The sequence below is a fragment of the Hydrogenophilus thiooxidans genome (assembly GCF_019049855.1).
GTDB lineage: Bacteria > Pseudomonadota > Gammaproteobacteria > Burkholderiales > Rhodocyclaceae > Hydrogenophilus > Hydrogenophilus thiooxidans.
The window spans coordinates 1-112,700 of record NZ_JAHLSY010000004.1; the positions used below are offsets into that span (position 1 = coordinate 1).

A 112,700-nucleotide genomic window follows, 5' to 3' on the forward strand; every position below is an offset into this window, starting at 1 on the left:
ACGAAGTCGTGCGCTATGCCGAAAAGCAAGGGCTTTATGTGCTCGTGCAAGCGGACGACGACGTGGTGGTGTGTAACCAGCCGGGATTTACGCCAAGGACGTGGTGAGCACCCTACCTTCAAGGCCGAAATGTCGGCCGAAAGTTTCCCGCTTCAGGCGGACGCCACCGGTTCTGAAGTGGCTGGCGAGTGCGCCAACAAGTACGCGGCAACCAAGCCGTTTGCCAAACCAAAGAGCGTTGCAGTAGAGAGAAACACCGGCAGCAACCACCAGATCCCATCGTGGGGAACGAGCCAAAGGCGCGCTAGGATCAGTTGCCCCCAGATGTGCGCCCACGCCATGAGGAGCGACGCGGTAACCGGGCCAAAGAGGTGCCGCGGAAGCCCCAGCGCAACGGCAAGCGCCGCAAGGCTTGCGATCGCACCGGCTAGCGCAAGGAAAAACCCCGGCGCGAAGAGTTGCCCCAAGGCGATACTCGCGGCGAAGACGCGCAAGAGGCTCACCCAAGCTGCCGCTTGCCAGCCGTGTCGCCAGCCTACCCAGAGTACAACGATGTTCGCCACTCCCGGTTTGACGCCGGGGATGGGAAGCGGAATCGCGGCTTCGGCGATGGAAAGGGCGATTGCTGCACCGCTCCAGCGCGCGATGCGGCGGTCTTCTGCGGTCGGGGTGAGGTGTGGGCCGGTGGTCACGCGCTTTGGTTTGCTATAGAATGGTTTCAGTTGAAAAAGCGGTAACTGTCAATTGTGATGATAGCAACGTTTCCGCGTCTTTCTGATCATTATCGGGCAACGATCCGTGCAACCGTCCGTGAGGTGTTTGGCCCGGAGGTGCGGGTGTGGCTTTTTGGTTCTCGGGTTGATGCCACTGCGCGGGGAGGCGATATCGATTTGCTGGTGGAGTCGCCTACGCCTATTGCCGATCGCGAACGCAAGACGTTGCGTTGTTTGGCTCGGTTGCAGATGCGGTTAGGAGAGCAACCGATCGATCTTTTGGTTCTCGATCCTCTGGTTGCTCGCCTCCCGATTCATGCCGAGGCTTTGCGGACAGGGCTGATGTTGTGACTGCGGCGTTTTTGCCCATTGACCGCTTGATCGCTACGCTTACGATCGTCTGGCGAGAAGGAGTGCATCTCGACTTTAGCTGGAGGCGGCTCTTTCGTGAACCGATCACGGTCGATTGGGTCTTGGGGTTGACGGATGATTGGGAACGAGCGGAACGGTTGGAAGCGTTCGTCTCGCGTTTTGGCCGGATGCAAGATACCATAGCCACGAAATTACTTCCCCGCTGGCTTTTGGCGATAGCCGAGACGCCGGGGAGTCAGATCGAGGTGCTCAATCGTGCCGAGCGGTTGGGGGTTTTGCCAAGCACCGAGCAGTGGCTCGAGGTTCGTTTGCTGCGCAACCGGTTGATTCATGAGTATCTGGTTGATCCCGCGGTGTTTGCCGAAGATTTGCTGCTAGCCCGAGAAGGTACGTTTCTACTCTTTGCGGTCTTCAACGCGGTTCGGCAGTTTGCCGAAACGCGCATCGGAATTGAGCAAACACTTTTGCCCCCGCCGCTAGAGCTACCCCACGAACAACGGGGCACGGATTCAGAAAATACCCCATTTCCGTAAGCGGTAGCGCAGTTGGCTCAGCGTGATGCCCAACTGCTGCGCTGCGCGCGATTGGTTGCCGCCACACGCTGCCAACGCGGCACGCAGCCGTTCGGGGGTGAGCGGTGGCTCGTTGGCCTGAGGGGGCTGTTCCACAGGTTGGGGCTGTGCCGCAGGGTGCGCGCGGGTGCATTGGGTGAGGCACTGTGGCGTGATCGCGCCGTCACTGAGCGCGAGCGCACGGGCGAGTACGTTTTCCAGTTCGCGGACGTTGCCGGGCCAGGGTTGCTGCTGCAGCCACGCCAGCGCTTCCGGGGTGATGGGCGCCGGGGGGAGCTGGTCCCGTTCCGCGATGCGCTGGATCAGGTGTTCGGCCAAGAGCGGAATGTCCTCACGGCGCGCGGTCAGTGGCGGAAGATCGACCACCAGGACCGCCAGGCGGTAGTAGAGGTCTTCACGAAAGCGCCCTTCGGCCACTGCGGCAGCCAGATCGACGTGCGTTGCGGCAACGAATCGGACGTCCACGGGGCGCTCTTCGGTGCCGCCAAGCGGGCGGATGGTGCGCTCTTGGAGCACCCTCAGGAGTTTGGGTTGGAGCGGCAGCGGCAATTCGGCCACTTCGTCCAGGAAAAGGGTGCCGCCCGCTGCGCTGGCGATGAGCCCGGTGCGGTCGCTGTGGGCGCCGGTATAGGCCCCTTTTTTGACGCCGAAGAGTTCCGCTTCGATGAGTTCTGCAGGGATCGCGCCACAGTTGACGGCAACGAATGGGCCATGGCGGCGCGGGGAGAGGGCGTGGAGGAGCCGCGCGGTGCGCTCTTTGCCGGAGCCCGAGGGCCCTTGGATGAGGACCGGCGCGAGGCTCTTTGCGAAACGGGCGATCTGCGCGCGCACGGTGGTCATCACGGCGCTGGACCCGATCAGTTGCGTCTGGGGGTCGCTTTCGAGGGATGGTGGCGTATTCGCTGCGGGCGCGGGCACCGCATCGAGCAGTTTGGCCAACCGTTCGCGCGCGACCGGTTTGGTGAGGAAGTCGATTGCGCCGAGTTTGGTCGCGCGCACCGCGGTGTCGATGTCGCCGTACGCGGTGATCACAGCGACGGGAAGCTCCGGTTTTTCCTGGGTCAGTGCTTCGATGATCGCGATCCCGTTACCGTCCGGAAGGCGCAGGTCGGTGAGCACCAGGTCGAAGGGTTCGCGGCGGGCGCGGGCGAGCCCTTCGGCACAGGTGGCGGCGGTGACGGCTTCCCACCCCAAGCGGGCGAGCAGCCCCTTCAGGGTGAGGCGCAGATCCGGTTCGTCGTCGATGATGAGCGCGCGCATGGCGCTATTGTGCCCGATTTTTGTGTCAAGGGCTCTATGCGATAATGGCTGCCTCGTTCGGAGTCAGCTAGCGGAGCAAGCACGATGGCAAACCAAAAAGTGGGTTTCATCGGTCTGGGGCTGATGGGCCGGCCCATGGCGTTGAACTTGTTGAAGGCTGGGTTCGAAGTGCATGTCTGGGCGCGGCGCGCAGAGTCGATGCAGCCGTTGCTCGATGCGGGTGCGCACGGGGCGGCGTCGCCCGCGGCGCTTGCCGAAGCGGTGCCGGTGACGATTTCGATGGTGGCCGATGCGCCGGACGTTGCCGAGGTGACGTTGGGGCCGAACGGTGTCGTGCAAGGAGCGCGAGCGGGCCATATCCACGTCGATATGAGCACGATCGCGCCGGGGGCGGCGAAGGAGATCGCCGCGCAGCTTGCGGAACGGGGAGTGCGGATGCTCGATGCGCCGGTCTCTGGCGGCGAGATCGGCGCGATCGAAGCCACGCTCACGATCATGGTGGGTGGCGACGAGGCTGCGTTTCAGGAGGCGTTGCCCTTTTTCGAAGCGATGGGCAAGACGGTGACCTACGTGGGGGCAAGTGGCGCGGGGCAGGTGGCGAAAGCGTGCAATCAGGTGCTTACTGGGGTCACGGTGGTCGCGGTAGCGGAAGCGCTCAACTTGGCGCGCGCGGCAGGGGTCGATCCCGCTCGGGTTCGCGAAGCGCTTTTGGGGGGTTCGGCCTACTCCAAGGTACTCGAAAACCACGGGGCACGGATGTTGGCGCGCAACTTCCGGCCTGGATTCAAGGCGTGGATGCACCAGAAGGATATGAGAATCGTGCTCGACGAGGCGCACCGTTTGAACGTGCCGGCGCTTACGTCCGCGGTTGCGGCGCAGCTCTTCAACGCGGTGGTGGGATCGGGCAAAGGGGAAGAGGATTCGATCGCGGTGCTGCAAATCTTGGAGGTGATGAGTGGTGCCAACCCCGAAGCCTGAACGGGGCGGTGCGCGGCTTACCGCAACGGTGGCACCGCGCAGTAAGCTCCCCGAGGTGGGTACGACCATCTTCACCGTGATGAGCGCACTCGCGCAGGCGCATGGGGCGATCAACCTGTCGCAGGGGTTTCCCGATTTCGACCCCGACCCGGCGCTGTTGGAGCGGGTGGCGTATTGGCTGGGTGCGGGTAAGAATCAATATCCGCCAATGGCTGGGGTGCCGGCATTGCGTGAGGCGATCGCGGCGAAGCTCGCCCGCTGTTATGGGTTGAGCGTGGACCCTGAGAGTGAAATCACGGTGACCGCCGGGGCGACGCAGGCGCTCTTTTCGGCGATCCACGCCTTGGTTCATCCGGGCGACGAGGTGATCCTTTTTGAGCCGGCGTACGACTCCTACGCGCCTGCGGTGCGTCTCGCGGGTGGTGTGGTGCGCTACGTGCCGCTGCTTCCCCCTACCTATACACCCGATTGGGGGACGTTCGATCGCTGCTTCTCCGCGCGGACACGCCTCGTGGTGGTGAATACGCCGCACAACCCCACGGGTGCGATCTGGCGCGAAGCCGATTGGGCGGCGCTTGCCGAGCGGCTCGACGGCAGTGACGCGATGGTGCTTGCCGACGAAGTCTATGAACACATCGTTTTCGATGGAGCGCGACACGAGAGCGTATTGCGGCAACCGGGGCTTGCGGGGCGGGCGCTGGCGGTATTCAGTTTTGGCAAGACGTTTCACGTCACCGGTTGGAAGATCGGGTACGTGGTGGGCGCGGCGCCACTGATGGCGGAATTTCGCCGCGTGCATCAGTTCGACGTCTTTACGGTGAGCCACGCGGAGCAGTGGGCGTTGGCCGACTATCTGGCCGAACCGGCGCACTATGAGGGGTTGGCGGCGTTTTACCAGCAAAAACGGGACCGTTTGCGGGGTTGGCTGACGCAAGCGGGGTTCAACCTGCTGCCCGCACAGGGAACCTACTTTCAGTTGGCGCACCATCCCGATTTCCGGCACGAACCCGATACGGCGTTTGTCCGCTGGCTGACCGAGACGGTAGGGGTTGCGGCGATCCCGGTTTCGGCGTTTTACCACGACCACCGCGACGACGGCGTCATCCGATTTTGTTTCGCGAAGCGCGATGAAACGCTTGATGCCGCGGGGCAGCGGTTGGTTGCCGGTTGTGGCCGGAAAGGCAAGGAAGCGTGATGAAATACTTGGTTTTGCTCGTGGTGGTGGCGGGCGTACTCTGGTGGATCCAACGCCGTTGGCAGGCGCCGCAAGCGCCGAGGCAGGAGCGCCCATGGGGCTGGCGGTGGGGTCGGACGCAAGAACCCCCTGCTGCAGCGGACGCGCCGGAAAATGCGGTGCGGGAAGATGCGTTGGTGGCATGCGCCCGTTGTGGTGTGCTGATCCCCAAGAGCGAAGCCAAAATGCGGAACGGGCGTTACTTCTGTTGTGATGAACACCGCCAACTTGGCTCCCAGTGACGGCGGCTCTCTGTCGCGCTTCTGGACGCTGAAACGCGCCAGCGACGCGCTGCGGTTGGTCATTGCCGGGTTGCTCTTGGTCGGTGGCCCGACGATGGGGTTGGGGCGGGAGGCGCCTTCGCTCTTTTTCTTCACCGCGGCGTGTTATCTGGCTGTTGCGGTGGCACTGACGGTCTGGCCCAGTGCGACACTCGTTGCCGCGCACAAGGCGGTGGCGGCCGCGGTGGTCGATGCCCTTGCGTTTGCCGCGTTGCTGGCGACAAGCGGCGGGTTCGCCTCTGGGTTGCCGACGCTGTTGTTCGTGCTGGTTGTGGTGGCGGCGCTCGAAGCGGTGCCGAAAATCGCGCTCTTTCATGCCGCGGTCGCGGCGCTCGCTTTGCTCGGGGAGAACCTGTGGCGGCTCTGGCAAGGGTGGGCGGCAACCGATCCGTTTTTGGTCGGTGCGGCGGGTGGAGCGCTTTTCGTTGCGGCGTGGTTGGCGCAGCGGTTGGGGACGCGGCTGCGGCAAACCGAGGCGGCGCACCAGGCGCAACAGGCGTTGCTCGCGTGGCAGCGTACGGTAAACGATCGCATCGTTCAGGAGCTCGCGGACGGAGTGTTGTGGATCGATGCGCAGGGGGTGGTCCGCTACGCCTCCCCCCGCGTCGTGGCGTGGTTGGGGGAAGACCCGAGTGACAAGCCGCTTACCGAAGTCCTGCCTGAGCCGATTCATCCTGGTGAGGAGCGGTGGTGGCGCCAGAACGGGCGTTTGTGGCGGCTGAAAGGCGGGATGCCGGATCGCAACGGGGTGTGGTTGCTCTTTCTCTCCGATTTTGCCGGAGTGCAGCGCGCGTTCCGGCAGGAGCGGCTGGCGTCACTGGGTTTGCTGCTTGCCGGGGTGGCGCATGAGGTGCGCAATCCCCTGGCCGGGGTGATGCAGGCGCTCGACCTCTTGCGCGATGCCGCAACGAGCAGCGAGCGCGGGGAGCTGGTTGCGTTGGCCGAGCGCAACGCGGCGCGCATCGCCCATCTGATCGACGAGGTGCTGCTGCTGGGAAGACAGCAGCCCCCAAACCCTGAGGCGGTTCCGTTGGTAGCGTGGCTACGCCGTTGGTGTTCGGAGTTGCCCCAGCCGGAGCAAACGCGCGTTTCGGTGCAGGGCAGCGACGCGATCGCGGCGTGGGTGGATGTGCGCCACCTCCAGACGATCGTCGACAATTTGGTCCGCAACGCGTTGGCCTTTGCCTCGGCGCAACCGGGCGCGGTGCAGGTGACCGTCTCGGCAGCGAACGAGCAGGTGTGCCTCACGGTGGCCGACGACGGACCCGGTGTAGCCGACGAGCTCGCCGAGCGGCTGTTCGAGCCGTTCGTCTCCGGCCGCGCCAACGGCACGGGGTTGGGTCTCTATCTGGTGCATGAGCTGGTGCGCGTAAACGGCGGTGAAGTTCGCTATCGACGTGGCCCCAAAGGGGGGGCCGTCTTTACCGTGCTGTTGCCGCAAGCGGCGCGTTGCGGGTAACCGGCGGATTGGCGCCCCGAGGCCAAAGCAGCCACCAGGTGGCGTCTGCTTTGGTGCGTCCCGCGCGTGCGCCCGCCGCGTGCCCACTCCCCCAGTAGAAGTCGCCGCGCAGAGGCCCTTGGATCGCGCCGCCGGTGTCGAGCGCGACGACCAATTGCGCGAGCGGTTGGGGCGCGTTCGGGGCGTAGAGCCACAGCGGTGCGCCAAGCGGCAGAAACCGCGGGTCGACCGCGACGCTGCGTTGCGCAACGAGCGGCACGCCGAGCGCGCCTACGGGACCGTCGGCGGGGTCGCTACTTGGGGGCGGAAGTTCGCGGAAAAAGACGTAGCTGGGGTTTTCCGCTAGGAGCGCATCGCGCGCGTGCGGGTGGGTTTCGAGCCACGCGCGGATTCCAGTCAATGACGCGCGTTCGAGGGGCAGTTCGCCGCGCGCGACCAAGAGCTGTCCGATCGAACGGTAGGGGTGGCCGTTGTGGTCGGCATAGCCGATGCGCGCTTCGCCTCCTTCCGCCAAGCGCAAGCGCCCCGAGCCTTGGATGTGGAGGAAGAAGAGGTCGAGCGGGTCTTTCGCCCAAAAGAGGACGGGAGCAGGAAACCGTGTGCCCATCGCGATGATTTCGCCGCGACTGTAGTACGGCACGACGCGGTTGCCGACCAGCCGTCCTTTGAGACGAAGGTGGCGGGTTGCGGGTACGACGCTTTCGAGCGCGACGGTGACCAGGTCCGGCGGCGGAGCGTGGATCGGAAAGGGGTAGTCCGGGCGTGGCGTGCGGCTTGCGGCGATCACCGGTTCGAAATAGCCGGTCAGGAGTCCCGTCGTGCGCTGGCCATCGGCGGTGTGGGCTGTGAGTTGCCACGGTTGCAGGTGGGTCTGGAGCCACGCCCGCTGCTCGGGTAACGGGGCGTTCGTGGGCAAACCCGCGCACAGAGGCTGCCATTCGCGGTACCGGTTGCTGAGGGTGGGGCAGGCGCGGGCCAACGCGGTGAGTGCGCCTTCTAGGGTGTCGTGCGCGGTGCCGGGAAGTTCCGCCCAGTCGCTGGGCTGTGCGGTGAGCGTGCCCGGAACCGGTTTGGGTGCCGCAGGCTGCTCGATGGGTGCGTGCGCCGTTTCGGGGAGGCAAAGCGGTGGCTGTTGAGCCGTTTGACAGCCGGTGAGCGCCGTCGCGACAAAGAGGAGGGGCGCAAGGAAGCGGCGTGCACGCGGAAAGCGCTGGGGCGGGAAACGGCGAATGCGTAGGCGAAAAGGCCCCTTTTGCGGTTCGATTGCGCGGCGTCGTATCACGGTTCGGGTTCCCAAACGGTTGGGTTTGTGGCGTATGATCGGGGCAGTATAAACGAACGCGGGGAGGATTGTGCGATGTGGGTGGCTGGGATCGAGTTGCTCGTGGTCGCGGTGCTGGTTGGGATCGTGTGGTGGGCGACGCGGCGGCGGCCGTAGCGCGTCACATGCGCCGGGATCGGTACAATGCGGCGTGTTCGTGTGGAGGAACGCAATGGTTTTCGATCGCAACATGATGGCATGGGAAGCGATGGTTCCCATTTTGGAGCGGATCGCGGTGGCGCTCGAAGCGACGAACCCTGGGGCCCCGCTCGTAGCGCCCGACTGGGCCGCTGCCGACGCTTTTTGGTTGCGGAGGGTTGGGGTTCGGGTGAGCTTGGAGCCCGTGCGCCATCCACACCGACTCCGTTTGGCCGATCTGCGTGAGATCGACGCGCAAAAAGCGCGTGTGGTGGCGAACACCGAGCAGTTTTTGCGCGGGTTGCCTGCGAACAACGTGTTGCTGACCGGAGCGCGCGGGTGCGGCAAGTCGTCGCTTGTCAAAGCGCTCTTGACCGAATATGCCGCGCAGGGGTTGCGCTTGATCGAGATCGAAAAAGGGGATCTCGTCGAACTGCCCCGTTTGTTGGAGCGGGTTGCAGACGCCCCGTGGCGCTTCGTGCTCTTCATCGACGATCTGTCGTTCGAGCCGGGAGAGGCAGCGTACAAGACGTTGAAGAGCGTGCTCGACGGTTCGGTTTGGGCGCAGCCCGAGAATGTGCTGATTTACGCGACGTCGAACCGCCGCCACCTGATGCCGGAGTATTTCAGCGAAAACGAAGCGACCCGACACGTAGGCGGCGAGGTGCATCCCGCCGAGGCAACGGAAGAGAAGATTTCGCTTTCGGAGCGCTTCGGGCTCTGGGTGTCGTTCTATCCCTTTTCCCAAGCGGCATACTTGGAGATCGTGGCGACGTGGCTGCGCCATTTTGGTGCGAGCGACGCCCAGATCGCGGCGGCACGGCAAGAGGCGCTGGTCTGGGCGATCGAGCGCGGGTCGCGTTCTGGCCGGGTGGCGTGGCAATTCGCGCGCGATTGGGCGGGACGGCATGGACTGGGTGCAGACCGAACGGAAGGGCACGCGCGATGAAGCGCGTGGCGGTTGCCGCGGCCGTGCTGTGGAACGAGTCGGGTTCGGTGCTCCTCGGGCAACGTGCGCCGGACACCTTCTATCCCGGTTATTGGGAGTTTCCTGGCGGGAAAATCGAAGCGGGGGAAACGCCGCGTGAGGCGCTCATTCGCGAACTGCGCGAAGAGTTGGGGCTTGAGCTAACCGCAGCGCGCATCGCCCCCTGGTTGTGTCGCCGCCACCGCTACGCGCACGCCGATGTGACCTTGCACTTTTTCCAGGTCTGGGGGTGGCGTGGTACGCCGCAACCGCACGTCCATGCGGCGCTAACGTGGCAGACGCCCGGCGCGTGGTCGGTGGCGCCGATGCTTCCGGCGAACACGCCGGTAGCCGAGGCGCTTGTGCTGCCGCGGTTGATGGTGGTCTCTCAGGTTACCGCCGCATCGAGAGGAGCGCCGGTGGGGTCGCCTGCGTGGCACGACGCTGCGGCGCGATGGGCCGCGTCGATTCGGGCGGCGCGTGCCCACGGTGCGGTGATCGCGCAAATTCGGGAAAAGCGGCCCGACCCGGGGGCGGAGGCGGGGGATAATGCGGCCGCGGAGTGGTCACGGTTGGGAATCGCGCAGTTGGTGGCGATCGCACGCGAGGCGGGTGCGGAACGGGTCGTCGTCAATGGGCCGCCCGAATGGGCGGATGCGGTTGGCGCCGACGGCTGCCACCTCTCGGCGCAAGCAGCGCGCACGCTGTTGGCACGCGGTGCAAAGCGGCCCGTACTGCGGTACGGGTTGCTGTTGGGCGTGTCAGTCCATGATGCTTCGGAACGGGCGGTTGCGGAGGCGCTAAACGCCGACTACTGGGTGGTGGGGCCGGTTGCAGCGACCCAAAGCCATCCGGAGCGCGCGCCGCTTGGTTGGTCGCGCTTTTCCGCGTTGATCGCGGCGCCTCCCGTGCCGGTCTTTGCGATCGGGGGGCTTACGGCAGCCGAATTGCCGCATGCGCTCAGCGCCGGGGCGCACGGGATCGCGGCGATCCGCGGTTGGTTGCATGGTCAATAGCAGAGCGTAAGCGCGAAGGGAACCGTTTGGGTGCTCACCGCTTCCGTGCCGATGCCGCCTTCGTCGGTCACGGGGATGAAGTGGAGGTTGAACTGGTATTTGTTCGCGGAAACCTTGGGAACGACGCGATGCGCGGAGTCGATCCACACTTGGATGAGGCGCGGCAGTCTTCCGTCGAGTGGTTGCTGGTAGCAGCCGTTGGCTGCGGTATGGGTCTGCGGCGTGCTTTGTGCCCGCAGGTGCGCCAAGACGCAGGCAATCGCGTCCAGGAGGGGGTGCAACGGTTGCGCCCAGGCGTCGAGATCGGCGCGGCGCTTTTCGGCGCTCAGTTTGAGCCAGAAGTGGTAGGTCGGGAGGTCGAACGCGCAGACGCCGCCTGAGACGTGCGCGCGAGTGCGCAGCGCGTTCAAAAGCGGCTGCGTGCGCATCACGTGGTCGATCCGTCCGGGTTGCTGGCGCAACGCGTCGATCAGTGCCAACGCCTGGGCAACCGGTTCGTGCAGCGCGATGCGGCGCGGCCGTTGGCTCGTCGTTTCCTGAGCGGTCGGTGCGGCACAGAGGGCCTCCAACGCGGCGATGAGGTGCCGCTTGAGGTCGCTGCGTCCGGCGATATCGACGCATTCGAAGAGCGCCATCAGGGCGGCGTGGTGGTCGTCCGGGGTGTTCGCTTGAGCGAAGTGGCGCCAACGGCTCCACGTGGCCTCCAGTCGCAACCAGGTGCGTACCTGTTCGGTGAGCGGGAATTCGAAACGGATCATCGTACGGCTCCCCGCGTAGCGCCTTCTGCTGCTACGCCGCCTGGCGCTGCGCCTTCTGCCACAGTACCTCCCGCTGCAGCGAGGTATTGCCGGTGCAGCGCTTCGATCTGCGCTTCGAGGTAGGCGCGGTCGCCGCTATTGTCGATCACATCGTGCGCCGCGGCCAGCCGCTCGGCGCGCGAGGCTTGTGCCGCCAAAATTGCGGCGATCTGTTCCTCAGGTAACCCCGAACGCGCTTTGACCCGGCTGATCTGCTGTTCCTGCGGGCAATCGACCACCAGAAGGCGGTCGATGAGCGTTTGGTACGCCCCGGTTTCGACAAGAAGCGGCACAACCAAGATGAGGTACGGGTGGTGGGGCGCCAATGCGTCGATCCGATGGGTGACAGTATCACGGATCATCGGGTGCAGGATCGCTTCCAGCCGTTTGCGCGCAGCCGGATCGGAAAAAGCAAGCGCACGCATCGCTGCTCGGTGCAACGCGCCCTCTGGGGTGAGCACCTGGGAGCCGAACGCCCGGCGAATCGCAGGGATCGCCGCGCCATTTGCGGCGGTGAGTTCGTGGGCGATCGCGTCGGTGTCGATCACACCCGCGCCCAAGTGCGCAAAGTATTCGGCTGCCGTGCTTTTGCCCGAACCGATGCCGCCAGTGAGACCGACAAGGTAAGGGCGGGTCGTCATCGGCACGCCTCCCAGGTTTGGTGGGGCAAGCGGGCTTTGGCACGACTGAGGAAGCGTTCGAGAGCTGCCTCAGGCCCTTTGGCAAGGAGGGTGAAGCGCTCAGAAGAGGGGCGGGGCAGAATCTCGATGTGGGTCACTCCTTTTTGCCGCAATTGTGCGGCCAGTGTTTCTGCGCGGTCGCGGGTGCGGAAAATCCCCAAGGAGATGCGCCACTGATGGGGTCCAGCGTCCCGCACGATGAAAAGATCGCTCACCCCTTTTTGTCGCAGGGTTTCGGCAAGTTGTTGCGCCCGTTTTTCGTTTTCTGCTCTTGGGGTTGCGACCCACCACGCTTCAACCCCCCGTTCGGCCGTTGCGGTAAGTTGCACGCCAGGAACCGTTTGGGCTAGTTCGGTCAAAATGCGACGTTCCTCCGCAGAAGCGGAGGTTTGGCGGCAAAGCAGCACGGGGGTTTTGGCTGCTGGTGGTTGTGTCGTTTGCAAAGCCATGGTGCTGGAAGCGGAGTGCGTTTCGCGCGCGAAGCGCCCGGGCAAAGGGGGGTCGGGCTGAGTTGGCGTAGGGGGGGGTTCCGGTGCTGAAGTAGCGGTCGGTTCTTGTGCCGGCGTGTGTGTGGGTTGCGGCGCCAGAGTCGGCGTCTCTTGTTGGGCCCGCGCTACCGCTTCGAGCGGGGGTTGCGGCTTTTTCGGCGCCATCGGATCGGGCGCAATCGCCGAAGGAGAGTGGGCAGCGGTAGGAGCGGCCGGTGCGGCTGCTTCGGTTTCCGGCGCTGCGCCAGCCAGTACCGCAGTGACCGGATCGGCGGGGCGCGCAGCCGCTTGCGTTTGCACGGTGGCAGGGGACGTTTGGGTGGCCGTTGGGGGCGATTGGGCTGCCGCTACGGCGTCGTTATGGGCACGCGCGCCCTCCGGCGTATATTCGACTATCGTTGCGGCGACGAGTTGGAGCGCGTCGCTGCGCAGGGGCTGCGGCAGCGGTTGTGGCCGCGGCGGTTCCGGAAGCGAGACGAGTCCGCTTTGCGCAGCGAAAAGCAGCGCGTTGATCACCAAAAGAAGCGCGATCGCAAACCGCATCGTTTCCGCCCGCCGCAACTGCGGTTACGCGGTCGGCGCAGCGACCTTGGGGAGATGCGCCAGCGACGCTTCGATTGCCTCGGCGGGGTATTCGAAGTCTTCGAGTTCGCCGCGTAGGTATTTGTCGTACGCAGAGAGGTCGAAGTGGCCGTGTCCGGTGAGGTTGAAGAGGATCACTTTCGGCGCTCCGCTCTCTTTGCACGCCAGCGCTTCGTCGATCGCAGCGCGAATCGCGTGGCACGACTCCGGCGCGGGGAGGATCCCTTCGGTGCGGGCAAAGAGGACCCCTGCTTCGAACGTCGCAACTTGCGGCACCGCACGCGCTTCGAGCAACCCTTCGTGGTAGAGCTGGGAGACAAGGGGCGAATCGCCGTGGTAGCGAAGACCGCCCGCGTGGATGCCCGGGGGCATGAAGTCGTGCCCGAGCGTATACATCCGCATGAGCGGCGTGAATCCGGAAGCGTCGCCGTAATCGTACGCATAAACCCCTTTCGTGAGGGTGGGGCAGGAGGTAGGCTCGACCGCGACGCAGCGCAGGTGCTCCGCCCGTTTGTCTCCTGCGATCTTGTCGGCCAAGAACGGGAAGGCAATGCCGCCGAAGCTCGAACCACCGCCGCACGGACCCAAGATCACGTCGGGATAAAGCCCCAGCAGTTCGAACTGTTTTTTGGCTTCCAGTCCGATCACGGTTTGGTGCAGGAGCACGTGGTTGAGGACCGACCCCAAGGTGTAGTTGGTGTCAGCGCGGCTTGCGGCCTCTTCCACCGCTTCGGAGATCGCGATGCCGAGCGAGCCGGGGTTGTCGGGTTCGCGTTCGAGGATTGCTCGCCCCGTCTGCGTGTGGGGCGAGGGGCTGGGAAAGACCTCGGCGCCCCACGTCTGCATGAGGATGCGGCGGTAGGGTTTCTGCTCGTAACTCACTTTCACCATATAGACCCGCACTTCGAGGCCAAATTTCTGGCCGGCGAACGCGATCGAGCTCCCCCATTGACCGGCACCGGTTTCGGTCGTGAGCCGCTTGATGCCGACCAGTTGGTTGTAGTAGGCCTGAGGAACCGCAGAGTTGGGTTTGTGCGAGCCGGACGGCGAGACGCCTTCATACTTGAAGAAGAGTTTGGCTGGGGTGCCCAGCGCTTGTTCGAGCCGTACCGCGCGCACAAGCGGTGAAGGGCGCCAGATCCGGTAGGTTTCGCGTACCGCCTCTGGGATTGGAATCCAGCGCTCGCTGCTCATCTCCTGCGCAAGGAGCGGTTCGGGAAAGATTGCACCCATCTGTTCGGGCGTCACCGGCTTGCCATCTGGCCCAAGCGGTGGTGCGGGGGGGTTGGGCATGTCGGCGACGATGTTGTACCAGTGAGTCGGGATCTCGTTTTCGGGGAGCAGGATGCGGGTGGGTTCGGTCATGATGTCTCCTCGTTGTGTGTTGACGGTGCAGAGGGGCCGGTCGGTGGTTCGGGCGGTGTCTGAGGGGGGTGCGACTCCGGCTGCGCGCACGCAAGCGCGGCAAGGCCCAGGAAAAGTAAATTATCGCGCACCTCATGCGGGATGTCTACGTGGGGGGAGAGGAGCGGTGCGGCGCCGCCGTGCAGGATCACGCGCGGCAGGATCGAAGTCTGTTTGGCTACCTGCGCCGTGAATGCCGCGATCGCCCCCTTTTGCGCCAGCCAGACACCGGTGGCGATCGCGGTTTCGGTATCGGTGGGGGGAAACGGAGCCGTCGCGATCTGGTCGACGGCGCGGCGCGGGTCGAGCTGTGGGAGTCGCGCGGTGCGGGCTGCGAGCGCAGCGAACATCGCGTCGATGCCAGGCAGAATCGCGCCACCGCGAAACGCGCCGGTTTCGTCGAGCCAGTCGAGCGTGGTCGCGGTGCCACAACCGACGATCACCGCTGGCGCCAACCCAGCGTGCCATGCTCCAACTGCGGTGACCCAGCGATCGGCGCCCAGCTGTTGGGGATTGCGGTACTGGTTAAGGACGCCCGCACCGTGCTGGCTCGGCGCGATCCAATGGCATGGGATGCGATGCGCGGCAAAGCGGGCAGTGATCGCCTGGGTACGGGACGGTGTGGTGACGCTGACACCGACGACGCACGGAATCGTGGACAGCAACGGGGTGAGCTGCTGCCACCATGCTTCGAGTGCCGTGTCGTCGTACGCAAACGCCCCTTGCGCGTCGTCCCGCCAATACCATTTGCCGCGACTGTTTCCCAGATCGAGGAGGAGCGGCACAGGGCGTATGCGCGCGGCGGCGGAGGTCAGCGTCTGGTGTGCCCCTGCCGCAGTGGTGACCTGGAGTTCCCCCCGGGCGTTGACGCCGCTCAAGCGGACGAGATGCGGTTCTGTCGTTTCGTGCGCGGGCAGCAGTTGCAACCAACGGTCGCGCCACGCGGCACGGGCCCACCACGCCGCTTGCCAAGGGGTGAAGCCTGCGCCGCAGCGGAAGTCTTCGAGTACGGCAACCACTGCGCCGACCAGCGTCTGCAGCAGGGTTTCAGCAGGGGGAACGAGCGTGAGGTGCTCGGCAAGCGCGGTGGGGGGCAATGTCCAGGGATCTCGGTCGTCGAGTCGTGGTGCCGCACGATGGTTCAGACCGACGCCGACGACGACGATCGGCGGCGCTTGCCCCCGCCATTGCGCTTCGACGAGGATCCCGCCGAGTTTGCGCTCCGCAACGAGCAGATCGTTCGGCCATTTGAGGCGAACGGGGAGGTCGAGCAGTTCCAATCGTTCGGCAAGCGCCGCGCCCACCGCAAGCGAAAGGCCTTCGAGGTTCGTCTGGGGCGGGAGGCGGGTTGCCACCGAGAATGCGATTCCGGCACCCTCCGGCATCGTCCAGCGTCGGCCGCTTTGACCGCGGCCCGCGGTCTGCCGTTGGGCGGTGACGGCCAGGTAATGGCCGGGAGCGAGGGATTCGGCCTGCTGTCCGGCAACGTCGTTGGTCGACGCGCACGCGTCGAGCGCGAGCCAGTGCAGCGTAGGTGCGGTTGGCATGGGGTTTGCTATTTGTTCGAACGGATGGGAACAGGAGATAGCGATGAAACAGATTGCGATTGTACGCTTTTCCCCGATCGAAGGGCCGGGAACCTTTGCCGATTTCGTCGCAGCGCAAGGAGGGGAAACGCACCTCATCGCGATCGATCAAGGGGCACCGCTTCCGAGGGATCCGGAACAGTATGACGGTTGGTGCTTGATGGGTGGGCCGATGAGCGTCAATGATCCGTTGCCGTGGATCGAACCCCTCCTTGGGTTGCTCCGCCAGGCGGTGGCCAGTGGGGTGCCCGTTATCGGTCACTGTCTCGGTGGCCAGCTGTTGGCAAAGGCTTTAGGGGCAACCGTCACGCGCAACCCAACGAAGGAGATTGGATGGGGCGAGGTGTGGGTGACCAACCGATCGGAGGGACGACGTTGGCTCGGCGATTGCGAACGCTTTGTGGCGTTTCATTGGCATGGCGAGACTTTTTCACTCCCTGAAGGCGCAATCGGGTGGCTGGCTAGCGCCCATTGTTCCCAGCAAGCCTTTGCGCTGGGACCGCATTTGGCATTGCAGTGCCACGTGGAGATGACCGAAGCGATGATTGAGCGCTGGTGCGCCGATTGGGCGAAAGAGGGAGTTGGAGCGAGCGCGTCGGTGCAGACGCCCGAGGCGATCGTCGCGGCGATCCCCGACCATTTACCGCAGCTCACGGCGACGGCGATGCGGCTTTACCGGGAATGGTGGCGGGGGGTGTCCGATGTCCGTGCATGAGCTGACACTGACCAGTTTCGCGCAACCGATTTGGAGCGTGCCCCACGGTCGTGTGGTGGGATGGGAGGCGCTGTTGCGTGTGCAGGACGGAGCGTGTGTTGGTGCAGTGTGTGCATTTTTTGGGCGCACGGATTCTCGTCATGCACCGTTTTGGTGCAATGGTGCATCGCAATAAAAGCGGTGCGCTTCATCTGCGCGCACGCTGTGGCGAAATTCGTTGATTTCTCATCATTTTTTCTTTGGCACGCCACTTGCTCACCTGAAGTTGCGATTCATGCAACTGAGGAGAAAACCATGAAAGCGAAGGCTTTGGTTCTGGGATGCGGTGCCGTCGCGGTGGCCGCAGCGCTGTTTTCCCATGGTGCGGCGGCGCAAAGCGCGGTCACCGGCAATGTGGCGTTGGTGAGCGATTACGTCTACCGTGGCTTTTCGCAGACCAACGAGAAAGTGGCGTTGCAAGCCAGTGTCGATTGGGTAGGTGCCGACGGTTGGTACGTTGGTCTTTGGGGAACGAACGTTTCCTGGCTCTCCGACGCTGCGCCGGGCAGTTCCAACAGTGTCGAGCTCGATCTCTACGGCGGCAAGCGCTGGTCGATGGGGGACCTTGCTTTCGACGTCGGCCTGCTCCAGTACTACTACCCGGGAAGTTACTCGGTGGCGTGGAAAGCAGCCTCTGGGCTCAAGACGCCTCATACCACCGAGGTCTATGGGGCAGTGGGATACGGGCCGGCGACTTTCAAAATCTCTTATGCGCTCACCGATCTCTTCGGCGCGCCCCATTCCGATGGCAGTCAATATTACGACCTCACCGTGGCGCCTGAGGTAATGCCTGGCGTGAAATTGCTGGCCCACGTCGGACGGCAGGTGGTTCGCGGCACAGGCAACGCCGACTATACCGACTGGAAGGTAGGGGTGAGTGCCAGCTACGGCGGATTCGATTGGGGGCTTTATTACGTCGACACCAACGTCAGCGGTTCGAAACTTGCCGATTCGCGTGTGGTGTTCAGTGTTGGCAAAACTTTTTGAGAGGAGCGGATCATGAAAATGGTCAGCGCGATCATCAAGCCGTTCAAGCTCGACGAAGTGCGTGAAGCGTTGAACGAGGCGGGCATTACCGGACTGACGGTCACCGAAGTGAAGGGGTTTGGTCGGCAAAAAGGGCATACCGAGCTCTACCGCGGCGCCGAGTACGTGGTCGATTTCTTGCCCAAGGTCCGGGTGGATGTCGCAGTTATGGACGAGCAGCTCGATCAGGTGGTCGATGCGATCGTCCAGGCGGCGCGAACGGGAAAGGTGGGCGACGGCAAGATTTTCGTCATGCCGCTCGAGCAGGTCGTTCGGATTCGTACGGGCGAGACCGACGCCTCAGCATTGTGAGGAATGGATAGGAGCGAAACGATGGAAATGGTGAACAAAGGGGATGTGGCGTGGATGCTCACGTCGACGCTTCTGGTGTTGATGATGGTGATGCCTGGGCTCGCACTCTTTTATGGCGGGATGGTGCGGGCGAAAAATGTCCTTTCGGTGCTGATGCAGGTGATGACCACCTTTGCCCTTGCAGTGGTGCTGTGGGCCATTTATGGCTATTCGCTCGCTTTCACCGAAGGTAACCCGTATTTTGGGTCGTTCGCGAAACTCTTTTTGAGCGGCGTTACGCTCGAAAGCCTAGCGGATACCTTCAGCGAGGGGGTGAAGCTGCCGGAGATGGCCTTCATCGCGTTTCAAGGAACGTTCGCGGGCATTACCGCGGCGCTGATCGTCGGCGGGTTTGCGGAACGGATGCGTTTTTCCGCGGTGCTCGTCTTCACGGCGATCTGGCTTACGTTTGCCTATCTGCCGATCGCCCACATGGTGTGGGGACCAGGTGGTTGGTTGCTGGGCGACGGTGCGCTCGATTTCGCGGGGGGTACGGTCGTGCATATCAACGCGGGGATCGCCGGTTTGGTCGGCGCGTATCTCGTGGGTAAGCGCATTGGGTACGGCCGTGAGGCGCTGACGCCCCACTCTTTGCCCCTGACGATGGTCGGCGCTTCGCTGCTTTGGGTGGGCTGGTTCGGGTTCAACGCTGGTTCGGCGCTGGAGGCGAACAGCACCGCAGCGCTCGCGTTCCTGAACACCCTGTTTGCAACCGCAGCGGCAATTCTCCTCTGGTTGGCGGGTGAGGCGCTCCTCAAGGGGAAACCCTCGATGTTGGGCGGCGCTTCGGGCGCGGTGGCTGGGTTGGTGGCGATCACACCCGCGGCGGGCACCGTTGGCCCGATGGGCGCACTCGTCATCGGTGCGGCAGCCGGCGTGGTGGGGCTCTGGGGCGTCAACCAGCTGAAGCGGTGGTTGGGTGTTGACGACGCGCTGGACGTCTTCGGTGTGCATGGGGTTTGTGGGATCGTCGGTGCATTACTCACAGGGGTGTTTACCGCACCGTCGCTGGGTGGTACCGGTAGCGCCGATTTTTCGATTGCGTCGCAACTCGTAATCCAGGCCAAAGGGGTAATCGTCACATTGGTTTGGTCCGGCGTGGTCTCGTTCGTTGCTTACAAAATCGCGGCGGCGCTTACGGGTGGTTTGCGCGTCGCGGAAGAGGAGGAGCGCGAAGGGCTCGATATCGTGGCGCACGGGGAAAGCGGCTACCGCTTCTGATTCCTCCTCTGCAGCGAGCAGAGTTCATTCTCGTTGCGTTTGCCCCTTGCGGGATTCCCCGCAAGGGGCTTTTTCGTGGAGCGCACGGTGGCGGACCAGTACCCGTGCCGATGGGATGAACCGGGCGGCCAAGCGTTCGACGAGGTAAACCGAGCGGTGTTGTCCCCCGGTGCACCCGATCGCGACGGTGAGATAGCTGCGCTGTTCTGCGGTGTAATGGGGAAGCCAGCGGGTGATGAAATCCGCAATATCCGCTTCCATCCGGGTGACCAAAGGCTGCGCGGCAAGAAACGCCTGAACCGGTGCATCGCACCCCGTGAGCGGGCGCAGTGTCGGATCGTAATAGGGGTTGGGGAGACAGCGGGCGTCGAAGAGCAGATCGGCGTCGAGCGGCACGCCTTGTTTGAACGCGAACGATTCGAAGGTAAGGGTGAGCGGCGCGCGCGGGGCGCCGTCGGGGGGGAGCCATTCCCGCAGATATCGGCGCAACTGTTGCGCGGAGAGGTGACTGGTGTCGAGGCGTTGGGCGGCTTGCGCGATGGGTTCCAGACGATGCCGTTCGCGTGCGATCGCTTCTTCGACGGTCATCGTGCCCGTGGCGAGCGGATGCGCACGGCGGGTTTCCGAAAAGCGGGCAAGCAACACGTCGTCGCGTGCGTCGAGAAAGAGCGCGTCTGGGGCGATACCGGTGCGCTGCGTCAGTTCGGCGAGCGCTTCGGGGAGCGCGTCGAGGTTGCCGCTGCGGATGTCGACCGCGACTGCGATCCCTTCCCGCCGCTCCGCCGAAGGGGTAGCGAGCGCGTGGTGGAGGATGTGGGTCACCACCGGAACGAGGAACGGAACCGGCAAGTTGTCGAGCGCGATGAAACCGCTGTCTTCGAGCGCGCGCAGCGCGACCGTCTTGCCGGCACCGGAGACGCCGCTCACGACGACGATACGCGGTGGCCGCGGCGCCGTGGTCGCGGCTAAGCCGTTTGCTGAAACATTCACTGCGGTTCGCGCCATTTGATCGAGCAGCCGATCGATGGGGTCTGGTCACGCGGCCCTTGACCGGTCTGGGCGATCTGGACCATCGCTTCGAAGAGTTCGCGGCGCGCATCGGGTGGTGCGGGTTGCCGCCCCGAGGCGTCGAGTCGTCCGCGGTATTGCAGTTCGAGGTCTTTGTTGAAGCCGAAGAAGTCCGGGGTGCAGACCGCGCCGTAGGCTTTTGCGACCTCTTGCGTTTCGTCCCAGAGATAGGGAAATGGAAACGCCTTTTCCTGGGCGATGCGCTGCATGTTTTCGAACGAGTCCTCCGGGTAGTCGGCCGGGTCGTTGCTCATGATTGCTACCGAGCCAATGCCGTAGGCCTTGAGCTCGCGGGCATCCCGGATGATCCGGTCGAGCACCGCTTTGACGTAGGGGCAGTGGTTGCAGATGAACATTACCAATAGGCCGTTTTCGCCGCGCACGTCGGCAAGCGTGTAGCGTTTGCCATCGACACCGATGAGGTCGAAGTCGACCGCTTTCCAGCCAAAATCACAGACGGGGGTGTTGAGGGCGACCATCGCGAACTCCTTGTGGTGGTGGATCGCTTTATTGTAGCGAACCGCACGGAAAAGTGACGCGTACCCGGGTGCCGCGCCCGAAGGGTGGCTCGGTGATCGTGATCGTGGCTTGGTGCTGTTCGGCGATTTCGCGTGCGATCGCAAGGCCCAAGCCAGAACCCTCGCCCAATCGCTCCGAATCCAGAAGCCGGAAGAAAGGTTCGAAGACGCGCGCGCGCGCCTCCGGTGGGATGCCCGGGCCGGTGTCGTCGACGGCGACATGGATCGTTGCGCCCTCCTGCCAGACGCGGATCGTCACGTCGCCGCCGGGTGGCGTATAGGTGATCGCGTTGTCGATCACGTTCTTGAAGAGCTCCCCGAGCATGAGCGCATTGGCGTCGATGGTGCACGGGGTCTGTCCTTCTTCCAGCGCCAATGCGATCCGTTTGCGGTGCGCTTTCGGGTAGAGATCGGCAACGACCTCACGCAGCAGCGCGACCAGATCGGTGGGCTGGAAGCGGTGGACCTGTTCCGAGCTCGATTCGGTGCGGGCAAGCGTCAGCAGCTGATTGATGAGGCGGGCGGTGCGCTCCGCAGCGGCGATGATCTTTTCGAGGTCGGCACGCAGCTCTTCCGGGGTTTCGGCTTCCCGGGCGAGTTCTGCTTGCATTTTGAGCCCCGTGATCGGGGTCCGCATTTGGTGCGCCGCATCGGCAATGAAGCGGCGTTGCGCCGCCAAGTTTTCCTCGAGGCGCGCCATCAGGCGGTTGAACGCTTCGATGAGCGGGCGAATCTCTTCGGGTACCCGCTCCAGGTCGATCGGCGAAAGGTCCGTTGGGCGACGCCGGGTCAGGTGTGCCTGCAGGCGCCTGAGCGGTGCGAGTCCTTTGGTGAGGCCGAACCACACCAGCACGACGGCGATCGGGATCACGATGAATTGCGGCATCATCACGCCGGTGATCACCTCGGTGACGAGCGCCTGGCGCTGTTTTACCGTTTCCGCGACCTGTACCGCGACGAGTGTCTGCCCGCCGTCGCGGTGTTTGCGTTCTACCAAGGTGGCCAGCCGCAACGGTTCGCCGTGGTAGTCGATGTCTTGGAAGCGCACGTCGATGTCGGCCAGCCACGAGGGGGTAGGCAGTTGCGCGTTGCCCGCAAGGCGGGCTTCCGGGGTACGGACTTCGTAGTAGAGCGTGGCGTTGGTGCCCGCATGCAAGATCCATTGCGCCGGTGCTGGCAAGGTGAAACTGGGTTTTCCGTCGGCAAAGAGGACGAAACGCATCAAGAAACGGGCGCGTTCGGCAAGGGCCTGATCGTACGGCCGGTGGGCGATCTCCGTGGCGATCTGATAGGTGATGAAGATGGTGATCGGCCACAAGAGGAGCAGCGGCGCGAGCATCCAGTCGAGAATCTCACCGAAGAGCGAGTTGGGTTCGGTGCGTCGTTTAGGAATCAGAAACGGCATGGTCGCTGTCGAGACAATAGCCAACGCCGCGTACGGTCCGGATCACCGCACCGCTGCCGTCGATCTTTTTGCGCAACCGATGGAGGTAGACTTCGATCGCGTTGGTCGAGACCTCTTCGTGCCAGCCGCAGAGGTGCTCCAGGAGCTGCTCTTTGCTAACCAACCGCCCGGGACGCAACAGGAGGTATTCCAGAATCGCCAGCTCTCGTGCCGAGAGTTCGAGCGGTTCGTCGTCGAGATAGGCGCGGCGGGCGCCGGTGTCGAACGTGAGCCGCCCCACTTTGACTCGGGTGGGTGCCGCGGCGCCGCGGCGCGTGAGCGCACGCACGCGCGCTTCGAGTTCGCGCAGGTCGAACGGTTTCGTGAGGTAGTCGTCGGCGCCCGCGTCGAGCCCGCGTACGCGGTCTTCGATGCCGTCTTGGGCGGTCAGGATGAGGACCGGGGTGGTGTTTTGCCGCGCGCGCAACCGTTTGAGGACCTCGATTCCGGGTAATTTCGGCAATCCGAGGTCGAGGATCACGCAATCGAATTCGGTCGCGGCCAGGGCAGCATCGGCAGCGGAGCCGTCGGCGACGAGGTCGATGGCGTATCCCGCGCGTTTGAGTGCCCGCGCCAACCCTTCGGCGATCACCGGGTCGTCTTCGACGATCAAAATGCGCATGAACCGATTGTAATGGGGTTGTCGGGTTCGAACAACGGGAGCCGCTTGGCGATTCGCTATAATGCGCCCCATGCCCTTTTTCGCGATTGGCCTCAACCACCACTCTGCGCCGGTGCCGGTGCGTGAACAACTTGCGGTTGCTCCGTCCGAGCTACCCGAGCTGTTGCGCGCGCTCGTCGCTGCGGGGATCGGCGTTCACGAAGCGGCGCTCTTATCGACGTGCAACCGAACCGAATGTTACGTCGCGGCGAGCGACCCGCACGCGGTCTTCGCGTGGCTCTGTGCCCACCGCCACGCCGATCTGGCGCAGGTCACACCCCACCTCTTCATTCATCGGGATAGCGAAGGGGTGCGACACCTCTTTCGTGTCGCTTCGGGCCTCGATTCGATGGTCCTGGGCGAGACCCAGATCGTCGGGCAATTCAAAGAGGCGCTGCGTCTTGCGAAAGCGGCGGGGACGCTCGGCAAGCACGTCCAGACCGTGATGCAGATGGCGCTTTCGGTCGCGAAAGAGGTGCGCAGCCAAACCGCGATCGGTGCCAACGTCGTCTCGATGGCCGCCGCCGCTGTTCGCCTTTCCCAACGGGTTTTCGGGCCGGTGGCGGAGCAGCGGGTGCTCTTCGTCGGTGCAGGGGAGATGATCGAAACGTGCGTCGCCCATTTCGCCGCAGGGCAGCCGCAGCGGATCGCGATCGTGAACCGGACGGTGGCGCGGGCCGAGCAACTGGCTGCTCGTTTTGCCGCCGAGGCGCATCCGCTCGATCGGTTGCCCGAACTGTTGCCGGAGTTCGATACGGTCGTCGCCAGTACCGCCAGCCCGTTGCCGTTGATCGGGTTGGGGATGGTCGAGCGGGCGCTCAAGCAGCGGCGCCACCGTCCATTCGTGATGGTCGACCTCGCGGTGCCGCGCGACATCGAGCCGGAAGTGGGCGCGCTGCAGGACGTCTTCCTCTACGCGGTCGACGATCTGGCGCAAATCGTGCAGGAGGGACGGGAAAGCCGCGCGCAGGCGGTTCGGGACGCCGAAGCGATCATCGACGCCCGCCTGGCCGAGTTTGCCCAGTGGGTGAGCGCGCAAGAGATGGTGCCGCTCATTCGCCAGTTGCGCACCCACGCAGAGACGATCGCCACCGCAGAACGCGAGCGGGCATTGGCGAAATTGCGGGCGGGCGGGGATCCGGAAGCGGTGATCGCGGCGCTCACCCACGCGCTGACGAACAAATGGTTGCATGCGCCAACCACCTTTTTTCGGCAAGCTCCACCAGAAGCACGCCAGGCGTTGAGCCGCTGGGCGCCACAACTCTTTGGTTGGGAGAAGACGCAACGATGAAGGCGTCGTGGATCGAACGCTTCCAACGCATGGCTGATGCGCTCGACGAGCTCGACCGGGCGTTGAGCGACCCGGAAACCGCGGCCAACCCCGAGCGACTTCGTGCGCTCATGCAGCAGCGGGCGCAGTTGGAAGAACCGGTGGCACTGTGGCAACGCTACCAGGCCCTTACCGACGAGATCGCCACGACGGAAAAGTTGGCCGCAAGCGGCGACGACCCGGAGCTTGCCGCGCTGGCGCGAGAAGAGTTGGCCGCGCTCAACTCGGAGCGCGAACGGCTCGAAGCGCAACTAGCCGAAGCGTTGGTGCCCGTGGATCCCCTCGATGCGCGCGACGTCTACCTCGAGATTCGCGCGGGAACAGGGGGTGAGGAGGCCGCACTCTTTGCTGCCGATCTTTTCCGAATGTACGCCCGCTACGCGGAAGCGCAAGGCTGGCAGGTCGAGATCGTCTCGGCGAGCGAATCCGATTTGGGGGGATATAAAGAGCTCATCGCCCACGTTCGCGGCGAAGGGGTCTATGGGCGGTTGAAGTTCGAATCGGGCGGGCATCGCGTGCAGCGCGTGCCGGTGACCGAAAGCCAGGGGCGGATTCACACGTCGGCGTGCACGGTCGCGGTGTTGCCGGAGGAGGATCCCGAAGCGGTTGCCGAAATCGACCCGAAAGAGCTGCGCATCGACGTCTTTCGCGCTTCTGGCGCTGGCGGCCAGCACGTGAACCGGACCGAGTCGGCGGTGCGCATCACCCACCTCCCCACTGGCATCGTGGTCGAATGCCAAGACGATCGCTCGCAACACCGCAACAAAGCGAAAGCGCTCGCGGTGCTTGCGGCGCGGTTGGCGGAGCGGCGCCGTGCCGAACAACAAGCGGCCACCGCAGCGATGCGGCGGCAGCTCGTCGGCAGCGGGGATCGCTCCGACCGGATCCGCACCTACAACTTTCCGCAGGGACGGGTGACCGACCACCGGATCGATTTGACCCTCTACCAATTGCCGCAGATTCTCGACGGTGCGCTCGATCTGGTGATCGAGCCGCTGCGCCGTGAGGCGCGTGCCGAAGCGCTCGCGGCCTGGGAAGCGAACGAAAATGGCTGACGCGGCGCACGATATTGCGTTGCCCACGTTGGGCGAGGCGTTGGCGTGGGCGCGGCAACGGATCGATCCGCTGGACGCACGCATACTCCTTGCGCATGCGGCGCGGGTGCGTACCGCGACGCTTTTGGCCTATCCCGAACGGCGGCTGCCCGAAACGGTGTGGCGGCTTTTTCGCACTCTCGTGACCCGCCGTGCTGCTGGGGAGCCAGTGGCCTATTTGACGGGCGAGCGGGAGTTCTACGGCCGCACCTTCTGCGTTTCGCCCGCGGTGCTGATCCCGCGCCCCGACACCGAAACCCTGGTCGATGTCGCGCTTTCTGTCGCCGATCAGCGCCCTGGGGCTGCGTTGCGGATCCTTGATCTGGGCACCGGCAGCGGCTGTATCGCGATCACCCTGGCGTTGGAACTGCCCCACGCGGAGGTGGTTGCGGTCGATCGCTCGCGCGCGGCGCTTGCCGTTGCGCTCAACAACGCGCAGCGGCTGGGTGCCAGCGTCTCATTCGTCGAAAGCGACTGGTTTTCTCGGCTGGGGTTGGAGCTTTTCGACCTCATCGTCGCCAACCCCCCCTACCTAGCCGAGGATGATCCCCACCTCAACGCTGGCGACCTGCGTTTCGAGCCGCGGCAGGCGCTGGTGGAGCAGCACGAAGGCCTTGCGGCGATCGCCCGGATCGTTGCCGAAGCGCCGCGCTATCTTGCACCCGGCGGGTGGCTGTTGTGCGAACACGGCTATAGCCAAGGACACGCGGTTCGTGGTCGGCTTCTCGATGCCGGATTCCTGCACGTTCAGACGTGGCGCGATCTGGCCGGCCACGAGCGGGTGAGCGGCGGGCGTAAACGGCGCCCGAACGAGTAGAATAAGAAACACGGCTCCCGTGCCGAAACGGTGGGCCCTTTTTGCGGCAATTCCCAATGGAGAGTACGATGAGTGACGTCCAAGAGACCATCCGCCAACAGATCGCTTCGCACCCTGTGGTGCTCTACATGAAAGGAACTCCACAATTTCCGATGTGCGGTTTTTCCGCAACGGTCGTCCATATCCTCGACCTCTGCGGCGTCAAGGACTATTTAGCGGTGAACGTCCTCGAGGATGAGTCGATCCGGCAAGGGATCAAAGAGTACTCCAATTGGCCGACGATCCCGCAGCTCTATATCAACGGCGAATTCATCGGCGGGTGTGACATCACGCGCGAGCTCTACCAAAGCGGCGAATTGCAAAAACTGTTGCAAGAGGCGGGGGTGGTCGCCAACTGAACCGCAACGCGCTGATCCCGGACGGCGCCAGCGCGCCGTTCATCAGCCACCGGTGAGCCGCGCGATCAACCGCTCCGCCTCGCGCGCGTACCCGCCGCCGAAGAGGTTGAAGTGGTTGAGGATGTGGTAGAGCGCATAAAGGGGCTTTCGCCGTTCGTAGTCGCGGTGAAGCCCCGAAAGCTTGCGATAGGCGGCGTAAAAAGCGGGCGGGAACCCGCCGAAGAGCTCCATCATCGCCAATTCGCTTTCGTGGTCGCCTTGATGGACCGCCGGGTCGATCAGCACCACCTCACCTGTGGCGCTCTCGGCGATGTTGCCGTACCACAGGTCGCCGTGCAGGAGCGCCGCTCGAGGGGCATATTCGAGAAAGAGTGCCGGCAGCCCCTCCAGCGCTTCTTCGAGGCGCGCCGCTGCGTCCCGGGAAAAGCCGTTGCGTTTGGCCCAGGAAAGCTGCGGTTTGATGCGCCGCGTTACGAAAAAGTGGGCCCAATTGGGTTCCCAACCGTTTTGCTGCGGCGTTGCCCCTAAATAATTGTCCCGATGCCAGCCGAAGCGGTCGGGAAAAGGGGCTGCTTCGTGCAACGCCACCAACGCCCGTGCCGCCGCTTCGGCGCGCGCTGCGGAAAGCGGCCGAAGGTCGAGCCACGTCAGGATCAAGTACGCCGTATCGCTGTCGGCATCGACTCCGTGCGCAATCACCTCCGGCACCCGCACCGCACCGGTTTGCGCGAGTGCCGAGAGACCATCGGCTTCGGCGGCAAAGCGGTCGGCCGCCGCCGCAGGGGCCGTTTTGGCGAACCACCGCGTTCCGTCCTGAAGGGTCAGGCGCCAATGGCGGTCGAACTGCCCGCCAAGCGCAGTGGCTTCGGCGACTTGGGTAGCGTGGCCGAACAGGGCGGGAAGGTATGTGGACCAGTCGATCATGACGGCTTGCCGTTTCTTCTCCCAAGCCCAATCGCGGGCTACCCGCGCTGCGCGATTCGTGCCCGCGCGTGCGCGATCGCCGCTTGCACCGCCTCGGGTGCGGTGCCACCGATATGGGCGCGTGCTGCAAGCGACCCTTCGATGGTGAGCACCTCGTACACGTCCTCTTCGATCTGGGGACAAAACTGCTGCAGTGTGGTGAGCGGGAGCTCGGCAAGGTCGACTCCCTGCCGTTCCGCGGCGCGCACGGCGCGCGCGACGATTTCGTGGGCATCGCGAAACGGCACCCCTTTTTTCACCAGGTAGTCCGCAAGATCGGTTGCGGTGGCGAACCCTTCTTGGAGCGCGGCGCGCATCGCTTCGGGCTTCACCCGGATACCCGCGACCATCTCGGCGTAGATCGCGAGCGTATCGTTCAGCGTATCCACGGCGTCGAAGAGCGGCTCCTTGTCCTCTTGGTTGTCTTTGTTGTACGCGAGCGGCTGCCCCTTCATCAGCGTGAGCATCGCGACGAGGTGGCCATAGACGCGTCCGGTTTTGCCCCGCACCAGTTCGGGAACGTCTGGGTTCTTCTTCTGCGGCATGATCGAGCTGCCGGTGCAGAAGCGGTCCGCCAAGTCGATGAAACCGAAGCGGGGCGTCATCCACAGGATCAATTCTTCGGAAAAGCGCGAGAGATGCATCATCACCAGACTGGCCGCACTCAAGAATTCGATCGCGAAATCGCGGTCGCTCACCGCATCGAGCGAATTGCGACACAACTCTTCGAACCCAAGCGTTTCGGCAACGGCCCACCGATCGATCGGGTAGGTGGTGCCGGCAAGTGCGGCAGCGCCCAGAGGCAAGCGGTTGGTGCGGCGGCGGCAATCGGTGAGCCGCTCCCAGTCGCGCTCCAGCATCTCCACGTAGGCCATGAGGTGGTGGCCGAAGGTGACCGGTTGTGCCACCTGCAGATGGGTGAATCCGGGCATCGGCGTCGCCGCATGCTGTTCGGCAAGGTCCAAGAGTGCCGTTTGCAGCGTGCGAATGCGGCTGCGGATCTCGTCGATCGCGTCGCGCAACCAGAGACGGATGTCGGTCGCCACCTGGTCGTTGCGGCTACGCCCGGTATGAAGCCGCTTCCCTGCATCTCCTACCAGCGCAGTCAATCGCCGTTCGATGTTGAGGTGGATGTCTTCGTCGTCGAGCGACCATTCGAACGCACCGCTTTCGATCTCTTGCGCGATTTGCGCCATACCGCGTTCGATCGCGGCAAGATCCTCGGTGCTGATGATCCCTTGCTTGGCGAGCATCCTCGCGTGTGCGAGCGACCCTTGGATGTCGTGGCGCCACAAACGCCAGTCAAACGGGATGCTCGCCGTGTACCGTTTGACCCGTTCCGAGACCGGTTCGTCGAAACGGCCCGACCAGGTCTTTTGCGATGCGTCATTCTCCATCTGCGTTTCCTAGGGCGTAGGTCTAGAGACATAAGTCTACCGCAGCGGAAACACTTTGCACTGCGCGGCGCAAACTGCCGCGCGCTTCACTTCTTGCGGCGGGTGCGACTTTTACCTTCTCCTATTCAATGCATACACGTTCGCCGTAGGTGAGTTCAAACACCGTATCCGCAAGCCAGCGCCGGAACGACTCGTTGTCGCTGAACTGCTTAAACAGCTCGGTGTCATCCTGGAGCAGCGCGAGTATCACCCGCTGAAGCGCCTTGTCGTGCTCGATGCGGGCGTTCTGCTTGTCGGAGTACTTACGGGCATTTTGGTAAGCGGCGTCAGCCGCGACGCGGGCAGGAATCTCCTCGGTAATTAGCTTGCGCACCCGGTCCGCGTCAGTCCACGGAATGTTGCCGAACTGATCGTTAAAAGCCTTGATGATGTTCGAGAGACGGTCAAGCTCCGGTTCGGGCTTGTGGCCACCGCCCGCAGTAGGCAGCGGCTTAATCTCGGCATCCGCATCGGTAAGTGTGATCCTCATGGTCGCCTGCTTTTCCACCCGGTAGCTGTCCATGTCAATCGCTGCGAGGATGCCCTTGGAGAGGTCCTCCTCCTTTGGCGCTGGCAGCTTGGGAACCAGGAACTCGAGGAATATGGATAATTTTTCCCACTCGGCATTGTTGTAAGGCAGGATCGAAGCCAGAAAGTTATAGGTTCGTAAGAATGCCCTGGCTTTCCCCTTGAAATCAACCTGCCCGTCCTCGTCGAGATGCTCCAGGTAGGTGGCGACGCAGGCGTCGAGGATGGGATCGAGCTGGTCGCGGTCTGCGCCGCTGAGGTAGAGCCGTACCAGGTCATCAACTTGCTTAAGTGAGTACACCTGGTACCTGTCCAGGTCGGCCTTGAGGTTGTGCAGCTTGTTCGGGTCGGTCTCGTCAGCGAGGATGGTCGTCCGGTAGTAGGGCTCGAAGGCTATTCGGATCGTCTCCGGGTCGTTGACGAAATCGAGGACAAAGGTGTCATGCTTCTGGGGGTGGGCGCGATTGAGGCGCGAAAGGGTTTGCACGGCCTTGACCCCAGAGAGCACCTTGTCCACGTACATCGTGTGCAAGAGCGGCTCGTCATAGCCGGTCTGGAACTTGTCGGCGCAGATCAAAAACCGATACGGGTCCTCCCGAATCTTGTCGGGGATCTGGTTTGAGGGAAAGCCGTTCAGGCTGGCCTCGGTGACCTTTTGCCCGCCATACTCGTGCTCACCCGAGAAGGCCACAATCGCCCGATAGGGGCTTTTGCGCTCGGCAAGGTACGACTGAAACGCATGGAAGTAGTGAATGGCTCGCTCGACACTGCCGGTCACCACCATGGACCGCGCCTGACCGCCGATCTTCCCTTTAGCGATCACCTGCTCGTGAAAGTGGTCCACCATGATCTCTGCCTTGAGCCGGATGGCGTGTTCGTGCCCCTCGACGAAGCGGCGCAGCTTTTTCTGCGCCTTCTTGACGTCAAATTCCGGGTCGTCCTCGATCTTCTTGATGAGCTTGTAGTAGCTTTTGACCGGCGTGTAGTTGGCCAGCACATCCAGGATGAAGCCTTCCTGAATGGCCTGTTTCATGGTGTAGGCGTGAAATGGCCGATGTTTCACCGTGCCATCGAGCTGTGGATCGGCTGTGCCGAAAATTTCCAGCGTCTTGTTCTTGGGCGTGGCGGTGAAGGCGAAATAGCTCGCATTCGGCAGCAGCTTCCGGGCCTCCATGAGCCGGTTAATCTGGTCTTCGAAGGTCTCGTCTTCTTCCTCGGCGCCAGCCTCCGACAAGGCCATGCTCATCTTGGCCGCGGTGCGGCCGCCCTGACTCGAATGCGCCTCATCAATGATGATCGCGAAACGGCGCCCGCGGTGTTCGTTGCCGATTTCGTCGAGGATGAAAGGAAACTTCTGCAGCGTCGTGATGATGATCTTCTTGCCGCCCTCGATGAAGCGCCGCAGGTCGCCGGAATGCTCGGCATGCCCCACGGTCGCGCTCACCTGGGCGAACTGCTTGACCGTGTCCCGGATCTGCTGATCCAGGATGCGGCGATCGGTCACCACGATAATGGAATCGAAAACGGGCTTGCCGTCTTTCGCCAGGCCGATCAACTGATGGGCCAGCCAGGCAATGGAGTTGGATTTGCCGCTGCCGGCGGAATGCTGGATCAAATAGCGCCGCCCCACGCCGTGCGCCGCCGCGTCTGCCAAAAGTTTTCGCACCACGTCGAGCTGGTGATAGCGGGGGAAGATCTGACGTCGCCGTTTCTTGCCGGTCCTGAGGTCTTTCTCCTCAACGAGTTGCGCGTAGTTTTCCAGGATGTCGGTCAGGCTCTCGCGGGTGAGGATTTCCCGCCACAGGTAGTCGGTCTTGAGACCTTGCGGGTTGGGAGGATTGCCCGCGCCGTCATTGTAGCCTTTGTTGAAAGGCAGAAACCACGACGCCTTGCCCTGAAGGTGCGTGCAGAACCAGGCTTCGCTATCGTCCAAGGCGAAGTGCGCCACGCAGCGGCCCAACTCGAAGAGCTTTTCGCGCGGGTTGCGGTCGCGCCTGTACTGCTCGATGGCGTCATGCACCGTCTGTTTGGTGAGGCGGTTCTTGAGCTCGAAAGTGAAAACCGGCAGGCCGTTGATGAAGAGCACCAAATCCAGCGCCCGTTGCGTCTCGTCATTGCTGTACCGGAGCTGGCGCGTGACGGTAAAGCGGTTCTGCTCATAGAGCGCCTGCGCTTGCTCGTTTCCCGCCGATGGCGTGCCGTAGAAAAGCTCGATGCGGTGCGGCCCGTGCTGAATCCCATTGCGCAATACATCCACCACCCCGCGCTTGCTCACCTCACCCTGAAGGCGCGCCAAAAACTTGCGCCGGGTGGGGCTGTCGTGATCCTGTAGGGGCAAATCATGATTTGCCCCTACGGCCTCGGCAACCTCGGGCTGCGTCGCCCGCAGAAACGCCGCAAGCTGAACGATGTCCACGCAGTATTCGCGATCGTAATCGGCCGGGTCACCGGGGAGCCAACCCACGCCACCATAGGGTGCCGGCGTCTCGGCCACGAACGCCGGGGGACCCGCAGGCCGGGGCGCGCAGTCGCTGCCCGCCAGCGCCCGGCAGATCAGCGTTTCAAGCCCGGCTTCGCTGGTGTCGGTGGGCTTCATGTTTTTTCCTTCGACAGACGATTGAGCAAAGCCACCACCAGGCGCGTGAGCGCCTCCTTGTCGCCGGCGCGGCTTTCCGCAAGCAACAGCGTCAGTGCCACAAGAGCTTCATCCGAGATTCGCCGCATACCATTGGCAGTGTAGAGCAAATGATTCTTGTCCAGAAAACGGAGAAACAGCGCTGCGCCGATGCGCTTGTTGCCGTCAACGAAGGGATGATCCTTGACCACAAAATAGAGCAGGTGGGCGGCTTTCTCTTCCAGTGTGGGGTAGGCATCCCGACCGAAAACCGTCTGGAACAAGGCCGCAAGGATGCCTTCGAGCCGGCCCGGTTCCCGCTCACGTCCGAACAGCTCGCCGGCGCCAAACTGGTTTCTCAGCGTGGCAATGAGTTGCCGCGCTTCATCCACCGCAAGCGGCTGTGCCCCGCTCGTGCGTCCCACCACTGCTGCCAGCCGCCCGTGGTCGTAGTCATCGAGCAGCACGAGCGAATCGGCATAATCGCCCACCAGCCGTAGCAGAGCTGCCGCCTCATCCCCGCTCAGCAGGCGCTGTTCGGTCATGCTGGCCACCACCTGGATGGTCTGGCACAGCTCCTGCAGGCGACGGGCGTTGGCGGTGTAGCCTTTGACCAGATGCTCGCGCAGCACCTGTGTAGCCCAGATGCGAAATTGCGTACCCCGTCTGGAATTTACCCGATAGCCTACGGAAATGATGGCATCGAGGTTGTAGTACTCTACCTGCCGCACGACCTCCCGATAGCCTTCCAGTTGAACTGTTGCAAATTTTGCAACAGTTGCCTGCCGGTCAAGTTCCCCTTCCCGGTAAATGTTGCGCAGATGGCGGGAAATGACCGACTTGTCGCGCCCGAACAATGCTGCCATCTGGTTAAGGTTGAGCCACACCGTCTCTTGCTCCAGGCGCACATCGAGCGCGATGCTGCCATCGGGGGCACGGTAGAGGACGATCTCGCCGCGTGCCGCAGGTTCCTTCGGCGCGGTGTCGGCACGGAGAAAAGGTTTGTCAGTCCTCGGTTTCTTCATCGGCGCTCATAGTTTCAGTGGTTTCTTCGCTTTCGTCGGTTACAGAGTTGATCTCCTCCTCGGGCAGATCCGGCTCCTCGGATTCCTCTGGCAGCCGCGCCGCCACCTCGCGCACATCCAGTTTGCCGGTGACCACATCGGCAATCAAGCGCTCGCGGTATTCGCGCAAGAGTTCGATCTCGCGGCGGGCAGCGGCAATGGCAGCGTCGAGCTTGGCGGTTTGGGCGTCGAGGTATTCGACGATGGCGGTTTGTTCGGGGAGGGGGGGAAGAGGGACCGACACCGACTTAATAGCGTCGTGCGAAAGTCCGTAACGCGTTACCCCCTTTGCTTCAACATGAAATTGGTATGCGACCTGAGGATTCTGAAGCGCACGAAGTAAGAACGCACCTTCGACCACTTGCTTTGGGCGCAAAAGGGCGAGATGGTAGCCGCTGATTAGGTCCGGCGCCGAGGACTCGACCAGCGCGGGTACCCCAATGTCATCCCAGGCTTCTGAATCCTTCGTGATCAGCACGTCACCTTGTTCTAGGCGGAACCGCTCGATTTCTTCTGCGGATGCCGTCGCTTTCATGAATTCCATGTTGGCACGGATTCGCTCGTGCTTGTACACATCCACGTAGTTACAGAGGCGAACGGGTTCCTCGCCCTCCTTTGAGTGCTTGTCAACATTGCTGACTCGCATCTTCACGATGTTGCGTAGTCGCCGCACCTCCCAGTGCTCCGGCACCTCGCCCAGCCACGGCACGCCGGAGTCTTTGTAGGCGGGGTAGGGCTGGCCGGTGCGGACATCTATCTTGCCAGTGACGGCCTGGTGGATGAGGGCCTGCTTGTACTCTTCCAGCAGCTTGATGAGCTTCTGCTTGGCTCGGATGTAGCGCCGAATCCGCCGGTCCACCCAGTCCAGGAAGCGGACGATGGCGGTTTGTTCGGGGAGGGGGGGAAGTGAGAAGTAGATACACTTGAATTCCTCTGCCCGCAGACTCCACTGATCCGAAGTAATGCCATACGACCATCGCTCGGCCTCCGAAGCGAAAAGGGGTGTACGAAGAAGAAAGTGCATGTAGCGAGGCAAGTTCTCAGCGCTTCTTAGCCGCTGAACGATGTAAGCCGGGCTCACGATCCCCCGGTAAGCCGAGACGCCCACCGCCCCCTGCCAGGCTCGCATCTTGTTGTATACCAGGTCACCCGGTTGAACGAGTTTGTAGTTGGACTTGTCCTCGTTCGATGAGTCCTTCCTAGAACTGTCCGCGAGCAAGTCTGCCTGACGCAGTACGCCGCGTGTGATGGTTACCGACAGCATCAGTTCGTCAGGGTGACCACGGTCTTTGCATTCACGAAACACCGCACGGCCGGGTAACACCTCCCAGTGCTCTGGCACCTGGCCGAGCCACGGCACGCCGGAGTGTTTGTAGGCGGGGTAGGGTTGGAGGTTGCTGATCATAACTCGTTCCCACTTCTTTCAGTTAAACCTTGCTGCCAGACCTCTGCAACCGTTTTCCAGTCTATCTCGCGCGTTACAGTTTCGCCTTTCTCATTCTTGCCAGTCCACACATCCCAGAAGTCCGGGTCGTCGGAGCGCGGCCGCTGGGATTCAGGCAGGTCGTGCATCTTGACTAGAACCGGCAGTTCTGACGCCCATCCCAATAGAATTGCGTGTTGGGACGGCAGCGACGGAAGTTCGCGCAACAATCCCCGGAGGTTGTCCGGTACAAGACGATGGACCAGTTCCTGGTCACGATCGTTGCTGATGCGATGAAGCAAAAAGGTATTGCATTGCGATAGGACCGTGGGAGAGAGTTCAGACGGGCGCTGAGAGGATAGAACGAGGCCTAGGCCAAACTTCCGACCTTCGCGGGCGATCCGCTCGAAGACCTGGCAGCAAATAGCTGCGGCATCCTGGAAGTCGAGATCTTCCTTGTATCGTTTGATGAATGTGTGCGCCTCCTCCATCACAAGCACCGTGGGAAGCGGTCTGCCGTTCAACTTGACGTAGCGTTGCAGAGCTTCAAAAACCATACGTGCAACAACAGCCGTGACAACGTGCACGATATCGGTAGGCACCAGGGAAAGATCGATGACAGACACACAGCTGCTTTCACCATAGTTTCCACCGATATAGTCGTTGAGCCACTGTTCGAGCGTGACGCCCTCGCTATCAGCAATAACCGCTTTCATTCTCGGGTCTGCGAGAAATGTGCGGATACGGGCAACTAAAAAATCAATAAATTGGCTTTGGTTGTCTTGTTGACCGAGAAACCACAGATGATCTGCAAGATCGGTCCCATTGAATGGTAAGGGCACATCCTCGTCCGGGCCTTCTTGGTAAATGATTCCCCCTAAGAGATTCAAGGACGCATTGAGCGCTTCTGCTATCGCATTAACTTGGTCCTCGGTAAACGCACGGTAGTATTCAATCTTCTTACCGTCCTTCTCGAAACTATTGTATGTTTCGTCCAGCGCGTTTTTGATAGCCTCCTTAACTTCCTGAAGTCGATATCCCGGAAACTCGCTGAGCTTTTTTTCCAGATCGCTCATAATAGCTTTCAGTCGAAAACCAAACTTGTTTTCATCCGTTTTAATGTTGTTCGATCGTATGTCGCGCTGAATGGACCTCAGTTGGGACGATAGGTATCTACGTAGCTCAAGTTTTTTCTCCTCCTCGGTTGGCACGGGAGTGCCGGTACGTCCAGCCTTGACTTCGCGTAGTGCCCGTCTAAGCAACGGCCGTTGTGTCTTCGCGCTCGCCTGGGTGAACGCGCACCATTCAGTGCTGTTCCAGAACCACAATGGCACCTTCAGCGGTGCTTCGCCCTCTCCAGGGTTTATTTTGAAAATTCGCGCAGTAATGGTAGGGTCACCCTTCGGAAACGCCCGTGAATACTCACCATTAGGGTCGAGAATGATAAAACGGGCGTTCGGACGACCTGAGCGCTCCCGCTGGGCCGCCTCAATGCTCCAGCGGACCAGCCCGGCGACGGTACAAGACTTGCCGCTGCCGGTGTTCCCGAGGACGGCGAGGTGGCGGCCGAATAGCCGATCCGGATCGACATATACTTTTGCATCGTTCGCCACAGGGCTTGTACCGATGCAGACACGCTTCTTTTCGCCAGACTCAACGATTGCTCGGAGCTGTTCATCGGTAGGGAGCAGAGCCGGAGCGCCCACCGATGGCAGAATATCGCTACCTCGGCTGAACACAAAGCCCTTGTCATCGCGATGCGCACGCAGTATGCCGAGTGGATTTAAACTGACGCGCCGGAGTGGATAGGGTAAATCCACCAAACCAAAATCTTGCATCCCGCGCCTCTTCGGAAACGGCGAGCGTTCAACCGTGATCCACTCTACCTGACCTACAAGAAACCCTTGATCGACGGGAATTAAAAGGTATCCGTTTACCCTGGGGAACGGTCTTGGCCCTCCTGTGTTGAGTGCCACCGACTCTGGCGCCTCGATATCAATAGCAATTTTAATTTCGTCAGGGGAGACGAACTCTACCGTCCCAATCTGAAGAGTGCTGGCTTGTTCGAATAGGGTCTGTCTCATGACAACGCTCCACCTTCATTCTCCGGGGTAGGGGCTTGGCTTACCTGAACCTGAGCGCCCAACCGCGCTTTGATCAAATCTGCCATTCGGATTGTCGTTCGGTCGATTGCAGGTTTCGGTAGATAGTGATCGACAAGCGTTTTAAGATCGCCGAGATGGTCGCCGAGCAAAAGCGTGACTTGAGCGCCTCGGCCCAACCTCTCGTACGTTCGCATGATCCGACCGAGGGGATCGCTGTACGAGATGATCACCAAGTGCGCTGACGGTATCGTCAGCATGTCTTCGATGATTCGATTGATGTGTTCATCACCGAAGCTGTAGCCGTAGCAGAACAGCGTGCTATTCGGTCGACAGATCGCCGCAGCGAAGTCTCGGAATAGTTCACTGTAAGGGTAGAAGAGCGTCTCCACATCCTTCGCCGGGTTGGGGTAAATCATCAGTTGCAATGCTGTTGCGCTCTTCAGGCCTGGGGCTTTAAGGTAGGGGTCTATATCGTCTGCACCGAATGGCAGGCCTATGCGGCGAATTTCGCCGTTGCAATGAACCCAATCCACTGAACCGTGTAGTTTGGTAAAGCGGGCTACGCCCTCCAAATAGCGTGGTTCGCCCCGAATGCCTGGCGGGTTGTAGTGCAAGTCAACATCAAGGCGCGATGCCCGGAATATTGGCGCAAGGGTGCCGACGAATCGATCGACCAATCGAAGACCTGCTACATCCGCACCGATTTCGATATAGCGATCATAATTTGTGGTGAAGAGATGAAGACGGTCGCGGGTTCCCGATCGGCTTGCGAAAGTCATAAGGAAGCTAACGAGGTAGGTGAAAGCATGTTCGCGTTTGTCATCCGGTGCAGAAGCCAGGTTGTTCTCACCTTGCAGGATGGAGGCGGCGAAGGATTGAAGAGCCTCGCTCAACTCTCGCCGCAAGTCCTCGACGTGCTTTCGCTCTTGGGCATCCTTTGCTTTTGTTGCTGCAAGTATTTGCAAACCACGGAGCAACTCGTTGACCACGCGGATTTGGTCTTCAATGTTTCCTTCACCGCGTTCCAGCTCTTTCGCTGTGCGCTTCACCTCTGCTTTGATTACATCTCCCAGAGTTTTGAAGTCTACGGTATTCATTCCTGGAAGGGATGCGCCCGTTGCCAGCCTGTGAACGGCGTGAGTGAGCCCCGACCCTACAAGCAGGGATAAATGCTCGGACTGACAAAGTGCCGTCAGCCACGGTTCTATCCGTTCGCGTAGTTTCTCAGGACCAAATTCCTCGTCGGCTTTTGCCCAAGAGCAACTCACGCCCTCTGCCAGTTTAAATCGATCATTAGCCGGCGGAATCGGGGCGAGAGTCAGCCGCTCAGGGTCGTCTCGCGTCTTGATGATCTGTTGTCCATTTTGAAGGCTCATCGCGTCTGACCTCCAAAAATATCGTCCAGCAGCCCCTCCGCCTCCTTCTCCACCGCCATAAGATCAGCGCGGATCTCTTCGAGGCTGCGCAGGGCCTTGGGCTTGTAGAAGTAGCGGTTGAAGTTGATCTCGTAGCCCACCTTGACGCTACTCGGGTCGTACCAGGCGTCCGGCGCGTAGGGCAGCACTTCGCGGCGCAGGAAAGTTTCGATGGCTGTGCGCGCATCAATCGGGCTCGGCAGGTAGCCGGGCTGCTGGCATGCGGGGCACTCGAGGAACGGGATCTGCTCGCTGTCGCGCAGTTCGGTGTCGGGTTCATACTCCACCACGCGCAGCTTGCCGTGAATGTGAACCTCAAACAGCCCCCGCAGCGGATCGGGCGCGGTGCCGGGTTTGTGGATCTTTTTGATCACCGGCGGGGCATCGTCGGCGCGCTCGGTCGTTTCCCGAAGCCCTTTGATCTCCTTGGCACTGTACTCGCGCTCGGGGTCGATGCCTTTCAGGCGCAGGGGGCGCTCCACCGTCACCTTCCAGTAGCCGAAGGCCGCGTTGGGGAAGATTTTGGACTGCTCAGTCTCCTCGAATTTGAGGAAGGTATCCACAATGCGGCGGATATCCTCTTCGGACAGTTCACAATTCTTCTTGCCCAGGTTCTTGCGCAGGGGCCTGTACCACTCGGTGGCGTTAATGAGCTGCACGCGGCCTTTGCGGTGATCGGGCTTGCGGTTCGTGAGCACCCACACGTAGGTGGCGATGTCGGTGTTGTAGAACATGTTGAGCGGCAGGGCCACGATCGCCTCGAGCCAGTCGTTCTCGATGATCCAGCGGCGGATGTTGCTCTCGCCTTGGCCGGCGTCCCCCGTGAACAGCGACGAGCCGTTGTGCACTTCGGCGATCCGGCTGCCGAGCAGGGTGTCATGCTTCATCTTGGAGAGCATGTTGACCAGAAACAGCATCTGGCCGTCGCTCGAGCGGGTGATGAGCGACAGCTCCTCGCCGCGGTGCTGCACAACAAAGCGCGGGTCCCTAATTCCAGCCTTGCCGCCCATGCGCTCCAGGTCGCTCTTCCAACTCTTCCCGTAGGGCGGATTGGAGAGCATGAAGTCGAACTCGCGGCCCGGGAAGGCGTCGTTCGATAGGGTCGAATGCTCCGGCCCGCCGACGATGTTGTCAGCGGCTTCGCCCTCGCCCTTGAGCAACAGGTCAGCCTTGCAAATGGCGTAGGTCTCGGCGTTGATCTCCTGGCCGAAAAGGTGTACGGAAACCTGTTTGCCACGCTCTTTCGCCAATTGCAATAGGGTCTCCTCGGCCACGGTGAGCATCCCACCGGTGCCGCAGGCGCCGTCGTAGAGCAGGTAGGTGCCATCCGTGATCCGGTCGGCAATTGGCTCGAAGATCAGCCGGGCCATCAGCCGCACAGCGTCGCGCGGCGTCCAGTGTTCGCCCGCTTCTTCGTTGTTTTCCTCGTTGAAGCGGCGCACCAGCTCCTCGAAGAGGGTGCCCATGGCATGGTTGTCGAGACTGGGCAGGCGGACGGTGCCGTCGCTGTTAAGCACAGGGTAAGGGCTCAGGTTGATGGTGGGGTCGAGGAACTTCTCGATGAGCGTGCCCAGGGCGTCGGCTTTGGCCAGGCGCGGGATTTGGTTACGAAACTCGAAGTTGTCGATGATCTCCTGTACGTTGGGCGAGAACCCATCGAGGTAGGCGCGAAAATCGGCTTCCAGTTGCTGGCGGCTGGCACGCGCCCTGAGGTCGCGCAGGGTGAAGGGCGAAGTGTTATAGAACGACTGTCCAGCTGCCTTGCGCAGGGCGGCGTCCTGATGTACGATGCCTGGCTTGTCGAGCGAGGCCTTCATGTCGAGCACGGCCTGCTTGGTGGGCTCCAGCACTGCGTCCAGACGGCGGATCACCGTCATCGGAAGAATGACGTCGCGATACTTGCCACGGACGTACAGGTCGCGCAGAACATCGTCGGCAATGCCCCAGATAAAGTTGGTGATCCAGGTCAGTTGGCCGTTTTCCATCTCAAATTCCTCCCCAGATCGGCTTTTCATTCTTCGAGAAAGTAGCCGTTGATTTTGTTGCAAGGTTCCATACACTTGTTCTAGCAACTCCTCTGGCGACGCCGTATTGTTCGAAGGCGGGTTTGTGTTCTTCGCCGTGGCGGTGTTGTCGTTCTGCGCTTTGAAACTCGGTTGTCAAAAACCAGCTGCTCGCCGCTTGGTAAGCGCTCCCTTCGCTCAGCATCGGTAAGCGAGAATTCCTGGGCTAATTGGTCGATCAGGTTGCGGTTGCTGTGCTCTTTACCATCCTCATCTATCTGCGCCCGTTATTGTAGCGGCCGTTGTAGCGTCCACCCACATCATCATCACCGCAATTTAGTCTGTCGTGGCGCGTAACGTTGATCTCATGGCGCAGTGCGTGGTGAGCGTGGGCTGCATCCGTCGCGGTGACGCGCCGAGCGTGCGTGGTGTGGTTAAGTTACAAGGCGCCCTTTGTCTGGCCCATCGGCGCCGTCCAGGCTGTGTGCAAGCAACGCCGCGTAGGCATCCTTCAGAGGATTCGTTGCAATGCGTATCGCCATGAGGGGCCACTCCTTTCTCGAAATCAGGGCGCTAGCCTTACCGTCGCGCCGCCTGCTGGGTGGGAACCTTCGGTGCTGCGCACCTGCGGTCGTCGCCCGACGGAAAACGGGCAAAACAGAATTGACAAAAAAGCGATGTGCAACTGGGAGCGGAGCACAGTTGCATTGACTAGCGATCGCCTAAAGAGTGCTGCGATCTTACGGCTGCAAAGCAGGTTAGGCGGGAGGTTCGAGAGGATAGCCGTCGCTAGCTTTAGGGCATGCTAGAATTTTTAAAGTAACTACCGCCGATCGGGAGAACGCGATGGCGCGCAATTTCGCAGCCACTTTGGGGTACGACATCGCCGATTTGCAACCCGGAATGGTTGCCGAAATCGGCCGTACCGTTTCGGAAGCCGATATCTTGGCTTTCGCAGGGGTCTCTGGGGATACCAACCCGGTGCATCTCGACGCGGAGTTCGCAGCGCAAACCCAATTCAAAGAGCGGATCGCGCACGGGATGCTCTCGGCGGCCTTCATTTCTGCGGTATTGGGCACCAAGCTTCCAGGGCCCGGGGCGATCTACCTCAGTCAATCGCTCCGTTTCCGCGCGCCGGTCCATGTGGGCGATACCGTCGTCGCCCGGGTCACCGTGAAAGAGGTGGTGCCTGAAAAGCGCCGCGTCGTCCTCGAGACCCTCTGTCTGGTTGGCGAGACGGTCGTGGTCGAAGGAGAGGCGACGATCTATATCCCGCCACGGCAGGGGTGAGTCACTCATGAGCGAGATGAAGCGGGTCTTTCTCGAATTCGAACGCCCAGTGGTTGAACTGGAAGAGCGCATCGGGGAGCTGCGCCGTACCCAGGAGGAGAGCGCGGTCGACCTCAGCGAAGAGATCGAGAAGCTGGAAAAGAAGGCGCGCAAACTCCTCGAAGAGCTCTACCGGAAGCTCGACGCGTGGCAGACGACCCAGGTGGCGCGCCATCCGCTTCGCCCCTATACGCTCGATTATGTAGCGGCGCTCTTTACCGATTTCGTCGAGCTCAAAGGGGACCGCCACGTCGCCGACGATCCGGCGATCGTGGGGGGATTGGCGCGCTTTCGCGGCCAGCCGTGTGTCGTGATCGGCCACCAGAAAGGGCGAGACACCAAAGAGAAGATCCGTCGCAACTTTGGGATGCCGCGCCCGGAAGGGTACCGCAAGGCAGTCCGCCTGATGAAATTGGCGGAGAAGTTCCGTTTGCCGCTTTTTACCTTCGTCGATACGCCTGGCGCCTTTCCGGGAATCGACGCCGAGGAGCGCAACCAATCGGAAGCGATTGGGCGCGCGATCTACGAGATGGCGCAGCTCAAAACCCCAACGATCGTCACCATAATCGGGGAAGGCGGCTCGGGCGGGGCGCTCGCGATCGCGGTGGGCGACCACGTCGCGATGCTCTCTCACAGCATCTATTCGGTGATCTCGCCCGAAGGGTGTGCGTCGATTCTCTGGAAGAGTGCCGAAAAGGCGCCTGAGGCTGCGGAGATTCTAGGAATCACCGCGCCACGACTCAAAGAGCTGGGGGTGATCGACGCGGTGGTGCCCGAACCGGTAGGTGGGGCACACCGCTACCCCGAAGAGATGTACGCGACGCTGGGCGCGCATCTGGCGCAGACGTTGTCCGAACTCCAAGCCCTTTCGCTCGAAGCCTTGTTGGCGCGCCGTCAAGAGCGGCTAGCCGCGTATGGGCGCTTCCAGGTCGCCGCGTAGGCGCCCCTCCCCGTTGCCACCGTGGGCGGCGCTTGAGGCCGCGCAGCAAGAAAGCGACGCGTTCTTGGTCGCGTTTTCCGGCGGTGCCGACAGTACCGCACTGTTGCACCGCCTTATGGAAGCGCGCCGCGCAGGGAAACCACCTTTTCATCGCCGAACGTTGCCGCTTGCCGCTGCGCACGTCCATCACGGTCTGCAAGCGCAAGCAGACGCGTGGCTGGCCCATTGCGCCGAGCAGTGCGCCGCATGGGGTGTCCCTTTCTTTGCCGCGCGCGTCACGGTCGATGCGCGCCTGTGCGCCCGTCTGGGATTAGAGGCAGCGGCGCGTCGTGCGCGCTATCGGGCGCTTGCAACGATCGCGCACGAATGGGCGGCGAAGTTGGTGCGTTCCAAAAATGGGCCAACGCCGTTGCGCGTGACCGTCGTCACCGCGCACCACCGAGACGATCAAGTGGAAACCTTTTGGTTCCGTCTGTTGCGTGGCAGCGGCGTCTTGGGGTTGGGCGCAATGCGCCCATGGGGCCCCTATCCCCAGGGGGGCTCAGAACCGGAGTCCAGTACGGTGTGCGACCCGTGCCTTGCGGCGCATGACGGTCGCACGGTTCGTCTCAATCTGTGGCGGCCGCTCCTGACCACCCCCAAAAGCGCACTCGTTGCCTATCTGCGCGCCCAGGGCATCGCGTGGCACGAAGACCCCAGCAACCAGACGTTCGACACAGAGGCCCACGGCGGGATGCGGCGCAACGCGCTGCGCCATGCGTTGTTGCCCGCGCTGCGCCGTACCTGGCCAGGGGTCGATGCAGTGACTGTGCGCACCGCTACCGTGATGCAGGAGGCGCACGCGTGCCTCATGGACCTGGCCGAAATCGATGCCGCTGCGCTTGCAGACGGTGCGGGGCGGTGGCGACTCGATCCGTTTGGTGCCCTTCCAGCGCATCGCCAGCGCAATCTGCTGCGCTGGGCGCTACAGGCAAACGGTTGGCAGCCACCGCCTGAGGCGCGCCTTGACGAAGCGCTGCGGCAGCTCGCTGCGCACCGCAGTGCGCGAAAGCACGCTCCTTGGACGTTCAGGCTGACGGCGCAGGCGTTGCTGTGTGCGGATCGGCAGGGGGTGTGGTTGACGCCACCTCGTCCAACGCCGTGACTGCTTTAGGCGCTAGCAGGACAGCTACCATCCAGGCAGCGCCAGGCGCTGCCGATTGCGCTGAGCAAACGCAACGGTTGCGCGACGGGAAAACCCCCGCCCGGAGGGCGAGGGTTTCGGTCTGTGGCAAATCGCGATGGGGCGATCAGTTTTTGCTCCGGTCGACCAAGCGGTGCTGCGTAAGCCACGGCATCATCGCGCGCAGCTTCGCACCCACCTGTTCGATCGGGTGTTCGGCGTTGAGCCGCCGCCGCGCGGTCATCGACGGATAGTTGAGCTGACCCTCCTGGATGAACATCTTCGCATAATCGCCGGTCTGGATCCGTTTCAACGCGTTGCGCATCGCTTCGCGCGACTGCGCGTTGATCACTTCGGGGCCGGTGACGTACTCGCCGAACTCGGCGTTGTTCGAGATCGAATAGTTGAGGTTTGCGATCCCGCCTTCGTACATCAGATCGACGATGAGTTTCAGTTCGTGCAGACACTCGAAATAGGCCATTTCGGGGGCGTACCCCGCTTCGACCAGGGTTTCGAACCCCGCTTTGACGAGCTCGACGAGTCCACCGCAGAGCACCGCTTGTTCGCCGAAGAGGTCGGTTTCGGTCTCTTCGCGGAACGTGGTCTCGATGACCCCGGCGCGCGCCCCGCCGATCGCCGCGGCATAGGAGAGGGCAAGATCGCGCGCTTTGCCGCTACGGTCTTGATGCACCGCGATGAGGCACGGCACGCCACCGCCACGGAGGTATTCGGCGCGAACGGTGTGTCCCGGGCCTTTCGGCGCGATCATGATCACGTCGAGGTCATCGCGCGGCACGATCTGGTTGTAGTGGATGTTGAAGCCGTGCGCAAACGCCAACGCCGCGCTTTGCTTCAAGTTCGCTTCGATGTCGCGACGGTAGACCGCAGGCTGCGCTTCGTCGGGCAGCAGGATCATCACCAAGTCGGCCTGTTTGACCGCGTCGGCGACCTCCATCACCGTGAGCCCCGCTGCTTCGGCTTTGCCCCAAGAGGCGCCGCCGCGGCGCAACCCGACGATCACTTTCACCCCCGACCCGTGGAGGTTCAGCGCATGGGCGTGGCCCTGGCTGCCGTAGCCGATGATCGCAACGGTCTTGCCTTTGATGAGCGAGAGATCGGCGTCTTTTTCGTAATAGACTTTCATGGTTACCCCTTCTGATTGTGAACAGCGAAAAAACGGTCAGGCTTTCAACATACGCTCGCCACGGGCAATGCCGCAGACGCCGCTACGCACCGTCTCCAGGATGAGACCGGGCGAGATCGCCGCCAGAAACGCGTTGAGCTTCTGCTGGTTGCCGGTGAGTTCGATCACGTAGGTGGTGTCGGTGACGTCGATGATCCGGGCGCGGAAGATGTCGGCCAGGCGTTTGAGCTCTTCGCGGTCTGGCCCCACGGCCCGGACCTTCACCATCATCAGTTCCCGTTCGATGTGGGGCGACTCGGAGATATCGACCACCTTGACCGTATCGATCAGTTTGTTGAGCTGCTTGGTGATCTGTTCGATCACGTCATCCGAACCGGTAGTGACGATCGTCATCCGCGACAGGCTCTCGTCTTCGGTCGGCGCGACGGTGAGCGATTCGATGTTGTAGCCACGCGCCGAAAAGAGCCCGGCGATGCGCGACAACGCGCCCGATTCGTTTTCCACCAGCAGTGCAATCACGTGTCTCATGGTCTGATCCTCACAATTCTTCCGAACCGAGAATCATCTCGGTGAGCCCTTTCCCGCCCTGAATCATCGGGTAGACGTTTTCCCGCGGGTCGACTTGGATGTCGAGGAAGACGAGTTCGTCTTTGTGGGTGGTAAACGCCGCTTCGAGGGCGGGAACGACCTCCTCGGGACGGTCGACACGAATCCCGACATGGCCGTAACTGCGGGCGAGCGCCGCAAAATCGGGGAGCGAATCCATGTACGATTCACTGTAGCGGCCGCTATAAAAGAGCTCTTGCCACTGCCGAACCATCCCCAAATAGCGGTTGTTGAGGTTGACGATCTTGATCGGCAGCCGGAATTGCTTGCAGGTGGAGAGTTCTTGGATGCACATCTGGATCGACGCTTCGCCGGTGACGCAGACCACAGGCATCTGCGGGAATGCCAATTTCGCGCCCATCGCGTACGGCAACCCGACGCCCATCGTCCCCAGCCCCCCGGAGTTGAGCCAGCGACGCGGTTCGTCGAAACGGTAGTACTGCGCGGCCCACATCTGGTGTTGGCCCACGTCGGAGGTGACGATCGCTTCGCCTTTCGTGACTTCCCAGAGCTTTTCGATCACGAATTGCGGTTTGATCACGGTGTCGCTTGGCGTGTACGCGAGACAGTTGCGCGCGCGCCACGCTTCGATCTGTTGCCACCATGCGGTAAGCGCTGCCTCGTCCGGGCGACGATCGAGCGCTTCGAGCGCCGCGAGGAGATCACTCAGCACCGCTTTGACGTCGCCGACGATCGGGATGTCGACCGGAACCCGTTTACTGATCGAGCTGGGGTCGACGTCGATGTGGATGATGGTGCGCGGTTCTTGCAGGAAATGGGGGACGTTACCGACCACGCGGTCGTCGAAGCGTGCGCCAACCGCCAAGAGGACGTCGCAGTGGTGCAGCGCCATGTTCGCCTCATAAGTGCCGTGCATCCCGGGCATCCCCAGGAACTGCTTGTCGCTTCCGGGGAACGCGCCCAACCCCATCAGCGTCTGGGTGATCGGGTAGCCGAGCTTCTTCACCAACGCGCGCAGCTCGGGTGCCGCGTTGCCCAGCACGACACCGCCGCCGGTGTAGATCATCGGCCGTTTCGCGGCAAGGAGCGCCTGCGCCGCTTTGCGAATCTGCCCCGGATGGCCTTTCACCACCGGGTTGTACGAACGCATCGCGACCGTCTTCGGATAGTGGAATTCCGCCAATTGCGCGGTGACGTCTTTCGGAATGTCGACGAGCACCGGGCCGGGACGCCCCGTGCGGGCGATGTGAAACGCCTTCTTGATCGTTTCGGCCAGTTGGTTGACGTCCTTGACCAGAAAGTTGTGTTTCACACACGGACGGGTGATCCCGACGGTATCGACCTCTTGGAACGCGTCTTCCCCGATCACCGGGGTGGGCACCTGACCCGAAAGGATCACGACCGGGATCGAGTCCATGTACGCGGTGGCAATCCCCGTCACCGCGTTGGTTGCGCCAGGCCCCGACGTGACGAGCGCAACCCCCACTTCGCCCGTCGCCCGTGCGTAGCCGTCTGCGGCATGGACCGCGGCTTGCTCGTGGCGCACGAGCACGTGGCGGATTTCTCGCTCCGGTTCGGCTTGGTTGATCTGAAAGAGCGCGTCATAGATATGCAGCACCGCGCCGCCGGGGTAACCAAAGACGAAGCGCACCCCTTCTTCTTGCAGGCTGCGGATCACGATCTCTGCGCCGGTGAGTTGCATGGAACGATCCCTTGCTGATATGGATACGGGTAAACCCGTAACCATAACGGTTCCGCGTCGTTTGGTCAATCCCTGAAGGTTGCGGCATAATCGATCGGTTGCGTTCGCAAGAAGTGATCGTGCCTGAGCCTATCCCAACCCAAGAAGCGGTGCTGGCGTCGCGCAGCCGACGCATCGCCGCGATGCTCTATGAGCTGCTGCTTTTGATCGGCGTGGTCGGTGGCGGCGTGTTGTTGCCGTGGATCGTCGTGGGTGTGGTGCGCCATGTTACGCCGCCTGGCTGGCTCCTCTGGGTGCACCTCTTTGCGGTGCTTGCCCTCTATTTCATTTGGCATTGGCGGCGGCGCGGCGCAACGCTCGCGATGAAGACCTGGAAATTGCGCATCCTCTCGGCCGACGGACACCCGCCGTCCTGGGGGCAGTGCTGGCTCCGTTTTCTCTTGGCTTGGTTTAGCGTCGGCACCGGTGTGGGGATTCTCTGGTCGTGGTTCGATCCGGACGGGCTCTTTCTCCACGACCGCTTGGCAAAGACGCGGATCGTCCAGTGGGACTGGAAGGTGGGGTGAATGGCGATGACAGCAAGCGATGGCGACAAGGGGCTCGCGAACGTCGACACCCAGGCTGGCGTGGTTCGGCTCGAGGATTACCAGCCACCGGCGTGGCGGGTTCGCGACCTGGTGCTCGATTTCCGTCTCGACGCGATGGCGACAGAGGTTCGTGCGTGGCTGTCGTGCGAACGGGTCGCATCGGATCCCAGCGTTTCGTTGCGCCTCGATTGCGATTTTTCGGCGGTGACCTTGGTCGAATTGACCGTTTGGCCTGCGGATCGAGTCTCTGTGCGTGACTTTGCGCGCTACCCATTGGCCGACGCGCAGCCTGTGGGTTCGGTGAACCGGGCGCAAGACGCCATCGAGATCACAGGCACGTTGCCCGACCGGGTCTGGGTGGAAGCACGGGTGCAGCTGAATCCTTCGGAAAACAGCGCGCTCTCGGGGCTCTACCAGTCCGCGAGCGGCCTCTTTACCCAGTGTGAGCCAGAGGGGTTTCGGCGCATCGTTCCGTTCATCGACCGACCTGATGTGCTGGCGCGTTACCAGGTGCGGCTTGCTGCGGAGAAGGCGCGTTATCCGGTGTTGCTCTCCAACGGGAATTTGGTCGCGACGGGTGATCTCGAAAACGGGTGGCATTTTGCCGTTTGGCATGATCCGTTTCCCAAACCGAGCTACCTCTTCGCCCTTGTTGCTGCGGATCTGGTCGCGACGGAAAAAACGGTGGTGCGGGCCGATGGGCGCCCTGCGCTCCTTCAGGTGTGGACCGCAGCGGCGCACCGCGACCGAGCCGAATGGGCGCTCGATTCGCTCGAAGCGGCGTTGCGCTGGGACGAACGGCGCTTTGGTCGGGTGCTCGACCTCGACCGCTATATGATCGTGGCGGTCGAAGACTTCAATATGGGCGCGATGGAAAACAAGGGGCTCAACCTCTTCAATGCCAAATATGTCTTGGTGACGCCAGAGACCGCGACCGATGCCGATTACGCCAACGTCGAAGCAATCGTGGGGCATGAGTATTTCCACAACTGGACCGGTAACCGGGTCACCTGTCGGGATTGGTTCCAATTGACCCTGAAAGAGGGGCTTACCGTCTTTCGGGATCAGGAGTTTTCCGCGGATCGGCTCGCCGAAGCAGCGGCGACGCCAGAAGCGGCTGCGAGTGCGCGGGCGGTGAAGCGCATCGACGACGTCGCGGTGTTGAAAGCGGTGCAATTCCCCGAAGACGATGGCCCGATGCGTCACCCCGTGCGGCCGCGGGCCTACCGCGCGATCGACAACTTTTATACCGCCACCGTCTACGAAAAAGGGGCGGAAGTGGTGCGGATGCTCCACACGCTGGTGGGGGAGGAGGGTTTTCGCCGCGGGTTGGACACCTATTTCGAACGGCATGACGGACAAGCGGTGACGTGTGAAGATTTCGAGGCCGCGATCGCGGATGCGAACGGCCGAGACTTGTCGCAATTCTTGCACTGGTACGACGCGGCTGGGACGCCGGAAGTGGTCGCGCATTGGCGCTGGGTCGAGACCGAGGGAGCGGCTGAGACGCCTGAGCCGTTGCACCACGGTGCCGAAAAGCGCGTGGTGTTGGAACTGACGCTCGAACAACGGCTCGCGGGGTGGGACGTTGCCGCGAAGCCGCTCGTGATTCCCGTACGCATGGGTTGGATCGATCGCAGCGGCAGGGCGTTGCCGTTTACTGCCGAAAGTCCGGGCGAAGCGTCGCTTGCCGCTTCGGGACGCGACGCAAGCGCCGTGTTGGTGCTCGATCGCCCGCGCAAGCAGTGGCGCATCGTGGGGCCCATGCCAGAGGATGACCCAGTGCCGTCGTTGCTGCGCGGCTTTTCGGCGCCCGTGCGGGTACGCTGGGCGGAAACGGCCGACGGTCGGGAACCGATTGCGTGGCTGCTGCGTCGTTTTGCCCACGACCCCGACCCCTTCAACCGCTGGCAAGCCGGTGAGGTGCTGCACCTTGCGGCGCAGGGTGCGATCGACGACCATGGCCGTTTCTCCGCCGAGTGGGGCAGCTCGTTCCTCAACGCCTGGCACGCGGCGCTATGCGACGCGTCACTGGACGCCAATTACCGTGTGCGCCTCTTGACGCCACCCAGTGAAGCGGTGGTTCGGGACGAAACGCCGCGGCCAGTCGATCCGGTGGCCGTCCGCGCGCGGCTCATGGCGTGGTGGCGAATCCTGGCGCAGGCCATCCCCGCGGAGACGTTGTGGGCGCTTCTCGAACGCCAGGACACGACGGGACCCTACCGCTTTGAGCCGCAAGCGGCAGGCCGTCGTGCGTTGGTGGCGTTCGTGCTTAAATTGTTGGCGATTCGCAGTGGCAGCCCGACGGCGAGCGCGGCGGATGGTGCCGCGAGTGCCGTCGCCGCGCACCTTTCGGCGCGATGGCACGCGGCAACGAATTTGAGCGATCGGCTCGCCGTGCTCGACGCCGCACTGGCGCACCCCGACGAAGCGGTGGCCGAGAGCATCCTCGCGGCATTTGCCAAGCACTATGAGGACGATGCGATCGTCTTCGACAAATGGTTGCAGCGGCACGCGACGCGCTGGGCGTGGCAAGGGCAGTCGCCCGAAACCCTCTTTGCGCGCGTCCGGGACTTGACCCACCACCCGCGTTTTCGGTGGAGCAACCCCAACAAGGTCTATGCGTTGGTTTTGGCGTTTTTTGCGCACAACTTGCCGGTATGTGCCGCGACAGGCGAGGCGGCTTGGGCTTGGTGGACGGACGTGGTGCGCACGCTCGATGCGCGCAACCCGCTCGTTGCCGCGCGCATTGCGCGGACGCTCGAACACGCCGCAACCTGGTGCGAACCGTACCGGAGCGCCGCACTTGCCGCGGTGCAGCATGTTGTCCCCATGGTCCGCTCGAACGAAGTGCGCGAAGTCCTCGAACGGATCTTAGCGACGGCGCGGTAACGTCTTTTGCGGTAGGGAAGCGGTGTCGGTCGCTTCCCGGACCGGCGCCAGTTCCGCGCGTGCGCCGTAGCCCGCGATCACCGTTGCGTCTGACGGTGTGGTGTTGATGGACAGACCACGTTTTCGTTGGTGAGCGCGGCGCGCGTTCGCGCGTCGGGCCAACCGCTCGCGGCGGGATCGCCTAAGCATTCGAGTTGGAAACGGCGCAGGGCTTCGCGTGTGGTGGCGCCCATTACGCCGTCGACTGGTCCGGGATCGTACCCAAGGGCGGTCAATCGGGATTGGATCGATTCGGTTTCGCTTCGCGTCAATGGGGGTTCGTCCGTCGGCCATGGCGTCCGAAACGGCTGCTTGGGGTCGAAATGGGCGGCTCGCTCTGGATCGCGCAGCGCGTCGAAGAGTAACCCTACCGCCAAGGTATAGCTTTCGGCCGCATTGTAGCGGTAAAGCACGTCGTAATTGGGAAAAACGAGGATCGCTGGACCGTTGCTGCCCGCGGGAAGCAGAAGCGCGGCGCGTTCCGGGAGCGTCGTGGGATCCCACGGCTTGCCGTCGGCACGGGTGAGCCCCAGCTCCAGCCATTCGCGTGTGGTGCGTTTCACTCGGCGACCGGTCGCCGTGCTCTGCCAGTGGGAGGGCAACCGCACTTCGATGCCCCACGGTTCCCCGTACCGCCATCCCGAGCGTTTGAGGAAATTGGCGGTCGAAGCGAAGACGTCGGCAAGCGACCCGTAGAGGTCGCGTACGCCATCGCCGTCGCCGTCCACCGCATACGCATCAAAGGTGCTCGGCATGAACTGAGTGTGTCCCAAAGCGCCCGCCCAGGATCCCCGCGGTGGTAACGAGGTGATGTCTCCTTTCGCGATAATTTCGGCCAGCGTCAAGAATTCGTCGCGAAAGTACGCTTGCCGTCGCCCGAAGCACGCCAGTGTGGCGAGTGACTGGATGAGGTCGTATCGCCCCAAATTGCGTCCCAAATTGCTCTCGACGGCCCAAAAAGCGACGATCAACTCTGCTTCGACCCCGAAGCGTTGTTCGGTCTGGCGCAGCAGCGCTTCGTTTGCCGCAAGGGCCTCTTGTGCCTCGCCGATGCGCCGGCGGTCGACGAGGTTTGCCAAGTACTGCCAAATCGGTGTGACGAACTCGGGCTGGCGATCGAGGAGCGCGAGCACCCGCACGTCGGGCGCCAAGCGCGCGGTGAGGCGGTCAAAGAGCGCCGCGGGAACCCCACGCGCTGCTGCGGTCGGTTTGAGCTCGGCAAGACAGCGCTGTAAAGCGCTTTGCGAAGGTGCGTCAGGCACCGCTTGGGCCACCGCTCCGGGTGTGGCCAACAGGGCAACTGTGCACGCCAGCGCGGCAAGACGCATGCAGTGGCGCTGGATCCGGGATGGGTCCCGAGCGCGAAAAGGAATCATCGTGACGACTCCGCAACGAACCACGCCGCGATCGTTTCCGGCAGCGTTACCCCAACCTGATGCGCCCGCGCCAGTACCATCCAATAGTACCGGTACGAGGCGCGGTCGTGCAAGCGTCCGTGGTCGCGGATCGGTCCCCAGTTGGCCGCAGCGGCCGCAAGCAAGATCCGTTCGGCATCGCGAATCTCCTCGGCGCTCGGCGTAAAGGCCTCTACGATCGGCCCGATCTGACTGGGATGAATGCTCCACATCCGCGTAAACCCGAATTCGTCACGCGCGCGGCGGGCATCTTGGTAGGCGAGGTTCGAGTCGTCGAGCACGACGCAGACGTTGTGCGCAGCCACTTTGCCGGCTGCGTGCGCCGCTGCTGCTACCGTGGTTTTGGCGCGCCGAATGAGCGGGTGTTCGAATTGCAGCGGCGAGCGCATCGCGTCGGCGGGAATTGCGCCCAGGTGTTCGGAGACGAAATCCATCAACCCGAAGTCGAGGCACTCGACGAGCGGGTGCGCAGCGATTGGATAGGCGTCTCGGAGCGCGCCATGGGTTTCGATGAGTACGTGAAGTGGCGGGGTGCGTGCCGCGTTGCGGCACAGGAACGCGATGGCGTCAGCGACGACCGCAACGTCCTCATAGGCGCGCGCCTTGGGGAGCGTCACGAAAGCGATCCGTTCGGCGGTTACTGGGAGCAGCGTCGTCAAGTCACGCCACCAATGGGGATGGGTCCGGTCGTGGATGCGTACGCCGACGCGGCCAAAACGGTTCGCTGCGCTCATCACGTATTCGACCGCGCGCGCGGCGTGCGCCGCTTCGTCGCCTGCCGGCGCGCCATCTTCGAGATCGAACGCGATATCAAAGCGCGGTCCTTCGTGCGCTTGTAACGCGAGCGCTTTCTCGAGGAAACGGGGTTGGCCACAATAGTGGACCACCGGCGGAATGGGGTGTGGCCGGCGGGTGGCGCCAAAGAGGATCGTGGCGGGGTTGGTGTTTGCGGTCATCGCTTGTGCTTGCGGTCGACAGTCATGCCGTCAATGAGCGAAAATCGTACCATAGGGTGCTGTGAACGAAAAAAAGCAGAAGGGAAGCCCCCTTCTGCTTTTATAGGGAAACACCCGTCCCGATTAGCCCAAGAGCTCTTTTACGCCGTTACGCTCCTCTTCGAGCTCCGCAAGCGTCTTGTTGATCCGTTCTTGCGAAAACGCATCGATCGGCAACCCTTGCACGATTCGGTATTCGCCGTTTTCGCAGACGCAGGGGAAGCCAAAGACGATGCCTTCCGGAATCCCGTACGAACCGTCCGAAGGAACGCCCATGGTCACCCATTCCCCGTTCGAACCCAGCCACCAGTCACGGACATGGTCGATCGCAGCGTTTGCAGCCGACGCTGCTGAAGAGAGGCCACGCGCTTCGATGATCGCGGCACCGCGCTTGCCCACGGTGGGGATGAAGACGTCACGGTTCCACGCTTCGTCGTTGATGAGGTCTTTCACCGATTCGCCGTTCGACGTGCAGAAGCGATAATCGGGGTACATCGTTGGCGAATGGTTGCCCCAGACGGCCAGGTGTTTGAACGAGTCGACCGGACGCCCCGTTTTTTTCGCCAACTGCGCCAGCGCCCGGTTGTGGTCGAGGCGCAGCATCGCAGTGAAGTTTTTCGCCGGCACCCGACCATATTTTTCTGCGGTTTTCATCGCGATGTAGGCATTGGTGTTGCACGGGTTGCCCACCACCAACACTTTGCAGTTCGGGTCGGCGTGCTGTCCGATCGCGGCGCCTTGCACCGTGAAGATTTTGGCGTTTTCTGAGAGCAGGTCTTTGCGTTCCATCCCGGGACCACGCGGTTTTGCGCCGACGAGCAGGGCCACTTGAGCATCTTTGAACGCCACGTTCGGGTCGTCGGTGGCGATCATATCCTTGAGGAGCGGAAACGCGCAGTCCTCGAGCTCCATCATCACCCCGTAGACCGCTTTTTGCGCTTGCGGAAGGTCGAGGAGCTGCAAAATCACCGGTTGGTCGCGACCGAGCATTTCGCCGGCAGCGATGCGGAACAACAGGCTGTAACCGATTTGACCGGCTGCGCCAGTGACGGCGACACGAACAGGGGCTTTGGCCATGGTCTACTCCCTTTTTGCGTGGACAGAATGGAACGAAAACGGTGAATCTACGCTATGATAGGCGGAAGGGGTACCGATGTCAATTGTAACTTATGTCTTATATAAGACACAAGACATAGTAGACAACGCGTTTTTTTTGTGGTCCAATTCGCGCTATGGCACCGTCACCCGCATTCAGTCCCCTCTATCGCCAGATCAAGGCGCTGCTCTTGAAGTCGCTCGAAGCGCGCGAGTGGCGCCCAGGTGAGGCCATTCCCAGCGAGCAAGAGCTCGCGGCGCGGTTTGGTGTCTCGCAAGGTACGGTGCGCAAAGCGATCGATGAGCTCGTTGCGGAAAATCTGCTCGTGCGCAAACAGGGCAAGGGAACGTTCGTTGTCTCGCACAGCGACCCTCGGCAGTTTTATCGTTTCTTGCGCTTGCGGCGCGACGACGGCGAATGGGTGCAGGCCACGAGTGTCCCCATCGATTGTTGGCGCGCCAAAGCGGGGCAAGAGGCCTCCCGGGTCTTACAGATTCCGTTGGGATCGCCGATCGTGATCTTTCGGCGGGTGTTGCGCTTTGCCCAAAAGCCGCTCGTGCTGGACGAGATCTATCTCCCCGGCGATCTCTTTGCGGCGTTTTCGCTCGATGCGCTCAAGGAGTGGCGCGGTTCGCTCTACAGCTTTTTCGAAACCCGGTTCGGTGTGCGCATGGTGCGTGCCGAAGAGCGATTGAAGGCGGTCGCAGCGGACCGGGTGACCGCCGAGGTGCTGGGGGTTGCGGAGCGTTCGCCGCTCCTTTTCGTCGAACGGGTCACCTACACCTACCACGATCGGCCGGTCGAGTGGCGCAAAGGTTTTTATGCTACCGATTCCTACCACTACTACAATGAATTGACCTGAGCGATTTTGGGGGGCGTTCGAATGAGCGCTCGAGTTGTGTAACCTGGGGAGTGACGATGATGCAGACCCAAGTGAAAAAACGGCCAAAATTTCTTGACCTTAGAGAAATTCGGCTGCCGTTGCCCGGGATCGTTTCGATCCTGCACCGCATTAGCGGGGGAGGCCTCTTTCTCTTTTTGCCGTTTTTGATCTATCTCTTCGACCTGAGTTTGACCTCGCCGGAAACGTTCGCCACCTATCAGGCGATCGTCGGGCACTGGTTCGTGAAATTGATCCTGCTCGGGCTCCTCTGGGCCTATCTCCACCACTTTTGCGCCGGGATTCGCTTCTTGCTCCTCGATCTGCACAAAGGGGTCGAGCTGGAACCGGCACGGCAGAGTGCGCGCGTGGTCTTGATGGTGAGTCTGGCGCTCACCGTGATTTTGGGAGTCTGGCTATGGTGAAGCGACTGGTGGTGGGTGCCCATTACGGCATCAAGGATTGGCTGATCCAGCGGATCACGGCCGCCTACATGGCGCTTTATACCGTGATTTTCGCGTTTGCGGCGCTGACGTTGCCAGCGATGACCCATGAACACTGGCAGGCGCTCTTTTCGGGGCGGCTCATGCAGTTGCTCACCTTCCTCTTTTTCGCGTCGCTCTGCTACCACGCGTGGATCGGCGTGCGCGACATTTGGATGGACTACATCAAGCCACTCGGAATCCGGATCGCGCTCCATGTGGCAACCGCACTGTTACTCATCGGCTATCTGGCATGGGTGGCCCGCGTGCTTTGGAGGCTGTAAACGATGAACGTCGAAACGTATACGTTTGATGCCGTGATCGTCGGCGCGGGTGGCGCGGGGCTTCGTGCGGCGTTGCAACTGGCCGAAGCGGGGTTGCGCACCGCGGTGCTGACCAAAGTCTTTCCCACTCGTTCCCATACGGTTGCCGCGCAAGGGGGGGTTGCGGCTTCGCTCGGAAACTCCACTCCTGACCACTGGCACTGGCACATGTACGATACCGTGAAGGGGTCCGACTGGCTCGGCGACCAGGACGCGATCGAATTCATGTGCCGCAAGGCAAACGAAGTCGTGATCGAACTCGAGCACTACGGGATGCCGTTCGACCGCACCGACGAAGGGAAGATCTACCAGCGGCCGTTCGGGGGCCATTCGATGAATTACGGCGAAGCGCCGGTGATGCGCTCCTGCGCTGCGGCAGACCGCACCGGCCATGCGATGTTGCATGCGCTTTATCAGCGCAACGTGCGCGCGCGTACCCAGTTCTTCGTCGAATGGATGGCGCTCGATCTCATCCGTGACCAGGATGGCGATGTGCTGGGCGTCACCGCGATGGAGATGGAGACCGGCAAAGTCGCGATCTTCCACGCGAAAGCGACCATTTTCGCGACCGGCGGCGCGGGACGGATCTACTACTCTTCGACCAACGCGTTCATCAACACGGGTGACGGGTTGGGCATGGCCGCGCGTGCGGGAATTCCGCTCGAAGACATGGAATTCTGGCAGTTCCACCCCACTGGTGTCGCGGGTGCAGGCGTGCTCATCACCGAAGGGGTGCGGGGGGAAGGTGGCATCCTGCGCAACTGCAACGGCGAGCGGTTCATGGAGCGCTACGCGCCGAACCTCAAGGATCTGGCAAGCCGCGACGTCGTCTCGCGCGCGATGGTGACCGAGATCAACGAAGGGCGTGGCTGCGGTCCGAACAAAGACTACGTGCTCTTGGACATCACCCATCTGCCGCCGGAAACGATCCTGAAACGGCTGCCGGGGATTCGCGAGATCGCGATTCAATTCGCTGGGGTCGACCCGATCAACGAACCGATCCCGGTGGTGCCGACCGTGCACTACCAGATGGGCGGCATCCCCACCAACTACAAGGGGCAAGTGGTGGTGCCAAAAGGGGATGACCTCGAGGTGCCGGTGGTCGGCTTCTACGCCGCAGGGGAGTGCGCGTGCGCTTCCGTCCACGGCGCGAACCGCCTTGGCACCAACTCGCTCCTGGACCTCCTGGTCTTCGGCAAAGCGTCGGGTGAGACCGTGATCGAAGACATCCAAAGCGGCAACCTGCGTCTGAAGCCGTTGCCGAAAGATGCGGCCGATCTGTCGCTTGCGCGGATCAATCGCCTCAACACCGCAACGAGCGGCGAGACAGTGGCCGACGTGTTGCTCGACATGCAGCGGACGATGCAAAAGCATGCGGGCGTTTTCCGTTTCGCGCACCTCCTCAAGGAGGGGGTGGCGCGCATCCTGCAGGTCGAGGAACGGGTCAAGCACACCTTCATCAACGACAAGTCGATGGTGTGGAACACCGCGCGCATCGAGGCGCTCGAGCTCGAAAACATGATCGAGGTCGCGAAAGCGACGATGATTTCGGCCGAGGCGCGCAAAGAGTCGCGTGGCGCGCATGTGCGCGACGACTGCCCCGATACGCCGGAATTTCCGAACGGCCGCAACGACAAAGAGTGGCTCAAGCACACGCTGTGGTATCGCGAAGGGAATCGTTTGACTTACAAACCGGTGCATCTCAAGCCGTTGCACCCCGATACCCAGCCGATTGCGCTCGCGAAACGCACCTACTGATTGCGAAGGAGCCTTAGCCATGACCAACCGTGTGGTCCATTTCCGCATCTATCGCTACGACCCGGACAAGGACGAAAAACCGTACATGCAGGAGATCTCGGTCGAAATCGAACCGACCGACAAAAAACTCCTGCAAGCGCTGGTGAAAGTGAAAGCCAAAGACGATTCGCTGGCGTTTCGCCGCTCCTGCCGCGAAGGGGTCTGCGGGTCGGACGCGATGAACATCAATGGCAAGAATGGCTTGGCGTGTCTCACGGACCTCGATTCGCTCGAACAGCCGATCGTCCTGCGTCCGCTGCCTGGTTTGCCGGTGATCCGCGACCTCATCGTCGACATGACGCAGTTCTTCAAGCAGTATCACTCGATTACACCGTACCTCATCAACAACGATCCGCCACCCGAGCGCGAACGGTTGCAGTCGCCGCAGGATCGCGAAGAGTTGAACGGCTTGTACGAGTGCATCCTCTGCGCGTGTTGTTCGACTTCGTGCCCGTCGTTCTGGTGGAACCCGGACAAATTCGTCGGGCCGGCAGGGTTACTCGCGGCATACCGCTTCATCGCCGATACCCGCGACCAGGCAACCAACGAGCGGCTGGACAATTTGAACGATCCGTATCGGTTGTTCCGCTGCCACACGATCATGAACTGTGTCGATGTCTGTCCGAAACACCTCAATCCGACGAAGGCGATCGGCAAGATCAAAGACCTGATGGTCTCGCGGATGGTGTGAGGTGCCGGCGATGGAGAAAGGGCGAATTCGATGGCGGTGCCGCAGGGCGTTGCTCGAGCTCGACCTCGTTTTTCGCCCCTTTCTTGCCGAAGGCTTCGACCAGCTGAGCGATGCCGAGTTGGCGGCGCTGGTCGAAATGCTCGCGCTCGAAGACCACGACCTCTGGCCGATGGTCCATGGCACCAAACCCGCGCCGCGTAGCGATTGGCAAGCGCTGATCGCGAAGATTCAGGCGGCACATCGTCGCCAAACGCAGGAGCTCCTGGGGACACCAGGGGGTGAGACAAACGCATAAAGGAGTGAAGTATCATGACGCAACAACGCACCGCAACGGTGACCATCGACGGTAAAAGCTACGAGTTCCCGATCATGACCCCGACCTACGGGAACGAAGTGATCGATATTCGTAAGCTCGGGTCCGAAGCGAAAGTGTTCACCTATGACCCGGGGTTCCTCTCGACCGCGAGCTGTCGCTCGACCATCACCTATATCGACGGAGAAAAGGGTGAGTTGCTCTACCGCGGTTACCCGATCGAACAGTTGGCCGAACAGTGCTCGTTCCTGGAAGTCGCCTATCTCCTGAAGAAAGGGGAGCTGCCGAAGGCTGACGAACTCGCGAAATTCGAGCGCGACGTGATGCAGCACACGATGCTGCACGACCAGATGAACCACTTCTTCCGGGGCTTCCGGCGCGATGCCCACCCGATGGCCGTGATGGTCGGTGTCGTAGGGGCGCTTTCGGCGTTCTATCACGACGTGATGGACTTCTCCGATCAAGAGCACCGCGATCTTTCGTTCATCCGTCTGATCGCGAAGATGCCGACGATCGTCGCGATGGCCTACAAATACAACATCGGCCATCCCTTCATGTACCCGCGCAACGACCTCGGCTATACCGCGAACTTCCTCCACATGATGTTCGGCACGCCGTGTGAGCGGTACGAGCCGAATCCGGTGCTGGTGCGCGCGATGGACGTGATCTTCACGCTGCACGCCGACCACGAGCAGAACGCATCGACCTCGACGGTGCGCCTTGCGGGCTCCTCCGGCGCGAACCCCTTTGCGTGTATCTCGGCAGGGATCGCCTGCCTGTGGGGGCCGGCGCATGGCGGGGCGAACGAAGCGTGCTTGCGCATGCTCGAAGAGATCGGCGACGTCTCGCGCGTCGGCGAATACATCAAACGTGCGAAAGACAAGAACGATCCGTTCAAGCTCATGGGCTTCGGGCACCGCGTCTACAAGAACTACGATCCGCGCGCGAAGCTGATGCGCAAGATCTGCCACGAAGTTTTGGGCGAACTGGGGCTCGAAAACGACCGGCTCTTCAAATTGGCGATGGCGCTCGAGAAAATCGCGCTCGAGGACGAATACTTCGTCGAGAAGAAACTCTACCCCAACGTCGATTTTTACTCTGGGATCGTGCAGCGTGCGATCGGTATCCCCACTTCGATGTTTACCTGCATCTTCGCGCTCGCGCGTGCGGTGGGTTGGTATGTGCAGTGGGAAGAGATGATCACCGACCCCGAATACAAGATCGGACGTCCGCGGCAGCTCTACGTCGGTTCGCCGCGCCGCGACGTCGTTCCGATGAGTGAGCGGTGATGCCAGACGAACCCAGGAGAAGAACGCCGTTTGACGGTTGACGACAAGGCGCCGCCCGCTGGGGGGCGCCTTGTGCCTTTTGTGTAACCAGGGAAGTGACGCAACGAGAGAGACCTGCCATGTATCGTGATTTTTTGGCGAACTCCGCCCTTTTTGGCAGCAACGCCCCGTTCGTGGAAGCGCTCTACGAACATTTCCTCGCCGACCCGATGTCGGTTCCGGAAACGTGGCGCGCCTATTTCGAACAGATTCGTGCCCAAGGACCGCAAGTGGAAGAGCGGCCCCATTCGCCGATCGTCGCCGCGTTCGAGCAGCTCGGGCGGATGGGCCCGGTCCGCTTCGTCAAAACGGGCTCGGATGATGGGCAGTACCAGGTGGCGACGCTGCAGCTCATCAACGCCCACCGCTTCATGGGGCACCGCATCGCCGATCTCGACCCGCTGAAGCGCTTCGAAAAACCGGCGGTTGCCGAGCTCGAACCTTCGACCTATGGCTTTACCGAAGCGGACCTCAACCGCGAATTCAACGTCGGTTCGTTCCAGGGGTTGGGGAAACAGACCGGGACGCTGCGTGAGATCCTCGACGCGCTGCGGCAAACCTACTGCAGCACCATCGGCGTCGAATATATGTACCTCACCAGCACCGCGGAAAAGCGGTGGCTGCAGGCGCGTATGGAGCCGATCCGCAACCGGCCGAAGTTCGACGCCGACCAGAAGAAGCGGATCTTGGAGCGGTTGACCGCGGCAGAGACCTTGGAGCGTTACCTCCACACCCGTTATGTCGGTCAGAAACGGTTCTCCCTCGAAGGGGGCGAATCGGCGATCGTCGCGCTCGACGAAGCCATTCGTACTGCCGGGCGGAACGGGGCGCAAGAGATCGTGATCGGGATGGCCCACCGGGGGCGGCTCAACGTACTCGTCAATGTGCTCGGGAAGTCTCCAAAAATGCTCTTCGACGAGTTCGAAGGGAAGAAGGCCTCCGACCTCTCATCGGGTGACGTCAAATACCACATGGGTTTTTCGAGCGACGTCTTGACCCCGGGTGGTCCGGTCCATCTCTCGTTGGCGTTCAACCCGTCACACCTCGAAATCGTGAACCCTGTGGTCTTGGGGTCGGTCTATGCGCGGCAAGTGCGGCGTGGCACTCCGACTGCGAAAGACGAAGTGTTGCCGATCCTCATCCATGGAGACGCTGCGGTTGCGGGGCAGGGGGTCAACCAAGAGGTGCTCAACTTCTCGCAAACGCGGGGTTATGGCGTGGGTGGCACGGTCCATATCGTGATCAACAACCAGATCGGGTTTACCACCTCGGACCCACGCGATTTGCGATCGACCACCTACTGCACCGACGTCTTCAAGATGGTCGAAGCGCCGATCTTCCACGTCAATGGCGACGACCCGGAAGCGGTAGCGTTCGTCACGCAGCTTGCGCTCGAATTCCGCAAGGAGTTCAAGAAAGATGTCGTGATCGACATCGTCTGCTTCCGGAAACTCGGTCACAACGAGCAGGATGAACCGGCGGTGACGCAACCGCTGATGTACCGCAAGGTACGGCAGCATCCGGGTACACGCGCACGCTATGCCGAAAAACTGGTGCAAGAGGGGGTGATTCCGCAAGACGAACCCGACGCGTTCATCGCCCGCTATCGCGACGCACTCGATCGTGGTGAATTGTTGTATAACCCAGTGGTCAATAACGTCGTGCGCAAACACGCGGTCGATTGGACGCCGTTCCTTGGTCAGCCCTATACCGACGAGTGCGACACCGCAATCCCCGTTTCCGAAGTCGAACGTCTTGCGGAACGACTGACGGCCATTCCTGAAGGGTTTGCACTCCACCCGCGGGTGCAGAAGATCATCGAAGACCGCAAAGCGATGGGGCGCGGCGAAATTCCGGCCGACTGGGGGTTTGGGGAAAACCTGGCGTATGCGTCGCTCGTCGCGCAAGGATTTGGCATTCGCCTCTCCGGGGAAGACGTGGGGCGCGGCACTTTCTTCCACCGCCATGCGGTGTTGCACGACCAGAATCGCGAGCGCTGGGACGCCGGTACCTATGTGCCGCTGCAGAATATCCAGGAGGGGCAAGGGCCGTTTTACGTGTTCGATTCCACCCTCTCGGAAGAAGGGACGCTCGGTTTCGATTACGGCTATTCGCTCACCGAACCGAACCAACTGACGATCTGGGAAGCGCAGTTCGGGGATTTCGCCAACGGCGCGCAGGTCGTGATCGACCAGTTCATCTCTTCGGCCGAATCGAAGTGGGGACGACTGAGCGGCATCACCCTGTTGTTGCCACACGGCTACGAAGGGCAGGGGCCGGAGCACTCCTCGGCGCGCATCGAGCGCTACCTCCAGCTTTCGGCCGAGCTCAACTGGCAGGTGTGCCAACCCACCACCGCAGCGCAAATCTTCCATCTGCTGCGTCGGCAGATGCTGCGCCGGCTCCGCAAACCGTTGGTCGTTTTCACGCCGAAGTCGCTATTGCGCTTGAAAGAAGCGGCGTCGCCGCGTGAGGCCTTCACCCAAGGGGGCTTTCAGACGGTGATCGGCGAGGTCGAAGACCTCAATCCGAAGAAGGTGAAACGGGTACTCTTCTGTTCGGGTAAGGTCTATTACGAACTCGCCGCGTATCGCCGAGAGAAAGGGGTCGAGGACGTCGCGATCATTCGGCTCGAGCAGTTCTATCCCTTCCCGGCGAAAGCGCTCGAGGCGGCGCTCGCGCCCTTTACCCAGTTGAAAGAGTACGTCTGGGTGCAAGAGGAGCCCCGCAACCAGGGCGCATGGTACTGGCTGCTGTCGCGTCAGCATCTCGACAACATGCTCGGGAAAGGCAAGCGGCTGCTCCTCGTGGCACGGCCGGCTTCGTCGTCGCCCGCGGTCGGGTACCTCGCCAAACACGTCCAGCAACAGAAAGCCCTCATCGAAAACGCCTTTGGACCCATCGACGCCTAATAAAAGAGGAGAGTCACCATGTTGATCGAAGTGAAAGTTCCGCAATTGTCCGAATCGGTTTCTGAAGCCTCGCTGGTCACCTGGCACAAGAAGGAGGGGGAAGCGGTCAAGCGCGACGAAAACCTGGTCGATATCGAAACCGACAAAGTGGTGCTCGAAACGCCAGCACCTGCTGATGGCGTGCTGGTGCGCATCATCAAAAAAGATGGTGAGGCGGTGACCTCGGGTGAAGTGATTGCCGAAATCGACACCGAAGCCCAAGCGGCAGCCACCACCGACGCCGTTTCGGCTGAGCCCGCAGCAGCACCCGCTGCGGCGCCTGCTCCATCAGTACCGGCGGCCGAGCCTGCGGCAGCTGCGCCTGCTGCCGCTGCGCCTGCTGCCGCGGGTGTTGCCAGTCCCGCCGCGCGCAAGATCCTCGAAGAGAAGGGGCTCTCGGCGACCGACGTGACCGGAACGGGCCGTGGGGGGCGTGTCACCAAAGAGGACGCGCTTCAAGCTGCGCCGAAGGCAGCAGCGGCGGCGCCTGTAGCGGCGCCGGTCGCGGCGATGCCGGCGGGCGAGCGTCCTGAGCAGCGGGTTCCGATGACCAAAATCCGCAAGCGGATCGCGGAGCGCTTGCTGCAGTCGAAGCAAGAGACCGCGATGCTCACCACCTTCAACGAAGTGAACATGTTGCCGGTGATCGAACTGCGCAAGAAGTACGGTGAGCAGTTCGAGAAAGAGTACGGCGTGCGGCTGGGTTTCATGAGCTTCTTCGTGAAAGCGGCGTGCGCAGCGCTCAAAAAATTCCCGATCCTCAACGCGTCGGTCGACGGCGACGACATCATCTACCACGGTTATATCGACATCGGTATCGCGGTGGGGTCGCCACGCGGATTGGTCGTGCCGATTCTCCGTGACGCGGATCAAATGAGTTTTGCCGAAATCGAAAAGAAAATCGCCGAATTCGGGCAACGGGCGAAAGATGGACGGCTCACCGTGGAAGAGCTCACCGGCGGTACCTTCTCGATCTCCAACGGGGGGGTTTTCGGTTCGATGCTCTCGACGCCGATCATCAACCCGCCGCAGTCGGCGATCCTGGGGATTCACGCCACCAAGGATCGCCCAGTGGTCGAGAACGGTCAGATCGTGATTCGCCCGATCAACTACTTGGCGCTTTCGTATGACCACCGCATCATCGACGGGCGCGAAGCCGTACTCGGGCTCAGAACCATCAAAGAGGCGCTGGAAGATCCAGCACGCCTCCTTCTCAACCTCTAAAAGCCAGCGGGGCCAACACCAAGACAGGGAGTGAACAACAATGAGCCAACCATCAGAGCAGTATGACGTGCTTGTGATCGGCGGTGGGCCAGGCGGTTACGTGGCCGCGATTCGTGCGGCGCAGCTCGGCTTCAAGACCGCGTGCTGTGAGTCGAACCCGTACGACGACCCGAAAGGGGAACCGCGCCTTGGGGGGACGTGCCTCAACGTCGGTTGCATTCCGTCGAAGGCGCTGCTGCACACCTCGCATCTTTTTGAACTCGCGGCGCACGACTTCAGCGCCCAAGGGATCGAGGTCGGCGCGCCCAAGATCGACGTTCCGAAGATGATCGCACGTAAAGACGCGATCGTCACGCAACTCACTCAAGGAATCAAAGGGCTTTTTCGCAAGAACAAGGTGACGCTGCTCCCTGGCCACGGTCGGTTCGTTGGCCGTGAAGGCGACACATGGCGCGTCGCGGTGGGCGAAAAAACCGTCGCGGCAACCCACGTGATCGTCGCAACAGGATCGAAAGCGCGCCATCTGCCCAATATCCCCGTGGATAACCAGGTGATTTGCGACAACGTTGGGGCGCTGAAGCTCCAAGCCGTGCCGAAGAAGCTTGCGATCATCGGTGCGGGTGTGATCGGTCTCGAGATGGGGTCGGTGTGGCGGCGCCTCGGCTCGGAGGTGACGATCCTCGAAGCGGCACCGCAATTTCTTGCCGCCGCCGACCCAGAGATCGCGAAAGAGGCGCAGAAATTGCTCACCAAGCAGGGGCTCTCGTTCGCGTTCGGCGTCACGATCGACGGCGCCGAAGTCGAAGGGGACGGCGTGGTGATCCGCTACCGCACCGCCGACGGCGCGGAACAGCGGCTCGCAGCCGATCGGCTGATCGTCTCGGTGGGACGGGTTCCGAACACCGACGGGCTCGACGCCGACAAAGTGGGTTTGACGGTCAATGAACGGGGACAGATCGTCGTCGATGACCATTGCCGCACCAATTTGCCCAACGTCTGGGCGATCGGGGACGTCGTCCGTGGGCCGATGCTCGCCCATAAGGCGATGGAAGAAGGGGTGATGGTCGCGGAGCGGATCGCTGGGCAGGCGGGCCACGTCAATTACGACGCAATCCCTTGGGTGATCTACACCGAGCCTGAAATCGCCTGGGTCGGCAAAACCGAAACGGAGCTCAAAGCAGCTGGCGTCGACTATCGTGCGGGCAAAATTCCCTTCTTGGCGAACGGCCGCGCGCTGGGCATGGGGGCCGGATATGGGTTCGTCAAGATGCTCGCCGACGCCAAAACCGACCGCATCTTGGGGGTCCATATCATCGGCCCGAATGCGTCCGAACTGATCGCCGAAGCGGTGGTCGCGCTCGAGTTTGGCGCCGCAGCCGAAGATCTGGCGCGGATCTGCCATGCCCACCCGACCCTCTCCGAGGTGGTGCATGAAGCGGCGCTTGCCGTCGACAAGCGACCGCTCCACTTCTAAATGGATAGGCCATCGGTTCAACCACCCCGCACCGCGCCCGGTGCGGGGGCAGGGCCGTTGCTTGCCGCGTACGACGCGGCGATCGCTACCCGCGGCTACCAACCAGACCCAGCGCAGAAAGCAGCGCTTCAACGGTTACAGCAATTGGCCGACGCGTTGTGCGCGCACTCGGCGCAAGACGACGATCGGGTAGCATCCGGGCAGCAAACGCAGGGTGGCGCAGCGGCGCCTGCGTCTGGAATCAAGCGGCTCTTAGGCAAACTCTTCGGGCGCAGCGGCGCGGTGGAGTCCCTTGCGCCCGCCCCGGTGGCAGCGAACCAAACCCCTAAGAGCGTCTATCTCTGGGGTGGTGTCGGGCGGGGAAAGAGTTTCCTGATGGACCTCTTCTTTGCCAATGTCCCCTTTGCGCGCAAGCGTCGGGTCCATTTCCACGCCTTCATGCAAGAGACGCATGAACGGCTGAAACGGCACAAAAAGCAACCCGATCCGTTGCGTCTGGTCGCGGCAGAAATCCTCGAGACGGCGCAGTTGCTCTGTTTCGACGAATTTCACGTCAGTGACATCGCCGACGCGATGATCCTTGGGCGGCTCCTCGATGCGCTCTGGGCGCAGGGCGCCGTGCTCGTGATGACCAGCAATTACCACCCAGACGGGCTCTATCCCAATGGTCTGATGCGGGTCAATTTCCTCCCGACGATCGAGCGCATCAAAGCGATGTGCGACGTGATCGAGGTCGATAGCGGGACCGACTACCGGTTGCGGACGCTCGAGAACGTCGATCTCTATCTGACGCCGCTGACGCCGGAAAACGACGCGAAACTCGCTGCCGACTTCCAAGCGTTGACCGGAGCATCACCGCAACCCGGAACGATCACTCTGTTCGAGCGGACGATCCCCACGCGCGGCAATGCCGCAGGGGTGATCTGGTTCGATTTTGCCGCGCTCTGTGACGGGCCGCGCGGACAAGCCGACTATCTCGCGATTGCCAACGAGTACCATACGGTGATCCTCTCGAACGTTCCGGCGATGTCCCCGGCGCAGGCCGAAGCGGCGCGCCGCTTTACGTGGCTCATCGACGTTCTGTACGACCACCGAGTGAAATTGATCGTCTCCGCGGCGGTCGAACCGTACGACCTCTATCCGGAAGGGCGAAACGCGAACGAGTTCGCGCGCACCGTCTCGCGCCTCTTGGAGATGCGTACCCGAGCGTACCTCGAAGCGGCGCACGCCAGCGACTGATCGCGCAGGGTCTCTTCTGGCACAATACCGGGCATGGTGCCGGAAAAAGCCCTGCCGGAGATCGATGCGCCCGCCACGAGCGCGCACGCCTCAACCCCGGACGCGTGGGTCGATGCGGTGCGCGCGCTTTTTGCGCCTTCGGGGCGGCTTGCGCAGAAACTCCCCGATTTTGTCCTGCGTGCGGCACAACAAGAGATGGCGGAGGCGGTCGCGCACGCGATCGCCACACGCGCCATCCTGGTTGCCGAAGCGGGCACCGGTACCGGCAAGACCTTCGCCTATTTGGCCCCGGCTCTCCTTTCCGGCAGGCGAACCTTGGTGTCGACGGGTACCCGTACTTTGCAAGATCAGCTCTATCACCGTGACCTGCCGCGGCTCACCGCGGCGCTCGGCGTACCTGTCAAACGCGCCCTCCTCAAAGGGCGCAATAACTATGTCTGTTGGTTTCATCTCGAGCGCAATCTCGAAGAAGGGCGCTTCCTAGAGCCGGAAACCGGTGGCTGGTTGCGCGAAATCCGCCGCTTTGCGCGGCACAGCCGAAGCGGGGACAAGAGCGAATGTGCTACGGTGCCCGAAAATGCGCCGGCTTGGTCCTACGCCACCTCGACGCGCGACAACTGCGTCGGCAGCGAATGCCCCCATTTCGACGACTGCTTCGTCTTCCGCGCACGCCGCGAAGCGCTCGATGCCGAATTGGTCGTCGTCAACCACCACCTCTTTTTCTCCGATCAGCAGATCAAAGAGGAGGGTGTTGCCGGGCTTTTGCCAGCGTGTGACGTGGTGATCTTCGACGAAGCGCACCAGCTTCCCGACCTGCTCCCCCATTACTACGGCGAGTCGGTGTCGACCTTCGAAGCATTGCGTCTCGCCCACGATGCGCGCGTTGAGTTGGCGACGCTGGGCGGTGATTTCCGTGACGGCGTGGCGGTGGTCGACCGCTTCGAAAAGACGACCCGGGACGTGCGTTTGGCGTTGCCACTCACCGGGACGCTGCGAGGGACGATCGCCGATCTGCCAGATAGCGCCCCTTTCGTCGCAGCGCTCGTCACTTGGCAAGCGGCGGCGTCGGCGGTGCATCAGGCGCTTGCGGCGGTTGCCGAACGCACCGAACTGTTGGCGAAGCTCGCGGAGAAGGCCAAACGGTTAGCCCGCGCGCTCGACACCTGGCAACAGGCCGCACCGACAGGAAACGGTGAAGAGGTGTTCTGGTTCGACGCCAGCGCGCACCATCTGACGCTCAACCGCACACCTCTTACTGCAACCGAAGCGGTGCGGGATCTGATCGCCGCGTCGCCCGCGGCGTGGATCTTCACCTCGGCTACCCTCACCGTCGGGGGGCGGTTCGACCATTTCCGGCATCAGATGGGGCTTACCCGCATCACCGAAAAACCGAGCACGGCGGCGCGGTGGGAAAGCCCGTTCGACTACCGAAGGCAGGCGCTCTTGATCGTTCCCGACGCGATTCCCGAACCGAACGCAGCCGGGCATCGCGAAGCGGTCGCTCAGGTGGCGCGGCGGCTTGCCACCGCTGCGAACGGACGGACGCTCGTGTTGTGCACGGCGCTTGCCGCGATGCGCGCGGTGGCCGAAACGCTGCGCACCCAGGGCGGGACCGACGACGCACCGTTCGTGGTGCTCACCCAAGGAGACGCCCCCAAAGAGACGCTGCTCGCGCGCTTTACCACGACGCCACGCGCTGTGCTCGTCGCCAGCCACAGTTTTTGGGAAGGGGTCGATGTCGTGGGCGAAGCGCTCTCGGTGGTGGTGATCGACCGCTTGCCGTTCGCACCGCCCAACGAGCCGCTCCTAGCGGCCCAGATTGCGCGGATGAAACGCGCGGGCAGCGATCCTTTCCTCACCCTCCAAGTGCCGCGCGCCGCGACGCTCTTGCAGCAGGGAGCGGGGCGGTTGGTGCGCAGCGAACGGGACCATGGCGTACTTTGCATTTGTGATGTGCGTTTGGCAACCCGTGGTTATGGCAAGGTTCTGTGGTCGAGCCTGCCCCCGTTCCGCCGCAGTCGCTCGCTCGCGGTCGCGGAAAATTTCTTGCGCACCCTGTTCCCGGAGCCGCGTGAAACGGCGGCACCAAGCGGCGTTCACTCCGACGGCGCGCCCTGAGCGCCTTCCCGCTGCCTCCTTTTTCCGCTATCCTTATCGCTTCATGAATTCGGATGAGGGGAATGCGCGTCATCGGTATCGCCGGCTGGTCCGGATCAGGAAAAACGACCTTGATCGAATGCATGATCCCGGTGTGGTGCGCCCAGGGGTTGCGCGTCGCGACGATCAAACATGCGCACCACGGCTTCGACCTCGATACCCCAGGGAAGGACTCGTGGCGTCACCGCGAAGCCGGAGCCAGCAAAGTGTTGATGCTTTCCGACGCGCGTTGGGTTTTGATGAGCGAATTGCGCGGCGCGCCGGAGCCCCCCTTCGCCGAGCAGCTGCGGTTGCTGGCGCCGTGCGATCTCGTCATCGTCGAAGGCTTCAAACGGGCGCCGATCCCGAAAGTGGAAGTGTACCGCCCGGAAGTGGGCAAACCGCCGATCTGGCCAGAAGAGCCGATGATCCGTGCCGTGGCGACCCCGGGTGGCGAGCAAGCACGGTCGGCGCTTCCTGAGGAGTGCCCGTTGCCCTTGCTCGATCTGGACCACCCAGAAGCCGTTGCCGAAGCGGCGCTCGAATTGGCCTACAGTGCCGAGCAATGGGAAGAAGAGGAGATCGAGGACAACCATGAGTGACTTGATGCCGTTTGAGGCGGCTCGCGCCCAACTGTTGGCTGCAGTCCGACCGGTTTCCGAATACGAAGTCGTCGCGCTTGCGGCAGCGCGCAATCGCGTTTTGGCCGAGCCGATCCATTCGCCGATCGCGATTCCCGAGCGTGATACCTCGGCGATGGATGGTTATGCGGTACGCGCGGCCGATGTTGCCGAACCGGGCGTGACGCTCCCGGTGACGCAGCGCATCCCGGCCGGTTCCGTTGGTGTGCCGTTGCAGCCTGGGAGCGCGGCGCGCATCTTCACCGGTGCGCCGCTTCCCGAAGGCGCCGACGCGGTGGTGATGCAGGAAATGATCGAAGCGCACGGTGACCACGTGACCTTCCATCACGCGCCGCGGCCCGGGGAAGCGGTGCGGCGCGCCGGGAGCGAAGTGGCGCACGGCGCGCGGGTACTGGAAGCGGGAACCCGCTTGCGGCCGCAAGAGATCGCGATGGCGGCAAGCGTGGGCTGTGCGCACCTGCCGGTCTTTCGCCGGGTCAAGGTTGCGCTCTTGGCAACCGGGGACGAGCTGGTCGCTCCGGGTGAGCCGTTGCCGCCAGGAGGCGTCTACAACTCCAACCGCTATCAATTGATTGCGCTTCTTGAAGCACTGGGTTGCCTGGTCACCGATTTGGGGGCGATTCCCGATACGCTCGAGGCCACTTGTGACGCATTGGCGCGTGCTGCCGAAGACGCCGACCTCATCCTCTCCACTGGGGGCGTTTCGGTGGGAGAAGCGGACCACGTGAAACCCGCGGTCGAACGGCTTGGGCGGCTGGACCTGTGGCGACTGCGGATCAAACCGGGGAAGCCGCTGGCGTTCGGTCACGTCGGCGCGACCCATTTCGTCGGCTTGCCCGGTAACCCCGTTTCGAGTTTCGTCACCTTTTTGCTGTTGGTCCGGCCGCTGCTGCTCCGACTCATGGGGGTCGATGACGTCTTACCGCACGTGATCGAAGTGCCGGCAGCATTCGCGTGGACGCGCCCGGACAAACGGCGGGAGTTCCTGCGCGCCCGGTTGAATGCGGATGGCGCCGCTGAAATCTTCCCCGATCAGGGTTCGGCAACGATCGCCTCGCTCGTCTGGGCGCAGGGGTTGGTCGAAGTGCCCGAAGGGACGCCGATCGCTCCGGGTGACCGCGTGCGCTTTTGGCCGATGAGTGAATTATTGGCGTAAGGAGCATCCCATGGCGCTTTCCATCAAATACTTTGCGCGCGTGCGCGACGCGCTGGGAACGAGCGGGGAAACACTCGCTTGGAACGCAACGTGGCAAACCGTCGACGATCTGCGTCAAGCGCTGTGCGCACGGGGTGGGGCGTGGGCCGAGACGTTGAGCCGCGAGGAGATCCACTGCGCGCGCAATCAGCAGATCGCCGCGTGGAACGACCCGATCGCCGATGGCGACGAGATCGCTTTCTTCCCCCCTGTGACGGGAGGCTGAGCGATGGCCAAGGACGCAGTGACGATCCGCGTTCAAAGCGAAGATTTCGACCCGGGGGTCGAAACGCAGCGCCTTCACGAAGCCGACCCGACCGTGGGCGCTGTCGCCACCTTTCTGGGGCTCGTGCGGGCGCACCCGCAAGAGGATGGCGCGGTGACGACGATGACGCTGGAACACTACCCAGGTATGACCGAAAAGGCGCTCGCGGCGATCGTCGACGAGGCGCGGCGCCGTTGGCCGCTTACCGCGGTGACGGTGATTCACCGCGTCGGGCCACTTGCGGTGGGGGACCGCATCGTCTTCGTCGGCTGCGCCAGTAGCCACCGCGCCGCCGCGTTTGCTGCGTGTGAATTTCTGATGGATTATCTGAAAACCCGCGCGCCCTTCTGGAAAAAGGAGACGACTGCGTCGGGCGAAACGCGCTGGGTCAAGGCGCGCGCAAGCGACGAAGAACGCGCCTTGCGCTGGTAAGCGCAGTGTCAGCGACCGCTCACGCTCTGCGGCGGTGTTGCGCTCGAGCGGTGTTTCTTTTTCAGCCGCGGGGCGTTTCAGCAACTGCGGCGCGTCCCCCCTTATTGCTGGGGCTTTTCGGACTGACCGATCCCTGCCATTTTTTGCCACATTTCTGTGGTCATCCGTGTGGCTTCTTGCATCGCTTCGAGCGTCTTGCTGGGGTCGGGCCAGAGCGTCTGGCCAATCTGTGTATTACCCCACGGAAAGGGCGGGACAACACCTTTCTGTTCTGCACTTCCCTGCTGCCACCACCGCTGCCAGAGTGCGCCGCTCGTTTCGAGTGTCCGGGTAAGAAACTGATTCATCTCCGCTTGGCTCTTCACGGTGAGCTGCGCCACTTCGTTCATCGCCGCGATCACCTGTTGGGTGACGCGCTGCGCGAACGCTTGTTGCTGCTGCTGTTGCGCCGAAGGGTCACTGGTATCCGCGAGCGCTTGCGACGCGCGGATACTCTCCTCGAAAAGCGTCCGCGCCAACTCGTTTTGCAACGCGACGAGCCGCTGCGTCTGCGCCATCGCGCTTTGCGTCAGCGCAAGCCATTCGTTCATCATCGCTGCCCACGGTTCGTCCGTCGGGCTGGGCTTCGTGGTGGTTTTCTTGCTCATGATCATCCCTCCCATTGATGGCCGCGCCTTTGCCGTTCAGTATAGCGAGCACCCACGGAATAAACAAATCGCCCTTGAAATCGATTTTTTTGCCCCCACACTGTGAGATAGCTCTATTTCCGAACGAAAGGGAACGAACGATGCGTTTCGACAAACTCACCACCAAATTCCAGCAAGCGCTCCAAGAGGCGCAAAGTATCGCGGTAGGGAACGACAACCAGTTCATCGAACCGCAGCACCTCCTGTTGGCGCTGATCGACCAAGAAGATGGTTCCACGCGGTCGCTCCTGCAACGGGCCGGCGTCAATGTTCCCGGTCTGCGCGCCGCGTTGCAAAAAGCGATCCAAGCGCTTCCCCAAGTCACCGGTACGGGGGGGGAAGTGCAGATCGGACGCGATCTGGCGAACCTGTTGAACCTCACCGACCGCGAGGCGCAAAAGTGGGGCGATCCGTTCATCGCGAGCGAAATGTTCCTCCTTGCCCTCACCGAAGACAAGGGTGAAACGGGGCGGCTCGCCAAAGAGTATGGACTTTCGCGCAAAGCGCTCGAAGCGGCGATCCAACAGGTACGAGGCGGACAAAAAGTCGACAATCCTGAGGCCGAAGCGCAGCGCGAAGCACTCAGCAAATACACCATCGATCTTACCGAACGCGCGCGCCAAGGGAAGCTCGACCCGGTGATCGGCCGGGACGACGAAATTCGCCGTACCATTCAGATTTTGCAGCGCCGTACCAAGAACAACCCGGTGCTGATCGGCGAGCCCGGGGTAGGGAAGACCGCGATCGTCGAGGGGCTCGCGCAGCGGATCGTCAATGGCGAGGTTCCGGAGACGTTGCGCGACAAACGGGTCTTGGCGCTCGACATGGCGGCGCTGATTGCAGGCGCGAAATACCGTGGGGAATTCGAAGAGCGGCTGAAAGCGGTGCTCAAAGAGATCGCGCAGGATGGCCGCGTGATCCTCTTCATTGACGAAATCCACACGATGGTGGGTGCCGGTAAGGCCGAAGGGGCGATGGACGCCGGCAATATGTTGAAACCGGCGCTCGCGCGTGGTGAGCTCCACTGCATCGGGGCGACCACGCTCGACGAGTACCGCAAATACATCGAAAAGGACGCTGCGCTCGAACGGCGCTTCCAAAAGGTGCTCGTCGAAGAACCGACGGTGGAACAGACGATCGCGATCCTGCGGGGGTTGCAAGAGAAGTACGAAATCCACCACGGCGTCGAGATCACCGACCCGGCGATCGTCGCCGCAGCCGAGCTGTCGCACCGCTACATCACCGACCGCTTCTTGCCCGACAAGGCGATCGACCTGATCGACGAGGCGGCGGCACGAATCAAAATGGAGATCGACTCGAAGCCCGAGGCGATGGACCGGCTCGAACGCCGCATCATCCAGCTCAAGATCGAGCGCGAAGCGGTGCGCAAAGAGAAAGACGAGGCAAGCCAGAAGCGGTTGAAGCTGATCGAAGAGGAGCTCGAAAAACTGCAGCGCGAGTACAGCGAACTCGAAGAGATCTGGAAAGCGGAAAAAGCCCGGATCGAAGGCACGAAGCATCTCAAGGAGCGGATCGATCAGTTGCGCGCGCAGATCGCCGATCTGCAGCGTAAAGGGCAATGGGACAAGGTTGCCGAATTGCAGTATGGCGAGCTGCCGAAACTGGAAGCGCAGCTCAAGCAAGCGGAAGAGGCGGAGCAAAGCGGCGCCCCGTTCAAACTCCTGCGCACGCAGGTGGGTGCCGAAGAGATCGCTGAAGTGGTCTCGCGCATGACCGGCATCCCGGTCTCGAAGATGATGCAAAGCGAACGCGAGAAACTTCTCAAAATGGAGGCGTTTCTGCATCGTCGGGTCGTCGGTCAGGACGAAGCGGTGCGGCTCGTCTCCGACGCGATCCGCCGCTCGCGTGCCGGGTTGGGCGACGAAAACCGTCCCTATGGTTCGTTTCTCTTCCTGGGGCCGACCGGTGTCGGGAAGACCGAGCTGTGCAAGGCGCTTGCGGAATTCCTCTTCGATTCGGAGGATCATCTGATCCGGATCGACATGAGCGAATTCATGGAGAAACACTCCGTGGCGCGGCTCATCGGCGCGCCGCCGGGGTACGTCGGTTACGAAGAGGGGGGGTACCTCACCGAGCAGGTGCGGCGCAAACCCTACAGCGTGATCCTGTTCGACGAAGTTGAGAAAGCGCACCCCGACGTCTTCAACGTCCTGTTGCAGGTGCTCGACGACGGCCGGATGACCGATGGGCAAGGGCGTACCGTCGACTTCAAGAACACCGTGATCGTGATGACGTCGAACCTGGGGAGTCAACGCATCCAACAGCTTGCGGACGAAGGGGACTACCAGGTACTGAAACTCGCGGTGATGGCCGAAGTGAAGAACTTCTTCCGCCCCGAGTTCATCAACCGCATCGACGAGGTGGTCGTGTTCCATCCGCTCAAAGACGAGCACATCGCCGGTATTGCGCGGATTCAGCTCAAGCGGTTGGAAAAACGGCTGGCGCGTCACGACATGGCGCTCAAGGTCACCGATGCGGCGCTCATGGAGATCGCCAAGGTCGGCTACGACCCGGTCTATGGCGCGCGGCCGCTCAAACGGGCGATCCAAGAGCACATCGAAAACCCGCTGGCGAAGGCGCTCCTCGAAGGACGGTTCGGCCCGAAAGATACGATCGTGGTCGATCTGCGGGGTGGGCAATTCGTCTTCGAAAAGGGCTGATCGCTCCGCAAACACCCTCCTTTCCGCGATCGCCATGGGCATCTGTGCACTGGGCGCAGGTGCCCATTTTTTTGCCCGAAACTGTGTCAGAATCCCAGGGGTTGCCGCTTGGTGGTGCGCCCAAGAGGGTTGAGTCGGTAACGAAAGGGATCGAGCCGTGTGGGGATACTGCAAATATGCGTGCGTACGGTTCCGCCTGCTGTGGGCCGGTGCGCTCTTCTTTTGCCTCCTGGTCGTACTGGGGACGCGCGCTGCGGCCCAACCGATTCAAGTCATCGACGACACCGGGCGGTCGGTGGTGCTCGTTACCCCGGCACAACGGATCGTGAGTCTGGCACCGCACGTCACGGAAAACCTCTTTGCCGCCGGGGTCGGTGATCGGGTCGTCGCGGCGGTCGACTACAGCGACACGCCACCTGAGGCGGCGCGCTTGCCGCGTGTGGGCGGCTACGCGCGACTCGATCTCGAGCGGATTTTGGCTTTCCAGCCAGATCTCATCGTCGCATGGGCAAGCGGCAACCCCGCGGAGGTGGTCGCGCGCATCGAAGCGCTCGGTGTTCCGGTCTATCGCTCCCAACCCAACCGGCTCGACGACATCGCCAAGACCCTGCGCAACCTTGCCTACCTCGCGGGTAATCCCGCTGCGGGTGAACGGGCCGCGGAGGCATTCTTGGCGCGTCGTGACGCGTTGGCTGCGCGGTATGCGGGGCGTGCCCCAGTCCGGGTCTTTTACCAGATCTGGGATCGCCCGCTGCGCACGATTGGCGGGCAGCAGATCCTTACCGACGTGATGCGCCTCTGTGGTGGTGTGAACGTCTTCGGAGCGCTTGATGCGCTGGCGCCCACCGTTTCGGTCGAAGCCGTGCTCGCAGCGGACCCCGAGGTGATCGTCGCAAGCGGCATGGGGGAAGAACGCCCTGATTGGCTCGACGCGTGGCGCGCGTGGCCGCAACTCACCGCAGTTCGTGCGGACAATCTGGTTTTCATCCCCCCGGCACTCTTGCAACGTCCGACGCCGCGGCTGCTCGATGGGGCGGAGCAGCTCTGTACGGCGCTCGAAGCGGCGCGCAGCCACCTAGCGGCGCTGCGTCACGTTCCTGCTTCGGCAGGCACGAAATGACGCCGTGGCGGATTGCCGCACGCAACAAGCGAAAGGCCATAGAGCGTGCTCAACCGTTCCGCAGTCAAGAGGGTGGCGGCTTCGCCCACCTCGGTGTCGCCATCAGGGGAAAGTAGCACCGCGTGGGTTGCGTAACGTGCCGCCCAATTGAGGTCGTGCAGGGCAGCGATCACAGCGGCCCCGGCGCGACAGCGCGCCGCCAACTGTTCGAGCACTTGGCGCTGATGGCGCAGGTCGAGGTGATTGGTTGGCTCGTCGAGCAAGTACACGTCCGGTTGCTGCGCCAGTAGGGTGGCGATCGCAACGCGCTGTTTTTCCCCGCCGGAAAGGGTATGCAACCGGCGCGCTTCGAAACCAGTGAGATCGACCGCCGCCAGCGCTTCACGGGCGATTGCAACGTCGGCTGCCGTCTCCCAACCCCAGCGGCTCAAATAGGGGTGGCGCCCCACGAGCACCGCTTCGAGCACTGTCGCTTCGCTGGGGAAAAATGGGCTCTGCGCCAGCCAGCCGCGTCTTTGCGCCTGCTCACGCGCAGACCATTGCGTCAAGGGGCGACCCGCAAGCGTGATCGCTCCGGCGGTAGCACGCCGTAATCCGGCCAACGTCGCCAACAAGGTCGATTTGCCTACGCCGTTGGGGCCGAGTACCACCCACCATTCACCCGAATGGACGGAGAGGGAGAGGCCACGGCACAACGTGCGGTGCCCCAGCGTGAGCGTGAGTGCGTCGGCGGCAAGGAGCGGTGGGGTGGGCATCGCGCGTTTTTCGTCTTCGTTAGATGCGCGCGCGCGCCAAAAGCCACAAAAAGAACGGGACACCAAGAAGCGCCGTCACGATGCCCACGGGCAATTGCAATGGCGCCCAGAGCGTTCGCGCTGCGGTGTCGGCCACCATCAAGAGGGTTCCCCCCGCAAGGATGGAACAGGGAATCAACCAGCGGTGGTCGTTGCCGATCATGATGCGCACGGCGTGCGGCACGATGAGCCCAACGAAACCCACTGATCCGACCAGCGTTACCGCGGTGGCGGTCAGAAGCGACGCCAGCAGGTAGAGTCCCCACCGCAACTGCGCCACAGGGACACCCACGCTCTGGGCTGTCGCCTCACCATACGCAAGCGCGTTAAGATCGCGCCCCCACGGTACGAGCAGGAGCGATGCCACGATGAGCGTTGCCATCGGCCACGGCGAAAAGGCGGCGCCGCTGGCATCCCCCATCAGCCAAAAGAGCATCGAATGGAGTCGCTGCTCCGGCGCCAACGTAAGCAGCAGCGCGACCACGGCGCTTGCGCCCGCTGCAACGATCACGCCGGTGAGGATGAGCCGCGTGGCCGACCAAGGGCCGGCACCGCGCGCCAAAGCGAAGACGAGCGCCATGACGACGACAGCACCCGCAAACGCCGCCGCGGCAACCGTAAGTCCCGCCGCGCCGAGCACAATCGCAGCGAGCGCCCCCACCGCCGCGCCACTTGAGACGCCGAGCACGTAGGGGTCGGCCAAAGGGTTGCGCAATAGCGTCTGCATGAGAAGCCCAGCAAGCGCAAGCAACGCGCCGGCACACCACACCGCGGCGGCACGCGCGCCGCGCAATCCCCATACGACGGGAAACGCGGGATGGTCGGGACGCCACACCGCTTCCCAGACGGTTGCAACCGAAAGCGGTAGCGCGCCGACCCCCAGCGCCAAGAGAAACCCCGCACCGGTCAAACCCACGAGCAAAAGCAGCAACGCGGCACGGTGCTCTGCAAACGGCATCGGCGAACGGAGACTTTAGTCGCGGTACCGCAAACCGACGAAAAACGTCCGCCCCGGTTGACGATAGGTCGCGGCCGTCTCATAGGTTTGAGCGAAAAGATTGCGGACTTCCGCTTCCAAACGCCACGACCGCGTTAGCGCGTAGTGCCACCAGAGGTCGGTTCGCCCGTAGCCGTCGAGTCGGGTGGTATTGGCGACATTGTCCCAGCGGGCGCGCTGGGCGTTGAGGTCGATCCCTGCCTGCCACCGTTTCGCGTCGTAGAGGAGCGCAGCTGAGAGCGCGGCAGGAGCCCGACGGGGCAGCCGCTTCCCTGTGGCTTCGTCGGTGGCAGTGAGCCAGTCGGCGTTGACCCGAAGCGTCCACGCGTCGAAGCGGTTGCTCAGCGTCAGTTCCGCCCCTTTGATCCGAGCACGCGCGACGTTTTCTGGCGGCCAACCAGCGATGAGGTTTTTGACCCGCGCATCGAAAAGCGTCAGCTCCGCAGCGGTGACGCCACGCTGCCAGCGGATCCCCACCTCTTTTTCGTAAGCCGTTTCCGGTTTCAGATTCGGATTGCCGCCGCCAAAACCGGTGTCGGGCCAGTAGAGCTGGTTGAAGGTCGGCGCTTTGAACGCGCTGCTTGCGGCAACCCGCCCCTGCCATTGCGGCGTGAATTGGTAGCGATAGGCCGCCTGGCCCGTGGTTTTCCCCCCGAACTGGGTGTTGTCGTCATAGCGGGTGGTGAGCTGCCAGCCGTGGGGGCCCTCTTCGGCTTGCCAACCCAGAAGGTAGCCGCGAACGGTTCGGCTGGTGCGGGTGTAGCGGGTGGTCGCGTCCACTTCGGTCGCGGTGAGGTCGAACGCGGCTAGGAGCACCCCGAGCGGCAACGCCACCTCGTTTTGCCAACTGAGTTGGCGCTGTGCCGTCGCGAAGCGACTCATGCTGCTGGCGCTCGCAAGCGCTTTCGACGTATCACGGGTTTCGCCCACACGCAGTGTGGAGAGCCACTCTTTCGTGAGGGGCAGGTGGGCAGTGACTTGGTTGCTGGTGAGGTCTTTGTGCAGTAACGCATTGTACGTACCCGAACCCCAGGCGTCGTATTCGTTGCGACCGCGGGTTGCGAAACTCGCGAGCGCGATTTCGCCGCCGTTGGCAAGCGACCAAGCAAGATGGGCGCTTGCGAAACGGTTGCGCCAACCGTCGCGGTCGGGTTGGTGGTTGGAATTGGCCGGCGTGGTCGCGTCGATCCCCTGGGTTCCTTCGCCGCCCAGGTCGAGTGCGTAGCGAAAGCGGGTAGTGCCACCAGAGGCGCCAACGCTCGTCAAGTACTGTTCGTGACTTCCCACACCGACGAACGCGCGCCGGTGGGGGGCTTCGGTCCCTTTGCGGGTAAAGATTTGAATCACGCCGCCGATCGCGTCCGATCCATACAGAGCGCTTGCCGGGCCGCGAACGATCTCGATCCGTTCGATCGTTTCAAGCGGTATCGCCTCCAGGGTTGCGGTCCCCAAGGTCGCGGAACCGATCCGCATTCCGTCGATGAGCACTAGTGTATGACGCGCTTCGGCACCGCGCAGAAAGAGTGATGCCGACGCGCCAGGGCCGCCGTTTTGTGCGATCCGAACCCCCGGGGTCTGGTTCAATAGGTCGACGAGGGTGCGCGCCCCACTGTGTTCGATCGCGTCGCGGGTGAGCACGGTTACTGCCGAGAGCGACGCGTCGGTACGCGTGGGCGTGCGGCTTGCGGTAACCGCGATCGTCGGCAGTGTCGGGTCGAACGCAGACATTTGCGCAACGGCGAGCGGCGTAAAGAGAGAACCCAGAGTCAAAAGAAGAAATTGCCCCTTTCTGGGGCGAGCCAGAGCGGTTACGGACATGAGCAAATACTCCCAACGTTAGCCATTCCCCCGTGGCTAAGGTGGTGGAACCCATTCGCGGCCGGTCTCCGGGCTCGGGCTATTTTCCACACCGCCTTCCCAGTCAGCCCACCCGATTCGAGCAGCGCTGCCAGTGGCGTGATGGTGCGGACAAAACCCCTACCGTTGCGGGGGCAGCAGCAGCTTTGCACCGGGGAGTCGGTGCGCACTGCTTTCCCGTTTCACCGCATCGACCAGAGGGGCGGATGCGGCACCGCGAACACGAATGAAATGCAGTAGCGAAGTATACGATTTAGCGAGCGCCAAGGTCAATATCGACCGCTTTCGCCGCGCGCGCACCGCTTGCGAGCGCCGAGACGACGTTGGGGAAATCGCGTTCGACGAGATCGCCCGCGGCGTAGAGGCGCAAAAGCGGCGTTCGCCCCCACCGGTCGGTGATGAGGTAGCCTGCCGCATCGCGGGCGAGCGCCGTGGCGGCGTCGCCAAGCGCCGCAACCAACCATTCGCTGTTGGGGGCGTAACCGATCAAGAAATGGAGGCGGTCGACCGTTGCGGCTTCCGTTTTGTCGGAAACGGTCTGCCAATGCGCAACGAGTTTCCCCGCTTCTCGACAAACGGCACGTAGGGCGGCTTGAGCAACCACCCGCACCCGGTCGGCGAAGCGTGCGGCCGCTTCACGAAGTTGCCGTTGCGCGCGCGGCTGGGATCGGCAGAGGATGAGCGCATGGCCGCCCAACTCAGCGATCATTTTGGCGTTTTCAAAGGCGTTGTCACCGCCGCCAACGATCAGAACGGTTTTGCCTTGGCACTGCTCGAGGTCACGGAACGCAAAGGGGCCATAAGCGACCTCTCCTTCGGTGAGCTCTCCCATTCCGGCCACGGTCGCAACCGCCTCGGGGCCGCGGTAGCGCAAACCGGTGGCAACGATCACTGCGGCGGCGTGTCGCGGTGTGTCGTCTGCAAGGAAGAGTCGCCACCCCTGTGGGATCGGAACCAACCGGTGCACTGTACGACCGCATTCGATCGCGATGGCTAAGGCTTCGGCATGTGCGACGAAGCGCTCGCTCATCGCAACGCCGGTCAGCCCGTGATGCCCCAAAACCCACTCGTTGGCCAGAAAATTGAAGCGCAGAATGCCGCCTGGCGCATCAGCCGCTTCGAGTACGAAGGGGGTGTAACCCAGTTGTTTTAGCCAGAGCGCGGCCGAAAGTCCCGCTGGGCCTGCGCCGATGACCGCAACGCTCAAAGAATCTGACATGCCTCGTCGAATGCCAGGCGGGGGTTGCGCGGATACAACTTGCTCGGATCTCCGACACCGAGGTTTACGAGAAACAAAGAGCGAATCGTCGTGCCGGCAAAGAAGAGCTGATCGGCACGCGCTTTGTCGAACCCAGCCATCGGGCCGCAATCGAGCCCCAGCGCGCGCGCGGCGAGGATCAGATAAGCGCCTTGCAGCGCAGCATCACGAAATGCGGTTTCGCGGGCAAGAGCCTCGTTGTGTGCAAACCAAGCGCGGGCGTCGGTATGGGGAAAGAGCTTCGGCAGCTGTTCATAGAAGGCAAGATCGTAACCGATCAACACGGTGACCGGCGCCGCCATGGTTTTCTCGACGTTTCCAGGGTCGAGGGTCTCTTTGAGCTTGGCTTTCGCTTCGGGCGACTTGATGAAGCGAAAGCGGGCCGGGCATCCGTTCGCAGCCGTTGGTCCCCACTTAAGGAGATCGTAGAGCGTGCGTAGGGTGTCGTCTGGGATGGGTTCTGGCAAGAAACCGTTGTGCGAGCGGGCTTCGGTAAAGAGTTGCGCCAGCGCGGCGTCAGAAAGCGCAGGGTTCATTTCTGGCTCCTTGAGGGGGTTTGCTGAGCAAAGATGATACCGCACGCAGAGCGCGCTGATGCGATCTGCCCACTCAGAGGAGCACCAGGTTGTCGCGATGGATCAATTCGGGTTCGTCGACATAACCCAAAAGAGTTTCGATTCGCTGACTGGGTTGCCCAGCGATGCGGCGGGTTTCGTGCGCGGCGTAATTGACGAGCCCGCGCGCCACTTCGCGCCCGTCTGGCGCGCGGCACGAAACGACTGAGCCCCGCGGGAACTCCCCCTCACACCGCGTAACGCCCACCGGCAGCAAGCTTTTGCCCGCTTGGAGTGCGGCAACTGCGCCTTCGTCGAGCCAGAGGATTCCTGCGGTTTTGAGGTGGTCGGCGAGCCACTGTTTTCGGGCGGCAAGTGGCGTGGCGCGCGCCTTCAACCAGGTGCCGATCGGTTCGCCCGTGGCCAAGCGGACGATGACGTTCGGTTCGCGGCCAGAGGCGATCACTGTGTGTGCGCCGCTGCGGCTTGCTCGTTCTGCTGCGCGGACTTTGGTGATCATGCCCCCTTTGCTGATCCCCGTACCGGCGCCACCCGCCATCAACGGCAGCGCAGGATCGTCGGCGTTTGCTTCGGAGACCAACGTGGCGTTCGGATCTTTGCGGGGGTCAGCGGTAAAGAGCCCCGCCTGGTCGGTGAGGATGAAGAGGGCGTCGGCGTCGATCGCGTTCGCAACCAGAGCGCCCAGCGTGTCGTTGTCCCCAAATTTGATTTCGTCGGTGACGATCGTGTCGTTCTCATTGACGATCGGCACGATGCCAAGGGTGAGGAGCGTGGTGAGCGTGCTGCGGGCGTTGAGGTAACGGGTGCGGTCCGCCAGGTCTTCGTGGGTAAGGAGGATTTGCGCGGTGTGGCGGTGGTGCGGACGAAACGCCTGCTCCCACGCTTCGACGAGCGCCGCTTGGCCGACAGCGGCGGCCGCTTGCAACAGATTCAACGCTTTGGGCCGTGCGCGCCACCCCAGACGGTGCATCCCACAGGCGATCGCGCCGGAGGAGACCACGCACACCTCTTTGCCTTGGGCAACGAGATGTGCGATCTGCCCCGCCCACTCCGAGAGCCGCTGGGTGTCCAATCCCGCGCCATCGTTGGTGACGAGGGCGCTTCCCACTTTGACGACCAGGCGACGGGCTTGCGCCAGCGCAGTGCGTGGGGTCGTTAGACTGCCAGAGGTGGCCTCACGCGTGGGATGTTCGGCCATCGCTCGCATCCCAGTTCATCGGTTCGCGCGCCATCGGATCCGAATCCGCGTCGTCTGCTTCGGGGGGTGTCTGGTGTGCTTTCGCGGCGTCCACCGCGTCTTGAATCGCATAGACGAGCGCTTGGCACCCTTCTCCCGTTGCTGCGCTGATCGCAAACCAACGGTCGACGGAGCCGAACCGGTCGAGGAACGCGCGATAGCGCTCGGCACGTTCTGCTTCCGGGATCAGGTCGATCTTGTTGAAGACGAGCCAGCGCGGTTTCCGATGGAGCGTTTCGTCGTAACGGCGCAGTTCTTCGACGATCGCTTGCGCGTCGCGCACCGGATCGGCGTTTGGGTCGATCGGGGCGAGATCGACTAGGTGCAGTAACAGCGCGGTCCGTTGCAGGTGGCGCAAGAAGCGGTGTCCCAGTCCGGCGCCTTCGCTCGCCCCTTCGATCAACCCCGGAATGTCGGCGACGACGAAGCTGCGGTCGACGTCGGTGCGAACCACGCCCAGATTGGGGTAGAGGGTGGTGAAGGGGTAGTCGGCCACCTTCGGACGGGCCGCGGAAATTTGCCGGATCAGGGTCGATTTGCCAGCGTTCGGCAATCCCAGCAGACCGACGTCGGCGATCACCCGCAATTCGAGTTCGAGCCGTTTGTGTTCCCCCGGTTCGCCGCGCGTGAATTGGCGCGGGGCGCGGTTGGTGCTCGATTTGAAGTGGAGGTTGCCCAAGCCTCCGCGGCCGCCGCGCGCGATCAGCGCACGTTGCCCAGGTCGCGCCAAATCGGCGATGATTTCGCCCGTGTCGGCGTCGCGCACCACGGTGCCTACGGGGACACGGACGATGAGATCGGCACCAGCTGCGCCGTACTGGTCACGCCCGCTGCCCGGCTCTCCGTTTTGCGCGCGAAAGATGCGGGTGTAACGGAAATCGATGAGGGTGTTGAGGTTGGGGTCGGCTTCGAAATAGATGCTGCCGCCGCGGCCGCCGTCGCCGCCGCTTGGCCCCCCTTTGGGAACGTATTTTTCACGCCGAAAGGCGGCACATCCGTCGCCGCCTTTCCCTGCGATCACTTCGATGCGCGCTTCGTCGAAAAACTTCATGGCTACCTCTGACGCGGGGCGACGAAGCGCACCCGATCCGTACCGATCAGGCGTTCTCTTGAACCGGACGGATATTGACGAAACGGCGCTGCTTCGGCCCTTTCACGACGAACTCGACCACCCCGTCGATGCGCGCAAAGAGGGTGTAGTCTTTGCCGCAGCCGACGTTTTCGCCGGGGTGGAACTGCGTTCCGCGCTGCCGAACGATGATGTTGCCCGCACGGACGAACTGCCCACCGTAACGCTTCACTCCGAGCCGTTTCGACTCGGAATCGCGACCGTTACGGGAACTCCCACCAGCTTTTTTGTGTGCCATTTCTGACTCCTTGCAAAAACCGAAAACCCGATCAACCTTCGATCGCGTCGATGCGGATTTCGGTGTAATTCTGCCGATGCCCTTGCCGCTTCATGTAGTGCTTACGGCGACGCAATTTGAAAATCCGGACCTTGGGGTGGCGTCCGTGTGCGACCACAGTGGCTTTGACAACGGCGCCGTCCACCAACGGGGTTCCGACTTTGACCGTGTCGCCGCTGCCGACCATCAGGACGTCGGTCAGCGAGAGCTCTGTGCCCACTTCTGCCGGTATCTGTTCTACTTTGATCTTTTCGCCGACGGATACGCGATACTGCTTGCCGCCGGTTTTTATGACCGCATACATGGCGCTGCTCCAGTCTATTCAAGCTAAGGGATGAAGAACATAGAATTTTATGATTTTGTCGCAGTTTCGTCAATGGCTTGGTACCCGTCAGACGTCTGAGCGCAACAATATCCGCCATTCGGTCCCCCTTCTGGCCCCAGCTCGATCAGCCAGTCGGCGTGGCGCAAAAAATCGGGGTCGTGTTCGGCAGCGATCAGCGTGTGTCCCGCGTCGCGCAACAGAAAGAGTGCGGTGAGCAGTTTTTCGATATCGGCGAAATGCAGCCCCGTGGTGGGTTCGTCCAGAAGGTAGAGCGTCGGTGAGGGGGCGGGTTTGGCGAGTTCGCGCGCCAATTTGAGCCGTTGCGCTTCGCCGCCGGATAGGGTGGGCGCCGGTTGCCCCAGCGGCAGGTAATCGAGCCCGAGTTGAACGAGCGTGGTCAGCACGCGGCGGATCTGAGGATGGTTGTCGAAAAGCTTCAGCGCGTCTTGTGCCGAAAGCGCGAGCGCCTCGCTGATCGTCACTCCTCGATAGCGAATTTCCAAGGTTTCGCGATTATAGCGGGCACCGTGGCATGCGGGGCAGGGTTCGATCACCGGTGGAAGGAACTGCATCTCGATTTTTCGCCACCCTTCGCCCTGACACACTTCGCACCGTCCGCCCCGGACGTTATACGAAAACCGGCTGGCAGAGTACCCGCGGGCGCGTGCTTCGGGGGTCTGCGCGAAGAGATCGCGCAACGCACCCATGATCCCGGTAAACGTCGCAGGGGTGGAACGCGCGTTGTGCCCGATGGGCTGCTGGTCGACGGTGATGATGCGCTGCCAAGGCAGTGGCTCATCGCCCGTCGCGGCGGAACTGGGCGGCGCCGCGCAGGTGCCGGGCATGAGTCGGCCCCAAGCGGGGTCGCTGGGCTGTTTGGCGAGCGTCGCACGCACGTACGGTTCGAGCGCGTCGAAAAGCAGTGACGATTTTCCCGCGCCGGAAACTCCGCACACAGCGATCAGGGCGCCTACCGGGTAGGCGATGGGGTCGCCTTTGAGATTGTGCACGCGGGCGCCGAGATGCCACACGGCGGGGTGCTCTGGCGCGATCGGTTTGCGGTGCGCGGAGAGATCGATCGGTTTGCGCAGAAAGTGGCCCGTGGGGGTGTTCGCGGCGGTGAGACCGCGATAATCGCCTTGATAGACCACTTCTCCGCCGTGTGCTCCGGCACCCGGACCGATTTCGATCAGGTGGTCGGCAGCGTGCATCGTCGTTGCGTCGTGTTCGACGACGACAACGGTATTGCCCGCGTCGCGTAACTGCTCGAGCGCGGTGAGCACTTTCCGGATGTCCCGCGGATGGAGTCCGCTCGTGGGTTCGTCGAGGACGAAGAGCACGCCCGAAAGCGCGTTACTCAGTTGGGTGGCGAGTCGCACCCGCTGCCGTTCGCCCCCGGAAAGGGTGGGGGTGCGTCGGGCCAAAGTCAGGTAGCCCAACCCCAACGCAACCATCTGTCGGAGGCGCACCTCGATCAACTGAAGGATCGGTTGCGCAACCGGATGGGTGTGGTAGTGCGCTGACCATTCGCGAACGGCAGAATGCAACGCTTCGAGAGGCAGCGCTTCGAGTTCCGGTAAGGTTGCGCCCTCGAATCGGACCGCGCGAGCGGCGGGGTTGAGACGGGTACCAAGACAATCGGGGCACAGGTGGGTGTGGTCCGCTGGTGGGGGGTTGGCTGGTGCCGTTTGGGGTGGCTGGGCGCGCTCGATCATGCCTAGGCCATGACACGTGGGGCAGGCACCGGCGGGGTGATTGAACGACAAATGGTGTGGCTCGAGTTCGGCCGCAGTGAAACCGCACCGCGGACAGGTGGGGTGGGTATCGAAGCGTAGCGTTGCGCTCTGGTCGAGGTCACAAACCAGCGCGGTTCCGGAACCGAGCGTCAAAGCGTGTTCCAGGCTGTCAGTGAGCCGCGCGCTCTGCTCGGGGCGAACTTTCAGACGGTCGATCACCACCGCCGCGTTTTCGGGGATGGGGCCGAAGCACGAATCGAGCTCGACCGTTTGCTGGTCATGCCAGAGACGGGCGTAACCAGCAGCGCGCAATGCCTCAAAGGTGGTGAGGTGGTTGGGAAGCGCGCGTTTCGGAACCAGCAGCGCAATCCGCGCTCCTTCCCAGCGGTTCAGTACGGTATCGCGGATTTCGGCCAGCGAATGACGGGCCAGGGGTTCGTCGGGATGGTGGGGGCAGTGCGGCGTTCCCAGCCGCGCGAACAGCAAACGCAACGCGTCAAGCACCTCGCTCATCGTGCCGACCGTCGAACGGGGGGAAGCGTTGAGGGTCTGTTGCGTCAGGGCGATCGCTGGGCGTAATCCGCTGATCCAGTCGACGTCGGGCCGTGGCAGTTGGTCGAGCCACTGTCTGGCGGAAAGCGAAAGGGCATCGAGGTAACGCCGCTGCCCCTCGGCAAAGAGGGTGTCGAACGCCAGGGATGATTTCCCGGAACCGGATACGCCGGTGATCACCGTTATCTGGTTGTCGGGTATCGTGAGGGAGATATTTTTGAGGTTGTGGGTGCGAGCACCGCGAATGGTGATCATGGAACGTGACTTTGCTGGTGGGTCGTGCAGGATTCGAACCTGCGACCAACGGATTAAAAGTCCGCTGCTCTACCAGCTGAGCTAACGACCCACTCTGGTTTGCCCGGCGTTGCACCGTGCGAAGAGCCGCTATGGTACGGATTTTTGTTTCGCGTGTCAACCCATTCCTGAAAGAGAGGCGCTGTGGAACAATAACACGTAACGAAAAGTTGAGGTATTCGCGATGCTCGATCGTGAGGGTTATCGCCCAAACGTGTGCATCGTCTTGGTTAATGCGCGTAATCAGGTTTTTTGGGGAAAACGGATCCGTGAGCATTCGTGGCAGTTTCCACAAGGGGGGATCAAGCAGGGGGAGACCCCTGTGGAAGCGATGTACCGCGAGCTCCATGAAGAGATCGGTCTCAGACCCGAACATGTGGAGATTCTCGGCCATACGCGCGATTGGCTCAAGTACGATGTGCCCCGCCGTTGGATCAAGCGCCAATGGCGAGACAGCTACCGTGGGCAGAAACAGTTGTGGTTTCTCCTGCGCTTCGTCGGACGGGATTTCCAGGTCAGCTTGCGCGCCACGCACCACCCCGAGTTCGACGCGTGGCGCTGGGCTTATTACTGGGTTCCGTTGGGTGGGGTGATCGCGTTCAAACGCCCCGTTTACCAGCAGGCGTTGGTCGAGTTGGCCCGTTTCCTGCCCGTACCGCCCCCGCCGCAGCGTTCGGACTATGCCCAACTGTGGCGCAAGCAAGCGGGGGAGCGAGGGGCGCAACAGGAGGCGTTGCTGCCCATCTCTCAAGAGCCGGTTTATTGTTGATCACGTTTCGTCGATGATCTCCCACGTGTGCTCGATCTGCGCGGTCTTGCCGAGCATGATCGACGCGGAGCAATATTTTTCCGCGGAGAGTTCAACGGCACGCTTGACTTTGTTGGGGTCGAGGTTACGCCCCTTCACCAGGTAGTGGAATCGGATTCGGGTAAAGACTTTGGGGTCCTTCTCTGCGCGCTCCGCGGAGAGCGTGACCGTGCAGCCGGTCACCGGTTGCCGTCCTTTTTCCAGAATGGCGACGACGTCGAATGCCGTGCATCCCCCGGCACCAGCAAGCAGCAGCTCCATGGGCCGCGGGGCCAAGTTGCGCCCACCAGCCTCTGGCGCCCCGTCCATCACGACCGTGTGTCCCGAGCCGGTCTCTGCGAGAAACGTCTTTGCCGTTACCCAACGAACCGTACATTCCATGCTTTTCTCCTCTTTGATCCATGCTGCCGATTGTAACCAACGTGCTACCCGTCGCGTCTGCGATCGGGAATAAGCGATAGCTAATGATCAATAAAAATTATTATTGTGCAACGCACAAAAAAAGCTTGCATTCTGGCCCGCGGTTCAGTATAGTAACGCCTGAGCGCAACGGAAACGGTTTTTCCGGTGTGCATGGGTGTCTCCTCCACCTCCTCCTTTGGTGTGGATTGTGCGCCGCCACATTCAAGTGGCGGCGTTTTTTTTGCATAAAACGGGTGTGGGGCGCAATGGCGCGCACGGTGATCCATGCGCGTGGTCGAAAAAAACCCGCTTACCCAGTGGGCAAGCGGGTCGAACGGGGGGGGGAGAAGTCCCTAGGAAGGGTGAAAAAGCTTACCGGTGCTTCGGTTTGCGGTGTTCGCCCCGTTTCGGCATGAACTCCTGGTCGAAAATGCGTTTTTGCGCATCTGTGAGCTGATCGTAGAACGATTCGACGATCTGGCGCTCTTTGCGCGCATCTTCGATCATCTCTTGGAGCATCGTTTCGCGCAGTTTCAAGCGCTCCAGTACCTTATCTGTCTCCTGGAACGCATCTTGTTTCGCACGATGCGCTTCGAACCGTTTTTCGTGCAGCGCTTGCCATTCGTTGCGAAACGCTTGCCAAGCCGGTTTCTGCGCCTCGGTGAGTTGCAGGAGAACCTCCAGGCGGTCGAGTTTTGCCGCTTGCCGTTCCGCCATCTGCTCTTTCCACGCTTCGGGGTCGGCAGGCATGCGCGGCCCCATCTCTTTGGGCGCCATCATGCCGGGACCATGAGGCATTTCGTCCATCGGGGAACGTGCCCAGCTGGTCATTGCGGTGGCGACAAGGCCAGAAACCAGAAGGGATGTCAGAGTCGTACGTGCGATTTGCTTGCGTGCCATTTTGCGTTCTCCTGAAAAAGGTTATGGGGTTCGATCGGTCGGGTCAGTCCCGACGGTTGTCATTAGACCATTGGGCGGCAACAGAACGATTGCGCCGTTACGTCAAAACGTAACAAAACGTAACAGCGGCGATGCGTCGCGGAATTCTTTGTACACTTCGGGAAGTTCACGGACGAAAAGGAGCACGGATGGGGTTGCCCTCGGTCTTGGTCGTGGATGACGACCCGGAGTTGCGAACGCTTCTCGTTGCCGATCTCAATCGGCGCGGTTTCGCAGCGCATGCAGTGCGAGACGGTGCAGCGCTCGACGGCGTGTTGGCGCAAGGGCTGCCCGATATCCTCGTGCTCGACTGGATGTTACCCGAAGAGGACGGTCCGACCATTTTGCGACGGCTCCGTGCCAATCCCGCCACTGCCCACTTGCCGGTTTTGATGCTGACGGCGCGCGCCGACGATTTCGATCGGATTGCTGGCTTGGAGATGGGGGCCGATGACTATTTGACCAAACCGTTTCTTCCGCGGGAACTGGAAGCGCGGTTACGAGCGATTCTGCGCCGTACCCGTGGGCTGGGTGGGGGAGCAGCTGCAACGCCGCACGGGTTGGCGCCAACTGCTTGGCGGATTGGGCCGTGGCGTTTCGATGTGGCGCGTCGCTGTCTGGTTGCCGTAGATGGGACGATCCAGCCGCTCACCGGGAGTGATTTCGCGTTGCTCTCTTTGTTCGTGCACCATCCGGGTGAGGTGCTCCATCGCGACTACCTCATGCGCGCAACCCGGGGGCGTGAATCGGACGTTTTCGATCGTGCGATCGACGTTGCGGTGAGTCGGTTGCGGGCGAAGCTCGGGCACGATCGTGACGGGATGCCCCTTTTGCGCGCCGTTCGCGGACAAGGGTACGTGTTGAGCGCATCCGTAGCGGCGGAGGATTCGTGAGCAACGACTGGCAGCAGGCGTGGCGACGACTGCAGATCCGTTTGGTCGCGACGCTGACCCTCCTCATCGTGGTCTTGGTCGCTACCTCGTGGGGATTTTGGGTGGCGATGATCGCCCAAGAACGGCAGGCCCACGTTGCCGAGCAGGTCAAAAACGCATTGACCCAAGCGGCCGAGTTGCTGGCAAACGGTGGCTGGCTGTACGAAGGGGCGACGCCGTTCCCGCCCTTGCTTGTTTGGCAAGGGCTGCCTCCGCCAGGAAGCCAGGTGCAGCCGCTTCGCGATCCGTGGCCGGAGACGTTACCGGGAATCGGTGCACCTGTCGCGTGGGTGAGCGCTGAGCAGGAGGGGGTGACCGTACTGCTTCCGGACGGTCGCCCCCTTTCGGCGACGCTCTTGCTGCCCCCGCCGCCGTCCCGAGAAGGGATGGGGTGGGCGCTTTTGGCCTTGCTGGTCGTTGCAGCCGGAAGTGGTGCGTTGGCCTATTGGGGTTTGCGTCAGGTCATGCAGCCGCTACTGTCCGCAATTTCGGTGGTGGCGCAGGGAACTGTGGCAGCCAACGACGATGCTGCCGCGCACGGTGGCGTTCCCAGGCACCGCGGGGCAACCGCCGCCACCATCGCCTGGTTGGAAGCACAGATCGAACGCCTGGTACGCGAACGCACCTTGCTGATCTCTGGTATCGCACACGATTTGCGAACACCGCTTGCGCGGTTGCGCTTGCGCGCGGAATTGTTGCCTCATGACGAGGTTCGGCAGGGAATCGTGCGCGACCTCGACGAGCTGACCTACCTTGCCGATCAAGCGAACGCCTACCTCCATTCGCTCGCACCGCCGCTTGCGGTGGAATGTCACGATCTGGTGCAGTGGCTGAAAACCCGCTATGGTGATTGGCCAGCGGTGACGCTTGTGGTACCACCATCCGCCCCGCTTGCCACTGACTTCGGTTTGTTGGCGCGCCTCATGGACAATCTGGTCGAAAATGGCCTTGCCCATGCGCAGCGGGTGTGGATTTCACTCGCTCCGGAATCCAACGAGTGGGTCGTGCAGGTCGACGATGATGGCCCCGGTATCCCGGAAGCCGAGCGCGAGCGGGTCTTTGCTCCGTTCGTCCGCCTTGACGCAGCGCGTAGCCGGGAAGCGGGGCGTGGGGTCGGATTGGGGCTGGCGATCGTGCGCAATTTGGCCGAACGGTTGGGAGAAGGGTTACAGCTTGACGATTCGCCGTACGGTGGGTTGCGGGCAATCGTGCCCCTGTACGATTTGGGAGATACACGAAAAAAGGGGCCGAAATGAAACGAGTCTCGCGTTGGGCCGTATGGGTTTTGCTCTGGTCCGTAGTGGGAGCGGGCGTTGCCATCGTTGTTCGTCACCCCTTTCCGATCGACGAGACCCGCTATTTGGCTGTGGCGTGGGAGATGCATTGGCGAGATCGCTGGTTGCTGCCAGTGCTGGAGGGGGAGCCCTACGTGCAGAAGCCGCCGCTTCTTTTCTGGCTGATCCGCGTGGGCTGGCTCGCCTTTGGCGTCTCCGAGGAGTGGCCGAGGGTAGTGGTTGCCCTCTTTGCGGTGCTTGCGCTCTGGGCAACCGCCGAATTGGCCAAGCGCCTGAGTGCGCAATCGGCAATACCCATCCCCGAAGAGGCATCTTGGTTGGCGCCACTGGTGCTTGCCGGCTTCGTTGCTTGGCCGGCCTGGAGTAGTGCGCTCTACTTCGATGTGCCCCTGACCGCTTGCGTCGTCTTGGGGGCATTGGCACTCGTTCGTCTGGCAAGCACGGGACAAGGAGGCGTTTGGCTTGCGCTGGCAACGGGATTTGGGGCGCTCATGAAGGGGCCGCTGGTGGCGATCCCCTTTGTGGGTTTGGTGGCGCTTCTGCCTATTTGGGCGGTCTGGCACCCGTGGCGTCTCCGGTTCCGACTTCAGTTGCGGGCGATTGGCTGGGGAGTGGTGGGCGCGCTCCTGCCGCTAGCCTGGCTTTTGGCGGTGTATGTTACTTACGGCAGTGACGTGGTTGGGGAGGTGCTGCGCGCGCAAGGAATAGGCCGGTTGGAGGAGGGAGCCGACCATGCCGCGCCCGGCTGGTGGTATCTGCCGGTGGTCGTTGCGATGGTCTGGCCGATGGGCTGGTTTGGGGGCGCATGGCGGCAACTCTGGCGGGCGAGGGCTCTCCCGGCGGTGCGGTTTGCGTTCGCTGCGGTTCTCCCCTCGCTCCTTATTCTGAGTGCGATTGCCGGAAAACGGGCGCAGTATCTGTTGCCGCTCCTACCTTTTTGGGCGCTGGCGTTTGCTCTTGGCGCGTTGGGAAAGTGGCGCGAAGAAGAGGCAGCAACCCGAGAACGTTGCCAAGAGCGTTCGCTGGTGCAATGGGGGCAGGCGTTGCCGCTTCTGCCGATGCTCGGTGGGGGCCTACTCCTTGTAGTGGCCCCGATGATTCCCAAATGGCGCGAGAATGTCGCGTGGCTCACCCCCCGTTGGGCAGTCGTCGGGTTGGGGCTCCTTCTGCTCTTTGTTGCCGCGTGGTGGGTTGCCACGTGGTTGCGTCGGGTGGCGCAAGGGGGAAGGGGATGGCAAAGCATACCCCATTCCCTCCATCCCGCAGCGACGGCGATTTGCCTAACCTGGAGCGTGGTTTTATGGTTCAACGCCACCGCCTCGTGGGCCAGCGACGGCGCCTTCAATCCGCAACCGATCGCTGAGCGGCTATCGGCCGCGCAAGCGGCGGGGCGGCCGGTCGTTTGGGTGGGAGGGCGCCATCACGCCGCCTGGCATTTCGCTGCACGTCGTACCGAACCCCTCCCGCGAATCGCGCCGGAGGCGCTACCCGATTGGCGGGCGCGTCATCCCGACGGGTTGGCGCTCGTTCCGGTCAGTAACCGCACACTTTTGGCGCAATACGACGATTGTCTGCGCTGGCGTAGCGACTGGGTCTGTTTCCTGGCTCACTGAATCGCCCACCATGCGCCAACGAGCGCCGCAATCGCAAGGGGAACGACACCCCACCTCCTGGGGGAGGAGATTCCTTCTTCGGCGTGGGCGACCTGTTTGATCCCAGTCACCATCGCCCGTGGCAAGGACTCGCGGTGGGCGATGCTGCCCACTGTAACCCCGATGAGATGGACCGCGATGGCCAGAAGAAAGAGGTTGGCCAACGCTTCATGGCTCTCCTCAAGCCACTTACCCCCCCAATCGTTGAACGTGAGCCAACCGGTCAATGGTGTGATGACCGCCAGCAACAGGAGGGCGACGACCGCATAGCCGCCTGCCGGGTTGTGGCTCGTATAGTGGGGCGCCGTTTGACCACTCAGGAGCGCGGCGGCGAGAGCGCGTAGGTAGGCGACCGCTTCGTGTGGGGGACGGATGAATGCCGTAAAGCGCGCAGGAGACGATCCAACCAACCCCCAGAGGATGCGAAAAAACGCGATCCCCAACGCCGCTCCGCCGCTTGCGGCATGAATCAGGCGCAGCGTTTCGAACTCGCCCGTCAGCCAGGCAATTGATACGGTAACAGCCAGGAGCCAGTGGCTAACCCGAACCGGCAGGTCCCATACCAGTGCGCGCGCGCGATGGGATTGCGGTGCATTTGCCATCACCGATCCTCCCGCTTGGTCGCTTGAGGAAGACGGACGTCGTGCTCGTCGAATAGACCCCGTTCAGCCCCTTGGTGGCAGGCGCCACAATTCGCTGGCGACAGAACCGCAGAGCTTTGCCAGAGCGATGCAGAAACTTTCCGATGTTCTTTCAGAAAATAGCTCGTTTGGGTAAGACGCGGAGGATTGCCGGGCGCGTTGCCCACTTTTCGAGGGTCCCCAGCCTCTCGGATGAGGTAGTCGGTGATGGCTTGCGTAGCCGCTTGCGACAACGCCACGCTTTCGCCATAATGGTGTTCAAGCTCAGCCATCACGGTGCGCCAATCGTTCGCATTGAGGAGTCTGGGCGGAAAAGGAACATGGCAGCTGCCACACTCGTCGCGAAACGGTTGCGGCGCCGTTTGGAGCCAATCGCTGCGCTGATCGGCAAAGGCGGGGAGCAGCGCACAAAAGCTGAGCGAAGCCCCAACAGCGAGTGGGCGGATGAAAGAGAGTTGGCACGGCATCGGATCGCTCCTTTAGCGAAGGGTGGAGAGAAAAGCAAGAAGGTCGGCCTGCTCCTGCAGCGTGCATTCCCGACCGACCACTTCCGTACAGTTACGGCGGAACCACTTGGCGATTTTCGCCGAATCGGTGAACCGCTCCGGGTTGGCTACTGGGGCCAACGGCTTGATGCGCTTACCGGTGATGGTGTGGCGCCCCTCCTGGCGCGGGTCATCGCCGTGGCAACTGCTACAGGAAGGCATTGTGCTGTTGTGCGCAAAGCGAGTGAAATAGAAAGTTCGCCCCCGCTCAGAACTGGGTTGAAAATTCGGGTCTTGCTGTTGGGCTGCTTGCGTCAGCCGCGCAAGTTCCGCCGTAGGCTGCGCGGCCCAAACCAGGGTGCCGCCGTGGGCGAGTACCGCTAGGGTTGCCAGGATCCCAATGCGCCGCAACATTCGTGCCTCCTTTCGTCGTGTCGCTCGGATCATGCGATTGTGGGGCAAGCATCTGAACGGCAGATGAATGTGCCATTCAGCTTCGGTTCATCCTCGCGCGATATTTTGGGTGCGGTATTGGTGAGAAAGGGTACGGGGGTATGAAGCGAAGGGTGACCGCGCGCGCGAAGCGGGCGCACGGTGTGCGCTACTCCCTGGTAGGTATCGCAGTGGCCTGCGCCTGCCTTACGGTCCTGCCGTTTGGCCACGCCGATGAGCGTAAACTCCGGCATGAGGAGCTCTTTGACGCGGTGCGTGTAGGGAAGATCGTGCCGCTTGAGTCGCTCCTTGCTCAGCTGCGCGCGACACTCCCGGGGGAATTGATCGAAAGCGAGTTGGAACGCAAGGCGTGGTCTCCTTCGGGGTGGGTCTATGAGGTGAAGTGGCTTACCCATGACGGGCGGCTCCTCAAGCGCTACTACGACGCGCAGACGGGCCAGCTGTTGCGCGAGAAAACGGAGTGACGATGCGTCTTTTGCTGGTTGAAGACGATCCAGAGCTGCGTGCGCAGCTTGCCGCAGAGCTTCGCCAGGCCGGTTTTGCGGCCGACGTCGCTGCCTCGGCGCGGGCCGCGACCGCGTGGGTGCGCGAAGGGGTGCATGATCTCATCATCCTCGACCTGGGGCTGCCGGATGGCGATGGGGTTGCGCTCCTCAAAGCGTGGCGCGCTGAGGGGGTGTCTATCCCTGTGTTGATCCTTACCGCGCGTGACGCCTGGTTCGAAAAAGTGAGTGGGATCGAAGCAGGCGCGGATGACTACGTCACCAAACCCTACCATCCCCAAGAGTTGTTGGCGCGTGTGCGGGCGTTGTTCCGCCGCGCCGTTGGCACCTCAAACGGCGTCGTGACAGTGGAAGGGCTCGTGATCGACCTGATGGCGCAGCAGGTTCGGCGCAACGGGCAGCCTGTGCCGCTTACCGCGAAGGAGTGGTCGCTTCTCGAGGCGCTCGTCACACGCCCCGGGCGGGTCGTCACCAAAGATTTTTTGCGCGCTCGGCTTTATCACGATGGGGAGGATCCCGATTCCAACACCGTTGAAGTCTTCATGGCCCGGCTGCGCCGCAAACTGCCTGAGCTGCACCTTACCACGGAACGGGGGCTCGGCTACCGGTTGCTGTTGCCCAGGGGGCGAGGGTCTTAGCCGTGGTTGCAACGTTACGGGCGCAATGGATTTTGATCGCTCTTGGGGTGACGACCCTTTCGCTCGCTGCTTTGGCGCTCTGGCTGCAAAATGAGTTTCATGACCATCTCGAGGAGTTGGCGGTAGCGGAACTGCACCACCAGCTCGACGAGGTGACGGCGGTGGTCACGGAACTTTCTGGGGGTGACGCTTCTGGTGGCTTGCCGCAGCGCGTCAGTGAGCAGCTTGGCGACTTGCGGTGGCAAAAACCCTATTCCGGGTGGTATTGGCAGATTGAGCGGCGCTCGGAACCGCGCGGCGTATGGACCTCCCGGTCGCTATGGGATCAGCGGTTGCCAGAAGCGGTAGAAGGCGAGGAGGTCCCGCTCGGTCGGGTACACCGCATCTCTTCGGTGGTCGGACCAGACGGCCAGAAGTTGCTCGTATTGGCGCGGACTCTGGTGACCGAAGAGGGGAGTCGCTGGCGTGTGCAGGTTGCTCGGGATCAGGCGCAGCTGGAGTGGCTTGAGGCCGATTTTCGGCACGAGCTTGCGTGGGCGCTCACAGGGGTGGCCGCGCTGCTCTTGGCAGGCGGCCTGCTGCAAAGCTACCTTGGTATCCGTCCGTTGCAGCAGGTACGCCGCGCCCTCGAGGCGGTGCGCAGCGGTCAAACCGAGCAGGTAACGGGGCGCTACCCGGAGGAGATTGCCGAGGTGGTTGCGGCCCTCAACCATGTGCTGGCTACGCTGCGGCAGCAAAATGAGGCGGCGCGAACCCAGCTTGGGGCGCTTGCGCACGCCCTCAAGACGCCGCTTGCGGCGATCGTTCAGATTACCCGTGAGGGGGCGGGGCAGCCTTGGGCGATGCGAATCGAAGCGCAAGCGGAGCTTGCCCATCAGCACGTGCGCCACTACTTGGCGCTCGCGCGTGCCGAGGCGAGTCGCGCCGCATTGGGCAAACGGGCCAATCTGGCTGAGGTGTTGGCGAAAACTTTGGCTGCGTTTGAGACGATTTTTGCCGAGCGTGCGCTGCGCTGGGAACGCTGCTGGCCAGCAATCTGTTGGGTGGTGGGTGATGCGCGCGATCTCATCGAGTTGCTTGGCAACCTGCTCGAAAATGCGGCACGCCACGCAACCAGCGCGGTGGCGGTGGAGGTAACACCGGAGACGTGCGCCGGCGAGGCGGGGTGGCGGCTGCGCATCGACGACGATGGCCCCGGGTTCGCGGCAACGGCAAGTGGCGCAGTGCCTGCTGACGAAGCCAACCGCGATGCGTCGTCCCCGGAACTGTTGCCCCGTGCCGGGTTGGGGATGACCGTTTCCCGGACCATCGTGAGCGCGCTCGGGGGAACGATTGTGTGGACGCACAGCGAACGGCTTGGGGGGTGTTGCGTCTCGGTTTGGCTCCCCGAGCGCTTCCAGACTCGGTCTCCCCAGTGAAATTGGGCACAGGTTATTCAGGCTGTGTTCATCTTCCCATCGCAAAATGCAAACTGAGCGCACTGCTCACAGGTTCCCTATCGTACGCATGAAGGAGATGATGATGTCGGCAAATGAACTCTATCGATTTTCGATCGCCAATGGTACTGTCTCGGGTGTCTTCGAGATCGAGCACGGTCGGGTGAAAGCCAAAGCGATCAAGCCGGGAACCACCTACACGGTTCAGGGTAACCAAGTGATCAAGACCGAGATCAAGAAAGGGGTTCAGAAGGTAACTGTCTATGACGACAGCGATGGCGACGGGTACTACGTCGAGCTCTCTCATGTAAATACTTGGCCGGGAACCTCAGGCACAGGGAGCGGCGGGGTAACCGGAACTGGGGCAGGGAATCGGGCTGGAACCGCTACTGGACCGGGAACGTTCCGGACCAGTTACGGCAGCCAAAAGCAGTTCCAGTTCAATGCCGACGGTACGCTGCAGGCTGTTCTCGAAGTCAAAAACGGCTGGACGAAAGCGGAATCGCTCTGGCAGTACCGATCGGTCGAAGCGATCGACGATCTGGTGCTCGTTCAAAAAATCACCGGCAAGTGGGAGATCTACCGCGATGGCAACGGTGACGGCGTCTATACCGAAGTAGCCGAAGGGTACGGCGACGTCCATGCCGTCGATCTCACAGGTATCGTTTCGGCTACCAACGCAAACCTGAGCCTTCTCTAACGCGCTTACCGTGCTTGGGGAAGAAGGGGCGTGCAAGGTCGCGCCTCTTCTTTTTTGAGAGGGGCGTTTCGTCGGCAAAGTGGTCGCCAGCGCTTGACAGATGGTGAATTTTTCCATTATCATTTCGCGCTTCTGGGTAGCGGCTTTGCTCGCGGCCAAACAAAAGACAGTCAGAGGATGCACATGAAAACCTTTTCCGCCAAACCGCATGAAGTAGAGCGCGACTGGTACGTCGTCGATGCGTCCGGCAAGGTTTTGGGGCGTTTGGCCTCGGAAATCGCACGGCGCCTTCGCGGCAAGCACAAGTCGATCTATACCCCGCACGTCGATACCGGTGACTATATCGTCGTGGTGAACGTCGATAAAATCCGTGTCACGGGGAACAAGGCGACCGACAAGAAGTATTACCGCCATTCGGGCTACCCTGGTGGGCTATACGAAACCACATTTGAAAAACTTCTGGCGAAGCATCCGGAGCGGGTTCTGGAAAAAGCGGTCAAAGGGATGTTGCCGAAGGGGCCGCTTGGGTACCGGATGATCAAAAAGTTGAAGTGCTACGCAGGGCCGGAGCATCCGCACGCTGCGCAGCAACCCAAACCGCTCGATATCTGAGGAGCGTACGATGGCGGTCAATCAAAACTACGGAACCGGGCGCCGCAAAGAGGCAGTGGCGCGCGTCTTTCTGAAGCCGGGTACAGGCAATATCGTCGTGAACGGCAAGCCGGTCGACAGCTATTTTTCGCGCGAGACCGCACGGATGATCGTGCGTCAGCCGCTCGAACTCTTGGGCGTTGCCGGGCAGTTCGATTTCACCATCACGGTGAAAGGTGGGGGTGAATCGGGGCAAGCCGGTGCGGTGCGTCATGGGATCACCCGCGCGCTGATCGACTACAACCCGGAGTGGAAAGCGCAATTGCGCGCAGCCGGGTTCGTGACCCGCGACGCCCGCGAGGTCGAACGCAAGAAAGTGGGTCTCAAGAAAGCCCGCCGCGCCGAGCAGTACTCGAAGCGGTAAGCAAAAGATCTTTTCCAGACGAAAAAGCCACCTTGCGGTGGCTTTTTTGTTATCCTGTCACCAGACAATCAATCAGGCAAGGAGTGGCGATGATTCGTGTCGGTATCGTTGGAGGAACCGGTTACACGGGTGTCGAATTGTTGCGGCTACTGGTCGGCCATCCAGACGTCACGTTGCATGCGATCACTTCGCGGGGCGAAGCGGGTACCCCTGTGGCGCAGCTCTTTCCGTCGCTGCGCGGGCGGGTCGATCTGGCGTTTTCCCATCCGGACGAAGCACCGCTCGATGCCTGTGACGTCGTGTTTTTTGCGACGCCAAACGGAATCGCGATGCACGAGGCGCCAAAGCTCCTCGCCAAAGGGGTTCGGGTGATCGACCTTGCAGCGGACTTTCGTCTGCGGGATGTTGCGGTTTGGGAGCGCTGGTACGGGATGCGACACGCTTCGCCCGAATGGGTGGCCAAAGCAGTCTACGGCCTACCTGAGCTCTTCCGTGACGAAATTCGTACCGCGCAGCTCGTGGCCAATCCGGGCTGTTACCCCACGGCGGTGCAGCTTGGTCTTGCGCCGCTCGTCAAAGCGCAGGTGGTAAGCTGCGAAGGGTTGATCGCCGATTGCAAATCGGGTGTCTCGGGCGCTGGGCGCAAAGCGGAGGTGCATACCCTTTTTGCAGAAGCCAGTGACAATTTCAAGGCATACGGTGTTGCCGGGCATCGCCACCAACCCGAAATCGTGCAGGGTTTGACCCGTTTGGCCGGTAGAGCGGTCGAATTCACGTTCGTGCCCCATCTCACTCCGATGATTCGCGGTATTCACGCCACACTCTACGCGGAACTCACCACGGAAGTCGACCTCCAACCCCTCTACGAAGCCTTCTATCGCGAAGAGCCGTTCGTCGACGTCTTGCCTAGCGGGGCGCATCCCGAGACCCGTTCCGTGCGCGCGTCGAACCTCTGCCGCATTGCGGTCCATCGCCCCGGAAACGGTCGCCGTGTGGTGGTCCTGTCGGTGATCGACAATCTGGTGAAAGGGGCGGCTGGGCAAGCGGTGCAGAACATGAATCTGATGTTTGGCCTGCCCGAGACGACGGGGCTCATGCAGGTGCCCGTTAGCCCATGATGGGGGTTGCAATTTTCCGAGTAAAACGCTAAGTTATTGCTATTGGTACGAACAAGGAGTGACCCAATGAGCGAAGCAATCGTCGACGATGTCCTGGTATTTACCGATGCCGCTGCTGCGAAAGTGCGCGAACTGATCGAAGAGGAAGGTAACCCCAATCTGAAATTGCGCGTGTTCATCACGGGTGGCGGATGTTCCGGTTTTCAGTATGGATTCACCTTCGACGAGGAGGTTGCGGACGACGATACGGTGATCGAAAAAGGCGGTGTGACGTTGTTGATCGACTCAATGAGTTACCAATATCTGGTGGGTGCCGAAATCGACTACGTCGAAGACCTCAACGGTGCGCAATTCGTGATTCGTAACCCCAACGCGGTGACGACGTGCGGCTGTGGCTCGTCGTTTTCTGTCTGAATCGCGAGACCGCCGAACAGTGAACCGCCCCACAGGGGCGGTTTTTTTGTGGTACGATGTGACGTTGACGTTAACGTAACAAAGGAGGAGCCGATGTTGATTTCGGATCGCGTTTTCGTGATCACCGGTGCCGCGTCGGGTTTGGGCGCAGCAACGGCACAAGCAGCGGTGGCGCACGGTGCCAAAGTGGTGTTGCTCGATCGCGATGCGGAAAAGGGTTCGGCGGTCGCAGAGCAACTGGGTGCCGCTGCGCGGTTTTGCTCGTGTGACGTTACCGACGAAGCTTCGGTGCGGGAGGCGCTCGAGGCGGGGGTGACGGTGTTTGGACGCATCGATGTCTTGGTGAACTGCGCCGGGGTGGCGCCGGCGGAAAAATTGGTGGGTCGCGAAGGGCCGCACGCCCTCGCTTCGTTCGAACGTACGATCGCGATCAACCTCACCGGCACCTTCAACACGATGCGGCTTGCGGCGGCGCGGATGATCGGCAACGCGCCCAACGAGCACGGCGAACGTGGGGTAATCATCAATACCGCGTCGATCGCAGCGTTCGAAGGGCAGATCGGTCAAATTGCGTATGCCGCGTCGAAAGGGGGGATCGTCGCGATGGCGCTCCCTGCAGCACGGGAGTTGGCGCGCTACGGGGTGCGGGTGATGACCATTGCGCCCGGGATCATGGAGACCCCAATGCTCCTGGGGATGCCGCAAGAGGTGCAACAGTCGCTGCACGCGATGGTTCCTTTCCCGCAGCGCATGGGCAAACCGGCCGAATATGCCGCACTGGTGCTGCACATCGTGAGCAACCCGTATCTCAACGGTGCGACCATTCGCCTCGACGGCGCAATCCGGATGGGCGCGAAGTAAGGCTAAGTCAGGGCGCGTCGATCCTACCGGCAGCGGGGCACCCGTTGCGGGGTGCCCGCAGCACGAGCCGATCGTCGGGTACAATCGCTACTTCCGCCCGCGGGTGTGGCCCAATCCCGTCCGTTCATGAACGAAACTGCTGAAACCGAAGAGACCTGTTACCACTGTGGTTTGCCGATTCCCCCGGAAAGTCACTATTGGGTGACGATCGACGGCACCCCCCGGCGGATGTGCTGCGCCGGGTGTGAAGCCGTTGCCAACGCGATTGTTTCAGCGGGCTTGACCAATTACTACCGCCATCGCGACGCGATGCCGGAACCGGTGCGCGAAGCCTTGCCCGATCTCCTGAAAACTCTGGAGACGTTCGACGCGCCGGAGTTGGTCGAACAGCTCTCGCGTCCCGCGTCCCCGCATGAGCGCGAAGTTTCGCTGATTCTCGAAGGGATTACCTGCGCCGCGTGTGTTTGGCTCAACGAACAGCATCTGCGGCGGCAAAAAGGGGTGACCCACGTCGAGATCAACTACGCCACCCGGCGTGCGCTCGTGCGCTGGAACCCAGATGAGACGTCGCTTTCGCGGATTCTGCAGGCGGTCGCTGAGATCGGCTACCGCGCCTATCCGTTCGACCCCGAAACGAGCGAAGCGGTAGCCCAGCGCGAGCGGCGTGCGATGCTCTGGCGGGTTTTCGTTGCGGGCTTTGCGTCGATGCAGGTGATGATGTATCTGGTGCCGACCTACCTCGCCGGTGACGGTGAGATGGACCCCAGCTACCGTCAGCTCTTCTACTGGGCCTCGTTTCTCTTGACCCTTCCCGTGATGTTTTATTCGTGTGGCCCCTTTTATCGCAACGCATGGCGCGATCTCAAGCAGCGTCGCATCGGAATGGATGTTCCGGTCGCGCTTGGGCTGCTGATCGCGTTCGGCGCCAGTGTTTTCGGGATGCTGACCGGCTACTCCGACGTCTATTTCGATTCGGTGAGCATGTTCGCCTTTTTCTTGCTGACGGGTCGCTATTTCGAAATGGCGGCGCGCCAGCGCGCGGTCCGTGGTCTTGATGAGCTGGCGCGTGCATTGCCTGCGGTGGCCGAGCGGTGGAATGGTGAAACGCAAACGTTCGAGGTTGTCCCTGCGGTCCGCCTCACCACGGGAGATCGCATCCGCGTCAAACCGGGTGAGGTCTTCCCCGCAGATGGCGTGGTGGTCGAAGGAGAGAGTGACGCCGTCGAGGCGATTCTCACCGGCGAGAGCCGACCGGTACCCAAACGGGTCGGAGACGAAGTGATCGGCGGCAGCATGAACGGCAGCGGCGTGGTCGTCGTCGAGGTGACCCACGTCGGCGAAGCATCCCGTCTGGCGAGTATTCGTCGGTTGGTCGAACGGGCGCAAAGCGAACGCCCCCGCATCGCGTCCGAAGCCGATAGGCTTGCGGGGCGCTTCGTTGGCACCGTTTTGGCGTTGGCGCTCGCTACCGCGCTCTTTTGGGCGTGGTGGGCACCAGAAAGGATCGTACCCTCGGTGGTTGCCGTATTGATCGTCGCGTGTCCTTGTGCGCTGGCGTTGGCAACACCGGCCGCAGTCACCGCCGCAACCGATGCGCTGTTGCGACGTGGTGTTTTGGTCACGCGGGGTCATGTTTTGGAAACCGCAGCACGTATCACCGATTGCATTTTCGACAAAACGGGGACACTCACCGAAGGGGAACCGATGCTCCGATCGGTGCGGTTGTTGGATCCTGCCCGCTGCGACGAAGCGCAGGCACTTGCGCTGGCGGTCGCCCTTGAAGCGGGGAGCAACCACCCGATCGCGCGCGCGTTTCGGCAAAGAGTGCCAGCTGGCGTCGAAACGGAGCCACCGCACACGGTGGTCGCGTTGCGGCACGAAACCGGTGGCGGGCTCTTCGCATCGATCGAAGGACGGCGGGTCGCCTTGGGGCGCCCAGCGTGGGTCGAAGCGACGCTGGGTCTGGTGCCGTTGCCGCCGCACGCTCAGGAAGGGGCAAGTGACCAGACTTCAGAGACCGTGGTCGCGCTTGCCGATGAAACCGGCTGGCTCGCGCTCTTCTTCCTCGAGGACGGGTTGCGACTGGAGGCGCCTCAGGTGATCTCCCGGTTGGTGCAAGCAGGGGTCACGCCCCATCTCTATTCGGGGGACCGCGCGCCAGCGGTGGCGGCGGTTGCGCAGGCGGTCGGGATTGCCGACGCCGAAGGGGAGCTCCTGCCTGAGGCCAAGCACGAGCGGCTCTTGGCTCTACGAGCGCAGGGAGCGGTCGTGGGGATGGTCGGAGACGGTGTCAATGATGCCCCCGTGCTTGCAGCGGCCGATGTCGGTATCGCGATGGGAAGCGGCGCCGATCTGACCCGCCATCATGCCGACGTGATCCTGGTACGGGATTCGCTTTGGGGTGTGTGGCTGCTTTATCGGCAGGCGAAACGAACGCTCGCGATCATTCGGCAAAATCTGCACTGGTCGTTTGGGTACAATCTCGTGGCGATACCGCTGGCAATGGCAGGCTGGGTGACGCCGTGGCTTGCGGGAATCGGCATGGCGGCCAGTTCGTTGCTCGTCGTGCTCAATGCACTGCGCCTACAGCGGCTTCCGGTCGATCCGGAACAAGGGGTGTGAGGTGGAACTCGAAATCTTGTACCTGTTGATCCCGCTTTCGCTGGTTTTGGTGGTGGTGATCGGGGTGGTCTTCTGGTGGGCGGTAAAACGCGGCCAGTTCGACGACCTCGAGGGGCCGGCCTACCAAATCCTTTTCGACGAGGAACCCACCAAACCGGAAAGCCGTCCAGACGCAGCGGCGCGCGAGACGAAAAAATGAACCTCTGTTGACCTGCGTCAAAGAACCGCAAAGGCGTTACGGATATAATGTTTCTGCGGTTCGCGCAACGTGGCGGCCGTTGGGTTTCTTGTCTCTCTGTTGGGGTTGGGGGTGCGAACGATTCGCACCCTTTTTTTTATCTGGAGTTTCAAATTCCCTGAAGGCAACACCCGAATCGCTTTGTTACAATCAGAACGCTTTGTTGATTTAGGTCAAAACTTCTTTTTGCAATCGGTGTATCCTAATGGGTGGCGGCATTGACGCCGGTGTTTTGGGTATCTCTGGATAGGAGAGGTCTTATGGAAGCGCAAACGACTTATAACTACAAAGTCGTGCGCCAGTTCGCCATCATGGCGGTGATCTGGGGCATCGTGGGGATGGCTGTGGGGGTGCTTATCGCCTCCCAGCTCGTTTGGCCGCAGCTCAACTTTACCGAGCTCGGTGAGTGGTTCCACTTCGGTCGCTTGCGGCCGTTGCACACCAACGCCGTGATCTTCGCTTTCGGCGGGTGTGCGCTTTTTGCTACGTCGTACTACGTGGTGCAGCGTACCTGCCATACGTCGCTTTTCGCGCCCGCGTTGGCCACCTTTACCTTCTGGGGCTGGCAAGTGGTCATTCTGCTTGCGGCGATCACTTTGCCGCTCGGGATCACCACAGGTAAGGAGTACGCCGAACTCGAATGGCCAATCGACATTCTAATCACGTTGATTTGGGTCGCGTACGCGATCGTCTTCTTTGGAACCATTGCGAAGCGCAAGACCAGCCACATCTATGTCGCGAACTGGTTCTACGGCTCGTTCATCATCGCGGTGGCGCTTCTTCACATCGTCAATAGCGGCGAAATGCCGGTGACGCTGTGGAAGTCCTATTCGCTCTACGCCGGAGCGGCAGACGCGATGGTGCAATGGTGGTATGGCCACAACGCGGTCGGCTTCTACCTCACCGCGGCGTTCCTTGGGATGATGTACTACTTCGTTCCGAAACAGGCTGGACGCCCGGTCTATTCGTACCGTCTTTCGGTCGTCCACTTCTGGGCGCTCATCTTTACCTATATGTGGGCAGGGCCGCACCACCTCCACTACACGGCGCTACCGGACTGGACGCAGTCGCTTGGGATGATCTTCTCGCTGATTCTCCTTGCGCCCTCCTGGGGTGGGATGATCAACGGGATCATGACCCTTTCGGGTGTCTGGTACAAATTGCGTGACGACCCGATCCTCAAGTTCTTGATCGTCTCGCTCTCCTTCTACGGGATGAGCACGTTCGAAGGTCCGATGATGTCGGTGAAGACGGTGAATGCGCTCTCGCACTACACCGACTGGACCGTCGGTCACGTCCACTCCGGCGCGCTCGGTTGGGTGGGGATGGTCTCGATCGGTTCGCTCTACTACCTGATCCCACGGCTCTACGGCAAAACCGAAATGTGGTCGAAAGAGCTTGTGACGCTCCACTTCTGGATCGCAACCATCGGGATCGTGCTCTACATCGCGTCGATGTGGATCTCCGGGGTGATGCAGGGGTTGATGTGGCGCGCCACGAACGCCGACGGGACGCTCACCTATGCGTTCATCGAGTCGGTGAAGGCTTCGTACCCCTTCTGGGCGATCCGCGCGCTCGGGGGTCTGCTCTACGTCTCTGGCATGGTGATCATGCTCTACAACGTGGTGAAGACGATTGCGGGCGCTCAGCCGGTGGAAGAACGCATCCTGCCAGCTCCTGCAGCAGCGCACTGATCGGTTGAGGAGAAAACCATGGCTCATTCGAAACACGACATCATCGAGCGCAGTTTGCCGCTCCTGATCATCTTTACGTTGATCACGGTGAGTATCGGCGGGTTGGTTGAGATCGTACCGCTCTTCTTCCAGCACTCGACCACCAAGCCGATCGACCGCGACGGCAAACCGCTCGACGTCAAACCGTACGACGCGTTGCGGCTCACCGGACGCGATATCTATATCCGTGAAGGGTGCTACAACTGCCATTCGCAGATGGTGCGCCCGTTCCGTGCGGAAACCGAGCGGTATGGCCACTATTCGGTTGCAGGCGAATACATCTACGACCGTCCGTTCCAATGGGGTTCGAAGCGGACGGGGCCAGACCTGCACCGTGTGGGCGGACGCTATTCGGATGAGTGGCACCGCGCGCACCTCAACAACCCGCGGGACGTCGTGCCTGAGTCGAACATGCCGGCATTCCCGTGGCTGAACCGCCCGATCAAGCAGAGCGACATCGATGCGATCCAAGCAAAAATGCGGGCGCTGCAAAAGCTCGGGCACCCTTACACGGAAGAGGAGATTGCCAACGCGCCGAAGATGCTCGAAGGCAAGAGCGAAATGGACGCGGTGATCGCCTACCTCCAAGGGTTGGGTCGGGCGCTCTCCAATTTCCAGTGACGGCGATGAGGTAAGGGGCTGAGCGATGGATCTCAACGATTGGCGTGCGTTGGAAACGGTGTTGGCGTTCGTCTGTTTCTTGGCGATCGTCGCGTGGGCCTATAGCAGCCGCGCCAAAAAGGGGTTCGACGAAGCGGCTCAGATCCCTTTCCTCGACGAACCGGGTGAACGTCATAACGAGAGAGGATCGAATCATGGCTGATTTCATCAGTCCCTTCTGGGATCTGTACGTAAAGGTGCTGGTTGCGCTGTCGCTTCTCTTCTGCGTCTTCGTGATCGCAATGAACATGCGCGCCACTGGCAAAGTAGGGGAATTGCAGCCCCATAGCTGGGACGAAAACCTGCAAGAGTGGAACAATCCACTGCCGCGCTGGTGGATGTACCTCTTCTGGTTGACGGTGCTCTTTGGGATTGCGTACCTCGTGATCTACCCGGGCTTTGGCAGCTTCAAAGGAATCGCGGGGTGGAGTTCCGTTGGCCAGTGGGAAAAAGAGATGAAGGCGGCGGATGAAAAGTATGGCCCGCTCTATGCCAAATACCGCAATATGGATGTCAAAGCCATTGCGGCCGATCCGGAAGCGATGGGGATGGGCAAGCGCCTCTTTCAAACCTACTGCATGCAGTGCCATGGTGCTGACGCACATGGAGCCAAGGGCTTTCCCAATCTCACCGACAAAGACTGGTTGGGCGGCGACGGCTCTCCCGATTACATCAAGGCGACCATCACCAATGGCCGTATGGGGGTGATGCCGCCGTTCCCGCAGTTGGGTGAGGAGGGGGCAAAGAGTGTCGCCCATTATGTCCGCTCCCTCTCGGGGCTTGCCCACGACGCAACCCGTGCGCAACAAGGGGCGAAACTCTTTGCCGAGAACTGCGCTGCCTGTCATGGCCCCGACGGTAAAGGGAATCCTCTGGTTGGGGCACCTAACCTGACCGATAATGTCTGGCTCTACAGCTCGTCCGAAGCGCAGATCATGAGCAACGTGATGAACGGTCTGAACAACCGGATGCCGGCTTTCGGCGAGTTCCTCGGGCAAGACAAAGTCCACCTCTTGACGGCGTACGTCTGGAGCCTCAGCAACAAGTGATTCTGCGTGGCGCTGCCTTCGGGCAGCGCCCGTCGGTGCATTGTTTCCAACCCCGTGGATTTACTGCGAAAGCGGTCGCAGTCTGAGAAAATAAGTAAAGAAGGAAATGGTGATGGTTACGGAAACGGAAAACCAGCAAACCGGGGAGTCTCGCTCGACCTCAGGTGAAGCCTCCTCCGCGCAAGCAGGCGCGCCGGTTGCTTCTCACTCGCAAGCCACGCGTAACCCATCGCGTGCACAGCTCGAAAACGAAGAGCAATCGCTCTACACGAAACGCAAAAAGCTCTATGTGCGGTCCACGAGCGGTACGTTCCAAAATTGGCGGTGGTTCTTTGTTTTTCTCACCCAAGCGATCTTCTATGGTTTGCCGTGGCTAGACTGGAATGGCCGTCAGGCGGTGCTCTTTCACCTGGTCGAACGGAAGTTTTACCTTTTTGGATGGGTCTTCTGGCCGCAAGACGTCTTCTTTTTGGCCATTATCTTGATTCTCTCGGCGTACGCGCTTTTCTTCTTCACGACGATCGCCGGGCGGCTCTGGTGCGGCTACACCTGTCCTCAGACGGTCTACACCGAGATTTTCATGTGGTTCGAAGAGAGAATCGAAGGGGACCACATCAAGCGGCGCAAACTCGACCAGGCTCCATGGAACGCGGAAAAGGTTTTGCGGCGTGGCGGAAAATATCTGGTGTGGATTCTCTTTTCGTTATGGACGGGCTTTACGCTCGTGATGTACTTCACCCCGCGCGAAGAGCTGCTAGCCGAGTTGGCAACCCTCAGCTTTGGGCCGTGGGAGTGGTTCTGGATCTTTTTCTACGCCGGTTTTACCTATTTGCTTGCGGGCGTCTTGCGGGAACAGGTCTGTAAATACATGTGTCCGTACGCTCGCTTCCAGGGGGTGATGTTCGATCCGGATACGCTGATCATCACCTATGATGATGAGCGGGGTGAGCCGCGGGGACCGCGGAAAAAGGGGATCGATCCGCGATCGGTTGGCAAGGGAGATTGCATCGACTGTGGCATTTGCGTCCAGGTTTGCCCCACTGGGATCGATATCCGCAATGGGTTGCAATATGAGTGCATTGGGTGTGCCGCGTGCATCGACGCGTGCAACGAGGTGATGGATAAGATGGGGTATCCCCGTGGCTTGATTCGGTACAGTACGGAAAACGCGATGCTCCACCACTGGAGCCGGGAGCAGGCGTGGCGTCGGGTGTTGCGGCCCCGGGTGCTGGTTTATGGCGTTCTGCTTGCGCTCTTTACCGGTGTGCTCCTTTATAAAATTGCGACCCGTCCGGATGTGCGCGTCGATGTGCTCCGCGACCGCGCGGCGCTTTCGCGCGAGTTGCCGGGCGGCTGGATCGAGAATGTCTATACGCTGCGGTTGATGAACATGGCGGAGCGGCCACGGCAGTACGCGATCTCAGTGAGTGGGATTCCTGGGCTACGTTTAGAGGGTCCCGAATCGATCGCAATGCCTGCTGCGACCACGGAATCGGTCGTCGTCTCGGTGCAAGCGCCTGCGCAAGCGGTGAAACCGGGGCGTTACGACATCGAGTTCGAGATTCGGGTTGCCGACGAACCCGAAAATGTCACGCGTGAGCATGCAACCTTCTTGGTGACGGAGTAACGCAGGAATGGACCGTCCGGAGACCAACCCAACGCCTTGGTACAAGCAACGGTGGCCGTGGTTGCTGATGGCGCCGCCGCTTGTGGCTGTGGTCGCGGGTTTTTACACCTTGAAATTGGCGATTCAGAGCTGGGATGGGTTGGTGTCGGACGATTACTACAAAGAAGGGTTGGCGATTCAACAGCGGATCGATCGTACTGCAAAAGCGGCTGAACTGGGTCTTGCCGCGTGGGTGCAATGGAACGATGGGCGTTTAACCCTATGGTTCGACCCGGCGCGTCTCAAAATCGATCCGCCGCATCTCATTACCGTGCGTTTCGTTCATCCGACGCAGAGCGGGAAAGACCAGCAGCTCAACCTGGTGCTCGATCAGGGACGCTACTGGGCCCCGCTCGCGTTGCCGACGATGGGGCGTTGGAACGTGGTCATCGAAGACGAGTCCCGCCAGTGGCGACTGAGCGGAACCATTGTTGTCCCGACAGAGAGAGAGGAACTCATCCAACCCATTGTTCCCAATGAGTAAAGGAGGGCATCATGTCTGACGTACTGCGGGAGTTCTTCACCACCGATATCGGGTTGTTGAGCCTCTTTACGATAAGTTTTGTAATTGTGATGGCGAGCTTCATCTACCGCTTCGTCAAGCGGCATATGAACGACAAGCCGGAAGCGTAACGAAGGACAGCCGAATCACGAACCGTGTGCCGATAAGGCCTTCCTCGCTTGACGAGGAAGGCCTTATTTTCGATCGGAACAACGCAATCTGCTGCCAGTTAGCGATAGACCAGAACCGGCAGTTTGGTGTGCGAGAGGACCTTATTGGTGACGCTCCCGAGGAGCAGTCGGGCGATGCCACTGCGGCCGTGGGACGCGATGAAAATGAGATCGCAACCGTGCCGTTCCGCTGCGTCGATGATTGCGTCAGCGGGAGCGTCGCTCACCACGGTATCGCTATCTGCTTCGACTCCGGCCTCGCTGGCCTTTTCTTTCGCTGCGTTGAGGATGGTATGGGCTTCTTCCTGAGCGGCTTTGCGGAACTGTTCCGGTGTCGTGGGATCGATCAGCGCCCCCTCGCCATAGACCGGAAGGGGGAAATCGGGTTGGGCATAGAAAAAGGTGATGCGGGCGTTGAGGGCTTTTGCGAACGCCACCGCTCGTTCGACCGCAGCGAGCGAAAGTTCGGAACCATCGGTGGGGACGAGAAGATGGCGAAACATGGCAAGGCTCCTTCCATTTGTGTTAGATTGAGCCATTATAGCCGAATGGTGAAAAGGGAAAGGGGAGTGTCGTGAAAATGCTCCAGTCGACGCCAGAAAAGATGGCCGAGGTGCTTCACCAGATGGCGGAGGAGAGTTGGGATCCGATCGGAATGAGCGCGCCGCTTTTGCATGCGCTCTTTGCGTGGGGTGCGCACCCACTCGAAGCGAGCGCGTTATGGTGGCGCGCTGCCGAAGATGGTGCGCGCTGGCAGCAGTTCGTATGGCAGCGTGCGCTGGGCGAAACGAATTCGCCCGTACCGTTTCCGCCGGTGGCCGATGACGCCCGCTGGGATCATCCGGCGTGGCAGGTTCATCCATTCTGGGCCGGTTGGCAGCAAGCCTATTTGGGTGCGACGCGTCTCATTCAGGATGCACTCTACGCCACGCCTGGACTGAGCGAAAAGGAGCGCCGCCGTGCGGCGTTCTGGCATCGCACCTTTGCCAACGCGCTGGCGCCGACGAACTTTTTCTGGAGCAACCCAGAGGCGCAACGCCGCGCATTGGCAAGTGGCGGCGCATCGCTGTGGCAGGGGGTGAAGAACTTCTGGGCCGATCTCGCCGCGGGACAGGTGCGGATGTCCCGTACCGACGATTTCCGTGTCGGCGAGAATCTGGCGACCACCCCGGGGCAGGTGGTGGCTCGCACCGCGTTGGTCGAGGTGATCCGCTACCATCCGACAACGCCCAACCAATACGCGCGGCCGATCGTGATCGTCCCGCCGTGGATCAACAAGTTTTACATCCTCGATTTGACGCCGGAAAAAAGCCTGGTGCGCTTTTTGCGCGATGCGGGTTTCGACCTCTTCATCATCAGTTGGCGAAACCCCACTGCCGAAATGGCGGCAACCACTTTCGAGGATTATTTGCGCTTGGGGATCGATTTTGCGGTGGAGACGGCGCGGACCTTGAGTGGCAGCGATAAGGTTCAGGCGGTCGGTTATTGCCTGGGGGGAACGGCGCTGGCCAGTTACGCGGCCGCAAAAGGGGTAGAGCCGGGAAGCGAAACGCCCCTTGCCAGCGTGACGTTCTTCACGACACTGGTTGATTTTTCCGCACCAGGGGATATCGAGGTGTTCGTCGATCCCGGAACCGTGCGCTATCTGTGCCACAAGATGCGGCTTACGGGGTATCTCGACGGGGCGGAGATGGCGGCTGCGTTTCGGTTGTTGCGCGCCAATTCCCTGATTTGGTATTACGTTGTGCATGGGTGGCTCTATGGCGAAGAGCCGCAGCCATTTGACGTGCTCTATTGGAACATGGATACCACACGGATGCCCGCCGCGATGCACTGCTGGTATCTGCGCGAACTCTACCTGAAGAATCGCCTGATTCAGCCCGGTGCTTTGCAGTTGATGGGGCAGCCGATCGACCTACGGGCGATCACCGTACCGGTCTATGCCGTGGGTGCGGAAGACGATCACATCGCGCCGTGGCGACAGACTTATCAGTTACTCAAACACGTGCGTGGCCCCAAACGGTACGTCTTGTCGAATTCGGGGCATATCCTCGGTATCGTGAACCCGCCCAAGGATCCGCCCAAGCGCCATTACCGGGCGAGCGACTTCGCTTCGCTCGTGCCAAAGGCCGAGGAGTGGTTTGCGGCGACCGACCCCCAGCCCAACAGTTGGTGGCCCGACTGGGTGGATTGGTTACGGCGCGAAGCTGGGGCGACGAAAGCGGCATCGACTCCGGAAAAGTGGCCCAATCTGGGCGCAGCGCCAGGGCGGTACGTCCATGAGTGACACGGTACTTGTTCCTGACGGGCGCGCGCTTCTTCCCTTAGGGCGCGGTGGCGTTTGCCGGATCGGTACGTTCGGGATAGAGGAGTTGCCGTAACCCTTCACGGTTCAGCAGTGCGATTTCGCGGCGATCGACGCGGAGATAGCCCGCTTCTTGAAACGCGGAAAGGGTGCGCGAGACGGTCTCCAGTTTGAGCCCAAGGTACGAGCCGATCTCTTCGCGGGTCATCCGCAGGCGAAACTGGTTTGGGGAGAAGCCGCGGGTAGCAAAGCGCTGCGAGAGGTTGAGCAGAAACGCCGCCAGTCGCTCTTCGGCGCGCATCGATCCCAAGAGCGTCATTACCCCTTGTTCGCGGACGATTTCGCGCGACAGCACTTTATGGAACTGGGTCATCAACGCGGGAATCTCTTGGGCGAGCGCTTCGAGCTGCGCGTATTCGATCACGCAGACTTCGCTGTCTTCGAGCGCAATCGCTGTGACCGCGTGGCGTCCGCTGCCGATGCCGTCGAGCCCGAGGAGCTCTCCGGTCATTTGAAACCCAGTGACTTGTTCGCGACCGTCTGTGAGGGTGAGGACGGTTTTGAACGAGCCGAGGCGCACCGCATAGAGCGCTTCGAATGGCGCTTGACTTTCGAAGAGTGCCTG

The 112,700-nt window shown here is 62.0% G+C and carries 107 protein-coding genes, 1 tRNA gene and 1 riboswitch (1 of these 109 running past the window's edge); of the genes, 62 read left to right on the forward strand and 46 right to left on the reverse strand.

Going from position 1 to position 112,700, the window contains the following annotated elements; all coding sequences use genetic code 11:
- Nucleotides 1–152 precede the first annotated feature (152 nt).
- A complete protein-coding gene (locus tag KUL93_RS02730; protein ID WP_217125589.1) occupies nt 153–692 on the reverse strand; it encodes a Gx transporter family protein in 540 nt (179 codons plus the stop codon).
- A gap of 57 nt (nt 693–749) precedes the next feature.
- Here KUL93_RS02730 and KUL93_RS02735 point away from each other — a divergent pair, with 57 nt between their 5' ends.
- Both KUL93_RS02735 and KUL93_RS02740 read left to right on the forward strand, forming a co-directional pair.
- On the forward strand, nt 750–1,064 hold the full coding sequence (locus tag KUL93_RS02735) for a nucleotidyltransferase domain-containing protein (RefSeq protein ID WP_217125590.1): 315 nt from the start codon (nt 750–752) through the stop codon (nt 1,062–1,064).
- Nucleotides 1,061–1,618, forward strand: coding sequence for a hypothetical protein (locus KUL93_RS02740; RefSeq protein WP_217125591.1), 558 nt, complete (start codon nt 1,061–1,063; stop codon nt 1,616–1,618). The genes KUL93_RS02735 and KUL93_RS02740 overlap by 4 nt, the downstream gene beginning before the upstream one ends.
- Here KUL93_RS02740 and KUL93_RS02745 read toward each other — a convergent pair.
- Nucleotides 1,595–2,917, reverse strand: coding sequence for a sigma-54-dependent transcriptional regulator (locus tag KUL93_RS02745; protein ID WP_217125592.1), 1,323 nt, complete (start codon nt 2,915–2,917; stop codon nt 1,595–1,597). The two genes, KUL93_RS02740 and KUL93_RS02745, sit on opposite strands and share 24 nt — an antisense overlap.
- Nucleotides 2,918–3,001: 84 nt before the next feature.
- On the opposite strand from KUL93_RS02745, the gene KUL93_RS02750 reads away from it, so the two are divergent.
- From KUL93_RS02750 to KUL93_RS02765, 4 genes are read left to right on the forward strand one after another with little or no spacing between them, the layout of a single operon-like run.
- Complete coding sequence (locus KUL93_RS02750) at nt 3,002–3,895, forward strand: NAD(P)-dependent oxidoreductase (protein ID WP_217125593.1); 894 nt, start codon at nt 3,002–3,004, stop codon at nt 3,893–3,895.
- Nucleotides 3,876–5,090, forward strand: coding sequence for a methionine aminotransferase (locus KUL93_RS02755; RefSeq protein ID WP_346731629.1), 1,215 nt, complete (start codon nt 3,876–3,878; stop codon nt 5,088–5,090). The genes KUL93_RS02750 and KUL93_RS02755 overlap by 20 nt, the downstream gene beginning before the upstream one ends.
- The gene (locus KUL93_RS02760; protein WP_217125594.1) at nt 5,090–5,371 is read left to right on the forward strand and encodes a PP0621 family protein; all 282 of its coding nucleotides are present in this window, start codon (nt 5,090–5,092) and stop codon (nt 5,369–5,371) included. The genes KUL93_RS02755 and KUL93_RS02760 overlap by 1 nt, the downstream gene beginning before the upstream one ends.
- Nucleotides 5,343–6,869, forward strand: a complete 1,527-nt coding sequence (locus tag KUL93_RS02765; RefSeq protein WP_217125595.1) for an ATP-binding protein — start codon at nt 5,343–5,345, stop codon at nt 6,867–6,869. Before KUL93_RS02760 ends, KUL93_RS02765 begins: the two co-directional genes overlap by 29 nt.
- On the opposite strand, the gene mltA is transcribed toward KUL93_RS02765, so the two are convergent.
- Nucleotides 6,832–8,382, reverse strand: coding sequence for a murein transglycosylase A (gene mltA / locus KUL93_RS02770; protein WP_217125596.1), 1,551 nt, complete (start codon nt 8,380–8,382; stop codon nt 6,832–6,834). The two genes, KUL93_RS02765 and mltA, sit on opposite strands and share 38 nt — an antisense overlap.
- Before the next feature lie 16 nt (nt 8,383–8,398).
- Between mltA and KUL93_RS02775 the strand changes: the two genes are divergently transcribed.
- Both KUL93_RS02775 and KUL93_RS02780 read left to right on the forward strand, forming a co-directional pair.
- The gene (locus KUL93_RS02775; protein WP_346731630.1) at nt 8,399–9,277 is read left to right on the forward strand and encodes an ATP-binding protein; all 879 of its coding nucleotides are present in this window, start codon (nt 8,399–8,401) and stop codon (nt 9,275–9,277) included.
- Nucleotides 9,274–10,311: a Nudix family hydrolase gene (locus KUL93_RS02780; protein WP_217125598.1), complete on the forward strand. Its 1,038-nt coding sequence runs from the start codon at nt 9,274–9,276 to the stop codon at nt 10,309–10,311. The genes KUL93_RS02775 and KUL93_RS02780 overlap by 4 nt, the downstream gene beginning before the upstream one ends.
- Here KUL93_RS02780 and zapD read toward each other — a convergent pair.
- The 5 genes from zapD to KUL93_RS02805 are packed head-to-tail and all read right to left on the reverse strand — an operon-like array spanning nt 10,305 to nt 15,809.
- On the reverse strand, nt 10,305–11,069 hold the full coding sequence (gene zapD, locus KUL93_RS02785; RefSeq protein ID WP_217125599.1) for a cell division protein ZapD: 765 nt from the start codon (nt 11,067–11,069) through the stop codon (nt 10,305–10,307). The two genes, KUL93_RS02780 and zapD, sit on opposite strands and share 7 nt — an antisense overlap.
- Complete coding sequence (coaE, locus tag KUL93_RS02790) at nt 11,066–11,749, reverse strand: dephospho-CoA kinase (protein WP_217125600.1); 684 nt, start codon at nt 11,747–11,749, stop codon at nt 11,066–11,068. The genes zapD and coaE overlap by 4 nt, the downstream gene beginning before the upstream one ends.
- Nucleotides 11,746–12,819, reverse strand: coding sequence for an SPOR domain-containing protein (locus tag KUL93_RS02795; RefSeq protein WP_217125601.1), 1,074 nt, complete (start codon nt 12,817–12,819; stop codon nt 11,746–11,748). The genes coaE and KUL93_RS02795 overlap by 4 nt, the downstream gene beginning before the upstream one ends.
- 24 nt (nt 12,820–12,843) lie before the next feature.
- On the reverse strand, nt 12,844–14,223 hold the full coding sequence (locus tag KUL93_RS02800) for a TrpB-like pyridoxal phosphate-dependent enzyme (RefSeq protein WP_217125602.1): 1,380 nt from the start codon (nt 14,221–14,223) through the stop codon (nt 12,844–12,846).
- Entirely contained in the window at nt 14,220–15,809 is a 1,590-nt protein-coding gene (locus tag KUL93_RS02805) for a biotin--[acetyl-CoA-carboxylase] ligase (protein WP_217125603.1), read from the reverse strand. The genes KUL93_RS02800 and KUL93_RS02805 overlap by 4 nt, the downstream gene beginning before the upstream one ends.
- 43 nt (nt 15,810–15,852) lie before the next feature.
- Here KUL93_RS02805 and KUL93_RS02810 point away from each other — a divergent pair, with 43 nt between their 5' ends.
- From KUL93_RS02810 to KUL93_RS02825, 4 genes are all read left to right on the forward strand, one after another.
- On the forward strand, nt 15,853–16,563 hold the full coding sequence (locus KUL93_RS02810) for a type 1 glutamine amidotransferase (RefSeq protein ID WP_217125604.1): 711 nt from the start codon (nt 15,853–15,855) through the stop codon (nt 16,561–16,563).
- Nucleotides 16,564–16,857: 294 nt separating this feature from the next.
- A complete protein-coding gene (locus KUL93_RS02815) occupies nt 16,858–17,589 on the forward strand; it encodes a TorF family putative porin (RefSeq protein ID WP_217125605.1) in 732 nt (243 codons plus the stop codon).
- Nucleotides 17,590–17,601: 12 nt separating this feature from the next.
- Entirely contained in the window at nt 17,602–17,940 is a 339-nt protein-coding gene (gene glnK / locus KUL93_RS02820) for a P-II family nitrogen regulator (RefSeq protein ID WP_119334628.1), read from the forward strand.
- A gap of 30 nt (nt 17,941–17,970) precedes the next feature.
- Nucleotides 17,971–19,200, forward strand: a complete 1,230-nt coding sequence (locus KUL93_RS02825) for an ammonium transporter (protein WP_430408199.1) — start codon at nt 17,971–17,973, stop codon at nt 19,198–19,200.
- Nucleotides 19,201–19,224: 24 nt separating this feature from the next.
- On the opposite strand, the gene rapZ is transcribed toward KUL93_RS02825, so the two are convergent.
- From rapZ to KUL93_RS02845, 4 genes are read right to left on the reverse strand one after another with little or no spacing between them, the layout of a single operon-like run.
- Nucleotides 19,225–20,190, reverse strand: a complete 966-nt coding sequence (gene rapZ / locus KUL93_RS02830; protein WP_217125607.1) for an RNase adapter RapZ — start codon at nt 20,188–20,190, stop codon at nt 19,225–19,227.
- Nucleotides 20,187–20,747 carry a thioredoxin family protein gene (locus KUL93_RS02835; RefSeq protein WP_217125608.1) on the reverse strand — a complete coding sequence of 187 codons (561 nt, stop codon included), beginning with the start codon at nt 20,745–20,747 and terminating at the stop codon, nt 20,187–20,189. The genes rapZ and KUL93_RS02835 overlap by 4 nt, the downstream gene beginning before the upstream one ends.
- A 28-nt stretch (nt 20,748–20,775) precedes the next feature.
- Complete coding sequence (locus KUL93_RS02840) at nt 20,776–22,191, reverse strand: sensor histidine kinase (protein ID WP_217125609.1); 1,416 nt, start codon at nt 22,189–22,191, stop codon at nt 20,776–20,778.
- The gene (locus KUL93_RS02845) at nt 22,172–22,852 is read right to left on the reverse strand and encodes a response regulator (protein ID WP_119334632.1); all 681 of its coding nucleotides are present in this window, start codon (nt 22,850–22,852) and stop codon (nt 22,172–22,174) included. Before KUL93_RS02845 ends, KUL93_RS02840 begins: the two co-directional genes overlap by 20 nt.
- A gap of 70 nt (nt 22,853–22,922) precedes the next feature.
- Between KUL93_RS02845 and hemA the strand changes: the two genes are divergently transcribed.
- The 4 genes from hemA (at nt 22,923) to grxD (ending at nt 26,530) form a co-directional block, all read left to right on the forward strand.
- A complete protein-coding gene (gene hemA / locus KUL93_RS02850) occupies nt 22,923–24,182 on the forward strand; it encodes a glutamyl-tRNA reductase (protein WP_119334633.1) in 1,260 nt (419 codons plus the stop codon).
- The gene (gene prfA / locus KUL93_RS02855) at nt 24,179–25,276 is read left to right on the forward strand and encodes a peptide chain release factor 1 (protein ID WP_217125610.1); all 1,098 of its coding nucleotides are present in this window, start codon (nt 24,179–24,181) and stop codon (nt 25,274–25,276) included. The genes hemA and prfA overlap by 4 nt, the downstream gene beginning before the upstream one ends.
- Nucleotides 25,269–26,132: a peptide chain release factor N(5)-glutamine methyltransferase gene (prmC, locus tag KUL93_RS02860; RefSeq protein ID WP_217125611.1), complete on the forward strand. Its 864-nt coding sequence runs from the start codon at nt 25,269–25,271 to the stop codon at nt 26,130–26,132. The genes prfA and prmC overlap by 8 nt, the downstream gene beginning before the upstream one ends.
- A gap of 68 nt (nt 26,133–26,200) precedes the next feature.
- Complete coding sequence (gene grxD / locus KUL93_RS02865; RefSeq protein ID WP_217125612.1) at nt 26,201–26,530, forward strand: Grx4 family monothiol glutaredoxin; 330 nt, start codon at nt 26,201–26,203, stop codon at nt 26,528–26,530.
- A gap of 42 nt (nt 26,531–26,572) precedes the next feature.
- On the opposite strand, the gene KUL93_RS02870 is transcribed toward grxD, so the two are convergent.
- From KUL93_RS02870 to KUL93_RS11655, 9 genes are all read right to left on the reverse strand, one after another.
- Complete coding sequence (locus KUL93_RS02870; protein ID WP_217125613.1) at nt 26,573–27,454, reverse strand: fructosamine kinase family protein; 882 nt, start codon at nt 27,452–27,454, stop codon at nt 26,573–26,575.
- A 38-nt stretch (nt 27,455–27,492) separates the two neighbouring features.
- The gene (gene argH / locus KUL93_RS02875) at nt 27,493–28,890 is read right to left on the reverse strand and encodes an argininosuccinate lyase (RefSeq protein ID WP_217125614.1); all 1,398 of its coding nucleotides are present in this window, start codon (nt 28,888–28,890) and stop codon (nt 27,493–27,495) included.
- Between the two features lie 121 nt (nt 28,891–29,011).
- A complete protein-coding gene (locus KUL93_RS02880; protein WP_217125615.1) occupies nt 29,012–32,053 on the reverse strand; it encodes a type I restriction endonuclease subunit R in 3,042 nt (1,013 codons plus the stop codon).
- A complete protein-coding gene (locus KUL93_RS02885; protein ID WP_217125616.1) occupies nt 32,050–33,096 on the reverse strand; it encodes a virulence RhuM family protein/type II toxin-antitoxin system death-on-curing family toxin in 1,047 nt (348 codons plus the stop codon). Before KUL93_RS02885 ends, KUL93_RS02880 begins: the two co-directional genes overlap by 4 nt.
- The gene (locus KUL93_RS02890; protein ID WP_217125617.1) at nt 33,077–34,540 is read right to left on the reverse strand and encodes a restriction endonuclease subunit S; all 1,464 of its coding nucleotides are present in this window, start codon (nt 34,538–34,540) and stop codon (nt 33,077–33,079) included. The genes KUL93_RS02885 and KUL93_RS02890 overlap by 20 nt, the downstream gene beginning before the upstream one ends.
- Nucleotides 34,537–36,642: an ATP-binding protein gene (locus KUL93_RS02895; protein ID WP_217125618.1), complete on the reverse strand. Its 2,106-nt coding sequence runs from the start codon at nt 36,640–36,642 to the stop codon at nt 34,537–34,539. Before KUL93_RS02895 ends, KUL93_RS02890 begins: the two co-directional genes overlap by 4 nt.
- Nucleotides 36,639–38,039, reverse strand: coding sequence for an SIR2 family protein (locus tag KUL93_RS02900; RefSeq protein ID WP_217125619.1), 1,401 nt, complete (start codon nt 38,037–38,039; stop codon nt 36,639–36,641). The genes KUL93_RS02895 and KUL93_RS02900 overlap by 4 nt, the downstream gene beginning before the upstream one ends.
- Nucleotides 38,036–40,063, reverse strand: a complete 2,028-nt coding sequence (locus tag KUL93_RS02905; RefSeq protein WP_217125620.1) for a type I restriction-modification system subunit M — start codon at nt 40,061–40,063, stop codon at nt 38,036–38,038. The genes KUL93_RS02900 and KUL93_RS02905 overlap by 4 nt, the downstream gene beginning before the upstream one ends.
- A gap of 80 nt (nt 40,064–40,143) precedes the next feature.
- The gene (locus KUL93_RS11655) at nt 40,144–40,359 is read right to left on the reverse strand and encodes a winged helix-turn-helix domain-containing protein (protein WP_217125718.1); all 216 of its coding nucleotides are present in this window, start codon (nt 40,357–40,359) and stop codon (nt 40,144–40,146) included.
- A gap of 568 nt (nt 40,360–40,927) precedes the next feature.
- Here KUL93_RS11655 and KUL93_RS02915 point away from each other — a divergent pair.
- Genes KUL93_RS02915 through tilS form a run of 3 tightly spaced genes read left to right on the forward strand, consistent with a single transcriptional unit; the run spans nt 40,928 to nt 43,494 of the window.
- On the forward strand, nt 40,928–41,371 hold the full coding sequence (locus KUL93_RS02915; RefSeq protein WP_119334639.1) for a MaoC family dehydratase: 444 nt from the start codon (nt 40,928–40,930) through the stop codon (nt 41,369–41,371).
- 16 nt (nt 41,372–41,387) lie between these two features.
- Nucleotides 41,388–42,350, forward strand: a complete 963-nt coding sequence (locus KUL93_RS02920) for an acetyl-CoA carboxylase carboxyltransferase subunit alpha (RefSeq protein WP_346731631.1) — start codon at nt 41,388–41,390, stop codon at nt 42,348–42,350.
- A gap of 13 nt (nt 42,351–42,363) precedes the next feature.
- Nucleotides 42,364–43,494 (forward strand): tRNA lysidine(34) synthetase TilS, encoded by a 1,131-nt coding sequence (gene tilS, locus KUL93_RS02925; protein WP_217125622.1) that lies wholly within the window; start codon nt 42,364–42,366, stop codon nt 43,492–43,494.
- 145 nt (nt 43,495–43,639) lie between these two features.
- Here the strand turns inward: tilS and ilvC are convergent, their stop codons facing one another.
- Genes ilvC through ilvB form a run of 3 tightly spaced genes read right to left on the reverse strand, consistent with a single transcriptional unit; the run spans nt 43,640 to nt 46,925 of the window.
- Nucleotides 43,640–44,656, reverse strand: coding sequence for a ketol-acid reductoisomerase (gene ilvC, locus KUL93_RS02930; RefSeq protein ID WP_217125623.1), 1,017 nt, complete (start codon nt 44,654–44,656; stop codon nt 43,640–43,642).
- Between the two features lie 36 nt (nt 44,657–44,692).
- Nucleotides 44,693–45,184, reverse strand: a complete 492-nt coding sequence (gene ilvN / locus KUL93_RS02935) for an acetolactate synthase small subunit (protein WP_217125624.1) — start codon at nt 45,182–45,184, stop codon at nt 44,693–44,695.
- A gap of 10 nt (nt 45,185–45,194) precedes the next feature.
- Nucleotides 45,195–46,925 carry a biosynthetic-type acetolactate synthase large subunit gene (ilvB, locus tag KUL93_RS02940; RefSeq protein WP_217125625.1) on the reverse strand — a complete coding sequence of 577 codons (1,731 nt, stop codon included), beginning with the start codon at nt 46,923–46,925 and terminating at the stop codon, nt 45,195–45,197.
- A 119-nt stretch (nt 46,926–47,044) separates the two neighbouring features.
- On the opposite strand from ilvB, the gene KUL93_RS02945 reads away from it, so the two are divergent.
- The gene (locus KUL93_RS02945; protein WP_217125626.1) at nt 47,045–47,491 is read left to right on the forward strand and encodes an RDD family protein; all 447 of its coding nucleotides are present in this window, start codon (nt 47,045–47,047) and stop codon (nt 47,489–47,491) included.
- Complete coding sequence (gene pepN / locus KUL93_RS02950) at nt 47,492–50,404, forward strand: aminopeptidase N (protein WP_217125627.1); 2,913 nt, start codon at nt 47,492–47,494, stop codon at nt 50,402–50,404.
- 77 nt (nt 50,405–50,481) lie between these two features.
- Here the strand turns inward: pepN and KUL93_RS02955 are convergent, their stop codons facing one another.
- From KUL93_RS02955 to KUL93_RS02965, 3 genes are all read right to left on the reverse strand, one after another.
- On the reverse strand, nt 50,482–51,819 hold the full coding sequence (locus tag KUL93_RS02955; RefSeq protein WP_217125628.1) for a lytic murein transglycosylase: 1,338 nt from the start codon (nt 51,817–51,819) through the stop codon (nt 50,482–50,484).
- Nucleotides 51,816–52,814 (reverse strand): HpcH/HpaI aldolase/citrate lyase family protein, encoded by a 999-nt coding sequence (locus KUL93_RS02960; protein WP_217125629.1) that lies wholly within the window; start codon nt 52,812–52,814, stop codon nt 51,816–51,818. The genes KUL93_RS02955 and KUL93_RS02960 overlap by 4 nt, the downstream gene beginning before the upstream one ends.
- 123 nt (nt 52,815–52,937) lie before the next feature.
- Complete coding sequence (locus tag KUL93_RS02965; protein ID WP_217125630.1) at nt 52,938–53,930, reverse strand: malate dehydrogenase; 993 nt, start codon at nt 53,928–53,930, stop codon at nt 52,938–52,940.
- A 155-nt stretch (nt 53,931–54,085) separates the two neighbouring features.
- Here KUL93_RS02965 and KUL93_RS02970 point away from each other — a divergent pair, with 155 nt between their 5' ends.
- The 16 genes from KUL93_RS02970 to moaE all read left to right on the forward strand — a co-directional run bounded on the left by KUL93_RS02970 (nt 54,086) and on the right by moaE (nt 71,320).
- A complete protein-coding gene (locus KUL93_RS02970; RefSeq protein WP_217125631.1) occupies nt 54,086–54,811 on the forward strand; it encodes a GntR family transcriptional regulator in 726 nt (241 codons plus the stop codon).
- A gap of 56 nt (nt 54,812–54,867) precedes the next feature.
- A complete protein-coding gene (gene sdhC, locus KUL93_RS02975; RefSeq protein WP_217125632.1) occupies nt 54,868–55,254 on the forward strand; it encodes a succinate dehydrogenase, cytochrome b556 subunit in 387 nt (128 codons plus the stop codon).
- Nucleotides 55,248–55,595: a succinate dehydrogenase, hydrophobic membrane anchor protein gene (gene sdhD, locus KUL93_RS02980; RefSeq protein ID WP_217125633.1), complete on the forward strand. Its 348-nt coding sequence runs from the start codon at nt 55,248–55,250 to the stop codon at nt 55,593–55,595. Before sdhC ends, sdhD begins: the two co-directional genes overlap by 7 nt.
- A 3-nt stretch (nt 55,596–55,598) precedes the next feature.
- On the forward strand, nt 55,599–57,392 hold the full coding sequence (gene sdhA / locus KUL93_RS02985; protein WP_217125634.1) for a succinate dehydrogenase flavoprotein subunit: 1,794 nt from the start codon (nt 55,599–55,601) through the stop codon (nt 57,390–57,392).
- Nucleotides 57,393–57,411: 19 nt separating this feature from the next.
- The gene (locus KUL93_RS02990) at nt 57,412–58,122 is read left to right on the forward strand and encodes a succinate dehydrogenase iron-sulfur subunit (protein ID WP_217125635.1); all 711 of its coding nucleotides are present in this window, start codon (nt 57,412–57,414) and stop codon (nt 58,120–58,122) included.
- Nucleotides 58,123–58,132: 10 nt separating this feature from the next.
- A complete protein-coding gene (locus tag KUL93_RS02995) occupies nt 58,133–58,417 on the forward strand; it encodes an FAD assembly factor SdhE (protein ID WP_217125636.1) in 285 nt (94 codons plus the stop codon).
- A 14-nt stretch (nt 58,418–58,431) separates the two neighbouring features.
- Nucleotides 58,432–59,724 (forward strand): citrate synthase, encoded by a 1,293-nt coding sequence (gene gltA, locus KUL93_RS03000; RefSeq protein WP_217125637.1) that lies wholly within the window; start codon nt 58,432–58,434, stop codon nt 59,722–59,724.
- 119 nt (nt 59,725–59,843) lie between these two features.
- Nucleotides 59,844–62,675: a 2-oxoglutarate dehydrogenase E1 component gene (locus KUL93_RS03005; RefSeq protein ID WP_217125638.1), complete on the forward strand. Its 2,832-nt coding sequence runs from the start codon at nt 59,844–59,846 to the stop codon at nt 62,673–62,675.
- An 18-nt stretch (nt 62,676–62,693) separates the two neighbouring features.
- Nucleotides 62,694–63,938: a 2-oxoglutarate dehydrogenase complex dihydrolipoyllysine-residue succinyltransferase gene (gene odhB / locus KUL93_RS03010; protein ID WP_217125639.1), complete on the forward strand. Its 1,245-nt coding sequence runs from the start codon at nt 62,694–62,696 to the stop codon at nt 63,936–63,938.
- A gap of 40 nt (nt 63,939–63,978) precedes the next feature.
- Nucleotides 63,979–65,412 carry a dihydrolipoyl dehydrogenase gene (lpdA, locus tag KUL93_RS03015; RefSeq protein ID WP_217125640.1) on the forward strand — a complete coding sequence of 478 codons (1,434 nt, stop codon included), beginning with the start codon at nt 63,979–63,981 and terminating at the stop codon, nt 65,410–65,412.
- Nucleotides 65,413–66,651, forward strand: a complete 1,239-nt coding sequence (gene zapE / locus KUL93_RS03020) for a cell division protein ZapE (protein WP_217125641.1) — start codon at nt 65,413–65,415, stop codon at nt 66,649–66,651.
- Between the two features lie 33 nt (nt 66,652–66,684).
- Nucleotides 66,685–68,769, forward strand: coding sequence for a DNA repair helicase YoaA (yoaA, locus tag KUL93_RS03025; protein ID WP_217125642.1), 2,085 nt, complete (start codon nt 66,685–66,687; stop codon nt 68,767–68,769).
- A 62-nt stretch (nt 68,770–68,831) separates the two neighbouring features.
- A complete protein-coding gene (gene mobB / locus KUL93_RS03030) occupies nt 68,832–69,389 on the forward strand; it encodes a molybdopterin-guanine dinucleotide biosynthesis protein B (RefSeq protein ID WP_249419208.1) in 558 nt (185 codons plus the stop codon).
- Nucleotides 69,382–70,584 carry a molybdopterin molybdotransferase MoeA gene (locus tag KUL93_RS03035; RefSeq protein ID WP_217125644.1) on the forward strand — a complete coding sequence of 401 codons (1,203 nt, stop codon included), beginning with the start codon at nt 69,382–69,384 and terminating at the stop codon, nt 70,582–70,584. The genes mobB and KUL93_RS03035 overlap by 8 nt, the downstream gene beginning before the upstream one ends.
- Before the next feature lie 10 nt (nt 70,585–70,594).
- On the forward strand, nt 70,595–70,849 hold the full coding sequence (gene moaD, locus KUL93_RS03040) for a molybdopterin converting factor subunit 1 (RefSeq protein WP_119334663.1): 255 nt from the start codon (nt 70,595–70,597) through the stop codon (nt 70,847–70,849).
- A 3-nt stretch (nt 70,850–70,852) separates the two neighbouring features.
- A complete protein-coding gene (moaE, locus tag KUL93_RS03045; RefSeq protein WP_217125645.1) occupies nt 70,853–71,320 on the forward strand; it encodes a molybdopterin synthase catalytic subunit MoaE in 468 nt (155 codons plus the stop codon).
- Nucleotides 71,321–71,421: 101 nt separating this feature from the next.
- On the opposite strand, the gene KUL93_RS03050 is transcribed toward moaE, so the two are convergent.
- Nucleotides 71,422–71,967 carry a phasin family protein gene (locus KUL93_RS03050; RefSeq protein WP_217125646.1) on the reverse strand — a complete coding sequence of 182 codons (546 nt, stop codon included), beginning with the start codon at nt 71,965–71,967 and terminating at the stop codon, nt 71,422–71,424.
- A gap of 140 nt (nt 71,968–72,107) precedes the next feature.
- Here KUL93_RS03050 and clpB point away from each other — a divergent pair, with 140 nt between their 5' ends.
- Nucleotides 72,108–74,687 carry an ATP-dependent chaperone ClpB gene (clpB, locus tag KUL93_RS03055; protein WP_217125647.1) on the forward strand — a complete coding sequence of 860 codons (2,580 nt, stop codon included), beginning with the start codon at nt 72,108–72,110 and terminating at the stop codon, nt 74,685–74,687.
- 157 nt (nt 74,688–74,844) lie between these two features.
- Complete coding sequence (locus KUL93_RS03060) at nt 74,845–75,807, forward strand: cobalamin-binding protein (protein WP_217125648.1); 963 nt, start codon at nt 74,845–74,847, stop codon at nt 75,805–75,807.
- On the opposite strand, the gene KUL93_RS03065 is transcribed toward KUL93_RS03060, so the two are convergent.
- The 11 genes from KUL93_RS03065 to KUL93_RS03115 all read right to left on the reverse strand — a co-directional run bounded on the left by KUL93_RS03065 (nt 75,777) and on the right by KUL93_RS03115 (nt 86,890).
- Nucleotides 75,777–76,562, reverse strand: a complete 786-nt coding sequence (locus KUL93_RS03065) for an ABC transporter ATP-binding protein (RefSeq protein ID WP_217125649.1) — start codon at nt 76,560–76,562, stop codon at nt 75,777–75,779. The two genes, KUL93_RS03060 and KUL93_RS03065, sit on opposite strands and share 31 nt — an antisense overlap.
- Nucleotides 76,563–76,581: 19 nt before the next feature.
- Nucleotides 76,582–77,559, reverse strand: a complete 978-nt coding sequence (locus tag KUL93_RS03070; RefSeq protein ID WP_217125650.1) for a FecCD family ABC transporter permease — start codon at nt 77,557–77,559, stop codon at nt 76,582–76,584.
- A 15-nt stretch (nt 77,560–77,574) separates the two neighbouring features.
- Nucleotides 77,575–79,416 (reverse strand): TonB-dependent receptor domain-containing protein, encoded by a 1,842-nt coding sequence (locus tag KUL93_RS03075; RefSeq protein ID WP_217125651.1) that lies wholly within the window; start codon nt 79,414–79,416, stop codon nt 77,575–77,577.
- 42 nt (nt 79,417–79,458) lie between these two features.
- Nucleotides 79,459–79,689, reverse strand: a riboswitch (cobalamin riboswitch).
- 19 nt (nt 79,690–79,708) lie between these two features.
- Nucleotides 79,709–80,674, reverse strand: coding sequence for an NAD(P)/FAD-dependent oxidoreductase (locus KUL93_RS03080; RefSeq protein WP_217125652.1), 966 nt, complete (start codon nt 80,672–80,674; stop codon nt 79,709–79,711).
- Nucleotides 80,659–81,249: a malonic semialdehyde reductase gene (locus KUL93_RS03085; RefSeq protein WP_217125653.1), complete on the reverse strand. Its 591-nt coding sequence runs from the start codon at nt 81,247–81,249 to the stop codon at nt 80,659–80,661. Before KUL93_RS03085 ends, KUL93_RS03080 begins: the two co-directional genes overlap by 16 nt.
- Before the next feature lie 73 nt (nt 81,250–81,322).
- The gene (gene proB, locus KUL93_RS03090) at nt 81,323–82,486 is read right to left on the reverse strand and encodes a glutamate 5-kinase (RefSeq protein ID WP_217125654.1); all 1,164 of its coding nucleotides are present in this window, start codon (nt 82,484–82,486) and stop codon (nt 81,323–81,325) included.
- Nucleotides 82,464–83,576 carry a GTPase ObgE gene (gene obgE / locus KUL93_RS03095; RefSeq protein WP_217125655.1) on the reverse strand — a complete coding sequence of 371 codons (1,113 nt, stop codon included), beginning with the start codon at nt 83,574–83,576 and terminating at the stop codon, nt 82,464–82,466. The genes proB and obgE overlap by 23 nt, the downstream gene beginning before the upstream one ends.
- 46 nt (nt 83,577–83,622) lie before the next feature.
- Complete coding sequence (gene rpmA, locus KUL93_RS03100) at nt 83,623–83,892, reverse strand: 50S ribosomal protein L27 (RefSeq protein ID WP_217125656.1); 270 nt, start codon at nt 83,890–83,892, stop codon at nt 83,623–83,625.
- 31 nt (nt 83,893–83,923) lie between these two features.
- Entirely contained in the window at nt 83,924–84,235 is a 312-nt protein-coding gene (gene rplU, locus KUL93_RS03105; protein ID WP_119334676.1) for a 50S ribosomal protein L21, read from the reverse strand.
- A 47-nt stretch (nt 84,236–84,282) separates the two neighbouring features.
- A complete protein-coding gene (locus tag KUL93_RS03110) occupies nt 84,283–86,799 on the reverse strand; it encodes an excinuclease ABC subunit UvrA (protein ID WP_217125657.1) in 2,517 nt (838 codons plus the stop codon).
- A 15-nt stretch (nt 86,800–86,814) separates the two neighbouring features.
- A tRNA-Lys gene (locus KUL93_RS03115) sits at nt 86,815–86,890 on the reverse strand.
- Between the two features lie 132 nt (nt 86,891–87,022).
- Between KUL93_RS03115 and KUL93_RS03120 the strand changes: the two genes are divergently transcribed.
- A complete protein-coding gene (locus tag KUL93_RS03120) occupies nt 87,023–87,607 on the forward strand; it encodes an RNA pyrophosphohydrolase (protein ID WP_217125658.1) in 585 nt (194 codons plus the stop codon).
- Here KUL93_RS03120 and KUL93_RS03125 read toward each other — a convergent pair whose 3' ends face one another.
- Nucleotides 87,608–88,027, reverse strand: coding sequence for an OsmC family protein (locus tag KUL93_RS03125; RefSeq protein ID WP_119334679.1), 420 nt, complete (start codon nt 88,025–88,027; stop codon nt 87,608–87,610).
- 393 nt (nt 88,028–88,420) lie between these two features.
- On the reverse strand, nt 88,421–88,948 hold the full coding sequence (locus tag KUL93_RS03130; protein ID WP_217125659.1) for a Spy/CpxP family protein refolding chaperone: 528 nt from the start codon (nt 88,946–88,948) through the stop codon (nt 88,421–88,423).
- Between the two features lie 188 nt (nt 88,949–89,136).
- Between KUL93_RS03130 and KUL93_RS03135 the strand changes: the two genes are divergently transcribed.
- Genes KUL93_RS03135 through KUL93_RS03145 form a run of 3 tightly spaced genes read left to right on the forward strand, consistent with a single transcriptional unit; the run spans nt 89,137 to nt 92,827 of the window.
- Nucleotides 89,137–89,880: a response regulator gene (locus KUL93_RS03135; RefSeq protein ID WP_119334681.1), complete on the forward strand. Its 744-nt coding sequence runs from the start codon at nt 89,137–89,139 to the stop codon at nt 89,878–89,880.
- A complete protein-coding gene (locus tag KUL93_RS11660) occupies nt 89,877–91,175 on the forward strand; it encodes an ATP-binding protein (protein ID WP_217125660.1) in 1,299 nt (432 codons plus the stop codon). Before KUL93_RS03135 ends, KUL93_RS11660 begins: the two co-directional genes overlap by 4 nt.
- Nucleotides 91,172–92,827 (forward strand): ArnT family glycosyltransferase, encoded by a 1,656-nt coding sequence (locus tag KUL93_RS03145; protein WP_217125661.1) that lies wholly within the window; start codon nt 91,172–91,174, stop codon nt 92,825–92,827. Before KUL93_RS11660 ends, KUL93_RS03145 begins: the two co-directional genes overlap by 4 nt.
- Here KUL93_RS03145 and KUL93_RS03150 read toward each other — a convergent pair.
- Genes KUL93_RS03150 through KUL93_RS03160 form a run of 3 tightly spaced genes read right to left on the reverse strand, consistent with a single transcriptional unit; the run spans nt 92,821 to nt 94,406 of the window.
- Nucleotides 92,821–93,468, reverse strand: coding sequence for a cytochrome b/b6 domain-containing protein (locus KUL93_RS03150; RefSeq protein WP_217125662.1), 648 nt, complete (start codon nt 93,466–93,468; stop codon nt 92,821–92,823). The two genes, KUL93_RS03145 and KUL93_RS03150, sit on opposite strands and share 7 nt — an antisense overlap.
- Nucleotides 93,468–93,974, reverse strand: coding sequence for a diheme cytochrome c (locus KUL93_RS03155; protein WP_217125663.1), 507 nt, complete (start codon nt 93,972–93,974; stop codon nt 93,468–93,470). Before KUL93_RS03155 ends, KUL93_RS03150 begins: the two co-directional genes overlap by 1 nt.
- A 12-nt stretch (nt 93,975–93,986) precedes the next feature.
- Complete coding sequence (locus tag KUL93_RS03160) at nt 93,987–94,406, reverse strand: DUF1924 domain-containing protein (protein WP_217125664.1); 420 nt, start codon at nt 94,404–94,406, stop codon at nt 93,987–93,989.
- A gap of 140 nt (nt 94,407–94,546) precedes the next feature.
- Between KUL93_RS03160 and KUL93_RS03165 the strand changes: the two genes are divergently transcribed.
- From KUL93_RS03165 to KUL93_RS03250, 18 genes are all read left to right on the forward strand, one after another.
- A complete protein-coding gene (locus KUL93_RS03165) occupies nt 94,547–94,909 on the forward strand; it encodes a PepSY domain-containing protein (RefSeq protein ID WP_217125665.1) in 363 nt (120 codons plus the stop codon).
- Nucleotides 94,910–94,911: 2 nt separating this feature from the next.
- On the forward strand, nt 94,912–95,586 hold the full coding sequence (locus tag KUL93_RS03170) for a response regulator transcription factor (RefSeq protein WP_217125666.1): 675 nt from the start codon (nt 94,912–94,914) through the stop codon (nt 95,584–95,586).
- A 2-nt stretch (nt 95,587–95,588) separates the two neighbouring features.
- Nucleotides 95,589–97,004, forward strand: a complete 1,416-nt coding sequence (locus KUL93_RS11665) for a sensor histidine kinase (protein WP_217125667.1) — start codon at nt 95,589–95,591, stop codon at nt 97,002–97,004.
- 103 nt (nt 97,005–97,107) lie between these two features.
- Entirely contained in the window at nt 97,108–97,722 is a 615-nt protein-coding gene (locus tag KUL93_RS03180; protein WP_217125668.1) for a hypothetical protein, read from the forward strand.
- Nucleotides 97,723–97,905: 183 nt separating this feature from the next.
- The gene (gene rplM / locus KUL93_RS03185; protein WP_249419209.1) at nt 97,906–98,334 is read left to right on the forward strand and encodes a 50S ribosomal protein L13; all 429 of its coding nucleotides are present in this window, start codon (nt 97,906–97,908) and stop codon (nt 98,332–98,334) included.
- Between the two features lie 10 nt (nt 98,335–98,344).
- Entirely contained in the window at nt 98,345–98,737 is a 393-nt protein-coding gene (rpsI, locus tag KUL93_RS03190; protein WP_217125670.1) for a 30S ribosomal protein S9, read from the forward strand.
- A gap of 89 nt (nt 98,738–98,826) precedes the next feature.
- Nucleotides 98,827–99,855 carry an N-acetyl-gamma-glutamyl-phosphate reductase gene (argC, locus tag KUL93_RS03195; RefSeq protein WP_217125671.1) on the forward strand — a complete coding sequence of 343 codons (1,029 nt, stop codon included), beginning with the start codon at nt 98,827–98,829 and terminating at the stop codon, nt 99,853–99,855.
- Between the two features lie 66 nt (nt 99,856–99,921).
- Complete coding sequence (gene erpA / locus KUL93_RS03200; protein ID WP_217125672.1) at nt 99,922–100,269, forward strand: iron-sulfur cluster insertion protein ErpA; 348 nt, start codon at nt 99,922–99,924, stop codon at nt 100,267–100,269.
- Nucleotides 100,270–100,362: 93 nt separating this feature from the next.
- Nucleotides 100,363–101,130: an SDR family NAD(P)-dependent oxidoreductase gene (locus KUL93_RS03205; RefSeq protein WP_217125673.1), complete on the forward strand. Its 768-nt coding sequence runs from the start codon at nt 100,363–100,365 to the stop codon at nt 101,128–101,130.
- Between the two features lie 126 nt (nt 101,131–101,256).
- Nucleotides 101,257–103,752 (forward strand): heavy metal translocating P-type ATPase, encoded by a 2,496-nt coding sequence (locus tag KUL93_RS03210; RefSeq protein WP_217125674.1) that lies wholly within the window; start codon nt 101,257–101,259, stop codon nt 103,750–103,752.
- A gap of 1 nt (nt 103,753) precedes the next feature.
- On the forward strand, nt 103,754–103,951 hold the full coding sequence (gene ccoS, locus KUL93_RS11370) for a cbb3-type cytochrome oxidase assembly protein CcoS (protein WP_346731628.1): 198 nt from the start codon (nt 103,754–103,756) through the stop codon (nt 103,949–103,951).
- Between the two features lie 299 nt (nt 103,952–104,250).
- Nucleotides 104,251–105,684, forward strand: coding sequence for a cytochrome-c oxidase, cbb3-type subunit I (gene ccoN / locus KUL93_RS03220; protein WP_217125676.1), 1,434 nt, complete (start codon nt 104,251–104,253; stop codon nt 105,682–105,684).
- 18 nt (nt 105,685–105,702) lie between these two features.
- A complete protein-coding gene (ccoO, locus tag KUL93_RS03225; protein ID WP_217125677.1) occupies nt 105,703–106,344 on the forward strand; it encodes a cytochrome-c oxidase, cbb3-type subunit II in 642 nt (213 codons plus the stop codon).
- A gap of 25 nt (nt 106,345–106,369) precedes the next feature.
- Nucleotides 106,370–106,546, forward strand: coding sequence for a cbb3-type cytochrome oxidase subunit 3 (locus KUL93_RS03230; protein WP_217125678.1), 177 nt, complete (start codon nt 106,370–106,372; stop codon nt 106,544–106,546).
- A complete protein-coding gene (gene ccoP, locus KUL93_RS03235; RefSeq protein WP_217125679.1) occupies nt 106,539–107,432 on the forward strand; it encodes a cytochrome-c oxidase, cbb3-type subunit III in 894 nt (297 codons plus the stop codon). The genes KUL93_RS03230 and ccoP overlap by 8 nt, the downstream gene beginning before the upstream one ends.
- Before the next feature lie 112 nt (nt 107,433–107,544).
- Nucleotides 107,545–109,059 carry a cytochrome c oxidase accessory protein CcoG gene (ccoG, locus tag KUL93_RS03240; protein WP_217125680.1) on the forward strand — a complete coding sequence of 505 codons (1,515 nt, stop codon included), beginning with the start codon at nt 107,545–107,547 and terminating at the stop codon, nt 109,057–109,059.
- 7 nt (nt 109,060–109,066) lie between these two features.
- Nucleotides 109,067–109,582, forward strand: coding sequence for a FixH family protein (locus KUL93_RS03245; protein WP_217125681.1), 516 nt, complete (start codon nt 109,067–109,069; stop codon nt 109,580–109,582).
- 11 nt (nt 109,583–109,593) lie between these two features.
- Complete coding sequence (locus tag KUL93_RS03250; protein ID WP_217125682.1) at nt 109,594–109,731, forward strand: DUF3149 domain-containing protein; 138 nt, start codon at nt 109,594–109,596, stop codon at nt 109,729–109,731.
- 98 nt (nt 109,732–109,829) lie between these two features.
- Here the strand turns inward: KUL93_RS03250 and KUL93_RS03255 are convergent, their stop codons facing one another.
- Complete coding sequence (locus tag KUL93_RS03255; protein WP_217125683.1) at nt 109,830–110,273, reverse strand: universal stress protein; 444 nt, start codon at nt 110,271–110,273, stop codon at nt 109,830–109,832.
- Nucleotides 110,274–110,350: 77 nt separating this feature from the next.
- Here KUL93_RS03255 and KUL93_RS03260 point away from each other — a divergent pair, with 77 nt between their 5' ends.
- A complete protein-coding gene (locus tag KUL93_RS03260; RefSeq protein ID WP_249419217.1) occupies nt 110,351–112,057 on the forward strand; it encodes a PHA/PHB synthase family protein in 1,707 nt (568 codons plus the stop codon).
- 37 nt (nt 112,058–112,094) lie between these two features.
- On the opposite strand, the gene KUL93_RS03265 is transcribed toward KUL93_RS03260, so the two are convergent.
- On the reverse strand, nt 112,095–112,700 hold the 3' portion of the coding sequence (locus KUL93_RS03265; RefSeq protein WP_217125685.1) for a helix-turn-helix domain-containing protein. 147 nt of this gene lie beyond the right edge of the window; the window shows 606 of its 753 coding nt (coding positions 148–753); its start codon lies beyond the right edge, outside the window; its stop codon occupies nt 112,095–112,097.

Bases quoted from the DNA above. Each gene is read 5' to 3' on its own strand.
- yoaA (WP_217125642.1), top strand. From the start codon at position 66,685: ATGGTGCCGGAAAAAGCCCTGCCGGAGATCGATGCGCCCGCCACGAGC.
- KUL93_RS03065 (WP_217125649.1), bottom strand. From the start codon at position 76,562: ATGCCCACCCCACCGCTCCTTGCCGCCGACGCACTCACGCTCACGCTG.
- ccoN (WP_217125676.1), top strand. From the start codon at position 104,251: ATGGAAGCGCAAACGACTTATAACTACAAAGTCGTGCGCCAGTTCGCC.
- KUL93_RS03120 (WP_217125658.1), top strand. From the start codon at position 87,023: ATGCTCGATCGTGAGGGTTATCGCCCAAACGTGTGCATCGTCTTGGTT.
- KUL93_RS03135 (WP_119334681.1), top strand. From the start codon at position 89,137: ATGGGGTTGCCCTCGGTCTTGGTCGTGGATGACGACCCGGAGTTGCGA.
- gltA (WP_217125637.1), top strand. From the start codon at position 58,432: ATGACGCAACAACGCACCGCAACGGTGACCATCGACGGTAAAAGCTAC.
- KUL93_RS03205 (WP_217125673.1), top strand. From the start codon at position 100,363: ATGTTGATTTCGGATCGCGTTTTCGTGATCACCGGTGCCGCGTCGGGT.
- sdhA (WP_217125634.1), top strand. From the start codon at position 55,599: ATGAACGTCGAAACGTATACGTTTGATGCCGTGATCGTCGGCGCGGGT.
- KUL93_RS02960 (WP_217125629.1), bottom strand. From the start codon at position 52,814: ATGACCGCAAACACCAACCCCGCCACGATCCTCTTTGGCGCCACCCGC.
- odhB (WP_217125639.1), top strand. From the start codon at position 62,694: ATGTTGATCGAAGTGAAAGTTCCGCAATTGTCCGAATCGGTTTCTGAA.
- sdhD (WP_217125633.1), top strand. From the start codon at position 55,248: ATGGTGAAGCGACTGGTGGTGGGTGCCCATTACGGCATCAAGGATTGG.
- mobB (WP_249419208.1), top strand. From the start codon at position 68,832: ATGCGCGTCATCGGTATCGCCGGCTGGTCCGGATCAGGAAAAACGACC.
- KUL93_RS02870 (WP_217125613.1), bottom strand. From the start codon at position 27,454: ATGATCGACTGGTCCACATACCTTCCCGCCCTGTTCGGCCACGCTACC.
- KUL93_RS03165 (WP_217125665.1), top strand. From the start codon at position 94,547: ATGAAGCGAAGGGTGACCGCGCGCGCGAAGCGGGCGCACGGTGTGCGC.
- KUL93_RS03230 (WP_217125678.1), top strand. From the start codon at position 106,370: ATGGATCTCAACGATTGGCGTGCGTTGGAAACGGTGTTGGCGTTCGTC.
- KUL93_RS02895 (WP_217125618.1), bottom strand. From the start codon at position 36,642: ATGAGACAGACCCTATTCGAACAAGCCAGCACTCTTCAGATTGGGACG.
- proB (WP_217125654.1), bottom strand. From the start codon at position 82,486: ATGGCCGAACATCCCACGCGTGAGGCCACCTCTGGCAGTCTAACGACC.
- KUL93_RS03005 (WP_217125638.1), top strand. From the start codon at position 59,844: ATGTATCGTGATTTTTTGGCGAACTCCGCCCTTTTTGGCAGCAACGCC.
- KUL93_RS02805 (WP_217125603.1), bottom strand. From the start codon at position 15,809: ATGCCAACCGCACCTACGCTGCACTGGCTCGCGCTCGACGCGTGCGCG.
- KUL93_RS03260 (WP_249419217.1), top strand. From the start codon at position 110,351: ATGCTCCAGTCGACGCCAGAAAAGATGGCCGAGGTGCTTCACCAGATG.
- KUL93_RS02735 (WP_217125590.1), top strand. From the start codon at position 750: ATGATAGCAACGTTTCCGCGTCTTTCTGATCATTATCGGGCAACGATC.
- prfA (WP_217125610.1), top strand. From the start codon at position 24,179: ATGAAGGCGTCGTGGATCGAACGCTTCCAACGCATGGCTGATGCGCTC.
- obgE (WP_217125655.1), bottom strand. From the start codon at position 83,576: ATGAAGTTTTTCGACGAAGCGCGCATCGAAGTGATCGCAGGGAAAGGC.
- KUL93_RS03180 (WP_217125668.1), top strand. From the start codon at position 97,108: ATGTCGGCAAATGAACTCTATCGATTTTCGATCGCCAATGGTACTGTC.
- KUL93_RS02955 (WP_217125628.1), bottom strand. From the start codon at position 51,819: ATGATTCCTTTTCGCGCTCGGGACCCATCCCGGATCCAGCGCCACTGC.
- KUL93_RS02815 (WP_217125605.1), top strand. From the start codon at position 16,858: ATGAAAGCGAAGGCTTTGGTTCTGGGATGCGGTGCCGTCGCGGTGGCC.
- KUL93_RS02800 (WP_217125602.1), bottom strand. From the start codon at position 14,223: ATGACCGAACCCACCCGCATCCTGCTCCCCGAAAACGAGATCCCGACT.
- KUL93_RS03245 (WP_217125681.1), top strand. From the start codon at position 109,067: ATGGACCGTCCGGAGACCAACCCAACGCCTTGGTACAAGCAACGGTGG.
- coaE (WP_217125600.1), bottom strand. From the start codon at position 11,749: ATGACGACCCGCCCTTACCTTGTCGGTCTCACTGGCGGCATCGGTTCG.
- sdhC (WP_217125632.1), top strand. From the start codon at position 54,868: ATGATGCAGACCCAAGTGAAAAAACGGCCAAAATTTCTTGACCTTAGA.
- erpA (WP_217125672.1), top strand. From the start codon at position 99,922: ATGAGCGAAGCAATCGTCGACGATGTCCTGGTATTTACCGATGCCGCT.
- KUL93_RS03070 (WP_217125650.1), bottom strand. From the start codon at position 77,559: ATGCCGTTTGCAGAGCACCGTGCCGCGTTGCTGCTTTTGCTCGTGGGT.
- KUL93_RS02810 (WP_217125604.1), top strand. From the start codon at position 15,853: ATGAAACAGATTGCGATTGTACGCTTTTCCCCGATCGAAGGGCCGGGA.
- KUL93_RS02990 (WP_217125635.1), top strand. From the start codon at position 57,412: ATGACCAACCGTGTGGTCCATTTCCGCATCTATCGCTACGACCCGGAC.
- prmC (WP_217125611.1), top strand. From the start codon at position 25,269: ATGGCTGACGCGGCGCACGATATTGCGTTGCCCACGTTGGGCGAGGCG.
- KUL93_RS03160 (WP_217125664.1), bottom strand. From the start codon at position 94,406: ATGTTGCGGCGCATTGGGATCCTGGCAACCCTAGCGGTACTCGCCCAC.
- rpmA (WP_217125656.1), bottom strand. From the start codon at position 83,892: ATGGCACACAAAAAAGCTGGTGGGAGTTCCCGTAACGGTCGCGATTCC.
- KUL93_RS03130 (WP_217125659.1), bottom strand. From the start codon at position 88,948: ATGGCACGCAAGCAAATCGCACGTACGACTCTGACATCCCTTCTGGTT.
- KUL93_RS02760 (WP_217125594.1), top strand. From the start codon at position 5,090: ATGAAATACTTGGTTTTGCTCGTGGTGGTGGCGGGCGTACTCTGGTGG.
- KUL93_RS02880 (WP_217125615.1), bottom strand. From the start codon at position 32,053: ATGAAGCCCACCGACACCAGCGAAGCCGGGCTTGAAACGCTGATCTGC.
- KUL93_RS02970 (WP_217125631.1), top strand. From the start codon at position 54,086: ATGGCACCGTCACCCGCATTCAGTCCCCTCTATCGCCAGATCAAGGCG.
- KUL93_RS02995 (WP_217125636.1), top strand. From the start codon at position 58,133: ATGGAGAAAGGGCGAATTCGATGGCGGTGCCGCAGGGCGTTGCTCGAG.
- ccoG (WP_217125680.1), top strand. From the start codon at position 107,545: ATGGTTACGGAAACGGAAAACCAGCAAACCGGGGAGTCTCGCTCGACC.
- KUL93_RS02750 (WP_217125593.1), top strand. From the start codon at position 3,002: ATGGCAAACCAAAAAGTGGGTTTCATCGGTCTGGGGCTGATGGGCCGG.
- glnK (WP_119334628.1), top strand. From the start codon at position 17,602: ATGAAAATGGTCAGCGCGATCATCAAGCCGTTCAAGCTCGACGAAGTG.
- KUL93_RS03255 (WP_217125683.1), bottom strand. From the start codon at position 110,273: ATGTTTCGCCATCTTCTCGTCCCCACCGATGGTTCCGAACTTTCGCTC.
- KUL93_RS03170 (WP_217125666.1), top strand. From the start codon at position 94,912: ATGCGTCTTTTGCTGGTTGAAGACGATCCAGAGCTGCGTGCGCAGCTT.
- KUL93_RS03075 (WP_217125651.1), bottom strand. From the start codon at position 79,416: ATGTCCGTAACCGCTCTGGCTCGCCCCAGAAAGGGGCAATTTCTTCTT.
- KUL93_RS03250 (WP_217125682.1), top strand. From the start codon at position 109,594: ATGTCTGACGTACTGCGGGAGTTCTTCACCACCGATATCGGGTTGTTG.
- moaE (WP_217125645.1), top strand. From the start codon at position 70,853: ATGGCCAAGGACGCAGTGACGATCCGCGTTCAAAGCGAAGATTTCGAC.
- KUL93_RS02780 (WP_217125598.1), top strand. From the start codon at position 9,274: ATGAAGCGCGTGGCGGTTGCCGCGGCCGTGCTGTGGAACGAGTCGGGT.
- KUL93_RS02765 (WP_217125595.1), top strand. From the start codon at position 5,343: ATGAACACCGCCAACTTGGCTCCCAGTGACGGCGGCTCTCTGTCGCGC.
- clpB (WP_217125647.1), top strand. From the start codon at position 72,108: ATGCGTTTCGACAAACTCACCACCAAATTCCAGCAAGCGCTCCAAGAG.
- rpsI (WP_217125670.1), top strand. From the start codon at position 98,345: ATGGCGGTCAATCAAAACTACGGAACCGGGCGCCGCAAAGAGGCAGTG.
- argC (WP_217125671.1), top strand. From the start codon at position 98,827: ATGATTCGTGTCGGTATCGTTGGAGGAACCGGTTACACGGGTGTCGAA.
- KUL93_RS02900 (WP_217125619.1), bottom strand. From the start codon at position 38,039: ATGAGCCTTCAAAATGGACAACAGATCATCAAGACGCGAGACGACCCT.
- zapD (WP_217125599.1), bottom strand. From the start codon at position 11,069: ATGATCCGTTTCGAATTCCCGCTCACCGAACAGGTACGCACCTGGTTG.
- KUL93_RS03150 (WP_217125662.1), bottom strand. From the start codon at position 93,468: ATGGCAAATGCACCGCAATCCCATCGCGCGCGCGCACTGGTATGGGAC.
- ccoP (WP_217125679.1), top strand. From the start codon at position 106,539: ATGGCTGATTTCATCAGTCCCTTCTGGGATCTGTACGTAAAGGTGCTG.
- KUL93_RS03085 (WP_217125653.1), bottom strand. From the start codon at position 81,249: ATGAACCCTGCGCTTTCTGACGCCGCGCTGGCGCAACTCTTTACCGAA.
- KUL93_RS03145 (WP_217125661.1), top strand. From the start codon at position 91,172: ATGAAACGAGTCTCGCGTTGGGCCGTATGGGTTTTGCTCTGGTCCGTA.
- pepN (WP_217125627.1), top strand. From the start codon at position 47,492: ATGGCGATGACAGCAAGCGATGGCGACAAGGGGCTCGCGAACGTCGAC.
- KUL93_RS03035 (WP_217125644.1), top strand. From the start codon at position 69,382: ATGAGTGACTTGATGCCGTTTGAGGCGGCTCGCGCCCAACTGTTGGCT.
- hemA (WP_119334633.1), top strand. From the start codon at position 22,923: ATGCCCTTTTTCGCGATTGGCCTCAACCACCACTCTGCGCCGGTGCCG.
- KUL93_RS02920 (WP_346731631.1), top strand. From the start codon at position 41,388: ATGAAGCGGGTCTTTCTCGAATTCGAACGCCCAGTGGTTGAACTGGAA.
- KUL93_RS02965 (WP_217125630.1), bottom strand. From the start codon at position 53,930: ATGGCCAAAGCCCCTGTTCGTGTCGCCGTCACTGGCGCAGCCGGTCAA.
- KUL93_RS02840 (WP_217125609.1), bottom strand. From the start codon at position 22,191: ATGCCGTTTCTGATTCCTAAACGACGCACCGAACCCAACTCGCTCTTC.
- argH (WP_217125614.1), bottom strand. From the start codon at position 28,890: ATGGAGAATGACGCATCGCAAAAGACCTGGTCGGGCCGTTTCGACGAA.
- lpdA (WP_217125640.1), top strand. From the start codon at position 63,979: ATGAGCCAACCATCAGAGCAGTATGACGTGCTTGTGATCGGCGGTGGG.
- KUL93_RS03125 (WP_119334679.1), bottom strand. From the start codon at position 88,027: ATGGAATGTACGGTTCGTTGGGTAACGGCAAAGACGTTTCTCGCAGAG.
- KUL93_RS03080 (WP_217125652.1), bottom strand. From the start codon at position 80,674: ATGTCAGATTCTTTGAGCGTTGCGGTCATCGGCGCAGGCCCAGCGGGA.
- moaD (WP_119334663.1), top strand. From the start codon at position 70,595: ATGGCGCTTTCCATCAAATACTTTGCGCGCGTGCGCGACGCGCTGGGA.
- KUL93_RS02845 (WP_119334632.1), bottom strand. From the start codon at position 22,852: ATGCGCATTTTGATCGTCGAAGACGACCCGGTGATCGCCGAAGGGTTG.
- ilvN (WP_217125624.1), bottom strand. From the start codon at position 45,184: ATGAGACACGTGATTGCACTGCTGGTGGAAAACGAATCGGGCGCGTTG.
- mltA (WP_217125596.1), bottom strand. From the start codon at position 8,382: ATGTTGCGATCGAAAACCATTGCGTTCCTCCACACGAACACGCCGCAT.
- KUL93_RS03110 (WP_217125657.1), bottom strand. From the start codon at position 86,799: ATGATCACCATTCGCGGTGCTCGCACCCACAACCTCAAAAATATCTCC.
- ilvB (WP_217125625.1), bottom strand. From the start codon at position 46,925: ATGCAACTCACCGGCGCAGAGATCGTGATCCGCAGCCTGCAAGAAGAA.
- grxD (WP_217125612.1), top strand. From the start codon at position 26,201: ATGAGTGACGTCCAAGAGACCATCCGCCAACAGATCGCTTCGCACCCT.
- KUL93_RS03050 (WP_217125646.1), bottom strand. From the start codon at position 71,967: ATGAGCAAGAAAACCACCACGAAGCCCAGCCCGACGGACGAACCGTGG.
- zapE (WP_217125641.1), top strand. From the start codon at position 65,413: ATGGATAGGCCATCGGTTCAACCACCCCGCACCGCGCCCGGTGCGGGG.
- KUL93_RS02890 (WP_217125617.1), bottom strand. From the start codon at position 34,540: ATGATCAGCAACCTCCAACCCTACCCCGCCTACAAACACTCCGGCGTG.
- rplM (WP_249419209.1), top strand. From the start codon at position 97,906: ATGAAAACCTTTTCCGCCAAACCGCATGAAGTAGAGCGCGACTGGTAC.
- KUL93_RS03210 (WP_217125674.1), top strand. From the start codon at position 101,257: ATGAACGAAACTGCTGAAACCGAAGAGACCTGTTACCACTGTGGTTTG.
- KUL93_RS02835 (WP_217125608.1), bottom strand. From the start codon at position 20,747: ATGGTCGCCCTCAACACCCCCGTCTGTGATTTTGGCTGGAAAGCGGTC.
- ccoO (WP_217125677.1), top strand. From the start codon at position 105,703: ATGGCTCATTCGAAACACGACATCATCGAGCGCAGTTTGCCGCTCCTG.
- KUL93_RS02745 (WP_217125592.1), bottom strand. From the start codon at position 2,917: ATGCGCGCGCTCATCATCGACGACGAACCGGATCTGCGCCTCACCCTG.
- rplU (WP_119334676.1), bottom strand. From the start codon at position 84,235: ATGTATGCGGTCATAAAAACCGGCGGCAAGCAGTATCGCGTATCCGTC.
- KUL93_RS02775 (WP_346731630.1), top strand. From the start codon at position 8,399: ATGGTTCCCATTTTGGAGCGGATCGCGGTGGCGCTCGAAGCGACGAAC.
- KUL93_RS03155 (WP_217125663.1), bottom strand. From the start codon at position 93,974: ATGCCGTGCCAACTCTCTTTCATCCGCCCACTCGCTGTTGGGGCTTCG.
- KUL93_RS02905 (WP_217125620.1), bottom strand. From the start codon at position 40,063: ATGGAAAACGGCCAACTGACCTGGATCACCAACTTTATCTGGGGCATT.
- KUL93_RS02795 (WP_217125601.1), bottom strand. From the start codon at position 12,819: ATGCGGTTTGCGATCGCGCTTCTTTTGGTGATCAACGCGCTGCTTTTC.
- KUL93_RS02885 (WP_217125616.1), bottom strand. From the start codon at position 33,096: ATGAAGAAACCGAGGACTGACAAACCTTTTCTCCGTGCCGACACCGCG.
- KUL93_RS02915 (WP_119334639.1), top strand. From the start codon at position 40,928: ATGGCGCGCAATTTCGCAGCCACTTTGGGGTACGACATCGCCGATTTG.
- ilvC (WP_217125623.1), bottom strand. From the start codon at position 44,656: ATGAAAGTCTATTACGAAAAAGACGCCGATCTCTCGCTCATCAAAGGC.